Genomic DNA, 112,107 nt, shown 5'->3' on the forward strand with positions numbered 1-112,107 from the left:
TTTCCTTCGGCATCCAAACGTAAAGCAACTCGTCGGCTGCAAGGTTGCTGTTTTTATCCACAATTACAACACTCTGGGGCAACTTAGCCTGCCAATCTTCCCCCAAAATATTGTAAGACGTAGCATCAGCCAATGACCTGACGTACGTGTCACTTGTATACACTTGCAACCGCTGGCGAGGCCAGTTTCTCAGCTTACTAGTTTCAATGAAGTCGGCCGTTGTGCCTTTGACATGATAAAAGTGGGTTAAGCCACCCGCTTCCTCCATAGCGGTGATTTTATCAATGTAGACCTTTTGACCATAGTGATATTTTTTACCGCTGCTTGCCTGGAGCGGCTGCCGGGTATACTGCCCTAGCGTTACTTTAGCTTCTCTTGTGTACAGCGGCCTGCCGTCAATCTGGCCCACGTTGTCCGCACGCACAAAGTGGTTCCTGCCAATCTGATAGTATGTCTTGCCCCTCATCGTGCGGTAGGGCAAGTAGGACTGGTGGTAATTATCTTCATCTAAGAGATAATACTTCTTGCTGTCTTGGCTCGCCTGCTTGATTGTATCCGTGTAGTTGACCGTGTGCCCCCAATAGAGCTTCTTCTTGCCGCGGAAGCGGACGCGGCGGCCCCTTTGGTCATATACATAGGAATTGTGGTTCAGCCAGAGACCGGCCTGGCGCGGTGCGGTAACCAGCTTAGCGTTAGCCGCCTTGATGTAGCCGTCATCGTAGTCGTAGCTGCCAATCTCATAGAACTTGGGTCCGTTCTTACGTTTATCACCCAACGCCTTCTGGGCCTTGGTTGAGGCTGCTGCGATTGTGGCCCCGATCGTCAGGCGCGGTTTTTTATTGCCGCGGAAACTTTTCAGCCGCTTGCCCTCCTCGTCGTATACGTAGGCATTATGTGTGATCTGCAGGACTGCTTGTGGTTCATCCGTTTTGGCAGTCACCGGCCTAACCGCCGTGCACACCAGCGTAACGCCAAGCAGAACACTAATTGCTAAAGTCCATTTTCTCATCAACGTCATATTTTTACCTCCTTAACTAGTCTTCTAGCCTAAGTGTAATCGCTTGACACCAACATGACAAGCGAACTGGATGGATTGCACAAATTAAAGCGTCCTGCCTGCTTTTTGCAGGTGATTTGCCGTTGCAAGATCCTTTATCTGTGATAGACTTATCGTGGTGTATGTTTTATACACTACTTTCTTGGAAAATGGATTCAAATATAACTATTTAGTATCCATTATGGAGGCGATTTAGAGTCGCCTCTTTTTGCTTGCGCAAATAAAACAATAAAACTCACGCGTAACGATATTAAAGTAAACGATAAAGCAAAAAGCAGGACAACTTCCTAATGCGAAATTGTCCTGCTTCTTATTATCCCTATTCACTTGGCGCTTTTTTACACGTCATGGTACATCATGACGTGCTCAACGCCGGCCTCGGTGAAGACGTCGCCGGTCGCTTCATAGCCCAGAAAATCATAGAACGGCTGGGCCTGCAGCTGCGCGTGGCAGTACAGGCGCTTGACGCCGCGGCGGCGCAGATAATCATGTACCGCAATCATCATCCTGCTGCCCAGGTGCTGCTTGCGCTCGCTGCTGGCGACCGCCACCCGGCCCAGCATCCACTGACCATCTTCCTCAAACAGGCGGCAGACCGCCCGGGCCGTGGTCTTTTGATCATTCAGCGCGAACACCTGAATTGCATCCAGGTCCTGGTCGTCCAGTTCGGGGTCCGTAATCTTTTGTTCAGTTACGAAGGTGTCGACGCGCAGGCGCGCCACGCAGAAGACCTCGCGGCCCGTCATTTCAGTAATCTTTTTAAACGCAAAGGTCACTTGCTCCTTGGTCACCACTATCCACCTACTTTTCCACGTAAGTTCGCTTGTCAACGTCGAGCAGCGGACTCCTCGTGCCCGTGTAGAGCACGTCCAGTTTGTACATCGCGCGCGACGTGATTGTGTACACCAGCTGCGTCTCGTCGACGCGGTGGTAGTTTTCTTCAGTCGCACCCCACATGATGACCGCGTCGAACTCCAGCCCCTTGGCCAGGTACGATGGAATCACCAGCGTGCCCTCAACCAGGCGCTGGTTGGCCGTGGCAATCAGCGTCGCCTTGACCTGTTTCTTCCTCAGTTCCGCGGCCACAGCCTGGGCACTGGCCAGGTCCTTGGTGATCACGGCGGTGGTCAGCTGTGCGCGGTCGTTGTCCGCAAGCACTTGCTTCAAAACGGCCAAGGCCTCTTCCTTCATCTTCCGGCCCCACAAGGCAGGCTTTGGTCCCTGCCGGTCGAAGGCCTCAATCTTTTCGCCCTGGCGCAGAATCTGCTTGGTGAAGTCGGTCAGCTGCTTGGTCGAGCGGTAGGACTTGGTCAACTGCACCACAGCGGTCTTGTCCGGGTCGAACAGCCCGCTGATCTGCTTGAGCAGGTTGCGACTCTCATCCCGGGTAAAGATTGCCTGGTTGAGGTCCCCCAGCATCGTGAACTTGGCCCGCGGGAAGTTGTACTTGAGGTAGCACAGCTGAAACGGCGTGTAGTCCTGGATCTCATCGATGAAGGCGTAGCGCATTTCGTAATCGACGTGGCGCCCGGTGATGAGGTCATAGAGGTAGAGGTAGGCCGAGACGTCGTCCATGTGGATGTCGTGCTTTTTGAAGGCCTCCTTGACGCCGGCCACGTGCTGGGCCCAGTCGTCTTCCGCAATGCCCCATTTAGAGAGGTCCGTCATCTTCGGCACGGTCCGCAAAAAGTGCAGGTACTGGGCACGCATGTTGATAAAGTTGTTGCGTCTAATCTGCTGGAAAACCTTGTCCAGGGCCTTGAAGACAATCTTGCGGCTCAGGAACTTTTCTTCCTTCTCCTCAGACTCGAATTCCTGGTCCGGCCGGTCGTAGAGGGCATTGAGCTGCTCCTTGCTCAGGTTCTGAATCGTGTCCGCCACCCAGCCCTTCTTGGTCTCGGCGTTAATCTTGCGGTTGAGCGACTTGATCAGATCCGTGCGCGTGGCGTCGATGCGATTGTTCAAATTATAGTTGTCATTGAAGGAATAGTAGATTGCGGCAATCTTTTCCTTCGGGAAAAACGGCCGCTTACGATCGCGAAAGTAGATGTTCTTGAAGACCAGCCCGCGGTGGTTCAGGTGCTTGGCATAACGCGTCAAGAGCTTGAAGAAGTTAGTGGAATCCTTGAAGCGGCTGACTGCCGGATTGCTGCCCGCGTCTTCAAACTGGTCAAACAGGTTCTCCACCTGCATCCCGGGCAGGCGGCGCGCCACAAACTGCCAGTAGGTCATCTGCACCATGTTTTGCTCACCCATCTCGGGCAGCACGTTTCTAATGTAGTCGTTGAATAATTGGTTCGGGCTGAACATGATGACGTCGCTGCTCTTCAGGTTGCCCTGGTAGCGGTAGAGCAGGTAGGCAATCCGCTGCAGAATCGCCGAGGTCTTGCCTGACCCAGCGGCCCCCTGAACGAAGAGCAGGTCGGCACTGGTATTTCTAATAATCTTGTTTTGCTCGCGCTGGATGGTCGTCACAATTGACTTCATCTGCGTGCTCGACTTTTCGCCCAGGACCTCCAGCAGCATCTGGTCGCCAATGGACTCGTTGGTGTCGAACATGTTGACAATCTGGCCGTCTTCAATCACAAATTGCCGCTTCTTGGTCATGTCAACGGTAATCTCGCCCTCGGGCGACATGTAGGAGACACTGCCCAGTTTGCCGTCATAGTAGATGGAAGAAATCGGTGCCCGCCAGTCGTAGATCAAGAAGTGGTTGTCGTCATCGGCAAAGGACCCCAGGCCAATGTAGATGTTCTCCTCCTTGGCACTGCCCTCCTTGAAGTCCACGCGTGCAAAGTAGGGCTTTTGCTCCAGCTTTTGAACCGTGTCCAGCTGTCTGGCCGCGTGCTGCCAGGCGTTTTCACGCTCATCAAGGAGCTGCTGCTGCTGGTGAATGGATAAGGCCGTCTCCATCGACGTCGAATAACCGTCATAATCCAATTTAACGTCATCAAAAAAGTGCGAATTAAGGTTCTTGGCCTCTCCTTCCGCAGACTTAATCGATGAAGACAATTCATCCTTTTTGGCCCTGATCATCTTCAAAATGCGGTCGAGATGCTTCTGCTCGAATTGTTTATCGTCCATCGCTTTTGTCATAAAGTCACCTAATTTCAAAACTTGCCTATTATTTTAACATGAAATCGGATTTATATATAATTCTTGGCCCCATTTGTAAAGATCGGGTAAAGTCATGAACTGGCCTGATTTCTTTGTTATAATGTTCCGTATGAAACCTGGGGTACCTCTGCATCAAATTATTTAATATTGGAGCTAATATTATGAAAAAATTGCGACGTTTTTTATTTAAACTGACATTCGCGCTGATCGCGGCACTTGCACTCAATGATTATTGGGCACCAAGTGCCAACAGTATTACGCCCACCGGATCCGGCCAGATCGTTTTGGCGCGAAAGACCAAAAAACGGCACCGGACACCCGTCTATAAAAATCTGCGGTGGCGCAAGCCACAAGCGACGGTCTATATTGACCTGGCCGACAACCACGATCTCATTGCAGCTACTAGCGATGCCATCAAGACGTGGAATGATACGGGTGCTTTTACCTTTAAAAAAACCAAAAACAAAAAGAAGGCCGACATTACGATTGAACAGGCCTACCGGCCCAACTTTAACTATGCGGGCTACACCTGGTTCAACTTTTACCTGAAGAACAACGTGTTGTTCCGGGCCCGGACGCAGCTGAACATCTACTACCTGCAAAACTTTGCCGACTACGACTACGATTATACGCGGGTTGTCAATACAGTGGAGCATGAACTAGGCCACGCAGTCGGTCTCAAGCACAGAAATGATCTGTCCGTAATGTATCCGATCGGTTCTTACTATCCCATTCAATCCAGTGACGTTAAACGCCTAAAAAAGCTTTATAATGAAAAGTAGTTACATTATTTAAAAAAATTTACGAGGTGGAACATGAAAAGAATCTATATCGTTCGCCACGGCCAGACCTACATCAACCGTTACAACAAGATGCAGGGTTGGTGCGACACGCCGCTCACCGAAGATGGCCTGAAGGGCGCCGACCAGGCGGGCGCGGCACTGAAGAACGTGCCGTTTGACATTGCACTGTCCAGCGACATGAAGCGCGCAAGCGACACCTGTGACATTATCGTCAAGCACAACGTTAATTGTGCTGAACTCCAGCACATTGCCACGCCCTTTTTCCGCGAGCACTTCTACGGCTACTTCGAGGGCATGGATACCGACATGGCCTGGCAGATGATTGGTGGACCGCACGGCTATAAGAACCATTATGACTTATTCCAAAATGAGCCCATCAATACGGTCAAGGACTGGATCAAAGAGGCCGACCCCTTCCACGATGCCGAAAACGCCCAGGAATACTGGAAGCGGCTTGACCAGGGCTTTAGCCTCATTAGCCAGCTTGATGGGGCCGAGAACATCCTGCTGGTCACCCACGGCTTCACCATCCGCAGCATTGCCGCCCGCTTTGGCGACTTCGACATTGGCACGGGACCACGCAACGCCTCCATCACCATCATGAACATGACCGCCAAGGACAAGAAGGTCGTTTCATATAACAAAATGAAGCCCTGATTTATCAATTTACGGGAGAAAATAATGCCCCACCCAAATCAAAAGGATATTACTGACAACCTCAACAACTGGAACGACCGCGCCAAAGTCCACGCAAATGGCGGCTACGGCGACCTCTCTGCTTTTGTCCACGACAAACAGGCGGTTACGCCGGCAGTCAAGCGCGACTTTGCCGTTATCAAACCGTTTCTGCCCCAGCAAAAACTTACGGGCCAACAATTGCTGCACCTGCAGTGCCACATCGGCGACGACACGCTGAGCTGGGCGCGTCTGGGGGCAAACCAGGTATACGGCCTGGACTTCTCACCCACCGCCTTGGCAATTGCGCGCAAACTGGCCAAGCAGGCCGACGTGCCCATCACTTACGTAGAGGGCGACGCCCGCTTTGCGGCACAGGCCATGCCCAAGCATGCGGGGCAGTTTGACGTAATCGTGACTAGTGCCGGAACCGTTACCTGGCTGCCAGAATTAACGTCCTGGGCAGAATCAATTGCACAGCTGTTAGCCCCCGGCGGATTATTCATGATTCGCGACAACCACCCCCTGCTTTTCGCCTTGGAAAATTCCGGGCTGACAATCACGCAGGACTACTTTAGCGGCACGGAAGACACCTACGAATCCGATGCATCCTATACACCCGGTTCAGCCGGCAAAATCCAGCACCAGATTAACCACAACTGGGCGCATGACTTTGCCGAGATGATCAATTCACTAATTGCGGCCGGGTTGACAATCAAGGCCGTGGGTGAACATAAAATCACCGACTGGCAAGCACTGCCCATGCTGGTATACGACCAGGCACTGGCAGGTTGGAGGCTGCCCGATAACGCGCCGCAAATCCCCCTAACCTTTTCTATCGTGGCGCAAAAGCAGTAATTAGCAATCCACATAAAAAACCATTCACCTAAAAAATGAATGGTTTTTTGCTTGCGTAACAACTAACCGCCAAAGTAGACGCGCTGGACCTCGGGGTTGGCCAATAGCTCACTGCCCGTTCCGCTCAGCTGCACGCTGCCCGTGGCCAATACATAGCCGCGGTCCGCGATGGCAAGTGCCTGGCGGGCATTTTGCTCAATCAAAAGAATAGTCGTGCCCCGCTCGTTTAATTCCTTGATAATCGCGAAGATTTCCTGAATAAAAAGCGGCGACAGGCCCATTGAGGGTTCATCAAGCAGGAGCAGCTGGGGACGCGCCATGAGGGCGCGGCCAATGGCCAGCATCTGCTGCTCACCCCCTGACAAAGTGGCGGCATCCTGATTCTGCCGTTTTTTCAAGATGGGGAAACGGGCAAAGACCTCGGTGTAGCTTTCACTTACCTCTTGCCGGCTCTTATCGATGAAGGCCCCCAGCTGCAGGTTCTCGCGGACGCTCATGCCGGCAAAGATGTGCCGGCCCTCGGCCACTTGCGAGATACCGGCCCGGACGATTTGGGGGGCCGGCTTACGGACAAGATCCTCGCCGCGATAGACAATGTGGCCGCCTTGGGGACGCAGAAGACCCGAAATGGTCTTCACGATGGTCGACTTGCCGGCACCATTGGCGCCGATGAGCGTGACGATTTCGCCCTCATTAATTTCAAAATTGACGTGTTTGACCGCCTTAATGACGCCGTAGTTGACGGATAGGTCTTGCACCTTCAGCATTGTCATCTAGTCTGCACCCTCTTCTCCTAAATACGCCTCAATCACCTTGGGGTCAGCCTTGACCTCCTGCGGCGTTCCGGCTGCCAGAATCTGCCCCTGGTTGAGCACGTATATGCGCTCAGCCAGATTCATTACCAGGGACATGTCATGTTCAATCAGTAAAACGGTAACGTGCAGCTCGCACTGGATGCGTTTAATCAGGCGGGTTAAGTCCGCCGTTTCCTCGGGGTTCATCCCCGCCGCCGGTTCATCCAAAAAGAGAATCTGCGGACCAGTAGCCAATGCCCGGACAATCTCCAGCCTCCGCTGCGTGCCGTAGGGCAGATTTTGCGCCAGCGTAGCCGCATCATCTTTCAGGTCAAACATATCCAGCAGCCGTTCGGCCTCCTTCTCCACCGCCTGTTCGGTGCGGTAAAAGCCTGGCAAGCGCAGAATGCTGGTCCAAAAGCCTTCCCGGTACTTGCCGGTCATTGCCGTTAACACATTGTCTATAACGCTCAGGTTCTTAAACAGCCTAATGTTCTGAAAGGTACGCGACAGGCCCAAAGCGGCAATCTGGACCGCAGTTTTGTGGGTTAAGTCATAAGTCTGCTCGGGCGTCTGCAGGCTGATCTGCCCGCTTGAGGGCGGAATCATTCCGGTCAAAAGGTTGAATAGTGTCGTCTTGCCCGCACCATTGGGGCCAATTAAGGCAACCAACTCGCGCCGGTCCAGGTGCAGCGAAACATCATCAACTGCCGTCAACCCGCCAAACCGGCGGACGACGTGCTCGACTTGCAATAAGTGTCCCATAGCCTAGCTCCTTTCACCTTTGCCAAAATACCGGCGCAAGTTTTCTAACGAGAACTCCCAGCTGCCCAGAAGGCCCGCTGGCTTGAAAATCATCATCACAATCAACACGATTGCATAAATCACCATGCGCAGCGCACCGAAATTCTGTAAAACCGTGTCCAGGATGCCGAGGACAACAGCCGCAAGCACCGTTCCCGTCATGCTGCCAACCCCGCCGAGAACCACGATGACCAGAATCGAGATGGACTGCATGATGCCGAAGTTGGTCGGTGCGATGGTCTGCAAATAGGATGCAGACAGGCTGCCGGCAACTGCCGCCGTGGTGGCGCCAAGGACAAAGGCCGCCAGTTTCCACTTGGTCGTGTTGATGCCCATCGCCTCTGCCGCAATCTCATCCTCTCTTACCGCCTTGATTGCCCGGCCGCTCCGTGACCGAATAAAGTTCAGCAAAACGATGGTGGTTATGCAGACCAAAATGTACACGGTGGGCCAGGAGCACAGCTGCGGGATGTTGAACATGCCGGCCGAGCCCCCCGTAATCTTCAGGTTATTAATAACGTTGCGGATAATCTCGGCGGCCCCCAGCGTGGCAATCGCCAGGTAGTCGCCCTTGAGGCGGGTAAAGGTAGCCAGACCAATCACGGTCGCCAGCACTGCCGCCAGTGTCATGCCAACAATCAGTGAAACGATGAAGCCTAGTTCACTAGTCATGTATTGCGTAATAATAGCAGTAGCATAAGCCCCGATTGCCATGAAGCCGGCGTGTCCGAGCGAGAACTGGCCGCTGAAGCCAATGATCAGATTGAGGCCCGTTGCCAAAATGATGTTGATGCCGATTGTGACCAGCATGTTTTCGATAAAATTGTCAATCACGCCAACCATAACCAATAGGTCAATCAGGCAAAAGCCAGCCACCATCAACACCAGCCACGACAAGATGTACTTTGCATTCTTCTTCATTTTGCCACCTATACCTTCTCCTTAGCATTTTTGCCAAAAATACCTGCCGGTAAGAAAAGCAAAATCACGATTAGGATAAAGTAAACAACTGCATCCTTGTATGCCGATAGACCCACCGATTGGAAGAAAGTTTCCAAAATACCGATCAAAAAGCCTCCTAAAGACGCGCCCGGAACCGAGCCGATACCACCCAAGACGGCGGCCACAAAGGCCTTGATGCCAGGGGTCATCCCCATGAGCGGATCAATCTGGTTGTAGTACAGCCCAATCAAAACCCCAGCGGCGCCGGCCAGGGCAGACCCCAGCGCAAAGGTAAAGGAAATCGTATGGTTCACGTTGATCCCCACCAGCTGTGCCGCATCCGGGTCAACCGACACGGCCCGCATTGCCCGCCCCATCTTGGTTTTCTGAATGATCACCTGGAGCATAACCATCAAAATCAGGGCAGTGGCCAAAATAATGATTTGGATGTTTGAAACCTGCACGCCGCCAATCTCGTAGTTGACCTGTTCAATCACCTGGGGAAAGCTGCGGGCGTTTGAACCCACAAAGTATGACATTCCGTTTTCCAACAAGAACGACACGCCGATCGCCGTAATCAAAACGGTAATCCGGGGCGACTTGCGCAGGGGCCGGTAAGCCAGGTATTCAATGACAACGCCAGCCAGCGCACTCACCGCCATCGCCAGGAGAAGAGCCGGCCAGAAGCCGAGGTGCCAATAATTAATCACGTAGTAGGCGAAGAACGCACCCAGCATGTAAATGTCGCCGTGAGCAAAGTTGATCAGCTTGATAATGCCGTAGACCATGCTGTAGCCCAGCGCTAAGAGCGCATAGATCGACCCGAGCGAGAGGGCGTTGATGATTTGCTGTAAGACTGTTTGCAAGTTGATCACTCCTTAAAACTATCCCTATTCGACGCTAACCGAATTGCTTACCTTGCCGTTGGTCATTTCTTCAACGGCAATCGGCATTTCTGGGTCATGCGTCTTGTTGACCGTGATGCGGCCGGTCACGCCATCAAAGTCCTTGATCTTGGAGAGACCCGCTGCAATTTTAACCGAGTCATCCGACTTTTCATTCTCAATTGCAGTCTTAACCATGTAAACCGAGTCATAAGCTAACGCCGCAAAAGTCGGTGCTTCCACGTTGTAACGTGCCTTAAAGGCCTTCATGAATTTGACGGCAGTCGGATTTTGGGCTGCTACCCGCGTTGAAAATGGGGTTGTGTAGTAAATGTTGGTGGCGTTCTTAGCCCCCGCAATCTGTGCCAATTTGGGATCAGCCATGCCGTCGCTGCCAACAATCGGCACCCGAATTCCCATCTGCCGGGCTTGCTTAACGATTAGTCCGACCTCGGTGTAGTAGCCGGGCACGTAGATTGCATCAATCTTCTTGGCCTTGAAGGAGGTTAGCACCGCGTTGAAGTCCTTGTCTCCCTCCGAGAAGGTCTGGCTGTCTACGACCTTGCCCTTATAGGTATTCTTAAACGCCTTGGCCAGTCCGGTACCATAGTCGCTGGAGTTGTCCGCAAAGACTGCCACCCGCTTGGCCTTTAGCTTGTTAGCAACGAACTTAGCCGCGCTCTCACCCTGGAAGTTGTTTTGAAAAGAAGCCCGGTAAACGTACGGCTGCACCTTGCCATTTTTTTGCAGCGTGTAGCCGGGGTCCGTAGCTGACGGGCTGACGCTAGGAACGGCAGCCTTAGTAATGTTAGGAATTTCCGCCGTACCGGCATTTGTGGTCGCCGGCCCAACGATTGCCGCTACCTTGTCCTTGGTGGCTAATTGCGCGGCTACTGAAGCAGACGTGGCAATTGCCGTCTTGTTGTCCCGAATAATTAGCTTGATCTTTTTCTTGTGACCGTTAACGTTAATACCGCCGGCCTTGTTAATTTCGTAAGCTGCTAGCTGGATGCCTTGCTTCTCGGCGTTGCCATAGCCCGCCGCCGTTCCGGACAGTTCCATGTTAACGCCGATTTTAACGGTGCTTGCATCCTGGTGCGTACCGCTGCCGCTAGTCTTGTTAATGCTGCAGCCCGCCATCGCCATAGCCGCTGCGCCAATGGTCACTACGCCCATTATCCTTTTTGATAACTTATTCATGATTCTTCTCCCTTAACTGATGCTGCCATAAAAAATTAAAAACCTCATTCAACTTGCTGAATGAGGTTAAGCCAGTTATTAGTCAAGCCCCAATCAACAAGATGCAAACTAGGGCTTAACATGTGTGAAGCATTATGAATGCTTCTTCATATCAAGTCCTCTGCAACAACAAGGCCAGCAAATTCCAGGCAGCAGCAATTCTAATAGCGCGTGGTCTATTTGTACTTCTCATTTTCATTAAAATTGCCTCCCTAAAATTTAATTTAATACTCAAAATTATAAAGGATATCTGTGCCTTGTCAAGTCCAAATTTAAATTTAATCTAATCTGCCAGCAGCATTTTGATTGCACGCTTGCCCAGTTTGCGCATCGCGCCTCATTATTCTTGCCGCTTCACTTGTTCAACCACTTTATTTTCCCGCTGGCCGGAGATAATTATGTGATGTTCTTAACTTTGTGGTAAAATGAAGGGGAGATAATAAGGAGGTATAGTATGTTTGCAACAATTTTTTACTGGATTGTAATTGCTGTTACCGGACTTTGGGCCCTTTGGTCAGCCGCTTGGTCCGTCATTTACCTGGCTAAACGTGAAAATGGTAATTTGTGGATCTTTGCTATTATGAACATCTTGGTGTTGGGTATACTGGGGCTAATGTATTTGATTTACAGTTCCGAGGGCAACCAGTGGTACTGGTTCGCATCCAGCAGGTCCGACATCAGTCTGCTGGTCTACATGACCATGGGCTACGCTGTTTTGGTTGTCCTGCAAGCACTTCTTGGCATCACCCGGAACCCTAAGACCGCTTAGTTAATGCAAATAACATTGCCTGACTCGCCAAGGAGTTGGGCTTTTTGTTTGCCGAAAAAAGGCTGATCCCTGCAGGGGTCAGCTTTTACTTGTGCCTTGACTAGTCTTCACTAGTATTTCCTAATGAGCATTTTTTGGATTAATTGCGTCAGTTCAGAGTAGCCCTGATATTCGGCAAAATATTTATCCAGAATCTGCAGGGCCTGCTGCGTCAGCTTGTTGGCCAGTTTTTGCGCATATTCTATCCCGCCTAATGCACTAACCATATGATCAATCCGGTGGAGCTCGTCAGTTGTCAAGTCCTTGCCCCGTTTGACCAGGCGCAGCAATTCACCGCTCTCATCTTTTTTCAACGCAAAGATCAAGGGACCGGTGTAAACGCCGTTGACCACGTCCAATAGCACCGGCTTCTTCAGTTCTTGGGCCGATGCAGTGTAGTCCAGGATATCATCCCGAAGCTGAAAAGCCTGCCCAAAGAGCAGCCCGACTTGCTGGGCCCTGAGGGCCAAAGACCGACTCAATCCGCCCTCAACCGCGCCCACATAACAGGCATAGCCGAACAAGTTAGCCGTCTTGCCCTGAATCTGCTCCAGGTATTCTTGCTCGGTGATCGACGTGTTGTATTCGTTGCTGTACTGCATGGTTTCGCCGGCGAGAATTTTCTGCATCGTCCCGCCATTAATGCGAAGGTTGGTGATCCGTGCGGTGTTTTTGCTGAGCAATTGCAGTGACAGTGCAAAGAGATAGTCCCCCGCATATAGTGCAATTGTTTTTCCAAATTTGGCCTGAACCGACTCCTGCCCCCTCCTGGTGGCAGAATCATCAACGATATCATCATGAATCAGGGTGGCATTGTGCAGGATCTCGACGGAACTGGCAATGCTGCAAAGCTTGTGCTCATCTTGGGCACCGCCCATGCCGCCAAAAAGCAAGACAAAGCGGGGACGCAGCTGCTTGCCCTTGCTGCTAAAGGCATATTTCAGAGCCGCACCCAACTTGCCCGTTGGCGGGGCCACATTCTTTTGGATAATTCGCTGAACCTGCATTAACTGTTTTTCGAGTCTCACCATGTTAATTTCCCTTGTCAATTACTTTTCTGATAAAGTTGAACGCATCAGCATAGTGCACCAGCATGCTGCCCACAAGGCCAACCACAATTCCCGCCAAGATGCCAAAAATTGTCAGGAGGGGCAAATACAGGAAGAGGTATTTGCTTTGGGCCAGCACCACCGCAACCACCAGTTGACCAAAATTATGACTGACGCCCCCAATAATCGATACGCCTAAAAGACTGACAAACCGGGGCGTTAAAAACAGGAAAAGCTTCATCAAAAACAAGCTGATAAACGCGCCCGCCGCAGCATACAAGAAAGTACCCGTGCCCCCCATCATCAGTGCCGTCAGTATAAGCCGGAGAAACGTAAGCAGGAGGCAGTCGGAAAAGGGCAGGATGACTAGGGCAACCAAGGTAATGATATTGGTCAAGCCTAGCCGCGCCCCGGGGGCGAAGACAAAGGGCGCTGGCAGCATCTGTTCAACGACGCTAAGAATAATCCCCTGGGAACAAAGAATCCCCGTAAATACGTAATTATAGAGCTTTTTGCTTGTCCTAATCATAACACCGGCAAAACCTTACTCATCAGTTTCATTAGACACACTTTCATCCTTTAATTCAACTAAAAACTTGTGCGGCAAGCATACAATCGTGTCTTCAGCTTTGCTCTTCCACCCCTCTTTTACGCACACCTGATCCTTGCAGTTGGCGTCAATCATGCGTATCCGCTGCTTTTTCACCTGGACCACATTGACTTTGCCGCTTTGCCTATACGTCCACGTCGTATCCTGATTCAGGCTCAGTTTCTTGACCTGCCGGTTGTTAACCTTAATTATGGCGACAACGTTGGGGCCCGTACTTCTTGCTGTTAAAAGCACCTTAACGGGTACAAAGCTGATTAATACTAGTATTGCGCTAATTGCCAGGTCACCCAATTTTAACTGCTTCAATATTTTCACGATCAGTAAGCCTCGCAATGATTAAACTAAAAAAGTCTTATAGATAAGACTATAGGACTTTTTAAGTATTATCGCTACTAGTTTTTTATTCCGTTTTTATCGACGTGATATATGGACTTCAATATGCCATACCGCCACTTAGTGGCCTTCTTTTCTAGCCACGGCACAAACCACATGTCAAGGCCCAGTGCCCGGCCGGAACCGTTCATGACTGCGATGGCCGCAAAAATCATCCAAACGTTTACCCAGTAGTTCATCCCCGACAGGCAGAATGACGCGATCAGCGCGGCACTCAGACCGCCGGCAAGAAATGTGCACAATCCTAATACCAGCATAATGCCAACGGCGATTTCCATGCAAGTCATGACCTTTTGTGCCACGAGAGCGACATCCTTGTTTGGAATCAGGACCTTTGTGATTGCCTGCACCCAGCTTGGCATTTTATCAAATACCGGCATCGGTGAGTGTCCGAAGTCATAATTCAAGGAAAACAAGGTTGGCGCCGCAGAAGCAGCGGCCTTGCCGGATGCTGCAGTTGTCGCTGCGGCCTTTTGTGAAGCGCCACTCGTTGCCGCTTGGACTAGCCACGGAAACTGGAGCCGCAGCTTGTCGGTAAACCAGGACCCGCTGCCCTGAACCTTATACCAGCAATCGATCAACCACATCAATCCAAGGTAGATTCGCAAAGGAACCGTCCACAAGACGTTGCCGTAACGGTTGAGGTTGCCCCGCCACATCGTTTGCCGCTTCGTCCTGAACCACTTGTCCATAACAAACTGGAAGAGGTAGTAGCCCGAATAAATTTCCATGAAGTAGATCATGTCGACCAAATCTTTGATGAACACGGCGAAGAACCCGCTCAGGTGGAAAATATTAGCGAGGGAGGCAACGCCCCACTTAGGCCCAAGCGAAATCATGAAGCCAGCGTAGCTTGCACTAAACTTGACCGGTTCGCCGCCCTTAATCTGGGCCAGAATGTTCTTTACGGCACACTTGCCCGCAGCTTCTGCCCCCTGTACTATTTGGGGTTCACCGCGACCGCTGCCGTCGGAATCATATAGTGCAACGTCCCCGATAACGTATACGTGCGGATCCGTCGGAATCTGGGAGTATTCGTTGACAACGATGCGGCCGGCACGGGCTGTTTCAAAGCCAAAGCCCTTGGCATCCTCATTGGCCTTAACGCCGGCAGTCCAAACTAGCGTTCTAGTTGGAAAAGTGGCGCCGCCCTTAATGTCGATGTGGTCTTCATGCACGCCGACAACGCCGGTATTGGTCCTGATGTCAACGCCGTGCTTAACCAAATATTCCTTAGCCTTGTTGGCGTTTGGACGGTCGAGCATGTTCATGACGGTTGGTGCCATCTCCATCATCGTGACTTTCATCTCGTCTTTTTCGATGTGGTACTTTTTAGCAAGGGTATCACGCCAGAAGTTCAACTCCCCTGCTGTCTCCGTCCCGGAAAAGCCGGTGCCAACGATTGTGAAAGTAAGGTATTGGGCGCGCTTCTTTGGATCGCGCTCCTTAGCGCCCAGACGAACCATCTCGTCAACGTGATCACGCAATCTTGTTGCATCGTCCATGCTGGCAAGGGTAAAGCCATATTCCTTAACGCCCGGCGTTCCAAAGTCGTTGGGTTCCGAGCCAATTGCCAAAACAACGTAGTCATACGGATAGACACCGTGGTCGCCAATCACCTGCTTGGCTGTCTGGTCAATTTTAGTGACGCTGTCAGTGACAACGTCAACGTTTTTACGGCGCGAAAACAAACGCTGGAGGTCAAACTGGAGGGTCTTGGGCTCTGTGCGGTCAACCGCAACTTCATGCAGCAATGTCACCATCGTCATATAAGGATCTTTATCAATTAACGTGATTTTAACGTCCTTGCGTCTTTTTAATTTCTTCGCAAGATGCTTAGTGGTATACAGGCCACCGAAGCCCCCACCAATCACGACAATATTTGTTTCTGCCACTTTTAACACCCTTTCAAAAATATTCGCTTTCCATATTGTATATTATACTAGACTTCATCTTTTTGGTAAAGTGGCTACTTTCACAATATTAAAAAACACGTGGTTAATTAATGCGCTTTCTTGATTGATAAATAAAGCAATTTATTAATTATGTTTTGCAGTTGCATAAAGTCTAACGGTATTTTATAATCTATTTAAGTGAAGACGTACACAATTATATGCGTTATTTGTCAATCAAAGGGGATAGTGGATATTATGAAAAATAACAAATTTGTCTACAGTGCCGTTACGCTTGCTCTTTCTGCCTTATTGCTGAGTGCATGTTCCACGACTGCCAGCAAGGACTCATCCAGCAGCTCTTCCAAGCCTAAGGTTGCTGTAACCAAGAAGAAAGAAGGAAAGCAGGTCGCGGGCGCCAAGCTGCAGGATGGTACCTACAAGCTGGTTGAAGACAACTACTTCAACGGCTACCGCGTCAAAATGTCCATGACCGTCAAGGGCGGCAAGGTCACAAACACGAGCTACGACTACGTTGACAAGAACGGCAAGTCAAAGGCCCAGGATAAGAAGTACGAAGCCCAGATGAAGAAGTACTCCAAGGCCAAGATCGGGCCGAAGGAATATATTCCCGCACTGCAAAAATCATTTGCGGCAAATGGCGCCAACTCCAGTGCGATCCAGGTCGTTAGCGGTGCAACTAGCTCAAGCACAACGATGAAGAACTATGTCAACCAGCTAACCCAGGCTGCCCAGAAGGGGGACACGGCAACCATTCACATCAATAACGGCAAGAAGCTGAAGGATGGGACGTACAAGCTGCAGGAATTAAATTACAGTCACGGCTACCGGCAAGTCTACACGATGGTAGTTAAGGGCGGCAAGATCAGCAGCTTCAAGTACGATCAGGTCAACAAGAATGGCGTTTCCAAGACCAAGAACGCGGGCTACGAGAAACAAATGAAGAAAGTTACCAAGACGGGCCCTAAAGAATACATTCCAGAATTAGAAAAGGAATTCCTCAAGGCCAATGGCAACATGGAAAAGGTGCAAGTCGTATCCGGCGCCACCGAATCCTCGCATTCATTCATCGCTTACGTCGACCAGCTGCTTAATGCCGCCCAGAAGGGCGACGCATCAACCATTAAGGTTGACAACATTGTCTATCAAGAATAAAACTATAATTAGTTAAACAAAAGGGAGTGACATAATCGCCGCTCTTTTTTATTAGGAGATTTAGTATGACCAAACGAACTCACAAGCCCCTGCTAATTATTGGACTACTACTGGCCTGCCTTGCCCTTGCAGCCTGCTCAACGCAAAGCAAGCATTCCGCCAATTCACCAGCCAGCCTTACCACGACCCCGACCTCGGATACCCAGTTCATGATGGGGACGGTTTGCACAATCAAAATCTACAACAAGCACAAAAAGACTGCGCTTAAGGCGGCCTTCGCCCGGCTTGCTCTTTTAGCAAAACAAACGACCGTTAACCAAAAGGGCAGCGAGATCGACAAGGTCAACAAGTATGCGGGCATCCGCCCGGTTAAGGTCTCCCCTACCATATACCGCATGTGCACGGATGCATACTACTACAGCAAAATTTCGGCGGGGACCTTTGACCTAACGATTGGACCTATTACCAGTCTTTGGCGGATTGGTTTCCCTGATGCACATAAGCCCAAGGACCGTACTATCAAAAAGCGCCTGCCGCTGGTCGATTACCACAACGTTGTTTTCAACCAGCACAAGCAGACCGTCTTTCTCAAGAAGCGTGGCATGATGCTCGATTTGGGCGGCATGGCCAAGGGGTTCATCTCCGATGAAATCATGAAGGTGCTGCAAGCCCACGGCGTCACCAGCGCCATCATTGATCTGGGCGGCAACGTCTTCGTGCTCGGCGTTTCCCCCACCAACAAGGGGGACTGGTCGGTCGGCATCCAGGACCCTAAGGCCGGCCGGGGCACCGCAATCGGGGAACTGCCTGAACGCAACGCCACCGCAGTTACGTCCGGCGTTTACGAACGCTACCTCAAAGTGGGCAACAAGGTTTACAGTCACCTGATGGATCCTAAGACGGGCTACCCCTGCCAGAACAACCTGCTCAGCGTGACGGTTATTGCCCGGCTTTCGACTACCGGTGACGGCATCTCCACGGCGGTCTTCAATCGCGGCCTAAAGAAGGGCTACCGCTACATCGAACACAAGCCTGGCACGGAAGCAATCTTTATCACCAAGGACAAAAAGGTTTACGTCACACCGGGCCTGAAGAACAAATTTAAGCTGTTTTCGGATAGTGGTTATAAGTTGGCGAAAATTGCAGCCGTCAAATAAATCTGGTTTTTAGTATTATCAACATTAATGAAAAGAGGAAATATAATGGAAGCCCAAAAGAAATACAACCGGTTAACAATGACCGATTTTCTTGAGTTGGTGCGGCTTAATGCCAAGTTAGCCAGCCTAATGCCCTATTTATTTGGGGTGTTGTTTGCTTACTTTTACTTTCACACGTTTAACTGGCAAAACTCGCTGATCTACCTGGTTGCACAGGGGGCAATCGCCCTCTTTGTCACCGGCTTTAACAACGTGCAGGACTACCGTCTGGCCAAAAGCAAAGATTTTCAGGAAGAACACAACCTAATCGGCAACCGCAACTTGTCGCCCACGCTCGTTATGAATTTAATGCTGGGGCTGCTGCTGCTTGCCTCCGCTCTGGGCATCTGGCTAACCGCACGAACCGACCTCTTCATCCTGCTAATCGGCGGGCCGGGGATTCTGGTAACCATCTTTTACACCTATGGTCCGGTGCCCTTCTCCCGCATCCCCATCGGCGAACTGCTGGCTGGTCTGGTTGAGGGACTCGGCGTTACCTTCTTGGCCATTTACGTCAATGTGCCTGCCAGTCAATTGGCTAGTTTAACCTTAAGCTGGCCTAGCTTTGCCCTTTCCGGCAACCTGGCCAACCTGCTAATTGTTTTTTGGGTGGCGTTGCCGCAGATTTTTCTTAACGCGGCCATCATGCTCGCCGATAACACTAGCGACCTCCAGCAGGACTTGGTCAACGGCCGGCACACCCTGCCTTCCTACATCGGCGTACCAACGGCCCTGAAACTATTTACCTTCTTGTCTTTAGCGCCGTATGCTGCAGTGGTACTCGGAATCGTCTTCAGAATATTGCCGATCTGGCAATTGCTGGTCTTCATTACCCTGCCGAAGGTCTACCATAACGTGCAGAAGTTCCACAAAAAGCAGACCAAAGACATGACCTTCTGGGTGGACAAGGACAACATCCAGCACCGCGAACCCAACACCTTTGACCTAGTGCCGCAGAACCTATTAGTCTTCCAGGGCATGCAGATCATCGGATTAATCATCGGAATTTTACTGCCGCAAGTTAAGTTTTAGCTTTATGGTCTTACTCATTGGCCAAATACCCGCCACTGGGCTCGTTTATTATTAAGAGGGGTAACTGAATGGAAGCACGAAATAAATATGACCGGTTAACGCTGCACAAATTTTTAGAATTTGAGCGCCTCAATACCAAGCTTGCCAGCGTAATGCCGTTCTTAACGGGGATACTTTTTACTTACTACTATTTTCACACGTTCAACTGGCAAAACACGCTGATCTACCTGGTTGCACAGTCTGCCTTGACGCTCTTTGTTACAGGCTTTAACAACGTGCAGGACTACCGCCTGGCCAAAAGCAGCACCTATCGCAAAGAGCAGACGCTGATCGGCCAACGCAACCTCTCCCCCGTGACCCTCATGAATATCATGATCTTCCTGGTTGTTTTTTCCGCCGTTGTCGGGATCTGGTTAACCATAAAGGTCGATCCCTTCATCTGGCTCATTGGGGTGCCGGCCTTTATGGTGGGCATTGGCTATACGTATGGGCCTACGCCCATCTCCCGCATTCCGCTGGGCGAACTTCTGTCCGGCCTATTCGAGGGCTTTGGTGTTGGCTTCATGACCGTTTACGTTAACTCCCCGGTTAAACAATTAGCCAGCCTTTCGTTTAACTGGCCCCACTTTGCTCTTAGTGGCAACCTAGCCAACCTGCTAATAATATTTTGGGTAATGGTGCCCCAAATATTCTTGACTTCCGCGATTATGCTCGCCAACAACACCTCCGACCTCGAGGAGGACCTGACCAACAACCGGCACACCCTGCCCTCTTACATCGGTATTCCCGCCTCGTTAAAACTGTTCCGCTTCCTCACCCTCGCTCCATACGTAACCGTGATCATCAGCATCATTTTCCGGTTCTTACCCGTTTGGGATCTGCTCGTTTTTATCACTTTTCCAACAATATATCAAAATGTCCAAAAGTTCCTCAAAAAGCAGACCAAAGACATGACGTACTGGATTGATAAAGACAACACCGAGCACCATGAGCCCAACACCTTTGACCTGGTGCCACGCAACCTCTTATTGTTTCAGGGAATGGAAGAAATTGGCCTATTCATCAACATCTTTTTGCCAATCAAGTTTTAAACCTAATCCAAAACTGGTTAAAAACGGTCTTCGCATAAAATAATTATTGCTAATAAAAGAATGCAAGTTCAAACTTGCATTCTTTTTTGTTTTCAATCAATTTACTTGTAATCCAGCACGATTCTTTCGTACAGCTTGACCGTCAGAACGTAGTAAAACAGGTACAAGACGAGGAAGATCATGAACGGAATCCAGATGTTGTGGTACGGGTAAGGCAAAAACACCCGGAAGAGCTTGAGCCCGAACAGGACATCTACGACGCCCAACAGTGCGGGCAAAAGGAATAACGCACCAATCTCCTGCTTGATGGACAGGCGCAGTGCCCCTGCCCTCGTCCCCATCTGGTGGAGCATCTTGTAGCGGACCGCATCACTGGCGGCCCCGCTCAGCACCTTGAACATGAGCGTCGAAGCCAGCATGGTCAAAAAGGCCAGGCCTAAAAAGAAGCCCATAAACGCGAAGCCGCCGCTGAAGTTGCTGATAAACTTGTAGCTGCTGGGCTTGCTGGCGTTATAAAGGTCGGCATAATCAGCATTTTCCTTGAGCTGCAGCTGCTGGATCTTTAATAAGGTCGGATAATCCTGCTTAAAGTCCCGCACCCGCAAAAAGGTCACAAACCGCATGCGTCCGGAAAGAGCACGCCACTTGGTTGGCCCTACCAGGCGGATAGTCTTCGGCAATCCGTTGGGAATCAGTCCGCCGAAGGTGTTGTTGGCAGCACTTCGGGGTCGGTCGAGTGCACCCGTTGGCAATGTTTCAACCCGGTAAGTGGGACTGCCGTTTTTAAGAGTGAACCGCACGTTTTTGACCGGGTTATTGGTAAATTCGGCCTTATTAAAGTAAAGGTGCGTCTTATTTTCCTTATAATTGTATGTCTGCCGGCTCTTAACCGTCAGGCGGGCCACTTCCCTTTTGACGGCGGGCGAACCGCTGACGAGCGTCATGTCGTAATACGTGTTCTGCACCACCTGGTCCTTGAGGGCAGAAAAGTTCAGGCCGACCGTGATGGCACCGAGCGCAAGGGCAAAGAGCAGCGAAATTGCCGTCAGCATCCGGGTATAATCACGCAGGCGAAACTTGAGCTGCCCGAGCGTAAACATCCGGATGCCGTGGTAGGAAAAACTTTTTCTCTTGATTAGGAAACCGATTAATAAACTAAAGAGGGCGTTAAAGGTGAAGTACGACCCGGCAACGATTGTGACCAGTGCGGTCGGGATGATAACTAAAATCCGCGTGAGCGGCATGCTTAAAATGTGGTAGCCGGCAGCCAGCAAGGCGATGCCCAGCACCGCCTCAATCATCCGCAGCACCGGTTGATGCCTGTTTGCAATTGGCTTTTGGTCCTCACGCAGCAGGCTAATCACCGGCGTGTGCATCAGCTTGCGGGCGTTTCTGAGTGCACCAAGAAAGAACATGGCAACAAAGAAGATAATTGTCCAGAAAACTGCACCAGGCAGAATTGCTTGAAAGTGCGTAATTGTCAAACCCAGTTGGGCAATTAACAGACGTGAAACCACACCCGTCAGCACAAAACCGCAAATAACGCCCACGCCCGCCGCCAAAATGCCGGTAATCAGCGTTTCACAAAAGATCAGCAAGCCGATCCGCGTACTCTTGGCGCCCAGCATCATGAACATGCCGTAATCCTTTTTGCGCATGCTCAAAAGAAATGAATTGGCGTACAGCAGGTAAATAAAGGTAATGATTACCAAAAGAACAATCCCGAAGGCAAAGGTGAAATTGATGTAATCCGTGGGGGCGTAGACATCACGGGCAATGAAGCTGGGGTTAAGCGCAATGGTCAAAAACATGTAGAAGATCATGCTGGCGACCACCAGGCCCGAGAACAGCACCATGTAGTCCTTGAAGCGGCTCTTGATTCCGGTTAAAGAAAGCTTCCAAATCATGTCGCTCCTCCCTACTCCGCCGTTCCCAGGTGATCAATCAGAAGGTGGTAGAATTGCTGCCGCGGCAAGCCGCCTTTGAGTAGCTGCTCACCAATCTGGCCGTCCTTGATGAACAGAATACGGCTGGCAAAACTGGCCGCCAAGGGGTCATGCGTCACCATTAGCGTCGTGACGCCGTCGTTTTGGTTTAGGTCCGTCATCGTATCGAGCAGCTCGCGCGCACTGCTTGAGTCCAAGGCCCCGGTGGGCTCGTCAGCAAGCAGAATTGCCGGCTCGTGAACCAGCGCCCGGGCAGCGGCCACCCGCTGCTTCTGCCCGCCGGACACCTCAGCCGGATACTTGGACAAAATTTGCGCGATTCCAAGCCGGGTGGCAATTTTGTCAACCAGGGGATCCACCCGACTGGCGCCCACGCTTCGCAGGGTCAGCGGCAAGGCAATGTTTTCCCGGTTGGTTAGATTCTCCAGCAAGTTAAAGTCCTGGAAAATGAAGCCAATCTGCTTGCTCCGAAAATCCGCCAGCTGGTTGGCATTCAGCGTGCTGTTGTCCTCATGATTGATGAAAACATGGCCCGTGGTCGGCTTGTCCAGCGTTGACAGAATGTTGAGCAGCGTTGTTTTGCCTGAGCCCGAGGCCCCCATGATAGCCACAAATTCGCCAGAATTAACTGCAAAGTTGATTCCCTTCAGTGCCTGATACTGCTTTTCGCCGCGTTTGCCGTAAGTTTTGGTAGCTTGATCTACCCGCAAAATTTCAGTCATATTTATCCTTTCTCTTTTATATCTCTTTGTATTATATATCTAATACACTAGATCAATATAGCTAATTTGTCAATTGCTGCACAAAAAAAGGATAAGTCTGTCGAAAATGAAGGACTTATCCTTTTATGCCCGCACAGCGCGGGGATTTTATTTTAAGCCAATCCGCCAAGCTTCCCGCTTCAGCGAATCCTCTTTAACAATTTTTTTACCGGCGTCACAATCAATGGCGTCACAATCGCAGTGAAAACGGCCTCGATTAACCCGTTCATCCCCAGGGCAACAATCAGTATCACAATCAGTGGGGTGCCCTTGGCAAAATTGCCCATGTTGCTGCTTAGCAGCGCGGTCTTATTCATAAAAATAATACTGGTCAACAAAATAACCATAGCCGTGTTGGTCAAAGACGTGACAGCGCCCGCAACCACATACCCAATTTCCTGAACGCGATTGGATTTTTGTGCAAGTGCCTTGCCAATCAACCCCGGAAACAAGCCAGCAAGAACGCTTGGTATCACTGAAATAAAAATATTTTTGAACAGCAGCAGGCTGACCACGTCGCCCGGCTGGGTATATGCTTGAAACAAACGCAGCAAGCCCCAGAATAAGCCAAAAAGCGTTCCGGCCCGTGGTCCCATTATTAACGAATATACCGCAATTGTCAGCGGCACCGTTGTGATTGCAGGCAGTGTGGGCAGAATTCGAATATAGCCAATATTCGGCACGAATGTCTGCAATAAAAAAATTGCCACGAATAAGGCTGTAATTGCCATCGCTTGAGTTTGCTTTCTATACATTATTTCTCCTTGAATATACTTGCCCAATTGTAGCGCTAAATACAGCTGCCGGCAAATGCTAAACCAGGCGCAGTATTAACAGGAACAATAGTTGCGCTAGCAAAAACTATAAAACCGGCATACTAGTCCCGCCGCGCGTCGTTATCGAAAAATTTCCGCAAGCGTGCAGCCTCCTGGACTAATTTTTCTTTATTATCGACCTGCGACAATTTATAGCCAACAAAGTAGGGCGACGCCGTAAAACGGGCAATCAGCTTGGCACAGACCCCGTCGTCCGGCAGGGGGTAGAAAAACAAGTTGTACGAGTCGCAGCGGCCACCCACCAGAACGTTCAGCATGTACCGCGCGCCGCTCTGAATCCAGTCGGCCCACAAGTCAATACCAGCCGCAGCAAGCAGGTTCACGTTCACCTCGACGTAGCCCTGCACCGGATGTGTCGCCACGTTTACCTCCACGCCCCGCTCCTCGAAAAGGCTGATGCCCTCAAAGTTGGCCCGGTGAATGTACTTGTATCCATCCTGGGTCTTCAGGCCCACGATCTGCATGTGCGGATGCGTGAGCGAGCCACCGGAATGCGGGCCGAAGTTCTTATACCACACCACCGACCTGAATTGCTGGCTGTCGTTCATCTTGTTAAAGCAGCCCAGCGCAAAGCGCATCAGTGTCCGGTTGTATTCCGGCGAATAGTTGACAATATCGCCATCATGCTTGCTGGACTCAATCAGAACGGTCTGAACCGTTTCACGGAGTGTGGGAAACTTGTTGCGCAGCCAGATCATGCCGCCCTGGCGCCTGTAGATTGCATTTAAATCGTCTACCCTGCAGAAGGGACATTCAGAACCACCCGCCGTTTCACGGTAAGAGTTTGGTTTGTCCTTAGCAATATTTACATCAAAAATCAGCGGTTCATCTTCCATCGCAATACCCTCCTGCATCTTCTCTTGACCCTTGTATTTTACTAGCTCTTTAATAGATGATAAACTAAAATAGAAATAATTTTCCAATATACTATTTACATGGTGAGCAACATATGCAATCTCGAAAAAATTTGAAAAAATACAATAAACGCAACAACCTTTGCTTGATCATCATTGGACTAGTTTTGATTCTGGGGGTTGTTTTTGGCGTTGTCATGTACAATAACCACGTTGAAGCGCAAAGGCAGGCCCGTGAGTTTGCCACTAGCCACTTCAACCCGAACGTGCGCATCTATGGGGTTAACGTGGGCAAGCTTACGGTTAACAAGGCGACTGCAAAGATCAATAGCCACGCCAATAATATTGTGGTGCTTGAAAGCGGCAAGGTGACAATCGAGCGCGATCCAGACACCGCCACGATTGACCGGCAGACCACGGCCACATACTTCAAGAAGCAGCACACCGCCATGCCCGACAACCGGGACTACGAGTACCGCAATACTGCGCTTGATGCCGCCAACAAAAAGCTGCATGCGGTCAGCCACGCTGTTACCACCTACAACGTTGCCGGCAAGTCCTATAAGTTGAAGGCGCAACCCCTTATCAACAAGGCCGTGTTCGAAAAAGGTAAGTATTCCTTCATCAACGTGGAGAACCTTACCGCTAAACTAAACAAAATTGACAAGGACGTCACAACCATCCATAAGAGTTTCAAGTTTGCAGTGCCCGTCGGTAGCAAACTAGGTGCCCAGAAAATTACCGTCAGAAACGAAAGCTACGGCTGGGGCGTTCACGTCAAAAGGGCCCAGGAAGCCGTTGAACAGGCCTTTCTGAATGGCACCAAACAACTCGACGGCCAAAATTACATCTACGGACTAGGCTATAGCACCTATGGACTCGGTTACGGCAAGAGCAACCACGGAATTGGCAACAACTATATTGTTATTTCGCTCAAAAAACAGGAACTCTGGATCATCCGCAAGGGCAAACTCGCGGTCCACCTGACTGACGTCGTTACCGGTACTAAAGATGGCGGCAAGGGCAACCGAACGCCGCAAGGCGTCTGGTACATCCACTATAAGGAGTCGCCTGCGACTTTACGTGGATTCAATAACAACGGATCGCGGTATGCGTCCAAGGTTAAATACTGGATGCCCTTCACACTGAGCGGCTGCGGTCTGCACGATGCCGCTTGGCGGTATGATTGGTCCAAGACCGCATACCTGCGCGGCGGTTCCCACGGCTGCATCAATATCAAGCCCCGTGAAATTAAGCGCGTCTGGAATAACGTTATCAAGCACGAAGCAGTGATTGTTTACAATTAGCCCAGCAGCAAATAATTGAACAGCAAAAAAGCATTACCGCAAATTTGGTAATGCTTTTGTTTTGTCTTCAATAAGCTAAGAACTGCTCATTTTACAGTGCAGCTTCAATAGCTTTATTAACGACCGACCCCTCTTCTTTAACCAGGTTCACCTTCGTGGCAATCACCTTGGTATCCATGTTGATTTCCCGGCCCAGGCCCGGCTGATCAACCTTGGGGTTAAAGAATTCTTTGAATTCTTGCAGGCGCGCGGCCGTGTGGAACACTCTGGCAGTCACGGTGATGTAGGTGGTAAACTCCATGTCGCCACCGACCGTCTTCTCCAGCCACGACCACTCACGGCGCAGCCAGTCCCAGGCAGCCTGCTCGCCCTTGTCATTGGCCAGGACGCCCAAGTACCAGCTCCGGAGGTCCTGCGGCTTGATGACATCGGCGGCCTTGAAGTCGGCAACAATCTGCTTAATGTCGCCTTCATCCGTGGTTGCCCGCACCGCTGACATCAGGTCGCTCTTGTAGTAAGGATCGACCACGGTCTGGTACTGCTGCAGCAGACGATCAACCAGACCGGATTCGCGGTAGTTTTTGACCTCGTTAATCAAAACGTACGGACGAATTGCAGCGTCGATGGCCGCCAGGTCCTGCTCGTTAGCCGCAAAAATTTCATGCCCTTTTGCAATCGTCTCCTGGTCTTCGGCGTACAGCTCGGCTGATAGAACCAGTGGCCGCATGATGCGGTCATCATCATTATCACTGGCCTTGGCCTGCCAGCCCAGACGCTCCATCTGCTTGCTTGCAAGCTGGTGGGTGAAGGCCTTCAGGTTCTTTTCTTCCGGCGAGTCAGGTTCAACGAAAATGCGCAATTTTTCAGCTACGTTAAACATTGCGTTGATGACAATGTTTGAGCGTGAATCCGCAAATTGCGGCAAAAGCGGGACGAGGTCGGCAAAAGAAATCTGCTTGCCCTCGGCCAGCAGGCCCAGATCCTGAAGCAGCTGCAGCTTGTCCACCGGCTTGAGGCTGCCTAATTCACTCATGATGTCAGCCATCAGCGTCTCATCGTAGTTAACGATGAAGTGCGAACTGTTGCCCACGTTGAGGCGGAGGGCGTGACCAGCGTTAGCGCGCAGTTCCTGGTAGTCGCCCAGGTCCACTTCACGCTCTTGCATAATCTGCGGCGCGTCAAAGTTGGCGTTGAGCGGGATGGCCCAGGTGCGGCCAACATCATTGCCCTCACCGGTAAAGAATTGCTTCTGCGTCAGCAGCAGGTGCCCCTCTTCGTCAACCTTGGCGTTAACCACCGGGTAACCCGGCTGGTCGAGCCACGTGTGCATGATTTTGCCGATGTCGAGGTCCGTGACGGTTGACAGGGCGTGCCACAGGTCGTCGCCCGTCGCGTTGCCGTAGCTGTGCTGGTTAAAGTAGTATTTGAGGCCCTTGCGCAAGGCATCGTCGCCCAAAAGCGCACGCACCATGACCAGCATCCGTGAGCCCTTGGCGTAAACAATCGCGCCATCAAAAAGCGAGTCAATGTCGGCCGGGTGCTCAACTTCAACGTGGACGGACTGGACGCCATCGGTTGCATCCCGCCTGAGGGCCGCCGGCACCTCGGAAGTCTGGTACGTGTTGTCCCAGACGTGCCATTCCGGCTCAAGTGCATCAACCGAAACGTACTCCATCATGTTGGCAAAACTCTCGTTAAGCCACAGATCGTCCCACCACTTCATCGTTACCAGGTCGCCAAACCACTGGTGGGCCAGCTCGTGGGTAATTACCGTAGCCACGTAGGCTTTCTGCTGGTCCGTTGCGTTGTCGGGATCAAGCAGGATGGCGGCCTCACGGTAGGTCACCAGGCCCCAGTTCTCCATCGCTCCGGCGGAGAAGTCCGGCAGGGCCAGCTGCCAGGAGTGCGGCAGCGGGTACTTGGTTTCATAAAATTCCTCGTAGAATTCAATCGCACGCTTGGCAATGTCCAGGGCAAAGTCCAGCTCCTTGGCCTTGTGCGCCTTGGTGGCAAACACGCCCACCTTCACGCCGTCCTTGGTCGTGGTCATTTTAGACTGCAGGTCACCAAAGGCAAAGGCGATCAGGTAGCTAGACATTCTGACCGTCTGGTCAAAGTAGTGCACGCCTTTTTCAACCTTGACTTCGGGCATGTTGGCAATCGTCGTTTCGCCCTCGTGCTCGTCGTACTTCAGGGCAAGCGAGAAGGTGGCCTTGGCTTCCGGCTCGTCAATGCACGGGAAGGCCTGCCGGGCAGCAGTCGTTTCGAACTGCGTCCCGATAATCTGCTTCTTAACGCCGTCAACCGTATAGTAGGACGGGTAGATGCCCATCATCGTATCGGTCAGCGGGGCAGAATAAGCAATCTCCACTGTCACCGGGCCGGTTTTGCCCAGGTCAATCTTGATGCCCTCGCGCTCGTCATCAACAGTAAAGGGCACGTCCTGGCCTGCGCACTTGACCGCAGCAATTTCCATGTATTTCTGGTTGACCCAGATGGTGTCTTCCACCGCTTCACCGGTGATGGCTGACGTTCCCTTAATTGTTTTCTGTTCCCGGTCGATATCAATGAATAAATCATAGTGGTCGGGGTGAAAAGTTGCATAAAAATGTTTTTCAGACATAACTTGCCTCCTAAAATATAGCTATTATTATAAATTCTACCAAAGTTAAGTAAAAATAACATTAAAACTTGATTGTAAGCGATGCGTGTTGTTTCTGTAACAGCAATGAAACATTGACTGTGTATTATTATCCATAGTTGATTAGAATATTGCGGGAGATGGCATAAATTGAAGAAGAGTAAAAGTTTTATCTGTAAGCTGGTAGCGGCACTGGCCCTAGCATTTAGTTTTGCTGTAGTAGTTGAAACAACCAATAGCAATCCATGTACACAGACTGTTCAAGCCGCACGGAAACTGTCAAAGACTGAGTGTGCAGCCAAGAAATGGGTGGCCATGCACGAATCCGGCGGCAACTACTATGCGCGCAACGGCGTTTGTTACGGCAAGTACCAGCTCAACGTTGCCTACCTGCACGGCGACTATTCTAAGAAGAACCAAGACAGAACAGCTGACAATTACGTCTACGGCCGTTACGGCTCATGGGTTAACGCCAAGAACTTCTGGTTAGCCCACCACTGGTATTAAAACTTTAATTATTCATCTCCATCGACATTAAAAAACGCCTGGTAACAAACTGGGCGTTTTTTTGGTGCATTAATTTAGCACAGAGCGCGTTTGCAGCGCTAGGAATTGCGGCCTAGCAGCCGCCCAATCTTGGCCAAAGAGGTCGCATCGCTTCTGATCAGGGGCGCGCACTTGATGAACAGCTCGATGCCGCCGTTGGGGCCCGTCGTATAGACGAAGGCCTGAAAGCCGTCCTTGAAGAAGCGTTTGCGGTACTCGATGACCTTCTCGCCCTGCAAAATCTGTCGCACGTACTCTTGGTGCAGCGACATCAGGAGCGTGGGCAGGAAGGGATCATAGGCGGCGTCAATTATTCTATTCATCATAAAGACATCCTTTCACACTTAAGGGATTAATCTTGTGGCGTTTGAATCATTGCCAGGTACTTTTTAACCAGGTCAGCCTTGGCCCCCTGCTTTTGGTAAATGAGCTGAATGGAATAGCTAGTGTCCACTCCTCTTAAGGGGCGGTAACATATCTGGCTGCGCAGGGGCAAGTCAATTAACCCGCCCGCGTAGTGGGCAACGGCCTGATTGGCGGCAACCAGCAGCTGCATGTGTTCGATGCTGGGAGCCCGCCGGACATCCAGCTGCTTGGTTTCAAGCGGCAGGTGGCTGACAAAGCCATTTTTAATGTAGTTGGAATCTTCCGGTGCATAATACAGGAGCGGGTATCTGGTCAAAACAGCTAGGTCGAACGCTGACTGCTGACTTAACGGATTCTTGCGACTGATTCCAATCATGATTCGATCATTAAAAATAGACGTAATCTGAAGGTTCTGTTGCTGCTTTAGATATGAATTCCGACTATGATAATCCATTACGTAGGCGCAGTCCAAGATTCCCAACACCACATCGGAAATGAGGTTTTCCACGCTTTCTTCACTAACCTTGACCCTAACCTTGTCCCTGAGTCCGGCCATATCCAAGTGGTGCGCTAATAATATCCCGTCGAAGGGCGAAAAGTAGCCAATATTCAATTCCTGGTATTCTGCTTGCTGACTCGTCTTTAAAATTTCGATCGTTGAATCTAATTTTTGCATCATGTCACGCACGTGAATATAGAATTGCTGGCCCGCCTGGGTCACGGTGATCTTGTTCTTGCCCCGCGAAAACAGCCTAAAGCCTAATTCGGCCTCAAGTTGGGCCATGCTGATTGAAATCGCCCTCTGCGTCAGGAATTTTAATTTAGCCGCCTTTTGAAAACTGCCCGCATCAACGACGGCAATGAAATTTTGTAATTGGTTTGAATCCATTGTGCTACCCGAAATCTTTTTTCTACTATCAAAAATAATAGCCCCTGTTGGTCCAATTGTAAACGCTATATTATTATATTGTGATTAATTTAATTAATTTGCTAACGGAGGATATTACGATGGTTAAAACAAATTATGATGCCGTCATCGTTGGATTTGGCGGAGCCGGTTTAGCCGCCGGCGTTGAATTGGTGGAACAGGGCAAGTCGGTCCTCGCCCTTGAGAAGGGCAAAAACTGGGGGGGCGCCTCTAAGTGGGCAGCCGAAGGTATTTTTGCCGTTGAATCACGTCAACAAATCAACGCGGGCGACTATACCACACGTGATGACATGTTTCACCACTTAATGAGCTGGGCACATTGGCGCAACAATGGTCGGCTTGTCCGCAAATTTATCAACAAGTCTGCAGATACCATTGAATGGCTACAAAATCACGGCTTAAAGACGTTATTAGTTGGTGACGTGCAGGACTATCACTGGAGCAAGCCCGGAACATACCACATGTTCATTGACAAACTTGACTCCTTTGACAAGCTTGTCAACTATTTTCAAGAGCGCGGCGGTGAGATTCTGACCGAAGCCCGCGGGCAAGAATTAATCATGACCGACGGGAAGTTAACCGGCGTGAAGTACCAGCACGACGGGCAAACACAGACGGCTAACGCACCGGTTGTAATCGTGGCGGACGGCGGCTTCATTGGCAACGAAGAGATGGTCAAGAAGTATATTGACCAGGACATCAGCGACTGGTACGTTGCCGGTGAAACCAAGGCTACCGGCGATGGCATCCGCATGGTGCACAAGATTGGCGGCCAGATGCGGGGCTTTTATAACTTCCAAAATCACAATGCCTGTGTTTATCCAACCTTTGAGGCAACGGGCGGAGAAAAAGGCAACTATTCAATTAATCAACTCTACTCCCTGCCGCTGCTCTGGGTGAACCGCCGCGGCGAGCGCTTTACCGATGAAAAAGTGGTCTACGACAGCGTCTTATGGGGCAATGTGACCGCCAAGCAGAATGGTAAATATTTTGAAATTTTGGATCAAGCCACCCTAGAAAAATTTAAGAATGAAAAAGTTCCAATGCTGAATTCATATACGCGCTATGCAGCTGCTAAAAGCTTTATTGACAGCCTGAAGCCTGAAGCCGTTAACGAGCCCACCCAATTAATGCGGCAATGGAGTTGTGAGGCAGTTACCGGTCCTCTGCCAAATTTAGATGCCGACTGGCAGCAGGCCATGAAGGATGGCTACGTCATCAAAGCGGATACCCTGGAAGAGCTGGCTACACAGATGGGCGTGCCAGCCGCAAACTTGCAAACTACCGTCGCTGCTTATAACAAGGCGGTTGACCACCAGTACGATCCCGAATTTAACAAGGACAAAGTCCTGCTACAATTTGCCGTTAACCGCGGGCCGTTCTATGCTATCAAAGTGCGGTCGGCCGTCTTGGGCACCATTGGCGGTATTGAAATCGATGAGAACTGCCGGGCAATCGGGCAAAATGAACAAGTTATCCCGGGCGTTTACGTCGTTGGCGCGAATGCCACCGGGATGTATGACAACTCATATTCCGACGTTGAGGGCGTCACCTGTGCATTTGCATGGAATTCAGGACGCATGGCTGCCGAAAATGCAGTCCAGTACCTCAATAAATAAATTTGATTAAAGTACGCAATTATCCTTACAGAAAAAAGCTGTGTTTCATTTTTGAAACACAGCTTTTGGCTTTATCATTAATGGTGTGATAGATGGGCCCGTACGCGACCGCACCTGAGCCAACTGGCAAAGAATGCGAGGCCAAAGATGGTCAGTGCTACTACCGCCCCCATAATAATCATGCTATTACTATTCAGAGCAAGTGCCTGATCTCCGTCAAGTAGACGATTCGACTCATTAACTTGATTGCACAATCCAAAGAATAACATGATCAGACTGCTCAAAGTCAGTAGGCCATTAACCGCTGTCCAAACTCTTATCCTTGTTAATTTCAAAACCATGTCCCTTCTTTCGATTTAAATATGCGTATTATATACCCTCATGAAATAAATGCAAGACCTTTGCTTAAAAAAATATTTTTTATTGGTTAAAATTATTCATTAATGCCAAGCGTGCAGTTTAGCCCCAAACTAATGCCTAAAGTGCAGGCTGGCGCCAATGGCCACGGTGGCAGACCTGCCGATTTTAGGAAATATGTTATTTTGCCAGCAGATTTAATTAATTTTATGTATCGGTCAGACCGGTATATTTACCCCGGGTTTGCTGTCCGCACAACTAATGAATGCGGGAATTTTTCCGCAAAAATTTACGGCTAATTAGCAAACCACCACAAATAGGTCTTTCAAAATATGGCATAATTAGGTAAGATAGATAAAAATTACATACTTTGAACAGAAGAGTAACTTTATTTTTTCTAAATAGAGAATCTTTACTTGGTGGAAAAAGACAGAAAAATAAAGCGAACCACATCTGGGAGTATCCCCCTTGAAAATTAGTAGAGGGGGTTCGGGAGTGCCCGTTAGCGCACCAGAAGTTGATAGACTTCTTGAGGTTATTGTCGTGAGGCAATAATGAACAAAGGTGGAACCACGATTAGACGTCCTTTAGCTCTTTGAGCTAAGGGGCTTTTTTGTTTTTAAGGAGCAGCTAGATGAACTATGCTTTAGAAATTTTTCCGGCTTTATTAAATGGTGCTGGAATGACCCTAAAAGTTTTTTGCTTTACTTTGCTGGGCGCAATTCCGTTAGGCGTATTGCTTGCCTTCGCCCTGCAGATACCGTTTAAGCCGCTGCACTGGCTGATTAATTTTTATGTTTGGCTAATGCGCGGCACCCCGCTGCTTTTGCAGCTGATTTTTGTTTTTTACGGCCTGCCGCTGCTGGGCATTGTATTTGAACGTTACGACGCAGCCCTATTTGCCTTTGTCCTAAATTATGCGGCCTACTTTGCCGAAATTTTCCGCGGGGGCATTCAATCAATTCCGGCGGGTCAATACGAGGCGGCCAAGGTTCTCCGTCTAACTAAAAAACAAACAATTGGCAAGATTGTTCTGCCGCAAGTAATTAAGATTGTCCTGCCTTCAATTGGCAATGAAGTTATCAACCTGGTCAAGGATACCTCGTTAATTTATGTTTTAGGCCTGGGCGACTTGCTGCGGGCCGGCAAGATTGCGATGAGCCGCGACGTTAGTCTGATACCGCTATTTTTAGTTGGCATCATCTACCTGCTGCTGACTGCCGTTTTGACCCTCCTGGCACGAAAATTAGAAAAGCACTACCAGTATTACAAGTAAAGTGGGTGAAAAAATGCTTAAAATCAAAAATTTGGTCAAGAGTTTTGCCGGACGCAAAATCATTGACAACCTCAACCTCGAAATCCCAGACGGCGAAATCCTCACCATCGTCGGTCCCTCTGGCGCCGGTAAAACAACGCTGCTTCGGTGTCTAGCCGGGCTCGAGCCCATCGATTCCGGCGAATTAATTATGAACGGCGCCCCCTTTGACCCGGCCCAGATGGCCAATGCTGATCAGATCGTCGGCATTGTCTTTCAAGACTTTCAATTGTTTCCGCACCTTTCCGTTTTAGACAACATCACGTTGGCACCGGCCCTTGTTTTGCACGAAACTAAAAAAGAGGCCACCGACCACGCCCAAAAATTGCTGGCCGAGTTGGGTCTTGCCGGCAAGGAAAAGCTCCTCCCCTACCAGCTGTCGGGCGGGCAAAAGCAGCGCGTGGCATTGGCCCGGGCTCTGGCAATGAAGCCCCAGGTCATCGGCTACGATGAACCGACCAGTGCGCTTGACCCCAAGCTGCGGGACCAAGTTGAAAAAGTCATTTTAACCTTGAAAAAGCAGGGCATAACGCAAATTGTGGTCACGCATGACCTGGACTTTGCTGAGCATATTGCCGACGACATCTTGAAGGTAGAAGCAATATAAAGGAGGACTGGCATGGCCAAAAAAAGAAGAGGGCTGATTCTATTCTTAACCTTTCTGCTTGTTCCGCTTCTTGCCGGCTGCGGGCGGACCAAAACCGCTGCCGATCAGTGGTCCCGCATCAAACAAGAAAAGCGCATCATTGTCGGACTCGATGACACGTTCGTGCCCATGGGCTTCCAAAATAAGGCGGGCCAAATTGTCGGCTTTGACGTTGATCTGGCCCGCGCGGTTTTTTCCTTGTACGGGATTAAGGTCGACTTCCAGCCGATTGACTGGTCCATGAAGGAAAATGAGCTGCAGAACCAAACAATCGATTTAATCTGGAACGGCTACTCCAAGACCGCCGCACGGGCCAAGAAGGTGCGCTTCAGCGCGAGCTACATGAAAAATGACCAGGTAGTTGTTGCACTCAAAAAGAAGCATATCCAGCGTTTTAAAGACATGAGGGGCAAAATTATCGGCATCCAAAACGGCTCGTCCGGCTACGACCGCTTTGAACAGCAGCCGCAAATTTTAAAAAATCTGGTCAAAAAGCACACGCCCGTCCTCTATGATGGCTTCAGCGAGGCCTTCATGGACCTACATGCGGGCAGAATTGACGGGCTCCTGATTGACCGGGCATACGCGGGCTACTATCTGGCGCATGAAAGCAATCCGGCCGACTACACCGTGACAACAGGCAATTTCCAAAGCGAAAGCTTTGTTGTGGGAATGAGAAAGTCCGACCGCCAATTAGCACGCAAAATTAATGCCGGATTCACAGAGCTGCGAAAATCGGGCAAGATGGCCCAAATTACGCGCAAGTGGTTCGGCCGCACTGGTTTGAAGCAAAATTGACCAAGTGCTCTGCTTCTTTCCCAGCTTAACCGGAAACTAGGGCGAGCATCCCTATTAACAATTATCACCGTCCCGAATAAACACAAAAACCCTCGCACCTGAGATCGATATACCCATCTTAGTGCGAGGGTTTTGTTCTGGTTAACCGGCTTTAGCGCTGTGGCCTATGACCACTCGCTGGTCAACCACTCCTGGGCCAGGTTGAACCAGTGCGCCGCGTGGGGATTGTCCTGCCACTCGCGACCCTTGATCACCATATCCCGGCGCGCCAACGAAAAGCCGTGGCCGCCGCGGTTGAAAATATGAATTTCACACGGCACCTTGCTCTTCTGCAGGGCAGCGGCATATTCCAGCGTGTTGGTCACCAGGACCACCGGATCATCCCAGGCGTGAAAAATAAAGGTGGCTGGCGTCTGGGCCGTCACGCCCAAGGAACTGTTTTTGACAAATTCATCCGTGGGCACCATATCTTCCTCGCCTGCGGGAACGTCAAAGCCAATCTTGGCCAGGTTAATCAGCGGGTAGCCCAAAATAGTCTTGTTGGGCAGAACCGCCTCACTTTTAAAATCAAACTGCGTTTGATAATCAGCGGCGTTGGCCATGCTGTTGGCAAAGCTGACCACGTGGCCGCCCGCCGAAAAGCCAGCGGTAACCACTTTTTCCGGATCAATCTGGTACTCATCCGCGTGCGTGCGGAAGTACCTGACCGTCGTTAAAACATCCAGACCGGCATCAGGATAAATATCGCCTTCGTCCTGGACCAGGTTGTACTCCATCACAACGCTGTTAAAGCCGCAGTTGTTAAAGGCCAATGCGACCGGTTCGCCTTCGCGCTTGGACAGGTGGTCGAAGCTGCCTCCAGGAATCACGATTGCGAGCGGGTGCAGGGGGCTTGCCAGGTCCCCAATTGGTGCCAGCATATACGTGTGCACCCGGAATTTCCGCCCGTTAAAGTTAGTTAAAGTTAAATCTTCTGTCTTCATTTTTTTACCCCATGTTTACGTTTTGTCATGCCTTGTACCAAAAAAACCGTTGTCAAGGGGACTGCCACCAGTACGCCAATCAGCGAATACATTATGATCAGCGCCTCGTTGACAAACATTTTTTCGTTTAGAACCTCGCCCAAAGTATAATTCAGGCGGATGTACCATAAGAACAGCGCCAAAAAACTGCCAAACATCCCAAACAGGATGGTATTCATGGCCGTCCCCAGGACATCATTGCCAATCTTGGCGCCGCTGGCCTGCAGCTCGCCCCGTGTAATCGCAGGATTATGCTTTTTTATTTCAAACAGGCCCGAACTCATGGCGACTGCGGCCTCTGCGACCGCGCCGAGCGTTGAAAAAATGGCCACGGCGACCGCAATGAGCGGGTAGTTTAGCCCCGGCATCTGCGACAGGCCCACCAGCAGCTCGCCGGCCTCCGGTCCCATGCCCGCGGCCTGCGCCAGCCACTCAAAGGCTCCGATCAGGACGCTCATGATCAGGCATACCCAGAGTGCGGCGCAAAACGAATTCTTCGCCACCCGGTAATCGTGCGTACCCAAAAAGATGATGGTCACCAATTTTAGCGGAATAAAAATCAGGATGAGGATCGGGATGCTGATGCCCCACGAAATAAAAATTGCCAATAGAATCAAGAGCAGCGTATTGATCAGGACGCTGAAGAAGCTGCGGATGCCCGTTTCGCCACCGATTACCGTCATTAAGAGTGCCAGGACGATGATGAGGGCCATTAATGTGCTCACTTTTGTTTACCCATCTTCCCATTTTTGTCTTCCAGAAGCAGCAGACTGCAGCCCGTCGCAAAAACGACGGTCAAAACAATCCCGATTGCGGAAATTACGCTCTGCGTGACGCCCAGCGACAGCGTAAAGCCGAACGTCGACCGCAGGGTATTGTTGTCGCGCAGGTAAATGATTGTTTCCGGCAGGGCCTCGGACATGAAGATCAGGACGAGGACGTTGATGAGCGGCCCCATAATCTCCTGACCCATCGTCCGCCCACTTTCAATCAGCTGCCCGGCCGTCAGGCCGGTTTTGGTTTGAATCAGTTCGTACAGACTGGAAATGATGTCGGTCGCCTCGTCCATGACGGCCCCCAGAATCCCCAGCAGCGTCTGGGCAAGAAATATTCCGCGCGGATCCTGCGTAGCGTAGTCGCCGGTTTCGTACTTGATCTCCGACTCGCCGGTCAGATGCATGATCAGGTAGCAGATTGCAAACGAGACGAAGACACCCAGCAGGGTGGCCAGCCACGTTGCCAGCATCTTGCGGTTAAGGCCCTGGACAACGAGCAAACTGAAAAAGGAGAAGACCACGTCGGCAAGCCCGAAGAGCAGCACGATGTGGGACCCGTTCAATTTGATGTCAAGCGTGATGACGAGGTAGAAGAGCAGCCAGCTCAGCGTCATCGAGGCAATCAGCCCCAGCGCCTTTCTGCCGGCAGCCACAACCATCAGCACCACCATCACAGTAAGGGCAAGGACCAGCACCCAGTCCCTCTTGGGGCCCTGAATCGCCGGCTCGCCCTTCCTGACATTGACAAATAGCCGTTGACCCGCACGATACTTCTGGGTCACCATCTGGGACGGATAATACAGATTCGTCGTGGTGTATCGCTGGCCCCTGTGTTTTCCGGACAAGACCCGCAGGTGCAGGACCTGCTTCCTGGTCTCGTCCTTGTTGTCATACACATCCCGGCTCTTCTCCACCAGCGTGTCTTTAATCGTGGCGTCCGTAATCACGGCCACGTCGTTTTTGGAGTAAATGCCGCTAGCAAAATAGACACAGGCCGTCAAGGCCAGCCCCAATACAGCTGCCACCGCCGCAAACCAGTATCGTCGTTTGCTTTTCTTCAATATCATCCGTCCTATTCTATATTGGTTTACTTTACCCCAAATCTGCGTCTTAGACTTCCCGGATTAACCTAAATTGCCAAAATTTAATATTATGAAAACCGGCCATTGCCCGCCACGTCGTTTTTAACCGGCTACATGTTGATGAAGCGCTGCCACCAGTGCTTCTTCTCCGGCTCCACCTGCATGTCCTCAAGCGTGCGGTGGGCACCGGCCGCGGCCTGCTTCTGCGCATTTTCCTTGGCCTTGGCCAAAATCTCCTCGTGCAGCTGCGCGCTCGACTTCTGTTCATCATGCAGGACCTGCGCCCGCTTTTCGGCCGTGGTTACCGGACGGCCTGCACCAGGGGCATGCTCGTCCTGGATACCACCATTTGTATCGTCTTCATCCGTCACAATGCCTGAGATATCGGGCAAGGCGGCAAAGTCTTCTTCCTTGCCGACCGCCCCTTCGGATTGCGCCTGCTTTGCCAGCAGCGTCTCGTTCTGTTCCTCAATTCGATTCAATTGCTCCTGCAGGCTTTCAAGTGCCGCGTTCTGCTGGCCGATCGTCTGCTGCAGGCCATTAAATAGCTTCATCATCTGCGGCGTGGACATCATTTCCTGCTTTTCTTCATTATCAGCGAGAGTATCTTCTTTTTGCTCGCTCACGGCAAAAACCTGCTGGGCTGCGTCCTGCAGGGTCAACCCGTTGCTTTGGGCCAAGCGGTGAAAATCCTTCAGGTCCTGGATGTCCTGCTTGCTGTAGAGCCGCGCCTTCTGCTTGGACCTGGCGTAATAATCCGACTTGTTCGTGACGCGCTCGACGATCAGCGAATACTTGCGCAAGGTTGCAACGCTGATGTGCAGTTCCTTGGCCGTCGCCGCCGGCGCCATTAGTTCTTCAAAGTTATGCTTATCACTGGTCATGACGTATTACTCCTTCATAGATTAATCAGCCTAGCTTGTGCAGCAGCGTCTTCTTGTGGTCATAACGCTCTAACCCGAGGTCGATGAGGCGCGTAATGAGGTCGGTGTATGAGATGCCCGCATCTTCAAACAACTTGGGGTACATGCTGATGTTGGTAAAGCCCGGCAAGGCGTTAACCTCGGTCAAAATCACCTGCTGGTCGCTTTCCCGCAGCGTCGAATCAATCCGGGCCAGACCGCTGCATTCGGTTATCTGGTAGACTTTCAGCGCGTTGGCCCGGACCTTTTCTACAATTGCGGCTGGCAGCGCGGCCGGAATCTGCAGGGTTGTGGTCGAATTCTCATCATACTTGTTGGCGTAGCTGTAAAAGGTGCCCGCAGCGTTGATGATCTGACCGACGCCGGAGACAAGCGGCTGGTCGTTGCCCAATACCGCCGTCTCAACCTCGGTGCCGTGGATCGTCTCTTCCACTAATACCTTGTCGTCATACCTAAACGCATCGGCCAGTGCAGCCGCGTACTCCTGCGCATTGGTCACGTGGTGCACGCCGACAGAGGACCCCTGGTTGGACGGCTTCACGAACAAATCGCCGCCCAGCTTGGCGCTGACGGCCGCATAGTCATGCTTGTCATTCTTATCGTCCTCGTACTCAAAGCGCTTGATGGCGATCCAGTCGGCCACCGGGACGCCGGCATGCTGGGCTAAAATCTTGGTGAACTCCTTGTCCATCGTTACTGCGGCCGCCAGCACATCATCGCCGACAAACGGCTTGTCCAATACGCGGAACAGGCCCTGCAGGCCGCCATCCTCACCCAGATTGCCGTGCACAATAGGGAAGAAAACATCGATTTCGGGCAGGCTGGCCAGCTCGATTAAGTTAGACAGGTTGGCCGCCTTGTGCGGATTTTCAACCACATAATGGGGGTTGTCAAGAACCTTGAACGCATCCTCTTCACTGGCGATGTAGCCCGAGTTTGTAACCCAGATGGGGTGAACATCGAACCTCTGCTTGTCAATCGCATTGTAGATGTTGTGCCCCGACATGATTGAAACTTCATACTCTGATGAGTTGCCACCAAAAATAAGACCGACCTGTGTTTTCTTCGTCATTGTTTTTACCTCTTAATTATTATTTCTAACTTTTTCATTATACGGCAATAAATGGCGAAATAATTAAGAATTAGGCGATTTTTAGGAAATATTTCCCGCTGCCTTATAAAAACCAAAAACAGCCTAATAAAGCACCTGCCATGTTTAAGGCAGCCTTTTTTCACAAACAGCACAAGAATCCCAAGGCCCCTAGGCTGCGTGCCGGTTAATAGCGATTTGATTATACCGCCTGAGCCGGACACCACTAAGCCGGGAAACCATGTGCCTAAAAACGCGCATGTCCGCAACGTTCCCCAGCTGGTTGTTTTGCCACTTATAGCAAAATTGCTATGGATAAATTGCAAAAAAACTATTTGATGCAGCCCACATGCAAGCGTTATCCTAAATTCAGAATTAATTAAGGTATTAGTGACAAAAAGAGGTTATTAAATATGAACATGAAGAACGGAAAATACAACGTTAAGGCGCAGGGACACGGCTCCGAAGCCATGCCCATGACCGTTGAAATCAGCGACAACAAGATTTTAAGCATCCAGGTAGATTCGTCAACCGAAACCAAAGGCGTGGCTGATGAAGTCTTCAACCGTCTGCCCCAGGAAATTATCGCAGGCCAGACGCTGAACGTCGATGCCGTCAGCGGTGCGACGATCTCCAGTCACGGCGTCGTTGATGGGGTGGCCGAAGCCATTGCCCTGGCCGGCGGCGACGCGGCCGAATGGAAAAAGCGGGCCAAGCCCGCAGTTGCACAAAGGCGGGATGAGGAAATTACCGTTGACGTGGCCGTGGTCGGTGCGGGTGGTGCCGGTCTAGCTGCCACCGTTCGTTCCGTTCAACAGGGCAAAAAAGTGGCCCTGCTGGAAAAATTTCCCCAAATCGGCGGCAACACCAGCCGTGCCGGTGGTCCATTAAACGCGGCCGACCCCGAATGGCAGAACCGCTTCGATGCCCTCCCGGGTGAAAAAGAAACGCTAGAAGACCTGGCGGCCACCCCGCTTGACGAGATTGATTCGGAATACCAAGACGACTTCAAAAAATTGCAGGCGCAAATTAAGGAATACGTTGATTCCGGTGCCAGCCACCTGTTTGACTCCACCCTCCTGCATGAAATTCAAACTTATCTCGGGGGCAAGCGAACCGACCTCAGTGGCAACGAGATTCATGGCAAGTACGAACTGGTGCACGAACTGGTGACCAACTCCCTGAATTCGGTTAAGTGGCTGACCGACCTGGGCGTCAAGTTTGATACCAGTGAAGTAACCGAACCGGTCGGAGCCCTGTGGCGCCGCGGTCACAAGCCGGTTGAACCAATGGGCTACGCCTTCATCCACATTTTGGGCAACTGGGTAAAGGCACACGGCGTCAAGCCTTACCTTGAAGCAACCGTCAAGCACCTAATCATCAAGGATAATCAGGTTTGCGGCGTTGTGGCTGAACGCGTGGACGGCAGCAGGCTAACCGTTAACGCCAAGGCGGTTATCCTAACGGCCGGTGGCTTTGGCGCCAACACCAAGATGGTGCAGAAGTACAACGCCTACTGGGAACACATTGATGATGACATTGCCACCACCAACTCACCGGCAATCACGGGCGACGGCATCCGGCTAGGACTTGAGGCAGACGCCGACTTGTTCGGAATGGGCTTTATCCAGCTAATGCCGGTATCCGACCCTAAGACCGGCGAATTATTCACGGGCCTGCAGACACCGCCCGCCAACTTTATCATGGTCAACCAAAAGGGCAAGCGCTTCGTCAACGAATTTGCCGAGCGGGACACGCTGGCCAAGGCGGCGATTGACAACGGCGGTCTGTTCTACCTAATCGCCGACGACAAGATTAAGGCAACAGCCTACAACACAACGCAGGAATCAATCGATGCCCAGGTCAAGGCCGGCACCCTATTCAAAGCCGACACGCTGGAGGAGCTTGCCCAGAAGACCGGCATGGATCCGGCGGCCCTCGTGCAGACAATCAAAACCTACAACGAGGACGTCGATCGCGGCGAAGACCCTGAATTTCACAAAAACGTCTTCGGCCTCAAGTGTGAAGTCGCACCGTTCTATGCAACGCCGCGCAAGCCGGCCATCCACCACACGATGGGCGGTTTAGCAATCGACACCAAGGCGCACGTTTTGAACAAGAACGGCCAGGCCATTGCCGGCCTCTACTCCGCGGGTGAAAATGCCGGTGGTCTGCACGCGGGCAACCGTTTAGGCGGCAACAGTCTCGCCGACATCTTCACCTTTGGCCGCATCGCTGCTAACACGGCTTGTGCCGAAATTCCGACTGCAGACGCGACCAGTGGCGCATCCGCTCAGTAACACTAGGCAAGGAGAAAAGACATGTTTTTAAAAAGCCACTTTGGCACCATTATTACCGCCGTCTTAGCGCTCGTTATGGGCTTCATCATGGCAGTTGCCGTAGCCCTGGTTGACCGCTTAGGATTGACCTGGACCGTGATTTTCAAGCTGTGGGGTGAGATATTCTTCATTGTCTTCGTCGTTAGCTTGTTTATCCCCTACAATAACTGGGGCGACAAATTTGCCGGCATGTTCGGCCTAAAAAAGGGCACAACCGCCTTCAAGCTGGTTCAGGCAATCATCCCCTCCGCAATTTTAAACACGTTCAACACCCTCGTTTGCAGCGGGCAGAGCATCTTCTACAACCCGGCCATTCCCCAAGCTGCTAGAATGCAGACTTGGGTCAACGGCTGCCTGCACGATTGGCTGATCTTCTTCATCATTTCATACGCAGCATCCTTCATTGCCGTTTGGATTGGTACCAAGACTGCCACCGCCGTTTTGGGCGCGCCCACGCACGCTTAATTCAGCTAATCTAACCCAACAAACTGGTAATCGCCACGCAAAACAACGTGGAATTACCGGTTTTTTGTATTCCCAAAGCGGTAAAATATAACTGTCCCTTAAGAATCACAGTCAATTTAAAGGTGGGTAACTATCATGAACAACCCGGAAGAATTGCAGCACCTGCTGGACGTGCTCCTCAAAAACAGCTCCTTTACCAAGGCGGCAAAGGAACTGTACATCTCGCAGCCCTACTTGACCCAGCTAGTCGGTCGGATTGAAAAGAACCTGGGCGTCAAAATAATCGAGCGCGCTAAGCTGCCCTACACCCTAACACCGGCAGGTCTGATTTACTACCACTACCTCGAGAGTATTTCTTACGACAAGCAGCAGCTCGCCCGGCGCCTGGCCTCCTACACCAACCCCGAAAAGCAGATTGTCCGTATCGGCATCTTGGAAAGTCTCGGCACCTACCTGCTGCCGGAAATCCTGCCCCCTTTTTTAAGGACGAATCCAACCGTTAGGATCCAGCTCGTAGAGGACTTTCCGCGCGAGAGTGAGAAGCGCCTGCTGAACGGTGACATTGACTGCTACATCGGCCAGACGCCCGAGGCAATCAATTCCAGCCTCGACGTAGTCATCAATGGCGGTGAACGCTACTACGTGGTAATCTCACCGACATCGCCCTACTATCAGGAGGGCAGGTTCATTCTTAAACCAGGCGAAATCAACCTCAAGGAACTTTTGCAGGAGCCCCTTGTTTTAAGCACGCCCGGATCCGCGATTAGGCACCAGGTGAACGGCATGTTTCAGCGGCTGCGCCTTGAGGAAAACATCGTGCTGGAATCACAGAGCGTCATTACGGCCACCAACCTGGCCATTCACGGCATCGGGCTGACCATCTCTTCAGCCAGCATCATCAAGCGGATCACCCAGACCCCGATCAACCTGCTGCCCCTCGACAGCAGCCTCATCAACCTGGTCTTCTTTATTGCTACCAGGCACGAGAAAAAGATGCCACCGGTCCTGAAAAACCTGGTCACAATCTTTAAAAACAAGAATTTGCAGCCCCAGATTCACTAAGAGCAATTAAAAAAGGGGGTGAGAATCAACTTCTCACCCCCTTTTTGCGCTTAAGCCAGGCTTGTCCAGACTAATGCCACGTGACCTCGTACACCTTGTTCATGTAGGTCTTTTTATTATTTTTGTCGTGGTATGCAACCGTCAGGTACACGTCATTGGCTGCGATTAACTGGATGCCCTCCAGCTCGCTGTAGTAGCCCGGAAAATCAAGCGGCGCGGCTGTGAGGTCGACCAGTTCCCAGCTGTCCGGGCGGGCTGCGCCCCAGGGAATCTTGATGACCTTGCGGTCAGCGCCCGCGGTATCACTCGCAAACTGGCTGGAAACGTACACGCTGAGTCCCCCTGCACCGCTTGCCCCGCGATTGCCGCCAATGGCAAACCCCTGAAGGGACCCCACCTCGCCCGTTTTTCCGGACAAGTGCGGAATCTTAAAAGCCTGCAAGCATTCAACGGTGGCAATATCCACGTAGCCGGTCGCTGCCAACGCGTGGTCCAGTGCCTCGTTAATGGCAGCCAAATGATAGAGGGCAAAGTAGCCGGTATAGTCGCTGTCGCCGTAGGCAACCAGAAAGTAGCGGCCATCCGGCGAAACGGCAGCCTCGACGCGAGCGAGCTGCTGGCCCGCACAGCCGATGCCCAGGCTGCTGCCCGCATGATTCAGGTTAGCCAGGCGCGGCCTCACCCTCGTGTTTTGTGCAATCGGCCTGTGGCGGGGTATACGGGTGCGGGCAATCTGCTTGGACCAGCTTGACCAGTTATTATTCAGGTCATTCGGCTTGGTCCCCACAAACCATTGACCAGGTCGGCCCGCATACTCAAACGTCTGGGTGTGTCCGCCCGCGCTCCCCGTCAGGTGCAGAACCGGCAATAATTTATTGAACGACGCATTGTAGCCGCTTTGACCACGGTAAACAAGCGTGGCATCCGCCACATGCTGCAGAGCGTAGATACGTTTGCCGACAATGCAGCTTTTCTGCACAACGACCTGCCGCAGATCACGGTCTACCGGACCGGTTGACCCCTGCCAATCATCCAAGTTGCTGATTAGTTTAACGGACACATTATTCGCTTTTGGTATTTTTTGGTTTACAGCCACAATTTTGCCAGTCCTTCCACCCTAAAATAAACGACCGCACGGCAATCTCTTCCAAACACCCTGGCCCAGATCCAGAATAGCAAAACACCGCAAAAGAAGTTGACTTTTGCGGTGTAATTACAGAAGAGGCCCCTCAGCCGCGCGCCAGCCTGCTACTTCAAGTAAGCGGCCACCGCCTTCAACAGATCGGCCTCATTATTAACGATAATACCGTTCAACTTGATCAGCCCAGTGGTGTACAGGTTTAGATAGTGGAACTGGTTCTCGGCAATCTGACCTAGGGCCTGCAGCTTCTTCTTGTTGTCGCTGCCCTGCTGGCGCGTATCCGTATACAGCCCTACAACCGGAATATGCTTTGCGTAGGCTACGCCAATCTCACTGGCAACGCCGTTGTCAATGCTATTGCCATCAAGAATCGCCACCATTAGGTCACTTGCAAGCAGCTTGGCCGTATCGGCCCGTGCAATCATCTTGGAATCGGCGTAGGCCTGCTTGTCATTGATTGCATCATTTTCCTGGGGCAGGTACAAGTCAATGGAAGCGTCCAGCTGCCGGATTTGGCCTGCCAGGTGGGCATTGTAATTAATCTCCGCCTGCGAAAACAACGCATTGGCAAAATAAATTTTCATGTTATCTCCTTTAACGTTTAACGAACATGCAGCACGCGCCCGCCATAGCCCGCCTTAATTGTTAGGCGAGGTGATTTCCCACGGGATTGCACTCAGGACGTAAAGAATTACGCCTGCTACCACAAAGTCCAGAAAGATGCTGCTGGCAATCTCAAGCGTGTAGCCAAAAAGCGCCAGGTTCTCGACGTTGAAGACAACCGGAACCAAGGCCATCATCCCCGCAAGCAGTATTATCCAAAAACCAGCCCACATCCCGGCCGCCGTGACCTCGTGCGCCAGTTTTTTAGAAGCCATTGCCACCCTCATCTCATCGATAATTGACCGCAAGCTGATGACCGCCATCACAACCACCGCAATATTAATGAGCAACAGCACAAAGGCAATATTGCTTCCAACGGTAATCGTGTTCAGGTTGAAGGCGTCAATTACGTCGTACGGTGCGCTGACTCCCCGCTTTTTCAGCTTCTCCTGCACCAGCTGCGCGTCACTCGAGGAACCCGCATCAATGTTCAAATCAATATCGTGCAGGATCTGCTTAGCTAGGTTCATGTTGCTGAACTTAACCCAGGGCACAAGCGTGTAATCAATAATATGATCAGCAATTGGCTGCGTCTGCTTATTCGTGAGCAGGTTGGGGTTCCCGTTTTTGTTGGCACCGAGCGTGGCCGCCAGAACATCGAAGTGCTTATTGACCTGCCTGACGACAACGGCTTCGTTGTTGCTGGTCCTGATCTGCCCCTTCATGAAGAAGGGGTTGAGGAAGGTAACGGTACTTATGGTTAAGGTAACAAGCAGAAAAATAACAAAGGCCAGTACCTTTTTGTATTGGCCGCTTTGTTCTTGATTCACCTTACGCGAGTTTTCCCTTAGGCCACTTGCCATATTAATCCTTCCTAACAGACGATGTCTTTGCCTTCATCAAACATCGTATCGATTGCATGATGAATCTCCTCAATATCGGCGGACGCAATAATCTCATGTCCGATCTTGAGCGCCTCGTCTATCTGATCAGGCGTGCAGTGCAAAAAGCTAAACATCAAAGAGCTGGTAGCATAATCCGCCATCTGTTCCGCAGACAGGTTGAAGCCCTTGCTGTCATAGTATAGCCGGCCGACGCCAGTTACTATAAAAGCAATCCCGTACTGAACCTCTTGGGGGTTAAAAGTATTTGCGTCGAAAATCTTGTTTTCCCTCACCCAATCATTGAGCATCGTGCTCCAATTGTCAAGGGTGTCGTTGCTGCTGAAAACTTCGTTGATGATGCGCTTAAGGCCCCGATCATAAATCCCCAGCATTGCAATGGTGTAGATAAAGGCCTTGGCACATGCACAAACGTTTTCGTCACCGGCATAGTGTGCCTTCCTAACCTGTTCGTCCAGTGTGTTGAGGATGTTGCGGACCACATCATCAATCAGCTTGGCTTTATGTGGGTAATATGACTGGAGGAGAGATTTGGAAATTCCTGATTTCTCAGCAATCATTTGAAATGAAACATTATCCATCCCATTTTCGCGAATTAGGTGAAGCGTGTTGTTTAAAATGATTCTTCTTCTCTTATAATTTTTTCGTCGTGCCATATAAGTTTCTCCATTTTCTATATTTGCTTATTTATTATACCAATAATACCCAACAAATAAACAATAATATACTGAAGTGACCCCACATACAGGCAATAGTCATCCACTTCAAGGAAGTAAAGCTTAGGTTCCTTCAATTAACTTATATTAGGTCGCTTTCACTCAGCAGATGCATAGAACGATCATTGTAGACGTAATTGATTCCCCGGGCCAGGAGCAAATCAACCGAAATCCGCACCATTCTGTCCGGATAGTGGCTGTGCTTGATCGTGTCCGTAACCACAATTTGTTCGACTGGCAGTTCGTTCAGAACCTCGGTTGCGTTCTGGGATAATAGCGCATGCGTTGAGGCAACATAAACTTTCTTAGCACCGGCAGCCAGGACCGACTTGGTTGAAGAAGAGATGCGTGACCCAGTATCGATCAGGTCATCGACAATGATGCAAATCTTGTCCTTGACGTTGCCAATCATGTCGTGGACGTTGGCATCATAGCGTGCCCGGCGCTGGTCAACGATTGCAATCGGGGCGTTGAAGTACTGCCCGAAGTCGCGGGCAAGCTTGGCGCCGGAGTGGTCCGGCGAAACGACAACAACGTTGTCGTCTTCCTTGGTCGCAATCCCGTTGTCGAGGAAGTACCGGGCCAAGATCGGCAGCGCGTGCAGGTGGTCGACCGGCACGTTGTAGAAGCCCTGAATCTGCGCCGCGTGCAGGTCCAACACAATCAGGTGGTCCATCCCGGTAATCTGCAGCAAATTGGCAACCAATTTGCCCGTGATCGGTTCACGCGACCGCGTCTTGGTATCGGAACGCGAGTAGGCCAGGTAGGGCACAACGACGTTAATCCGGTGGGCCGATGCCCGGTGCAGCGCGTCCAGCACAATCTCCAGCTCCATAAAGTTTTCATTCACGGGGTCCTGAATTGATTGGATGACGAAGACATCGCAGCCCCTGACGCTCTCGCCGATGTTAACCTGAATCTCACCGTCGCTGAAGTGCTGTACCGCAGTCTCAATCAGCGGCTTTTTCAAAATGCTGGCAATTTTCTCATTCAATGCGGGATTGCCGCTCAACCCAATTAGCTTCATTGGATGCAATAACTGCAGAATCTCTTCCTTGTTCATAGCTACCTCTTTATCAAAAATACAATCTTTTTATTCTATTATAAACAAAAAATGACACTAATGTTTAGAAAAGGACAGAATCACATAAAAAAACACGGAGAAATTCCGTGCAGGGTCATAACTATTACTCTATATTCTCTGAAACGCCGGCTTAGTCCAAAATCATTTGAAGAATTCTTCCATTAAATTCAGCAGCTTGTAGCTGCTGACCGCGTAGCTGTCGTGCTTTTGGCGCGGCATCACCAAAAGCTGGCCGTGGGGAATAATCTGGCTGTACCAGCGAACGTGTTCCACCTTGACCCAGTCTTTTTCACCGACAACGCAGTAGGTGGGAACCGTAATTGACCGCAGACTATCAACCGACATGAAGCTCTCGGTCAATTCCACCTGACTGTCCCGGTTCATCTGCAAAAAGCGCAAGACCCCCTCGGTCAAGTAGTGGTAGGGCCTAATGCCGTTGCCGTTAACAAAGACGCCGGCCACCATCAGCTTTTTAAACACGTGCTGGTCCTGGCTGGCCAGCATCATCGCAAGCAATCCGCCTGCATCAAAGCCGAAGCAGTAGCAGCCCCTGATGTCAACCTGCCTGATGAAGGCCGCCAGATCCTTCACTTCCGTTTGGTAGTGCGTGGCGCTTTCGCCTGCGCTGAGGCCGTGGCCGCGCATGTCGAGCACGTAGACCGTGTAGTAGAGGGCCAGCGGCGCGATAATCTTGTCAAACATCCCACCATCCAGGTGGTGTCCGTGCAAAAGCAGGAGCGGTGCGCCCTTGCCTAGCTTGCTATAGTAAAGTTCATTGCCGTTAACTTTTTCCCTCATCGCTGATTCCTCTCCGTGATCTCGGCCAGCTTCTCCTTAGAAACGCCTTGCTTCTTGTGCTCTTGCCATAGATCCCGCGCAATGATCTTGAGCACGATGTAGTTGGCCTTGAAATTGTCAGGGATCATCTTGAAATTAAAGTTATGGACCATGCTGTCCTTGCGCTGCCAGTAATGATATAGCGGCCGGCTGTCACAGTAAAAGCCTGTGGTGGCAGCCAGGTACTGCACGTTAAAAATCTGGTCCTCCATGAAGGCCAGGTTTTCCATAAAGTACATGTGCTGGCGCCGGACAACAGAAATCTTGTAGCCCTTGTTCCACGTATAGCCCTTGACCGCGGTGGCAAAAGCGTGGTTGTCAAACAGCGACCCCAACGGGTTGCAGATGAGCTGGTAGCACCTAAACTTGCCCTTCATCCCACGCACCGTCTTTTTAGCAGCGGGAACAGACCCACGCTTATTCTCATAGTCGAGCCAAAAGCCGCACGCAACCATCGCAGCGTCCGGGTGCTCGTGAAAGGCCCGCACGAAGAAGTCCGTGTAGCCGGGATCGACCCAATCGTCGCCGTCATGAAAGGTAAAATACGGTGTGTCAACGTAGTCGATACCGACGTTGCGCGCATCGGACAGGCCACCGTTGGGCTTATTGATAATCCTCATATAACGGAAACGGCTGCGGTAGCTCTGCGCGATCTTTTCCGTATTATCCGTTGAACCATCATTGACAATCAATAGCTTGAAGTTCGGGTTGTCCTGCCGGGCCAGGTGGTCCAACGCACGGGCCAGGTACTTCCCAACGTTGTAGACTGGCATGATGACGGTTAGTTCAGGTTGCTGAATCATAGCACCCCTCCTTTGTTGCCTTTAATTATAACATCTAATTATTAAAAATAACGTAAACTAACCAGCCGTAACCTTTAATTTACCCTTTTATAATTTGCTTTTAGTATAATTAGGACATTAAAAAGGAGCTGATTAATTATGAAACAGCTAAAATTAATTTTAGCTATTACTATTACGTTGTTTTGCAGTGTTATGGGCATGAGCGCCTCAGCGCAATCGGCCCACGCCGATGACCTCCCCGTTATCTGCCTCGGGACGTCACTGACCCCGGCGCAGAAGGAGGGCACGCTCAAGACGCTGAGCGCCCCCCTCAATGGCGGCAGCTACCAGTCGATTACCATCGACGGCAGCGACCTGGTCAAGTACCTCAACCCCTCCGGCGCCAACTTCACTACCACTTCTGGCGTCTGGTCCAGCGCAATGATCCAAAAAACGGCAACAGGCAACGGTATCAACGTTCAGATCCTGGATTACCAGGGCCGCAACAACATCACCACGATCACCGCCAACCAGTACAAGAATGCCGCACTGACCGCCGGGATTGCCGACGCCAACATTTACGTCACTAGTGCCGTCCCGATTGACGGTTCCGGTGCCCTGGCTGGGGTTTACGCCGCTTACGGCAAGACGGGCACTAACCTGAACCAGGATCAGGTCAACGCCGCCCAGGACGAAATGGGCACCCTCAGTAAGATTACCAAGGAAAACAAGGACAAAGACGGCTACACCGACGCACAGTTAAATAACGCCGTTGCCGGCAGCAAACAAGAAATGGGCAAAATCGGCAACAATATTTCCGACAGCCAGATTCACGATATCGTCAACAACCAGATTAACATCAACCACCTGGGCGACGTCATCAACAACAACCAGAAGCAGCAGATCGTCAACGTCATGATTAAAATCCGTGACTCCGGTGCCCTGAAAAACAATAGTTTCAAGGACCAGGCCGCTGCCCTTTCCAAAAACATCGAAAAGAACGCCAAGGGCATCTTCGACAAGATCAACACGCAGGAAAACCGCAACTGGCTTGAACAAGTTTGGCAAAGCATTAGCGACTTCTTCAGCCACCTCTTCGGCGGCGTAGCCGTTATCGCTCGCTGCTAGGCTACATTTGGTCCATGAACTTGTTCAGGGTATGGTCAACGAACTCGTTTCCACGGTTGTCGGCGTGCCCCTTGGTCCATTCAAATTTAGGCTTGGTGAACTGACTCAATAGCTGATCCAGTTCCTGCCAGCACCCCAGGTTAGCAATTGCACCTGGGGTGCTTTTCTTCCAGCCGCGCTTCTTCCAGCCCCTGAGCCAGCCCTTGGTGATCGGGTTCAAGACGTACTGCGAGTCGAGCACGAATAGTAGCGGCCGCTGGTTAAAGCCTAGTTCCAGCAACTTTTTCAGCGCTTCAATCAGGGCGGTCAGCTCCATCCTGTTGTTGGTCGCCCCCATTTCACCGTTTGAATCGTAAGCCGTCTGCTTATGGCCGTGGTCCTGCCACTCAATCAGGTACGCCCAGGCCGCCTTGTCGGTCGCGCGCACGTGGCCGCCCTTGTAGTTGCCCGTATTGCGGGTGCCGCCATCAGTATAGATGGTTGCAAAATAATCCCCGTCCAAATCAGCGTCAGAAGCCGCCGCCCCGTTAGCCGCCGGAGCGGTGGTCTTTTTAACCGTGCGGCTTGCGTGCTTGATTTTAGCAATTGCCTGCTCCAGGTCATTCTCGCCCTCCTGGAAGACCTGCTTAATCTGCTTTTGGTCCCAGTTGAGGTAGTCGGTTGCGTCCGTTATTTGTGCAAACGACTTGTACTCGGCACCTGCAAACCCGTCAACCTGCTCCTTAGCCGCCGCCCAGGTGCGATAAACGCCCGGCTGCCGGCCCTTTTTTACTGCATAAAATTTCATGTGTTCCTCCATCACTAAAAGTCCTCGTCAATGTTAAAATAATAGTAGTTTTGATTACAGGGTGGGATGATGTTTTTCAATACCAAAAAATATAAAGAAGAAGCGGAAAAGAACCGCAAACATAATTTAGCAGAAGAGCCTAGCCGGTTCAACATGCTTTTTCTCGCTGCGCTTGCGACAATCGCCCCCGGTCGCCTGTTTTTGCACCTGCACAAGAGGCAAATTGAGGACACAGCCGCCGTTGAGAACAAAAAGGGCGACTTCGAGCAGGTGCCTATCATCTACTTCCACGGCTTCCGCGGCGGCGACTACACGACCAACGCCATGATTAGGAAGGCCCTGAAGGACAAGGGCGAAACGCGCTACCTCAAGGTGACGGCCGACCTCTTGGGCAACTTCAAGCTCGAGGGTACTTGGACGGGCGATGCCAGTCCGATTGTGCAAGTGGTCTTCCGGCAGCGCCTGGTGGGCGTCTATGCCATCGACTACTACCTGCGCTTTATCCTGCCCTTCTTGGCCCAGCGTTACCACTTTAAGCGCTACGCGGCGGTCGCCCACTCGCTGGCCTGTCCCTGCGTGGTCCGTACCGAGATGCGCACCGCGCACAAGAAAAATTTCCCGCGCCTGACCCGGTGCGCGTTCATTGCCGGGCCCTTCGACGGTGTTACCTACATGGGCGACATCCCCAACGTCAACGGCTTCAACCACAAGGGTCGCCCGAACGTGATCGACTTGCACTACCTTTACCTGCTGCTTCACCGCAAGCGGTTCAACCCCCATATTGCCGTTTTGAACATCTACGGCAACGTTTTGGACAACACCAACAGCGACAAGTTCATCTCCGTCATTTCCGCCAAAAGCATCCGCTACATTCTAGCACCTCTTGCCACGTCCTACCACGAAGTCGAGGTCCGCGGCAAGAAGTACGCCGAGCACAGCTGGATGCATGACAATCCCTTCGTGATTGACATCATCAACAAATTTATCGGGCTCAAAAAATAAACTAGTCAATTTCTTTAAATTCTGGAGGAACTACGTGATTCTGCTTCACGACATCATTCGTATTATCATCATTACCAACACCATCCTGGCCTTTTACATCGTCTTTCACCGGCGGCGGTCTGTTTCAACCACGTGGGCGTGGCTGATCATACTGCTGGTATTGCCCGTTCTCGGTCTTGTTCTATACGGCTTCTTCGGGCGGGGAATCTCCCAGGAAAACATTTTCGCAATCAACAAGCAGCACCACATCGGCCTGCGCAACGTGCAAAAGTCGATTACGAAGGCACCCAAGAAGATCAGTTCCGCTGACACCTCGAACAAGGCCAAGATGGTCGTCCACTTTTTTGACCACAACGGCGAAAGTCCCCTGAGCAAGAACAACCACGTCAAGCTGTACACCGACGGCGAACCCATGTTTAAGGACATGATGCGCGACGTAAAAAACGCGCGCCAAACCGTCAACGTTGAATTCTATACTTTTTACAACGACCAGATTGGCAACGAGTTCCTCGACCTGCTGATCAAAAAGGCCAAGGAGGGCGTGCACGTGCGCCTGCTCTACGACGCATGGGGATCAATGGGCGCAACCAAGACCTGGTTCGACCAGTTGAGTCAAGTGGGCGGTCAGGTGCTGCCCTTCGTCACTTCGCGCAACATGATTACCCGGTACCGGATCAACTACCACCTGCACCGCAAGATCGTGGTGGTTGACGGCAAGACGTCGTGGACCGGTGGCTTCAACGTCGGCGACCAGTACCTCAGCCGCAAGAAGAAGTTCGGCTACTGGCGCGACAGCCAGGTGCGGATCGTGGGGTCGGCCTCGCTGCTCCTGCAGGAGCGCTTCGTCATGGATTGGAATGCCTCAATCCAAAAAGAAGAGCAGGTCATCACCTTCAACACCCTGCTCTTCCCCAACTTGGACGAAAACGAGATTCGTCCCGGCGACGTTGCCACCCAGATTGTGTCGGACGGACCCGACCACTATAACGCCAACATGCGTAACGGCGTCATGCGCCTAATATCGCTGGCCAAAAAGCGCGTCTGGATCCAGACGCCCTACCTGATTCCCGATGACGCAATGTTTGCCACGCTATTGACCATCGCCATGTCCGGCGTCGACCTGCGGATCATGATCCCCTGCAAGCCTGACCACCCCTTCATTTACCGGGCAACGCAGTGGTATGCCAACGAATTGTCCCGCTACGGCGTCAAGATCTACATGTACCAAAACGGCTTCCTCCACGCCAAGACCATCGTGGTTGATGATACCTTCTCCACCGTCGGTTCCATGAACCAGGACTACCGGTCCTATGACCTGAATTTCGAGGACATCGCGGTCTTCTACGACAAGAACTTTACCGCTGAAGTGGCGCATTCCTTTGAAGCAGATATAACCAAGTCCACCCTGCTGACGCCGCAGATGATTGCCAAGCAGGGCCGCTGGCTGCGCACCCTGCAGAGTTTTTCGCGCATGCTGTCGCCGATTTTATAATTAATAAAAAAACAAAGGGCCCGCACTCAAGCGGGCTCTTTGTTTTGGCTAGACAAGCGGCATGATTAATCCGCGAAGTGATAAACCTGTTCGACCGGGTAACGGACCGTTTCGATCGTATCGGCATCGTTCTTTACGCCCTTGCCAATCGCAATCGCCATGACGGGCACGTAGAGCTTGGGGTCAAGGCCAAAGGCAGCCGGAACCTTATGGGCATCGTAGCCGGCAATCGGGTTGGTATCGTAGCCGTGGTTGCGCGCAACCAGCATGAACTGCATGGCGGCCAGAGAGCTGTCGATAATCGCATCCGTTGCCCGCATCTGTGCCGACCCGTTTTCGTACAGCGGCAAAAAGGTGCTCAAAACCTCGTCCAGCTTCTCCTTAGTGATGTTGCCCTCCTCGTAGGTCTTGGTCCACATCTTGCGGTAGGACTTGTAGGCATCGCTGTAACCGAAGACCTGCACGATGGCGGCACAAGAATCGACTTGCGGGTAGTTGAACTTCATCATGTATTCTCTTACCCTGGCCAGGCTTTTTTTCGTATCGGCAATTTCAAAGTGCCACGCCTGCAGGTTACAGGCCGACGGGGCGGTGATGGTCTCTGCGAGCATCTGCTTGAATTCCGCGCGGGAAATCTTGACCGCCGGGTCAAAGTGCCGCACGGAGTGCCGGTTCTCTACAACATCGGTAAAATCGTTGTTACGCATAACGTTCACACTTTCTTTAATTAAGATTATTTATGCCTTATTTTACTATAATTTGATAATATTTTCACATGTTTCCGCAAAAATAAGGCCCGCTTTCAAGCGGGCTTTTTATAGCAGCTTCTGAATTTCAATCTTGATGTCGTGGTGCACGTGTTCTTTGATTGCCTCAACAATCTGCGCCACACCGCGCGAAAACCGCAGGTAGTACTGCCGGTTCTTCTGCGTCGTAATGATGCAGATCACCATTTCTTTCTTGGGGTTCGGCACCTGGATTAAAGTTACCAGCGCAATTTCGGCGTAGGGCACGGTCCGGCGAAAGTAGCCGGAGACCACTGCCCGTTTGGGCGCAAAACCGGTAAAGCCGTCGATGATGCCAATCATTAAGAAGACTGCAAGAAAAATCCCCAGGCCCGGATCGCCCTTTTCAATCAGCTGCCAGGCAAAGGCAACCCAGATGAAAATCACGGTCCAGATCACTGAAGAAGCACGATACTGCCCCTTGACGTCAATGTTAGCCTGCCAGTACCAGCTATAGCACGTATAGCCCAGCAGCAGCGCATCCAAGATAAGATAAAAACCTGCCATAATATTCTCCTCACGTTTGCTTTCACTCATTATAACAGACTGGACCCTTTTAGTTGGATAAAGTAGTTACAATCCCTTACAAGAACATTATGCTGCAATTAATGGTAATCTAATTTAAACTAGGTAGTAATTATATATTAGTTAGCAGACTACTGGCCTAAGCGAATCAAACCCAAGGAGAAGCAAAAGTTGAATAAAAGTATTTCGGAAATAGATGAAAACAGGGTCAAGGTTTTTAAGGCGCTGGCTGACCCTCTGCGTTTAAAAATCATTAAGTACCTAGATAGCCATAAAGATGGTGTGACCTGCAACGAGATTAATGACTATTTAAACATCAGCAAGTCTTCTGGATCTTACCACTTCAAGATTTTGCGGGACGCAAATTTGACCTTAACAAGAAAAAATTCCAGGGAAAAATACGTATCGTTAAATTATTCAACGTTTAGCAAGTACGTAAAGAATATTCCTGAATGTTTATAATTTGTTTTAACCTCCCCATTTCCTACTTACGCCGATTAATATAGCATTCACGTTTTGGGCTTAGCAATAGCCGTAACGGTTTAGCGTGTTCATAATTTTCTTGACCCAAGGTTAATAAGAGGTTATCATTCTCCATAGTTCAAAAAAAATTGAACTATTTTTTAGGAGGATGTTTTAACAGTGAAAAAAACAGTTAGCTCGGCTTGGATATTATTTTTAACCTCACTCGGCTTCTTTATGTCCATGATGGACTCAATGATTGTAACTACTGCATCAACAGCAATTAGAAGCGATTTTCATATATCGGTAGCGTCATTGCAGTGGGCGCTAAACGCATACAATGTCACAATCGCAGCAGTGCTCCTAGTCGGAGTCGCCCTAGGAAATCGCTATGGTCACCGTAAAATATACAATCTTGGCATGTTGATTTTCGTAATTGGCTCAATATTGTCTGCACTCTCGCTGAATATTAATTTTTTGATTTTTGCACGGATAATTCAGGGAATGGGGGCCTCCGTCTTAACACCCATGTCCATGACAATTTTAACTTCAGCGCTTGACCCCAAAAAGCGCGGTACCGCATTGGGAATATACAGCGGCATTGGGGGATTAGGCTTGCTTGTGGGGCCTGCTTTAGGAGGCTTTATTGTAGCAAAATTTACCTGGCAGTGGATTTTTTGGATCAACGTTCCCGTCGGTTTAATCGGAATTTTTTACAACGTAAGAAAGTTGCCGGAGACGGTCATATCTCACGCACACATCAATTACACAGATGCTTTTCTGGTAATTATTGCTTCAACTGGCTTAATCTGGGGCTTATCAGACAAATCTTTTAGAAGTTCTTCAATAGTAATCGGCTTAATTGGCTTGTTATTTTGGGTGCTTTTTTTGGCAAGACAGCCCCGCGAAGCCAACCCGATGATTCCACTGGATTTTTTTAGGGCAAATAGTTTTACCGGAGGGAATATTTCAACGTTTTTACTATATGCTTCCATGTACGGCGTTGTCTTTTTCCTTCCTCAATACTTACAATTAGTGGGTCACGCCAATGCGCTAGTTTCCGGACTAGAACTATTGCCGTGGACGGGCACACTAATTATTATTGCGCCATTTGCTGGCAAGTGGGTTGACAAATATGGTGAACGCATAGTCGCTAGCCTAGGGTTACTCTTGCAAGGTCTCGGTTATATCTGGATTGCTGCGATTAGCAGTCCCCTTACACCATACAGCCATATTATATTGCCGTTAATTATTTCAGGAGCAGGTTTATCGATGGGCGGTCCCGCATTGCAAAAAGCGGTGTTAGGTGCAGTAAGCGCCGAGGATAACGGCAAGGCTTCTGGCATTTACAACATGTTTAGGCTATATGGTGGTGCAGTGGGAGTGGCCATTTCAGTAATAGTCTTTTATAAATTCGGCAATTTAAAAACAACGGCTGCCTTTACCTCAGGGTACAGAAGCGTTATGCTGGCAGCCGGCATACTGTCGCTCAGTGGTGTATTGACAGCCATGCTAATTCACAAAAACAATGCAAGAATTGCTGGTTAAAGAACACGTACAAATAATTTTTGCTTGAATTTTAGCTAAAAATATTGTTAAATTACTATTAAACAAATGCCGTGAAGAAGACGAGTAGGTAGCCTACCTCTGACAGTGAGCCGGCGGCAGTGGAAAGCCGGCAGACCCTGGACTAGTGAAAAACCCTTTTAGCAGCCCGCTGAAATTGCCCTTAAAGTAGGCGGTGTCGTCCCCAGTACGTTACCAGGCTGGTGAAGCATGATTGTGCTTCAGTAAGTTGGCCCCTTTATCCGGGGCAATCTAGGTGGTACCGCGGAAAAAGCCTTTCGTCCTTGTTTATTCAAGCGCAGCGAAGGGCTTTTTCTTTGGCGCAAAAATTTGGAGGTTAATCATAATGACGTTAATTTTACCGGAAAATTACCACCCCACCCTGACCATTCGCGACACCGAGGCGGCGATCGTCTTCATCCGCGAACGCTTCCAGGAAATTCTGGCCACCAAGCTCAACCTGCAGCGGATGTCCGCACCGCTTTTTGTGGAACAAGCGACCGGCCTAAACGACAACCTGAGCGGGGTCGAACGCCCCGTTGCCTTTGACGCCAAGGACATGCCGCGGGGCGACCAGATTGAGATTGTCCACTCGCTGGCCAAATGGAAGCGCATGGCATTGAAAAAATACGGCTTCGGCCTGCACGAGGGCCTCTACACCAACATGAACGCCATCCGCCGCGACGAAGAGCTCGACAACTTCCACTCGCTCTACGTCGACCAGTGGGACTGGGAAAAGGTCATCGCAAAAGAGGAGCGGACCACAAAAACGCTCATGGCCACGGTTCGACAGATCTACGCCGCCATCAAGCAGATCGAAACAGAGTGTGCCAAGCGCTACCCCGCTTCCACCTACCGCCTGCCCGACGAGGTCCACTTCGTCACCACGCAGGAACTGGAAGACCGCTGGCCTAGCCTTACGCCCGACGAGCGTGAACGCACAATTGCCCAAAAGCAAAAGGCCGTCTTCATCATGAAGATCGGCGACAGATTGCACAGAAGCGCTCAGCCGCACGACGGCCGGGCACCGGACTACGATGACTGGCAATTAAACGGCGACCTGATCTTCTGGTACGAACCGCTCAAGCAGCCCATGGAGCTCTCCTCGATGGGCATCCGCGTCAGTCCCGAGAGCCTGCACGAGCAGCTAGAAAAGGCGGACTGCCTCGAGCGCGAGCAGCTGCCATTTCACCAGCTGCTTTTAGCGGGCAAATTGCCCTATTCAATCGGCGGGGGCATCGGCCAGTCCCGCCTCTGCATGCTCCTGCTGGGCAAGGCCCACATCGGCGAGGTCCAGGCCAGCGTCTGGCCGCAGGCGATGGTTGATGAGTGCCAGGACCACCACATGCAAATCTTATAAACAAATTCACACGGACGCATATCTCCGTGTGAATTTGTTTTGTGAATTTATTTATTGGTGACAAACTTGGGTCAACGCAAAATCTTGTAGTAAACTAGCAGTAAGATAATTAGCTTTTAGAAAGGGGCCAAAATTATGATTGATTCCAAACAAATAGACGAATTAAAGGCGGATATTGACAGCGCGCGCCACGTCACCTTCCTGACCGGGGCCGGCGTTTCGACGCATTCGGGCATCCCCGACTACCGGTCCAAAAACGGCATTTACGACGGCGTCGCCGAAAGTCCCGAGACCATTTTAAGCGCGGAGACGCTTTACAACCGGCCGGACTTCTTCCACCAGTTCGTGATGGACAACATGTACTTCCCCGACGCCCAGCCTAACGCGATTCATGCCCAAATCGCAAAGATCTGCAATGACAAGGGCGAGCTCATCACGCAGAACGTCGACCACCTGGACACCAAGGCAGGCAATGAGCACGTGACCGAATTTCACGGCAGCCTCTACGACATATACTGCACCAAGTGCCACAAGCACGTTGCCTACAGCGCATACGCCCGGTCTTTTTACCACGAAGGTTGCGGCGGCATCATCCGGCCGGGCATCGTTTTATATGGCGAGGCCATTGACGGGGACAACCTGTCCCGGGCCGTGAACGCCATGCAGAACTCCGATTTGGTAATCATTTCCGGCACCAGCTTCGTCGTCTACCCGTTCGCCCAGCTGCTCTCTTACCGACAGAGCGGGGCCAAGGTCTGGGCCATCAACAAGACGGCGATTCCGGCGGCCGGCGTGACTGCCATTATCGGCGACGCCCTGGATGTTTTTCAACAATTGTAAAAACTAGCAGACTTAGCTAGCACTATTTTAATTAACCTAGAAAAGAGTTTTTAATGTCAATTATCAAAATGTATGCCCCCTTCTTCAGCGCCCACAACTGGATCAGCGTCTTGACCAGCGGCAAGGACTGGCTGATTATTCTGACCCTGATTCTGATGGAATGCCTGCTCTCCGTGGACAACGCGGTTGTGCTGGCGGCCCAGACCAAGGTGCTGCCCGACAAAAAAGAGCAGGAAAAATCGCTCTTTTACGGCCTGGTGGGTGCGTATGTTTTTCGCTTCATCGTGATTGGAATCGGCACCTACCTGATCAACTTCTGGGAGATCAAGCTGGCCGGCGGTCTGTACCTGCTCTACCTGGCCGGCAGGTTTTTCTACGATCAGCGCCACCCGCAGGCTGCCTCGGCCAAGAGGCCCCGGAGCCACAAGGACGCGCCCAAGTCCGGACACGTACTGTCGCTTTTCTGGCGCACGGTCATCTCGATTGAGGCGATGGACATCGTCTTTTCAATCGATTCCGTTCTGGCCGCACTTGCCGTTTCCAGCAACCCGGTGGTCGTCTTAATCGGGGGCATGATCGGCATCCTGTGCATGCGGGGCGTGGCCGAAGTAATCATCCGGCTGATGGACATTATCCCGGAATTGCAGCCGATGGCCTACTTCTTGATCGGCGTTATCGCGCTGAAACTGTTAGCCGCGCTGCCGCCCCTCTCCTTCGAATTGCCCAACACCGTCTTTGCACTCATCGTCTTCGGCGTCCTCTTCATCACGATTGCCTTCCACTTTTGGCGAGTTAAAAAGCACGGCCGCAAGCTATAGGTGCCGCTCGACGTACTCCTTGAGCACAACGGCCTGGTTGTGGTCCCGGTTCTTCGCACCGTATAAAAACAAAACGTCCCGGTCCCGCAGCTTTGTGCGCACGAGGGCAATTAAGTCCGGCACCGCCGGATTCTGCGCAAGCTCCTCTTGGTATTGCCGCGCAAAAGCAGCAAATTTCTGGTCATCGTGGTTGAACCACTTACGCAGAGCACTGCTTGGTCCCACGTCCTTGGCCCAGAGGTCAAGCGCGGCGCTGGCCTTGCTCTTGCCGCGCGGCCACAGGCGGTCAACCAATATGCGGTAGCCGGCGGGCTGCTCGTGGTCGTATATCCGAATCAGTTTTATTTTGGTCATCACAATCACCTCCTCTTATTTTTAGTATACTACGGGCAAGGAACATGGATTACACAACTTACTTCACCAACAGGCCGACCGCTGCAATTGCGGCCGACTTAATCGGGCGGCCCCTGATTTTTGATAATGGCGACCAAACAATGGGCGGCTACATCGTCGAGACCGAGGCCTACCTCGGCAAAAAAGACCGGGCGGCACACTCGTACGGCGGGCACCGCAGCCCCGCCAATGAGGGCCTGTACCGCACCGGCGGCACGCTCTATATCTACGCGCAGCGGCAGTACTTCTTCTTCGACGTGGCAACGCAGGCGGAAGACGAGCCGCAGGGGATCCTCATTCGGGCCATCGAACCCGTCTGGGGCCTAGAGCAGATGCAGGTCAACCGGAACGGCAAAAGCGGCGTGCTCCTGACCAGCGGCCCGGCCCGGATGATGCAGGCATTCGGCATCCACAGCCGCAAGTGGGACCTGCACCCCTTGCAGGAGTCGCCCTTTGCCATTGACCTGGACGACCGCCACCAAAAACGGGCGCGCCGGATTGCAGCCGGTCCCCGCATCGGTGTCAACCAGTCGGAGCGGGAATGGGCGACAAAGCCCCTGCGCTTTTACGTTGCCGGCAACCCCTACGTGTCCCGGATGAAGAAGCGCGCCGTCCTGCCCGATAACGGTTGGGCGTGAGGACCATGACCGGCACTGACCCACCGTCAGGGGTGCAGAAAAATTAAATATTTATAAAAATATTTTTAACAATGCGGTTGACAAGTAGATCCGAATAGCCTATTATTTTTTTAAGTTGAATAATTTCCAATGCAATAGAGGTCGCGGAAGCCACGAACCTAGCCTGAGTGAACGAACACGCAAAGGGCCAGCGTAAGGGCTGCCGCCGAAATCACAACATTATTCGTTTGGTGTTTTGGTTGGGCTGCAGGAGAACATCCTGCAGACTGTCCTAGTTAGTGACTAGGGAGCGCTATCTGTTTATCTAAAAATGAATTAGATTGTTACCTCGTTGTTTTGTCAAGCAACGGGGTTTTTATTTACGCTTTTATTGTATTGGCTTTATTTGAAAAAGATTTTTCGGAGGTTTTCAAAATGAAGTCAAGATACAGGTGGCTGGCGGCACTCACAGCGGTGCTGGCCAGTCTGGCAATATGCGTCAACGCGGGACTGGGACAAGTCAGCGCCCAGAAGGACGACGGCACGCTCAAGGTGGCCATGGAGGCCAACTACCAGCCCTACAACTGGACCCAGACCGATGACGCCAACGGCGCCGTGCCGATTGAGGGCTCGCACACCTACGCCAACGGTTACGACGTCGAAATCGCCAAGATTATTGCTAAAAGGCTGCACAAAAAGGTGGTTGTGGTCAAGACCGAGTGGGACGGCCTCCTGCCAGCCTTAACCAGTGGCAAGGCCGACCTGATCATCGCCGGCATGAGTCCAACGCCGGAGCGGGAAAAGGCCATCAACTTTTCTCAGCCTTACCGGCATGGCACCTTCGTTGTCATCACCAAGATCAACAGCAAGTACGCTAGCGCCAAGAATCTGCGCGACTTCACGGGTGCCAAGCTCACCGCGCAGCAGGGTACTTCCCACTACGAAATGATCAAGCAGCTGCCCGGTGCAAAGCGCCAAACCGCCATGCGCGACTTCGCCGCCATGCGCCAGAGCCTGATCTCCGGGACCATCAACGGCTACCTGGCCGAAGATACCGAGTCGACCTCCTTCAAGATGGTCGACCCCGACATCAAGGCCGTGCCGATCAGCAAGATGGCCGGCTTTCACGTAACCAAGGAAGAATCGGTCACCTCAATCGGGATTGCTAAGCCCAATAAGAAATTGTTAAAAGAGGTCAACAGCGCCCTGGCAACAATTCCTGAAGCCGAGCGGGGCAAGCTCATGACCAACGCCATCAAGGTGCAGCCCAAGACCGACAATAACAAGAAGGGCAAAAAGGAAAGCTGGCTCGTTTCCATGTGGAAGCAGTACGGCGGCATGCTGATGAGCGGAATCGGCATGACACTGCTTCTTGCTTCCGTCGGTACGATCGTGGGCTTCCTGATCGGCCTGGTGGTCGGTATCATCAGAACCATCCCGACGCCTGCCACCACGGGCAAAAGGTGGCTGATGAAGGTGGTCAACTGGCTACTCGCCGTCTACATTGAAGTCTTCCGGGGCACCCCAATGATGGTGCAGGCTGCGGTGATCTACTACGGCATCGCGCAGTTCTGGCACATCAACATTGACCGGACCGCCGCCGCCCTGTTCATCGTTTCGATCAACACGGGGGCATACCTGGCCGAGATTATCCGTGGTGGGATCCTGTCGACGCCGGAGGGCCAGTTCGAGGCTGCCAGTGCCCTGGGCATGACCCACAACCAGCGGATGTGGCACATTATCCTGCCGCAGGCAATCAAGAACTGCCTGCCTTCAATCACCAACGAGTTCATCGTGAACATCAAGGACACCTCGGTTTTGAGCATCATTTCCGTATCCGAGCTGTTCTTCGTCGGTACGACCGTTGCCAGTCAGACCTTCAAGTTCTTCCCAACCTACCTGACTATTTCCGCCATCTACCTGATTCTGACCTTCACAATCACGCGGATTTTCAACTTCATTGAAAAACGCCTCGAAGGCAATAAGAACTACAACCTGATGGCCAACCAGGTGCAAGTGGGAACAACGAATAAGCAAGGAGGAAACCACTAATGACTGAAGCAAACGAACCGATTTTAAGCTTGAAGAATATTCAAAAGTCCTACGGCGACCACCAGGTCCTGCGCGACATCTCGCTTGACATCAACAAGGGCGAGATTGCCACGGTCATCGGGCCGTCTGGCGGCGGCAAGTCAACCATGCTGCGCTGCATTAACCTCTTAGAAGAGCCAACCGCCGGCGAGGTGGCATTCCACGGGCAAAATGTCCTGGATCCCGGCTACAACCGCAACATCTACCGGGCCAAGGTCGGCATGGTCTTCCAGCAGTTCGACCTGTTCGAAAACAAAAACGTCCTCGCCAACTGCATGGTGGGTCAGGAGCTAGTCTTAAAGCGTTCCAAAGAAGAGGCGCGGCAGGTGGCTCTGGCTAACCTGGAAAAGGTCGGCATGGCCGAATACGTCAACGCCCGACCTAAGCAATTGTCCGGCGGCCAGCAGCAGCGGGTAGCGATTGCCCGGGCAATCTGCATGGACCCCGAGATCCTGCTCTTCGACGAACCGACCAGTGCGCTTGACCCCGAGATGGTCGGCGAGGTGCTGGGCGTCATGCAGAACCTGGCGACAACCGGCCTAACCATGGTCATCGTGACCCACGAGATGGCCTTTGCCCGCGATATTTCCGACCAGATCTTCTTCATCAGCGGCGGCGTCATCGCCGAAGAGGGCGCGCCCGACCAGATCTTCAACCACCCGCAAAATGAACTAACGGAGAAGTTCCTCAGCAACTTCCAAAACAATTAAGTACACTAACAGGTGCCCTGAGAGCAAGGGGCGCCTGTTTTTATGCACAAAAACACCCTGACGCTAAGCGTGCCAGGGTATTTGAATAGAAAGCCGTGCTAGTCGCCGCCGTACTTCTTGCGCATCTTGAGGTCGTGGCGGTATACCAGCAGCAGGATCGCCGTCCAGACCACGCACAGGACAATCAAGAACCAGACGTCCACCACGCGCTTGACGTAGACCGCGGGGCTGGCCGCAAGCGGAAAGATAAAGTACCAGAACAGGCCGGCCCACGGAAGAAGGATGATGAAGGCCATCAGCGCACGTTCATAAAACTTGGAATACAGCCGCGGCTGGCCGTAGACCTCAGCCTTGTGCCTCTGCGTGTAGACCAACAGCACCACGCACAAAAGCAGAATCAAAATTGTCGCAATATCCTTAATGCGGTTTATCAATTGCGGATTCACGTCCGCAGCCAGCGCCACGTATGAACTAAATTTCATTGCCAGCATTCCCTCAGCCTCCTTCAGCTAATAAAGCTCTTTTCACTGCAAATTATACGCCCAATTATTCGCAAGCGCTTGCTTTATGAGCGAAAATTAAGATGACCAGCTCCTTCCGGTCAGCGGGAGTTAGTACTCAGCTAAAATCTATTTTCTGTTCTTGGTATAAAAGCCAGGGGTTGTATTGAAGTCCGGATTGGTTCCATCTAGTATGTTATCAATTTTATCTTGCTCATCCGTGGTGTTAATGACATCATTTTGTGCCTGTTCTAATAGAGAGGCAGCTTCTTTTACTGCGGAAATGCTTGCTGTAGTAGACTTAACCGTATCTTTGGCAAATTGTAAAGTATATTTATAATCGTAATTACGATCAGTAGCTGCTCTCAGTTTTTCAGCAGGAATAGTTTTGGCTTGATCAATTAATTTTTGTAATTCTTCCTTGTCCGCTGCAGTGGCGGTTTTTGCTTCAATTTGTGCTTGCTTGGGCGTATTGTCTGGCTTTAGGAATGGTCCAGACAGATACTTAGTGTTGTCTGCTTTAACATAGACAAGACCATCGCCATAACGTGGATTACCAACGTAGTTTGCCGGTGAAGAGAGTGTAAATGGTTCCCAAGAATATTTCAATAAATAAAACAATTCTGCTTTATTCTCACTAGGGACCCATAGATAAGTCAATTCTTCAACGGGATACATATCCCCTGGTAAAAAGGTAGAGTGTATAAGCGCGGTAGACCTTTTAGCGCCATAATTGTCATAGGTAGCTGCTTCTTGTAAAAATGAAATATAAGTGTACTTAGTATAGACTTTTAAATTTTGCCGTGGTTTGGCTTTTACACTCTTTTTGATGATAAAAGCACTTGTTGTCCCACTAACCCGGTATACTATGAGATCTTCAGGATCGCTTGATAATGTAGTAATACGATCAGCTTTAAGGGTTTTACCATTTTTGATTGTAGTTTTATCTTTACCAATGCCAGTAGTAAAAGGACTTTTAGTAAAATTATCCTTGATTTTAACGGTTGCTTCAGCAGCTTACAGCGGCTTGCCAGCAATTTGGCTGACGTTGCCAGCTTTAATGTAGCCGCCAGCACCGATGCCATTATTTATATTAGCGCCAGTAACCGCTGCTTTTTACTTGATTAAAGATTTATTTATGCACATTATTCATAAATTTTGTAATATCGCAGTTGAATTTAGATGCTTCTTCCCACTGTGGAAAGTGACCAGAATTTTCAAACCAAATAATTCTACATGGACTTGAGATTTTTTTGGCATATTCTGAAACAAGTTTAGATGATACATGAAAATCATTGCGACCTTCACAAAATAGTATGGGCACATCATAATTTAGCTGGTTTTCAAAGTTAATGTTCATTACGTCTTTCAAAAAGAACTGAATTGACTGTTTAGAGCCCTGTAAACGATGAATCAAATCTTTAAGTGAATAATCTTTTGAAAAGATAAATGGTAGTATTAACTTTCGATAATTCTTAGCACCATATATTGATCCCCCATGAGATACAATTTCTTTTGTCAAAGTCAAACTAACAGCCACTGAATCTTTATCAAAATCTAAACGACTGATTTTGGGATTTGCTTTATTTTGTTTTGTCAAAAAAGCTTTCTGTGCTTCGATAGTTTTCTTCATGTTGACAACTTGACCAATTCCAACGTATTGCGACACGAGTTCTGGATGAACCTGAATGAACAAAAGACCAAGAATCGAGCCCCAAGAATGTCCCATGATAACCAATTGCTTTTGGTCTAAGCGTTCCAACAAGTAAAGCACAAATTTATAAATATCATCTAAAATAACTTGCACAGTCAGGTTTTCTGTTTCTGAAAATCGATAGTATGAAAGGCCACTGCCTCTTTGTTCAAGATTAACAAAAGTAAACGCTTCTTCTAATTCAGCATTATATTTTTTAGTTAAAGGAATACAAGAATCTCCGGGGCCACCATGTAAATATAATATAATTGGTTTATTTTTTTGATTTTTACTAATCGAAAAATAAAGCTTAGTATTGTTAATTTGAACGTTTTCAATAATTGATGTACTCACTTAATCTACCTATCATTCCCCAAAAATTAATTCTTATTACTTCTTAAACAACCTATTCCGGATGTTCTTCGTGCCACTTCTTGATCTGTTCCAGCCGCATCTTGAAGCGGTCCTCGTGCCCCTGGGTCGTCGGCAGGTAGTATTCGTGGCCCTCAAGGCTAGGCGGCATGGTCTTCATCGTCGTCAATTTGTCCTTCGCATAATGCGCGAGCTGGTAGTCCTTGCCGTAGCCCAAATCCTTCATCAGCTTGGTCGGGGCGTTGCGAATCTGTAGCGGAACCGGTTCGTCAATCGTCTCCTTCACGTCCTTGGCGGCCGCCAGGCGCGCCTTGTAGATGGCATTGGACTTAGGCGCAAGGGCCAGGTAGGTCACGGCCTCAACTAGGTGGACGTCGCACTCGGGCATCCCCAGAAACTGGCAGGCCTGAAAAACGTTGATTGTCAGATTCAAGGCGTTGGTATCGGCCAGGCCCACGTCCTCGCTGGCAAACCGAACCAGGCGGCGGGCGATGTAGAGCGGATCTTCCCCGCCTTCGAGCATCCGCGACAGCCAGTAGATTGCGGCGTTGACGTCGCTGTTGCGCATCGACTTGTGGAGCGCCGAGATGATGTTGTAGTGCTCCTCGCCGTTTTTGTCATACAAAACGGACTTCTGCGTAATCAACTGGCTCAAACTAGCCATCGTCACGGTAATCTGGTCGCCTTTCTTGTCCCCGTTCAACACCGCCATCTCCAACGTGTTGAGGGCGGTGCGGGCGTCACCGTTGGCAAACTTGGCAATCGCCTTAACTTCCTGGTCGCTGATTGCAACGTGCAGCTTGCCAAACCCCTGGGGATTTTCGAGCGCGTTTTGGAGCAGCTGGACGATATCTTGAACCTCGAGCGGCTTCAGCACGAAGACCTTGCAGCGCGAAAGCAGGGCCGAGTTGACCTCAAACGACGGGTTTTCCGTGGTTGCGCCGATCAGGGTGATCGTGCCGCGTTCAACGTAAGGCAAAAAAGCGTCCTGCTGGGCCTTATTGAAGCGGTGAATCTCATCGATAAAGACCAGCGTCTTCTGCCCCAGGTCGTGCGCCGCTTCCGCCTCCTTCATCACCTTGCGAATCTTGGTGATGCTGCTGTCAACGGCGCTGAAGCGGTAAAAGGTGGACTGCGACTGATGCGCAATAATCTCCGCCAGTGTGGTCTTGCCCACGCCCGGCGGACCCCAGAAGATCATCGAGGTCACCTGGTCGTGGTCGATTAGGTCCCGCAAAATCTTCCCCTTGCCCAGCAGCTGCTTTTGGCCAACAAATTCAGCTAAACTGCGCGGCCGCACGCGGCTGGCCAGCGGCGTGTTCTCGCCGTTGCCCGCAAACAATGATTCCTGTTTCATCATGACATCTTCTTTGCTAGTCCATAAACTTGTCTTTTTCTTTATTATACAGGCACGGAAGAATAAAGCATATCAAAAATGTCATATAATGGAAAATACTTAAGTACTCCCAATCCATTCTTTTCCATTGCCACATGCAGGACATTGTCCCCATATCTTGGCCATGGTGAATGCTTTTTATATGATGATATATTTTCATAATCACGTCAGATTGTGTAGTTTGTTTGTATAAATACTATAATTGCTTTTTTGTTCTTATTGATAAAACTGTCATATTTGCCATAAATAAGCTGGATATGACAAATATAAAAGATAACAGAATTTATTTTCTATCCACTTTCACCCATACCACCGCTAATGGCCAAGAAAAAAGTCGCCGAGCTTAAAAAAATTCCAGCCCGTCCAAGAAAAACAGAAAAAAGCCACCATAAATTATGGTGGTCAAAACCGTTTTGATTACTCGATTATTTAAACTTTCAAATGCTACATAGTAATAAAACTTATGTATTATATTAGATAAACAAAGTAATCGTATTTGTTACCAAGTGAGCCCATGTGGGAAACATACCAACACTACAACATGCTGAATAAATAATATGCTCTGTAGTTCCTGTATAATGATCAATTACTTCTATAAAACCACTTTTGCATTCGCTAGATCTTGTGGTGTAAACACTACATTTTCTGATGGATCATATTCGGTATCTTGCTGAGAAACTTGTTCAATGTCATCACTATCATTAGTTGCGGCAAACACTGAATTAGCAGGAATAGCTAAAGTTTAGCCGAGAACTAATAGACTTCCACCTAATGCTGTATATTTTAAAAATTTATTTTTCTTCATAATGTATGCTTCTAAAATCAATTATTTTCTTTTACTTTTTAATAACTCTAAAACAATTATTATTACTTGTTGAATAAGCCAAAGTAATACCGAATAAATAGATATAACACCCAGTAAAATATTTTTCCCATCTAAGTAATATAAAACTATAAAGACGAAGAACATCGTTAAATAAATACGTTCCGAATAAATTACAACTTTGTGATCAACTAAGTAATCTGTTTCAGAAGAAGTTGTTTTTTGATTTTTACTTGTGGGCCATAATGCTACTGCTAATGTTAATAGTCCTATTATTATTTCTTTTGGACTACGCCAAGGAGAGAAATCTTTTATCGCAATTATTAATAATATAATACCTATTGAAATAGGAAAAATTTTACTAAGTTTTATTTTCATAATCTACATCTACACCTATAGAATTAACGGTAAGAATTGGTAGTCGACCCACTAGATCCTGCCATTTTTATTCCCCACTCCATATTATCAATTAATACTAATCGTTTATAGACTTAGTATACCATAGCTTGATCAGATGCAGAAATTGCTCGATCAATCGCAGCAATTACAACTAATGGGCGAAAAAAGTCGCAGAGCCTAAAAAGGTTTCAGCTCGTCCTGCAAAAAAAGAAAAAGAACACCAAAAATCATGGTGGTCAAAACTATTTTGATATAATTTTATTTATTATATTTATAATAAAAATAATCAGTTACTTTATAAGAATAGAAGATTGTAATAGCAAGTATGATAGTACCAACTACAAATATTAGCAGATTAGAAGTACTATTCCAAAATGGCCAGGATAATCCTCCAATAGCATTAATTATTATACAATATAGTACGCATAGCGCCATGACAGAAATGCACTCATACCCCTTTAGCTTTTTTGGCTTTTCTTGATATCGTTTTCTGTTATTAGCGAAATACTTTTTAATTGTTTCCATACCAGTCATCTTCTCTTCCTAACAATTATGGCGTACGCTTTATTGATATCCCCAACTAACTAAATTACCTTTATTACTGAATTTAACGTAAATACCCCTTGAAGTATTTACACTGGAAGCAAGATTAGTAATAACCGTAGATACGGCACCAATTACTGCAGGACCAGCGCCGACAGCGGCTAACCCTGCGCCTACGGCGACCGCAGCAGCACCTGAACCACCCCAGACAATTCCCTTAACTATTGCACTATTCATATAAACTGTAAAACCATGCTTCTGTTTTGTAATGTACGTACCACCAGCACGCGTCAGGTCCTGCATTAAAGCAGCATTATATTCTTTTTCGCCTAAAATTGCTTTAACATCATAGCCCTGAGCTTCAAGATTGTCGAAAATTTCTTTATTAGTAAAAGTTTTGACTACTTTACTATCATCACTTTTCGGTGTAGCCGTGACAGTATCTGCATGTACTACCTGAGTCGTAAGAACACCACTGCCTAGAGCTGCTGCAACCGGACTTAATGCTAAAGTGGTTAATCCAGTAATATTGTTTTCTTTAATTTCATGATTATTACTCCTTTTAAAATTTAATTATTTTTGCCTAAACTTTATAAGCAATCCATCTAAACTTATTTCATATCTATCAACATCATTATTTTTCACAATACGATCTCCTTCACTGAAAAATAATAATAATTGGTGTACCACGTAGCCAATCGTTCATAATATTGCCTCCTAATTTAGATGTATATGCCTATTCGTTTATGCCTTTAGTATATAATTAAAGAGAAAAATAAAATTAAAGATTGGCGTATTCGACAATTTTTAGTCAAATAGGCCCCCTTTTTGCATAAAATCTTGTAATTGCTCGCTATACTCCCTCATTCCAATCAAGTTAAAAAAATCAATTATGGTTTGGCAGTCTTCTAAATTATTCTTTTGTTGCTGATAGTGACTAGCGATTAAGCTTTCAAAAAAGACCAACGTACCTCGATAAAATGCTAAATCGGGATTTATATTAATTTGCTGAGCAGCTTCAATAAAAAATGTTGTTTCATCATATCTATTTGCTGTAATACAAAATATTAACAAATTACTAATAATACTTAAAATCGCCTTTTGAACAATTACATCACTATCATCTTTAAAATGACGAATTAATCTTTTCGAAAGCATTAAATTACTGTCGAGATCATAAAAACTCATAAAATTGCAGTACAGATATAAATCATTTCGATCAAAGTCCGAAATATTAAATAAGCGATTTTTAATTTGGACTTTAGTTTGCTCATCTAAACCTCTAAAATCATTATCTAACAGCGCTATATAACCTGTAATAAAAGCAAGCTGCTCATCTTTATCAGGCAGATTGCTAGCTATTACCATTCGACGAATCTGTTCTAATTTTGACTTTGACTGTTGATAATATGCGTCTACTATTTGATTAATTATCTCCTTTTCAAATTCATAATTATTTTTATCGTTTTGATCCAGCCTCTTAAAAAAATCTATTGCTAATATTTTATTGTAATGAAGTAACGCAAGTAAATCTTCTACAGTTATCCGATGGATATTTTTCTCAACTTTGGCATAAAAGGAAGGACTTATTATATTTCCTACCCACTGCTTCTGTGTTTTCATTTGTTCTACCCGATACTTTTTCAGCAATTCACCAATAGTCATTTTTATTACCTCTTTATGATTGCTATCTCAAATATATTTTACTCCGCTTTAATCCACCATACCAATCGAGCTTAACATAATCCTTAAAACAAACCAATCTTAAAGTGACTGTAGAAGACGTCAAGACTTTTTCAGTTGCTAATGGTATCACGGGGCAATATAATATATAAACTCAATTGATATTATTCTTATAAGCTATAAAAACTTAAAACAGAACTATCAGCTTGCTTGTCAAGGGAGAATCAAATCATGGAATCAAAGAAGAAACTAATGAGCCTAATCAAAAAATTTGCTTATAGGTATCCTATCACCCTTATTATCACTTTCCTTGACATTTTTGTGGAAATCATCCCCAATCTTATCGGTATGATTTTAAGGCGCAACCACCTGGGCACCATCATATATACGGTCTGGGGCGTATCGAGTTTCTTGGTATGCATACTGGCAGATAATTATGCCAGCGGGGCCGATACAGCTGCGATGCGAACAAAGAGGCAGGTCAAGGGCCTCTTTATCATCTTTATTTTCATAATTATCATCCATACAGCAATTGACTGGTTCTTCTAAGGGAGCATGAAGTTAGCGCCACATGCCATGCCACGGGGCCAAGTCAGGGCGACCGCACCGCAACATCCATCGATGAAATTCTGCTTGGCCCGGCGGCCTCGCAAGATCTTAGCCTACCACACACCTGATGAATTATATGAGAGAAGATTGGATCGCATCTATCGAATCAAGTAGGGTGTTCAACTTAAAATTGCAATTTTCGATTATTTTTAAGTTGTTCAAAAGCAAAAATAGCACTGGAATCAATTTTCTCAGTGCTATTTTCATGTAATTATTACTGCTGTTTTTTATCACGTCAAGATACCAAGTAACATAATCTTGCCTTATAGTTGCATAACTATGCAATCTATCTACTTTTTGTAGATGTCATTCCTTTTAGCCACTTTTACAACCAAAACAACAAATTCTTGATCATGAATCTCTGCTAAAATACGATACTTGCCTACTCTGTATCTCCAATATGTTTGCAGATTTCCTTCTAGAGCCTTGCCCCAGATTCTAACGTCACTTGCGCCCTGAATATGAGTTTCTAGCCATTTTAAGATAATTTTTTGAACTGATTTATCTAATTTTCTAAATTTTTTGAATCCAACATCAGAAAACTTCCATGAAAATTTACTCATCCTCAGTACCAAAAACTTCTCTCATAACCTCTGAACGTGCGACCGTTCCCCTCATTTTTTTGGTCTCTGCCACACAGTCAGCATAATCTTCTTGGTCTTCAATCTTTTCTAAAATGGCCGCGCGCATAAATGCAGTGACGTTAGTTCCTGCAAAGTCAGCCATTTTCTTAACCTTTTTGTATTCATTCTCCGGAAAGCGAATAGATGTAACTACCATTGTACGTAACCTCCTAACTACGCTTATTATACTCTTAATAACCTGTAAGGCTTCAATCGTAGTCTAAAAATTAAATGTTTTACTTAAATTAAACCATCCATTTTCTTTTGAGCAATACTATTTTTAGGAACCCTAATTGTGTCAATCTTCTTCGTAAAATATTTACCATAGTTTGCAATTCCGGCATCCCCATCTGCATAGCCCTTGCGACCATCCATCTTTAAGGTGCACCACTGGTGGGTATACTTGTTCTTGTGCACGTGCTTGGCCTTGAAGCCCATTTTATTTAAAACCATTTTCATGGCATCCGCCGTGCCAGCACAAGAATAGCGTCGGGCTATAAAGACACCGTAAGCTTGATTATAGTACGGGCCATGCATGGTGTAATGGTCGCGTTTAGCGAAAAGTGAAATATAATAAGCAGCCATATCAACGCGGGCAAGGAAGCGCTGTACTAAGGGCAATAGCATTGATGTTAATCTGTGAGATTAAAAATGAAACTATCCAAGGAGATTCTGCTTGGCCTGGCGGCCTCGCAAGATCTTAGCCTACCACACACCTGATGAATTATATGAGAGAAGATTGAATCGCATCCATCAGATCAAGTAGGGTGTTCAACTTTATTCTACAATTTACTAATTTATTATTTTACTTAAATTTATTTTTAGAAAATTGGCTAAGTCATTAATTTGTTCATTAGCACCCTTTTCATACATAATTGCATTGTCAAAATTAAGGGTATTTTTTGGCAAGTTTAATAAGTTATAATCGTTAGCTGGAAAGAGCTTTTTGGCAATATACTGGTTAGTTAAGGCCATTCCTTTATGTCCAAGAGATATTGCAGTGTTTATAGCGTCAATTACAGATTCAACCTGAATAGCTTTAGTTATATGAATTCCTACCTCATTGAATCGCTTATTAATATAATCTTGAACTCCAGCTGAATTTTCAAAAAGAACAAAAGTACTTTCTTTCATACCGTCAAGATATTTGGAAATAAAGGGCAAAAATTGTTGATGCCTATCATAAATTTGACAATGACTAGAAATGAAAACATAAACTGGATTACGTGGTAAAGCAAGAGTAATTAAACTACTATCAATATACTTGCGTCCAATAATTAAATCAAAGTGATGGTTGGCAATAATTTTAATGGTTGACTCTGCAATGGGACTGCTTGATAAATTAAAATAAAAGTCAGAATCTTCTTGACTGTGTCTAGTTAAAATATCAAGCACTATTGGATACAAGAATGGATTAGTGACCAGAATATTCAACGCACGTTCTTGATTAGCTTTGTCTTGTAATAAAGCTTTTTTTAAATCTAATTTAGCTTCATGGATTATTTGTAAATGTTCTAACACTAGAAGCCCACTTTTTGTGAGAGTAATCGGAGTTTCTTTACGATTAACTAAAACTGTATCGTATTCTTTTTCGGCTTTTTTCAGTACCTTGGAAATATAAGGCTGACTAAAATATAATTTATTGGCGATTTCTGAGAGTGTAGACGAATAATTACAGGCTTGCAGGATTATGTAGAGAAGATTATTGTTCATTTTAGTATTTCTATTTAGTTATACTTAATAACTTAAAAAGTATTAGTCTTAGCATTTGACTGCCTCTATAATAACATATAAGTTAACTAGAAATGAGCTTTATAAGAAGAGGTAAATAAAATGACAAATCGAATCACAAAATTGTTAGGAGTTAAAAAGCCAATTATTCAAGCCTCAATGGCATATTTAACTAACGCAAAATTAGTGGCTGCCGTTTCTAACGCGGGTGGTTTTGGTGTTTTAGCGATGGTAGCTCCAGGTCAAGATCATTTTGCCCCAGATATTCCTACAAGAATAAAGGAATTAAGAGCAGAAGTTAAAAAGGCTAAAACTTTAACTGATAAACCTTTTGGTTTGAATGTTTCACCATTTGGTAGAAAAAAATCGGATGTCGATGCGGCTAGTGGTGCTAGTCAAAGAAAATCTATATCATTAACGGATCAAGCAGAGATGAGTGCAAATGATAAAGGTTATGAAGCGGAATATGATATTAGCGTTGATCAAATGACTGAGGGGATTTTACAAGTTGCGATCGATGAAAGTATTAAAACCGTTATTGGTAGCGGTGTGTTAGTTCCTGAATGGGTTGACAGATTTCATGAAAATGGGATTAAATATATTTTTCGTCCAGGCACGCCACGACCTAAGATTATTCAGGCAGCGGTTCAGGCAGGTGTGGATGCTATTATTGCGACTGGTTTTGATGAAGGAGGGACAGTACCAGCTAAGGTAGTCGGTACTTTACCAACCATTCCAATGGTGAAAGATTATTCAGACGATGTACCAGTAATTGCAGCCGGTGGGATTACAGATAAAAGAACTGCCAAGGCTGTCAGAGATTTAGGTGCTGAAGGAATTTATGCTGGTACAGCTTTCTTAGCTTCCGAAGAAGCACCAATGGCGGATAATATTAAGCAAAAAATGCTTGAAACTACTGCTGAAGATATGGTGATGTTTAGAGCACCTAATAGTTTTTATCGTTCACTGCCTGGTGAATTACCAAATAAATTAATGAAAATGGATAAAGATGGTGCAACTGCCGATGAGATTTGGATTGCTTCTGGTAATTATGATAATTTACGGCAAGGGATGCTCGTGGGTGATTTGAGTAAAGGTATTGCTTCTTTCGGCTTAGGAATTACATTCATTCATGCCATTGAACCGGCAGCTCAGATCGTTGATCGTTTAGATAATGGCTTCAATTCTTAATAATGAAAATACTATGCAAACAAAAAAATCCCAGTTCACAGAACAATGTCATTAAGTTAGGACATTAGGAAAAGTTAGGACGGGTCTTTTAAGGCATTTATCGAATCAAACTTATTTGATAAGTGCTTTTTTTGTAGCACAAATAAGCTATATAGTGATAGCTCTTTTGAATCAACTTAAGTAGTCAAGCAATATGGAAAAATACGGTCATAAAGATATGATTACTAGTTGACCAACGCCTCCTTCGTGCTCAGGTCGGACACCGGTTGGCTGGGTGGGCTAATTAGAGAAATAAGCAAAAAGCGTCCTGTGGCTAGATTTGATACAGCCGCTAGGAACGCTTTTTGAGTTTTTGATTATTTTAATATAATCGGATCATCCGAATTCTTTTTAACGATTATTACTTTCTCTTTTAACTTGGGATAATATAAATATTTTTCTTTATTCGTAATTATCATAGTTCCGCTAATGCCTTTTTTGGGCTTTAACATGTATACATTATCACTTGTTTCTATATAGGTTCCGCGATCAAATTCCTTGCCCTGAAAATAAAGTCGATAATAATTTTTTTGGAATAATCCCAAAGCAATCATTACATTATCATTTCCTGCAGCCGCATGATAAGAAAAAGATCCTACTACGGTGGGGGGCCTTTTAGTGGCATCGTGATAGAAAAACAACGTGATGACAAGTAGAACGCTCAATATAAAGGTACTGATTTTATAGGGATTCTTGCGCATGATTATTTCCTCCGCCCACGATGGACTAGCCTATAAAAGGCTGTTGTTAAAAAGAGCACCAAGCCGCGGCCCGATGCTCAATAAAAATATTATAGAATTCATAAAAGAGTCAGTTCACAAGGAGGTCAACCGAACTTCACTAAACTTGCGGATAATTTTTCAATCCTCTCCTATCAATGCCTCTTTGAGAAGCTGAGAAACCATAATTGGCCAAAAATGAAGGCCAAAATGGTTGCAAACAATGTACTTAAAAAATCTTTATTTGTTTCCATAAATTCACCTCGATCTTAAAATTTAGATAGTATTAAAAATTAATTAGATTATACTAAATAAATGTTGGACTGTCCACATAAAAGGCGTCATTAAATGTCTCAATATCGCTGACCCTGGTAAATATCCAATTACAATAATAATCAATTAATATATATCATTTGACGAAAAGCATGTTGCCTGATGCCCAAAAAATATAAAAAAACAGAATAACACAAACTATTAGAGCCAATAGCCCGCCCAAAATCAGGCTTATAATAGAATTAATATGTTTGCGTTGAAAAAACGTCGTAAATAAGTCCCCTAAAGTTAGCCAATGACAACATAAAACACCAACGCTTAATTCCATAAGCTTGAAAAGCGGTAAGATTAAAACCACCAAGAATTCGCATAGTGTAATGAGCCATAAAATCTTATACTCACGAGTTAGTATTTGTTGTTCTTTCATCGTAGGCTTGTTTTTAATCATTATTATCGTCAGCTCCAACCTTTATATTGCCGAGATTGAACCTTAAACATTCTTCCTGCTTTAAAAACACCAACTTTTTGCATCCCGGTTAATGCTTGAAGCGTTCGGTTTGATCATAAGTCCCCTTTTCTTTACCACTATTATAAACTTGTTCGGCTGCTAAAACGCTTAATTTACCGCTTCTTTACTAAAACCAAGTGCAAGAGTGCTGGCGGAATCCAGCGCTTTATGACACAAGAATGCGCTATAATAGTAGGAAACAATCAAACGATTTTTACGTGAGGTTATATTATATGAAGCTTTCTACCAAAATTTGTGCGGGACTGGCAGCATTCGTGCTCGCCGCCAGCCCACTTCTAACCACCTTCAGCACGATTCAACCGGTACAGGCCGCCACCGCCAAGAAGGAGAAGTCCCTGATCAATCTGACTAATGTGGCCTACGTCTATGACGACAAAGGACAAAAAATCAAGGCCCAAAAGGGCCACGAATTGTCCTATTACGTTGCCGATGTTAACGGATACTACCACACCGACCCCGTCGAGACCGAGGGCTACCCCAACCTTGGCACGAAGCTGATTGGCGGCCAGGAATACTACCGCGTGGACAAGGGCCTCTACTTCAATGCCGCCGACATCAAGGAAATCGGGGGCAAGAACATCAAGAAGGGCAAGCTGGTCCTGAACCACAAGTCCCGGCTCTACACCAAGAGCGGCAAGGCCACGTGGCAAACGCTGGCCAAGAACGACATCGTTAGCTACCAGGGCCAGGTCAAGACAACCGAGACCATGCCCAAGTACTTCTACTACCAATATGACATCCCGGCCAGCAAGAAGCTCATCCGCTACCTGCCGACCCGCCAGATTAAGGGCAAGTACTACTACGCCGTGGGCAAAAACCGCTACGTTAACGCCCACAACGTTGCCAGTATCGACGGTGAGGTCGCCCGCTATAATGGCGTAACTACCGCAACCGTTTTAAAGAGTGCCTACACGGAGACCCTAACGAGAGCTAAAACCAAGCACATGTTGAAGAAGGGCCAGAAGATCAAGATTGACCTGGCGGTTGACCCACCATCCGAGGACTTCGACGGCTACGTCTACCGCCTGCATGACTACCCGGACGAATACATCAAGGATGACTTCATTAAGATCAGAATTGACCTGCCTATCACGGTCTACTATGACCTGGCCTACACCACCGTTTCATCTACAGCAGGTGCCGTTAAGCTCTATGATGCCAGCGGCCAGCTAAACGGCCGCAGCATCGCAAGCCGCGACCAAGAGACAATTCCGGTTGATGGCCTCTTCTACATTTGGAATGCGGCCAGCGGCAAGGCCGAACTGTACTACCACTACCTGAACGGTTCCGAGTCCTCCAATACTATTATTAACAGCGACGGTAGCGAAGTTGAACGACCACGCTTTGACAGTCAGAACGGTCAGGTAATCGAGTCCGATGCCGACAAGCTGATGCGGACTAACAGCTTCATCAAGGCCAGCGACGTCAAGTACACGCGGGGCCTTAAACTGACACCAGTCAACACGCCGCAAGAAGCCCAAGCCGACCAGAAGATCGCAACTACTGCAGACAAAGCGGACCTGCAAAAAGAATTCAAACAATCACAGGAATCCAGCAGCAAGCCAAGCCTCGTCAGGTTCACGGACGATTACAAAAACGCACTGGTCAACGCGTCCCTCGTTCTGCGCTCCAACAAGTCGACGGTGGCCCAAGTCAAGGAAGCCACATGGCTGCTCAAGACCACCAGAACGCAGATGACCACGCTCAACTTCCCGCAGTCAAGCTAGGTTCAAATAAGCACAAAGAGACTAACTCCTAATACCAGGAGCTAGTCTCTTTGTTTTGGCCACAATTACTTTACCAATTGCGTTGCGTCAAGCCTTCATGCGTGAAGCAAGAACCACTCACTCACACCCAGGAGCGCGTACATGCTGAGCATAATGATAATGATGGCCCAGATTCTGCGCTTCGTTACCTGCGCCGTCGCCTCGGCCCGCTCTGCATAATTATCTGCCACCAAGGCGGCTACAAGCGTGACGATGCCCCAGGCTGCGAGCACGACCAGGCCACGCGGCGAATGGTCGAAAAGCTTGCTCAAGAAGACTAGGATAAGCTGCGGAACGATCAGGCCGCAGGTCAGCCAGTATTTTTTTACGAAATTATCTGCTTTTTGCATTGTTAACGCCCCTTCCACCAATTATTTTGTAGCACCTATTATATTCTGCTAAATTGCCCAAAACAAGAAATAACGTATTTGCCATTTTTTAGGGAAAAGATTTTGCACAAAAAAGAGGCCAATACCTTTTGCATACTAAGTGTTAGGCCCCTGTAAAAAATTATTGAGCTGTTTATTTTGAAATTCACATCAGCGATGATTACGCATCACCGCCGTACTTCTTGCGCAGCTTCAGGTCATACCGTATTGCCAACACGATAATCAGAGTCCAAACCGTGCACAATAAAATCAACGGCCAAACATCCACTACACGCTTAACGTAGATTGCGAAGTTTGATTTCAGTGGGAAGATGAAGTAGCCTACAAGCGCACCCCATGGTAGTAAAAAGGGAATGCAGGATAAAAATATTTCGACTTTTTTAGAGTAGAGCCGTGGCCTATTGAAAATTTCACGTTCATGCCTCTTCACATAGAATGCGGCTATTATTACACAAACTACTAAAATTAACTGCCCAATTTGAAAAATAAGTTTGACAAATTGTTGATTATCGCTCATTGCTGTCGCCTCTTTGAACTATAGAAGAACCAAAATAGCTAGATACATTTGGTCTTTATATTTCTAATCACGATAAATGATTTTTTTAAGTTCCCAATATACTAGCACAAGCACGAATACCTGAATTATTCCGATAGTAATGCTAACGGTATTCAAAGCGGTGAAGTCGCCGCGAATCAGGTAATATGCAACTGCTGGGGCAAAGATTACTCCAAGCGCAATCGGAACAAAGAATTTATTAACAAAGTGAAATTGATTTCTTGCGTAGTACTCTAGCCCAGCAAATAAGAGAACTAGTAAAAGAATAAACCATAACATAATTTTTACCTCTGGCATCTATTCATAATAATTACGGGAAATTAACTAAGAGCGCTCTTCCGTTTATTCCTAAATTAATAATACCACGCAAATGTTCTTGAAAGTGTGCAGTTCATTCACATTTGCGAACTTTTTAATAATATATTTATATATTTAATATAAATATTACTATTTATTTAATTAACTGGTTAATATGGAGTATAGTTAGTTATAGTAGGGATCATAAATTTAAGGGAAACAAAGACATGAATGAATTTGGCAAAACCATCCGTGTCCTCCGAATGTCGCGCAAGATGACCCAGCAAGATTTGACTAACAATCTTTTCGACCGCAGTGAGCTTTCCAGAATTGAGCACACCGAATTAACGACAACTTACAAAAATGAAATTGCGCTGATTACGCGTCTAGGACTTACGCCCAATGAGTTTGAGTATATCAGCAACGGTTACCGGGAGAGCACCAAGAATCAGCTTTTACACCGCTTCTTTACTCTAGCCTCAAACAATCAAAAAGCTAAAATCGAGCAATTATTGCAGGATTGCCGCACGGTTAGCAATGATGGTGACATTAAGCGCATTGCCGTCATTCTTAATGCCTTAGCGCTAATTGATGAACCCAACGGAATGATTAAGGCACAAAAATCAATTCGGCCCATCTGGTTTGATTACCTGGCAAAAGTCAAGATTCTCACCATAACCGATATCTATATCCTGAATTCAATGCTGTTTGCCTTTGATTACCAGACCGCTAACGAAATCATTGCGAAAATTATTGCTGCGATTGACACACGGTATCCATTCGAAAAAGCACTAAGGACAAATATTCTAATTAACCAGGCAACAGTTCAAATGCGGGAGCATGAATTTACTCTGGCTGCAAGCAATCTAACTAAGTTGGAGCCGGCGCTCAAGGACCTTGACCAATACCATAAGCTTCTGGTAGTTAAAGCTAGAATTGCAATTTGCAAGCATGATAAGGCTGAGGCTCTGAAGCAGATTGATTTGCTTCGTAAAATCGGTGCCGAGCAGTGGGCCACTAGCCTCGAGCAGGAATTGACGGAATTTTTTTAAATCTAGCGGGCGAGATTGGCCGCTGGAATTGCTAGCGCAAGGGAGCATAAAAATGGAAATTGGTAAATTGCTGCAAAAATACCGTTTGATGCAAGCCAAGACCAAAAGGGCCTGGGCGGGCAACGTGCTTAGTCCGTCTTTTTACGCGCGCGTTGAGCGGGGACAGAATCGGATATCGGTGGAAGATTTGATTGACCTGCTGCATGCCAACGAGGTTTCGGTGATTGAGTTTTTTGAGCAGCTGAATCCACATGACCACCTAATAATGGCACAAGAACGAGCATTTCGCCTTGCTGCTAACAAGGCGTATTATAACGGGGAAAAAGCCGACCTGCTCAAGCTTTATGATAAGGTTATCAAGAGCGAGTTGCCAAACAAGGAAGATCACCGAATGCTGTTGGACATCTACCTAGCCATTAACGACGATGATTATGCTAGCATTGATTCCGCTACTCTGAAAAAACTAAAGGAACGAATCTTTGTTGCCGACAGTTTTGATGTTGACATTCTTAAACTTTACTGCAACTGTATAGCTTTCTACAACCTAGACAATAATTTAATCATTGCTAAACGCGCTGTCACGCAGTTTAAAGACAATGATTCGGTTACTATTCAAAAATATATTCTGGGAATAATAAATAACATTTTGATCTTTTGTATTAAGGGACACCGCAACCAAGAGGCACAGTTCTTTATCGACAGTGGCGAAGAAATTGCTACTACGCCAGAAACATACTTCTATAAAAACCTGCTGTTGTTCTTTACAAGCCTGCTTAATTATCGCAAAAAGCCAGAAGAAGGTTACTTGGATCAGTGCCGTGACGTTATCCGCAATGTTGCCCAGTCAGGCATGACCGAATACAGTAAAGGGCTTGAAGATTTTCTCGCCAAAAATAAATAATTTATCGATATATTTTTAAAACTAGCATATTTGCTCCAAAAGTAGCAAATATGCTAGTTTGGCATTTGCTTAATAAAAAGTGGTTATTATAGCTGTATAAAAGTTAACTTTTATAGTTTTTTAATTGTGAGGTGACAACAATGTATGAGTTACTACGTTCAATTATTATAATTATTATGAATAGATACAACAAGAAATAATAAATTTTACTTAGGAGGAATAAATTATGAAAGAATAAGATTCATTGATTTTATAATGTAGTTTTTAGATAAAAATTATAATAAAGTTAGATTTGATATAACGAGGTAACTAAAATGAAAAAATCAATTAAAGTCTTAAGTGAAGCTGCTGCTGTTTTAAGCTTGATCGCGCCAGTTGCAATCTCAACTATTAGTCAAGTATCCGCAGCTACAGTAGAACAAGGATCTTCTCAAAAATCTGTACCGTCGCAAATTACTGGAGAAATAGGAAATTCACAATTTACGCAGCAGACGGCAAATCAAATTGATAAATACGTTAAAGTGCAAGATAATCAATACGTTTTGGATCCAAGTGTCAAGGATATTTTAAGTCCACTGCAATATGATACAATTAAAAATCAAATTGAAACAACTAATGAAAATGTCAAGCGAACTCATGCTACCATTGCTAGCGATAAATCATACAGTACTGGTTCTCTAGTAAGGAGTGGTGTCCACTATACATACAAAGATTTTGTTTGGGGAACACGTTACTATTTCAGAAGTAATAGGGCTGTTTATGATATGGACCACGATTTAGAAACTGCACAAGTTGTAGGGGGTGCCCTTTCGTTGGGCATTCTTTCAGCATATTATGCAAAAATTGAAAGTGATTTAAATTACATGAATAATACTCACCCCCACAATTACTTATACATGGATATCAATAAGTGGATAGGAACCTATACTATTGGAGTTTTATAATAATTAATGAGGTAAAATTATGTTATGGTTTATTCTTTTACTAGTTTTCTTATTTGCAGGGCTAGAATATCATGAACAAGATCAATTTCACTTTGTTAATAAGTTCTTTATTCCAATTGCACTTGGGATAATCTTTGCCCCAGCAATTGCATATTACCTGATTCGCGGCGACTTCACCGCTTTGAATATCGTTAGCATTACTATAGGAGTAATTCAGGTATTCGTGCTTATGCTGTTATATTGGGGAATTAAAAAATTCATTTTTAATGATTCAAAACATAGATAGTTCTAAACGTCCAATTTATAGGGTATTCCATAACAGCTAGACACTGTATGCTAAGTTATTTATTTAGATATGAAGTGCTACTAAAAAGTTAGATATTTTAACATTAAGCAACAATTGATACACGATTCCGATATTTAATCGAAGTCGTATATTTTGTTACATAATTCAGTAATTAAAACAAATTTCATTGACTCTCAATCATTACTGCTTATATGCTTTTATAATATTTTGATTTATTATCATGCTAGCATATAGCTTGTGCTATTTTCTTGACTACAATCTTAGCTCTTTTAGCTTAATATGGGATATGGGCAACCAGGCAGTTCGAATTTAGCTGCTCAAAAAACTCAATCACCGAAACCTCGTTGGCATGCAGCAGGTCAATCAAATCTTCCACCGATATCCGATTCTGTCCCCGCTCAACGCGCGCGTAAAAAGACGGACTAAGCACGTTGCCCGCCCAGGCCCTTTTGGTCTTGGCTTGCATCAAACGGTATTTTTGCAGCAATTTACCAATTTCCATTTTTATGCTCCCTTGCGCTAGCAATTCCAGCGGCCAATCTCGCCCGCTAGATTTAAAAAAATTCCGTCAATTCCTGCTCGAGGCTAGTGGCCCACTGCTCGGCACCGATTTTACGAAGCAAATCAATCTGCTTCAGAGCCTCAGCCTTATCATGCTTGCAAATTGCAATTCTAGCTTTAACTACCAGAAGCTTATGGTATTGGTCAAGGTCCTTGAGCGCCGGCTCCAACTTAGTTTGATTGTTTGTAACACAGAGTAAATTCATGCTCCCGCATTTGAACTGTTGCCTGGTTAATTAAAATATTAGTTCTTAGTGCTTTTTCGAATGGATACCGTGTGTCAATCGCAGCAATAATTTCGTTAGCGGTCTGGTAATCAAAGGCAAACAGCATTGAATTCAGGATATAGATATCGGTTATGGTGAGAATCTTGACTTTTGCCAGGTAATCAAACCAGATGGGTCGAATTGATTTTTGTGCCTTAATCATTCCGTTGGGTTCATCAATTAGCGCTAAGGCATTAAGAATGACGGCAATGCGCTTAATGTCACCATCATTGCTAACCGTGCGGCAATCCTGCAATAATTGCTCAATTTTAGCTTTTCGATTGTTTGTACACAGACTAAAGAAGCGGTGCAAAAGCTGATTCTTGGTGCTCTCCTGGTAACCGTTGCTGATATATTCAAACTCATTGGGCGTAAGTCCCAGCCGCGTAATCAGTGCAATTTCATTTTTGTAAGTTGTCGTTAATTCGGTGTGCTCAATTCTGGAAAGCTCACTGCGGTCGAAAAGATTGTTAGTCAAATCTTGCTGGGTCATCTTGCGCGACATTCGGAGGGCACGGATGGTTTTGCCAAAGCTACTCATATAGACAAATCCTTTCATAATATTATTTTTTTGTGAAAAACTCAATAATAATGTCATAAAGTTCCTGATTGTGAATAATATGCACACACTTACTGCTAAATACATGATACTATGAATTAATAAATTTTATTTAAATGATAATGTTAGAATCTATTTTTAATAAGTTAATGTTAGTATAACTTTTTTTGTAGAAAGGCTGTTAGACTGAAGTTTAACTTTCGTGATTCACTTCAATCTGACGGCTTTTTATTTTCTTATTGGATTATGAGGCGGTTACCATGTCATTAATTAGTTTGCAGTTTAAACGAGTGCTTAAGAGCAAGTTCATTTGGATCAGTATGCTGGCAATTTTACTAACGTGTTTCTACTTTTGGAAGAATAATTACCATATTAGAAATATGAATCATTATTTGATACAAGCCCAGGAAAATTTAGTCATACAAAGAAAAAATGTTAAGTATTATCGACGTCAGCTAAAAAAAGCAAATGTGGATAGTGCAGCTAGAAAAGAATTGGGTGCAGACTTTAAAGAAGTTCAAGCTGATGTTAAAGAAAGTCAAAAACTCATCGCTGCAATCCAGCAAAACAAATGGCAAAATGCATATCATATTCTAATCAAGCAAGAAAAGGCTGATTTGGCAGATGCTAAACGTAACAATTTAAATGACACAACATTAGCAGTAATAAAACGGGATCTTTTGCAACTAAAAATATTAGCTCAAAATAACTTACCTGAGGAAAATGAACACTATTCCGTTAAAGGTGGATATTTCGTATTAGAGATGATGCAGGAAGTTCTTCCGCCATTAGCTGTTTTGGCCGTGATCTTTATTTTGACGAAGTTGTTTTCCGCCGGCTACTTTGAACGCATGCGTCTGGGCAACCTCCTTCCGCAAAAAAGGCTTGTCTTCACTGAATTTGCTAGCGGTTCACTCATTGGCTTTGGTTATTTCCTGCTTGCCTTCCTGCTGATTTTTCTTCTGCCCAGCATCTTCTTTGGCACCGGCAACTTTAACTACCCGATGATGGGCATGAATGCCGGGGCCAAGGAATATACCTTCACACCAATGTATCAGCTGTTTTTGCCGACCTTAATTCTGGAACTGTTTAGTTTTGCCTTTATTGCGGCTGCGGTCCTGCTCATCGTGCAGCTGTTTAAGAATAGGTTACTGGCTTTATTTACAGCCGTACTAATACTTATCGGCGGCATGGTGCTGCCGCAATACGTGGTTACCGCACGCGCTTTTGCCCAGTTCCTGCCGATGAGCTACTTCTTCGCCCTGCAGCCCGTCGACGGCATGTTTGGCATTAGTAACGCCTACGTGTTTGCGGATGAAACGCAGTTGGTCACCTATCCGCAGGTTAATTTCACAAATGGCATCATAGTCTTGGTGCTGGGAACTGCAGTGCTTTTGTTTTTAAATCGGCTTATGGCTCAAAGAGCCCAGAAAGGGAGGAAAACCAAATGATTGAAGTTAGAAATTTAAGTCTCACTCTGCGTGAACCTATTCTCAAAGATACCACTTTTACCTTTGAAGACGGCAAGATCTACTTGCTGCACGCGCTCAACGGCACGGGCAAGACCAGTGTCCTGCGGGCCATGGTCAGCCTGCTTGCTCCTAGCTCCGGTCAGGTTTTGTTTGGCGGGCAAGAATTTGCTAGCGTCAAGAGTCAGGTCTTTTACCTGGAAACCAGCGACTGGTTCGACAAGAATCTCTCGGGGCATGACTACATGCAGTTCGTCAAGAGCGAGTGGCACTCGGAGCAGGACCTGGCTGCAATAATCGCACGCTGGGAGATGGCCGATTACATCAAGACGCCAATCAGGAAGTATTCGCTGGGCATGAAGCAAAAGCTCGTGGTTGCCCTCTACGAACTGAGCGACGCCAAGTACCTGTTAATGGATGAAATCAATAATGGCTTGGACGCTGATAGCCGGCAGGTGCTCTACCAGGAACTATCTGCTTTAGCACGTCGCGGCAAGCTGATTATCATGGCTTCGCATTACCAGGATGAGGTTAAGGCGATTGTCGATGAAACGCTGACCCTGGAGCACCACCGACTGGTGCGGGGGTAAGACCATGGCTTATTTCAAACTGCAGCTTAAGAAGGTGCTGAAGAGCACCCTGACCTGGCTGGCTCTGGGCATCGTGCTGCTGGTGGCCGGGCTGATCCTGGGCTATAACGCTGCCAGTGGCGGACAATCTTCAATACGAACGCAGGCAATGCAGACTCTGAACCGCAGGGAGCAGGGGCAAGCAGGTCTGCCGGAAGGCAGTGGTCAGGCTAAAGACGAGCAGGCCATTCTGACGGCCCTGGATGAGGGCAATTGGCGCACGGCCTACCGGCTCACCATCCGGCAGAATAAGACGCAGGCGGCCCGGGTCAAGATTGGCGGCGACGGGCTCAAGCAGGAGGCCAAAAAGAAAAACGCCCGGCTGCAGGCACTCATGCGGGCGAATGTGCCCGAAGAAGACGAACAGCGACCCAAAGAGGGCTGGCTGTTCCTGTTCAAACTCATGGAAGGCTTCCTGCCGGCCCTACTGATTGTCACGCTCTGCTTTATTTTGAGCAATTTGTTTGCGGCCAAGTACGTCGACCAGCTGAACAGGGCAACCCTGCTGCCGAGCAATCATACCGTGGCTCTAGACCTAGTCTTGGGTCTGCTGGTGGCGGGCGGACTGACCTTATTGGTGGGACTAATTATCTGGGGCACTAGTAGCCTGCTCTTTGGGCCCGGTTCGCTTGCCTACCCGCTTCAGGGCATTATTTTGCCAAGCGGCCTGGAAGCCCAGTACCAGCCGCTTTCCGCCTGGCTGGCGCCAACGCTGATTTTAACAGCCCTTGCCGGTACCTTCACTGTGCTCCTAATTCTGCTCTTGGCACAAATCAGCCGCAGCCAGATGAGCTGCCTCTTCCTGGCACTAGTCCTACTTCTAGGTGGAGCAATCCTGCCACTGATTTTGCAAGCAACGCAGCAGCAGGCGGGGGCAACGCAGACGTCGATTGCCCAATACCTGCCGATGACCTACCTGCTTGCGGCGCAGGTGGCAACGGGAAGCCTGGGTACAAGATTGCGGGCACCGCAGCTCAACTTTACCACGGGCTGCCAGGTCCTGGTAATTGCGATTGTCGTGCTGGTCGTCCTCAACTTCTTGTGGCCCCGACTGGTCCGAAAAAGCAGGCCACTGCTGTAAATTTTAAGATAGCCAGCCCAATCAATTTTTTACAGAGGCCTAACGCCCGGTATGCAACCGGCGTTGGGCCTTTTTTTGCCCTGGGGGATTGCAAGGGCGAGGCGCCGGCAGCAACTTATGCGCCATAATTAAAAAAACATTAGTTAATTAATTTTAAATACATTTTTAATTAATTATGTGCTATTATTAGTGCTATGAATTCGTGCAAAGCAGCACACACCGGTCTATTTTAATTTCTCATCTTGGAGGGTATTATGACCATCAAATCATTCTTCAAAACGCTGCCCAAGCTCCTGTTGGCGGGCATACTGGTGACCACTATCATCGCCTCTTTCGACGGCGTGATTCTGTCCTACGTCATTTCAAACGTGACGCGCTTCAACCACAACTCAACCGTTGCACAGGTGGTCACGTACGTTGCGGCCAGCATGCTAATCTGGGGCCTCATTTATTTTGCCATGGCGCTCAAGCAGGTCCTAATCAACCAGGCCGTCAAGCTGCTCAACATCAAGATCAAGAACAGCTTTGTGTACGACCAGGTCGCCAAGCCGGACTTTAACGCCGAATCCTCCGACAGCGTCTCCAAGATTTTCAATGATTTTAAGCTCGTGGAGACCAACTACTTTGAGACTTTCTTCGAGTTGTGCGGCTCGCTCCTGATGGGCATCGTGTCCGGCTGCTATATCCTCTACCTCAACCTGCCGATTGGCATCTTGTTCATCCTCTTTTCACTGGTGCCGATGCTCTCGTCCAAGCTCTTCGGCCGGGTGCTGACCGCGTCCTCGACAACCTGGCAGAAGGACAGTGGCACCTACCTGGGCAAGGTCACGGACCTGTTCAAGGGCATCCAGACCATCAAGACCTACTTGGCCGAGCGGGCGATGTTCAGGGACACCGAGAACTACCTGAAGCAAACCGAGAGTTCCTACAAAAAGATGAACGACTACCAGGCCTGGGCCATCTTCGTCAGCGCCGTTCTGTCCGCGTTCAGCTTTCTGCTGCCGCTGGGCGCGGGGTTAATCTTCGTCATCAACGGCCAGGCCCAGGCGGCGACAATCATCGCGATTTTCCTGGCCAGCGACCGCGTCGTGGGCCCGTTCAGAAACGCCGCCCAGTACCTGAACGAGATGAAGACCACCGACAACATCAGGAAGGGCCTGAAGCTTGAACCAATCGAATTCACGCAGCCCCAAGAAAATCGGCTTGCGGCACCCAGCATCAACTTCGATAACGTTTCCTTCGCCTACGCGGGCAAGGAGCCGCTGCTGCGGAATTTAAGTCTAACGATTCCCTTCAGGAGCAAGCTCCTGATCACGGGCAAGTCCGGTGCCGGCAAGTCAACCATCTTCAACCTGATTGAGGGCTTCCTCAGACCCACGAGCGGGCGCATCGTCCTAAAAGACGGTACCGAAGTGATTGATAACGTTGCGGATGCGGGCGAATTGGCTTACATCAAGCAGAGTCCGTTCCTGTTCAACGACACCCTGCGCTTCAACCTGACCCTGGGCCGGCAGTTCAAGGATGAGGACTGCCTGGCGGCCCTGAAGGAAGTCGGTCTGCTAACAGAACTGGGCACTGACTGCCTGGACAAGAACTACGGCGAAAACGGCAACAGCCTGTCGGGCGGGCAGAAGCAACGCGTCGAGATTGCACGGGCCCTCCTTTATGACAAGAAGATCATCTTAATCGACGAGGCCACGTCGGCCCTGGACAGCGAAATGAGCCGCAAGGTGCAGCAGGTAATCAACAACCTGGACTGCACGGTGCTGGAAATCGCCCACCACTATGACGAACAAGTGTTCAAGGACAACAACTTTAAGCACTACGTACTACAAAATGAAACACTCGACCGGCAGGACGATTAGCGGCTTAGCCCAAGCCAGCAGCATGCAAAAAGCAGGACCAGCACTACCAGGTGCTAATCCTGCTTTTTAAATTGCAAATTATGTTGGTTAATCCAAAACCGTTCCGATCCAACTCTTCTGACTATTAATTGAGTTGGCGATCCTATCTAAGGTTAAAACCCTTCGGGAAGCGCGGCTTCTTGCCGTTGTACATCACGTACGTTTCCAGCGGACTCTTCTTAGCCGAATGATTGTAGAGCTTGAACAGTTGCTTGGCCGTGTACCGGGCGCCCCGCGGGTTCCTGATTGTTCCGCTGCCGACGGCTTGAATGTGCTTGAAGCCCTGACCGATGCCGGAACTCTTGCGCAGGCGGTAGTGGCCCAGCTTGACGGCAAAGCCCTTGCGGTTGCCAGCCTGCTGCACAATCCTGCTGTTGTGGATGTTGAAGTGGCCCAGGTCGACCCCGGCCAGCTGCGGAGTGTTTCTGAACATCTGCGTTGAGTCGATCAGCTTCGGCGTGTGCCAACCCTTCAGGTTGACCTTGACCAGGCTGGTGCAGTTCTTGAACATCTCGCTGGTCCCGGTCAGCTTGCGCGTGTTCCAGCCGCGCAGGTTAACCGTCTTCAGGTTCGGGTCATTTCTAAACATGCGGTCGGCCTCAGTCAGATTATCAGTCTTAAAGTGATGCAGATCAACCTTGACCAGGCTCGGGTCATTTTCAAACAGGCTATACATCATCTTCACCTTGCTTGTGTCCCAGCCCTTCAAGTTGACGTTAGTCAACGCGCTATCATCGGCAAACGTGCTGGCCATGAACCGCAGGTTGGCCGTCTTAAAGGTGTGCAAATCAAGTGTCTTGACCTTCTTCAGGCCAGAAAACATGTACGCGATGCCATCAACATTGCGCGTTTCAAAGTTCTTTACGTCCAAACTAGTAAGGCTGTCGCACTTACTAAACATGAAGCTCATGTCCGTGACCTTGGCCGTCTTAAAGCGACTCACGTCCAGGTTGGCTAACTTGGCATCCTCCGCAAACATAGACTCCATGGTCGTCACATTGCGCGTGTCCAGCGACCGCAGGTCCAGGTGCTCTATCTTGCCCATACCAGCAAACATGTGATCCATATTGGTCACCTTTTTGGTGGAGAAACTGGCGATGTTCAGGCTCGTGAGGCTTAAATCATACAAAAACATGCTGGCCATGGTCGTCACGTTGTGCGTATCAAAATTGTGCAGATCCAGGCTGGTCAGATTGCCCATCCGGCTGAACATATTAGACATGTTCGTTACCTGGCTTGTGTCAAAGGAGCCGACGTCCAGCCTTGACGCTGCGGCCCCCTGGAACATGCCGGACATGTTCGTCACCTTGCCCGTCTTGAAGCCCGCCACATCGAGTGCCTGGGCCGCGGCATTCATGAACATGTTGGACATGTCGGTGACGTTGATGGTGTCAAAATGCGTCAGGTCCAGCTGCGGCGTCTTGGTGCCGGCAAACATGCCGGACATATTGGTGACCGTGCGCGTATCAAAGTTGGCCAGTGCCAAGTTATTGATTGCGGTCTGGGAAAACATTTTAGACATGTCGGTAACGTGACTGGTGTCGAAGTCGCTGGTGTCAACGCTGGTCAGAAACTCATCCTTCTCAAACAGACCGGCCATGTTGGTCGTGGCGCTGGTGTCGACCTGGCCCATGCCCTTGATGTCCTGCAGGTATTCAAAGTTGGCGAACTTGCCCTTGGCGTTCACGGGCAGCTTGACCGGACCGTTGATCACGATGTGGTTAACATTGTAGTGCCAGGGTAATTCCTGGGCAAGCGGCGTGCTGGACAGCTGGCTGCCCTTGGGACCACTAATGGTCAGCGTCTTGGTGACCAGGTCGTAATTCCAGTTGCAGTCGCCGTCCTTGCCCGTCCACAGGCCCAGGCCACTGCCCGTACTGCTAGTTGCCGGCTGGGTTGCGGCGGCTTGGGTAGCAACCGCCGCCCCGCTCACGCCGGCTAGGATCAGCGCAGATGCGGTCAATCCGACGCCCCATTTGGTAAATTTTTTGCTTGAGGTGCTCGGTTTCATTATGAATCTCCTTTTTATCTTGCCTCCATTATAAACTCATTGACGCGCAAAACAGGTTACAATACCAGCTCTTGTTAGCACAACTATTAGCGTGGGCGCACAGATCTAAACAATATCATCCTGCCCGTCGACCTGGTCCAGCTTCCAGCCGGTCATGAAGTGCTGCTCGCGTACGCTCCGCAGCGCGCCGTAGTCGCTCTCCAAGCTATCGATGGCATCCTGCAGCTTCTTGTTCTGTTTGCGCAGCCGGTCAAGCTCGGGATCATTGACCACGCCCTTCAGGTGCATCTTAGCCGCCAGGGCCCGCCGGTGGTGGTCGAACTCGCCCCTGAGCGTCGCCAGCGCATTCTCATACTTCACCAGCTTCCGGTTGACCTGGGGAATTTCGTCGTTGAGCCTGACGAACAATTCGTAGGGCATGTTGGACTTGATCCGGTTGCACTCTTGGCACGACAGAATCAGGTTGTCCAGCTTGTTGTTGTGCGACAGCGAGACCGGGTCCTTGTGGTCCACGCTGCGTCCGCGCCGGCCGCAGTACTGGCAGCGGTAGTTATACTTGGCCCGGATGCGCTCGCGGTCAATATAGTCGACCTCGTTTAACTGAAAGCTGACGGCCAGACCCAGCTTTTCCAGGTTCTGGGCAAAGGTCAAATCCAGCCGCGGGACAAAGTCGTTTTGCCCCTTCTCGCTGTCAATCACGGCCTGGTTGAAATCGCGGCGCGACAATTGCTGACGGGCTAGCGTGTTGCCGTCATAGTCCTGGATGAAGGCCTCGTAGCGCTTGCGCAGGTCTTTTTGCGCCACCAGAAAATCTGCTCCGTCCGCGGCCGTGCTAGAGCCCACAAAGGTATAGAGCAGGCACTGGGCAAAAGTCTCAACCGCGCTATTAGCAAAGTCTTCCGGGTCTTCGCCGCGCTGGATGCACAAATCACAGATGCTGGTGAGACGCGGATTGACCAGCCCTAGTTGCTTAAAATGACCTGAATTCATGCGTAAGCCGCACCTGCTGCACTGAAATTTCACTTTGCAATTATCTCCTTAGACGAACGCCATAATCTACTGTCCTTGCCCCATTTTATCAAAATCCGGCCAGAAAAAAAGGCGGGACTACTTACGCAATCCGCCTTTTAGTTTTAATTTAGTAACAAACTACTTGTTTTCGTCTGCCTTGGCCTTGTTCAAGAAAGCAACAACGGCTGCTACGTGAGCAACACGCTTCTTGCCGTTTCTCTTGTTCTTAGGTCTTTGGCCCGGTTCACAACCGGTGTTGTAATTTTCACCTTTACGCATAGTACTATACTTCCTTTCAGATTTTCGAAAATCTTATATAGTTTACCACGTCAAGCCTGTTCAAGCAAGGCTTGCCTGCAGCGGACCGGGCTAAAACGCAGCCGCCGTTAAGGCCCCCCACGCGTTCAAGCATTATAAGTTTGCGTGCTCGTTAATCGTAACGGCACCGTCAATCACGCCGCTATCATCGGCTAAATTCAGCGCCGTGTTCTTCTCATCGACGACCAGGCTATTCTCAAGAAACTGCATTTCGGCGGGGCTGGTGTAAAGGTCAAGCCCCGCATTGTTTTCCACCTTAACGCTAAAATCTGGATCCTTCTGCGCCAGGATGACGAACTGGAAGTTGGCACCAATTGTGCACGTGCCGCCCACGCTTGAATACTTGTTAGACCCATCATTGAGTGCCAGCAGGACAACCTGCCCGTCTGTCACCTTACTCTGCAACTTTGCCGCAGCCGCCGGCTTGATGTTCATTTTCACCGTTTCAGAATTACTCATGTTGAGAACCCCCTTAATCTTTGCATGTTTTTTTAACTATAAGATATATTAGTTATAGGTGTCAAAATATCTGTTTATGGGCCCACATCTGGGGGAATGAAAATTAATTATTGCGAACCATGAAAAAAAAGCTCAAAATGTAACATAGTGATAACGATGATTGTAACTTGTGAAGGGGGACATTTTATGACCGTCTTGAAAAAAACCTTTAGCGATAAAATTTTACAGATTACTGCTGTAGTAACGATTATCAGCCTTTTTTTTGCAAGGCCGCGGCTTGGAGATATTAACCTGCATACAATATTTTCCGTCGCTGCGATGCTGATTATTATCCAAATTTACGCTTATTTGCATATTCTAGACGTTTTAGCATACAAGTTGACCAGCATTGCCGATAATATGCGCAAGCTGAACATACTGTTCACGCTGCTGGCAATTATTTCGGGAATGTTTCTCGGCAACGACATAACAGCGCTTACACTGATACCCCTGTACCTGAATATCGCCAAGCGCTGCGACTTGCCCCAGATCCTGCCGGTCACCCTGATTGGAATGGGCGCCAACATCGGGGCCGCATTCACGCCCTGGGGCAACCCCCACAACATTTTTCTTGTCAGCAAGTACTCCGTCGGCGCCATCGAGTTCTTCTCCTGGTCTTCGCCCTACCTGCTGGCCGCACTGGTCATCACCTTCGTCATCTTCCACTTCATCCCCCGCACTAAGATTCCCGTGCAGGATACCAAGCAGATCAACATCAGCATCCGGCCCACGGTTATCACGACTGCCGTGTTTGCCCTGTTCTTCTTGGGCGTCTTCAAGGTTATCAACATTGCGATTCCCATGGTCGTAGCGTTTATTCTGGCCCTCCTGATCAACCCCCAGATCCTGCTCAAGATTGACTACGCCCTGCTCCTAACCTTTACCTGTTTCTTCATCTTCATCAGCGATATCCAGCAGATCCCGCTGATTGTGACCATCATTGACCAGATGATCAACTCGGAGAATTCGACCTACTTCACGTCGATTATTTCGAGCCAGATCATCAGCAACGTGCCCGCCACCATCCTGGTCGGCAAGTTCACCCCGTACGCCCAGGCCCTGTTCTTGGGCACCAACATCGGGGGCTTCGGTTCACCGATCGGGTCAATGGCCAACATGCTGGTCCTCAAGACCTTCACGCAGAACGCCACCGTCTCAAGGAGCGAATTCTTTAAAAAGTGGTCGCTCATGCAGTTCATCGGACTGATTATTTTAACAATTGTCGGCTGGCTGCTGCTTCTGTTATAAGCGCCCGCTCCCATTTATCAAGCTTTGCTTGCGATTGCCGTGCAGGGCTTTTTTTATATTCAAAAGGGGTATAATCAGTTATAATTGAGTGATATATACCAGGAGGAAAAACAATGAATTTAATTTGGATAATCGTCATTATCGCTGTCTTATTAATTGCCATCTACATTACCATCTACAACGGCCTGCAGAAGGCCAAGGTCTACACCGACGAATCATGGAGCCAGATTGACGTGCAGCTAAAGCGGCGCAACGACCTCATCCCCAACCTCGTCGAGACCACCAAGGGCTACGCCAAGCACGAAAAGGAAACGCTGGAAAACGTCGTGCAGCTGCGCAACCAGTTGACCAACATCCCGAGCGGCGAGCGGGCCGAGACCCTGAAGGTGTCCAACCAGATTTCCGACGCCCTGAAGTCGATCTTCGCCTTATCCGAAAACTACCCCGACCTAAAGGCCAACCAGAACTTCCTGAAGCTGCAGGAGGAACTGGCCAACACGGAAAACAAGATTGCCTACTCAAGACAGCTGTACAACTCATCCGCTGCCCTTTACGACCAGAAGCTCCTGACCTTCCCGTCAAACATTGTTGCCGGCATCCACGGCTTCAAGAAGGTTGACTACCTGCAGACCAGCGAAGCAGAAAAAGAAGTGCCACAGGTTAAGTTTTAAGCGCTAGGTTAAACTTATGTTATTTCAGCAAATTGCCCGCAATAAACGCAAGACGGTTGGCATAATGATCATGTTTACCATCATTTTGGCGCTGGTCGGCGCGGGCCTGGGCTACATCTTCAGTGACCGGCCTGTGTTGGGGCTTGTCATCGCGCTGGCAGCCAGCGTAATCTACATGCTCATCATCCTGCCCAACCCCGCAAACATGGTCATGAGCCTCAACCACGCCCGCGAAGTTACCGAGGCCGACAACCCCGAATTATGGCACGTTGTCCAGGACATGGCCCTCGTTGGCCGGGTGCCCATGCCCCGCGTCTTCATTATTGCCGATAAGAGTCCCAATGCCTTTGCAACGGGTCGCGACCCCGACCACTCCGCCGTTGCGGTCACGCAGGGCCTGCTCGACATGATGAACCGCGAGGAGCTCGAGGGCGTTCTGGGCCACGAGATTTCACACATCCGAAACTATGACATTCTGGTGTCAACCGTGGCCGCCGTTCTGGTCGGCGTCATCTCATTCTTGTCGGGCATGGCCAGCCGCTTCATCTGGTGGGGCGATGGCGATCGCGATAGTGATAACGACAGCGACAACAGCTTCGTCATGATTTTTAAAGTGGTAGCGATTGTCTTCGTGCTCATTCTTGGCCCCATTTGTGCCAGCCTGGCGCAGATGGCCTTGTCCCGCAACCGGGAATACCTGGCCGACGCATCGTCGGTCGAGCTCACCCGCAACCCCCAGGGGCTGATTTCCGCACTTGAAAAGATTGACGGTGCCAGCCCGATGAAGAAGGCGGATCCAAGCAGCGCCGGAATGTACATCGAGGATCCCCTGCGCAAAAAGCACGGCTTTACCCACCTGTTTGACAGTCATCCCCCAACGGAAGACCGCATCAAGCGCCTCGAAAAAATGTAAAAACAAAAAACGATGTCCCTTGAAGGGGATATCGTTTTTTTCTGTCATCAAATTGGGGTTATGGTATTTTGCCAGGGGGCCGTCTTGCTACTTCAAGTTGATGTTGGCCTGACGAAACAGTTCGGCGCGCATCTGCACCGGCGTTTCATGGTAGTATTCGTTAAACTTTTTATAAAAGAAGGACTTGCCGCTGTAGCCCACCCGGCGAATGATCTCCTTAACGGAAATATCGGGCCGCGCCAGCAAGTTGCGGGCCTCTTCCATCCGCCGCTCATCAACGTGTTCAACGAAGCTCTTGCCCGTCTTCTGCTTGACCAGGCTGGAAAAGTAATTGGGGTTAAAGCCGAAGTGCTTGGCCGTCTTGTCCAGGGAAATACTGGCGTAATTGTCATCGATGTACTGCTCAAGCGCCGAGACAACAAACTGGTGGCTGACCTTGCCCGCCGTTGCCAGGTTCTGGCTCCTCATGGCGGCAATAAAGAGAATGCTCAATTCCGCGCTAATAATGCTGCGGGCAAAGAGGTTTTGGTTGAGGTACTCGTTGATGACCTTCTTAAGCAATTGGACCGATACGGACATGGGCGTGCACTTGAGGTAGAGCAGGCGGTTGGTTCTCAAGGCGTCTTCCACCTCCTGCACCGCCTGCTTTTCCGGCCCTTCAAGACGCATACTGCCGCCAAAAAGCTGCCGCAAGTCCACCTGCGCACTGAGTTCAAGCTTCACGAGCAGGTCGCCAGGCGACTGCCGCTGCACCTCATAGCTGCTCTTGCCCTGCAGTAAGACGATGTTGCCGGCCACAAGCAAATAGTCCTGGCCGTTAATCGCAACGTGGGTCCTGCCCTGGGCCGCGTATAGGAGCAGCGCGTTCGACGTCTGGTAACGGTGCACGCCCACGTTATGGTTCTCAAGGGCAACCGCCAGCAGGTCCAAATCACGGTTGCCCGGACGCAGCCGCACCTCATTCGTATCCGCCTTAGTTGAATTCAGGATACTGGTCAAATATTGTTCTAATTTTACCGCCGCCATGCCTTCACCCTCTAACTAGCAATTTATTTTCATAATTTTAATTATAGCCTAAAACCCGGCGATAAGCCCGCAATTTTGCAGGGGGATGCGTTTGGCTGTTCCCGTCCCTATTTTCGGCGTGCGGCGGCGCTTGCTAGACAACCCAAGGACGTTTAGGTATAATTAACCTGAAAATACCGGGGTGCCGCTAGGCTGAGAACATACCCGTTGAACCTGCCATGGATAATGCCAGCGAAGGGAAAATTAATCTTTTTACGTCGTCAGGCCTTAGCCATGATGACTTTTTTTATTTGGTAACAAAATTGATTACAAGCACAAACCTCACTTTTTCATATGATGAAGACGATAAGGTCCTCACCAACGTCAACCTGCACATCCCCACCGGCAAGTTCACCCTGCTCGTGGGACCGACCGGCTGCGGCAAGTCTACTTTGCTCAAGATACTGGCGGGGCTGTACCCCAAGTATGCGGGCAGAATCAGCGGAAAAACAGACCTGAACGGCTTGAAGGCGGCCATGATGTTCCAGAGTGCCGGCGAACAGTTCACCATGGCCACGCCGCGCGAGGAGATCATCTTCGCGCTCGAGAACCTGCAGGTGGACCGCGCGCATTACAAGGAGCGGCTGAACGAAGCCGTGCAGTTTGCCCAGATTGACCACCTGCTCGACCAGAAAATCAACACGATGTCCGGCGGCGAGCAGCAGCGCGTCGCACTGGCTGTTTTGGTGGCGATGAACACCGACCTGTTTCTGCTCGACGAGCCCTTCGCAAGCTGTGACCCCCAGGCACGGACGTTTCTGATTGCCAAGCTCGCCCGTCTGCGCGACCAGGGCAAGACCATCATCCTCAGCGACCACGTTTTGAGCGGCTATGCGGGCGTCTGCGACTGCCTGTTCAAGTTCGCCGGCAAGTCCGTGATCCGTCTGGATGATAGCGCCATGAACCAGTTGCTGGCGGAAAACGACCACCATGGCGACGTGTACACGTTCGCGCTGCCGCAGGCGGGCGAAAACCCCTGCTTTGCCCTGAAGAGGACACAGGTCACGCAGAACCGGCTGCTGCTTGACCAGGACCACCTGGACATTCCGCGGGGCAAGGCCACGCTGATCACGGGCGCCAATGGCGTCGGCAAGACCTCGCTCTTCAGCGCGCTCACCAAGATGATTCCGTATTCCGGCAGCCTGACCTACCGCGAAAAGGAGATACGGCGGCAGACCGCCCGCACCTACCTGCGCCGCGTCGGGCAGATCTTCCAGACGGCGAGCGACCAGTTCATCAACATTACCGTCAAGGATGAAATCGCCCTGAGCAAGAAGCAGCGGACCGGCAGCTTCTTCACCGACAAAAAAATCAAAGAGGCCCTGGCCGACCTGGAGCTCGACGCGCTGCTCGACCACGTTGTCTACTCCCTGTCCGGGGGCCAGCAGAAGAAACTACAGATCCTGTTAATGCTGATTGCGGACCTGGACGTCTTGCTGATCGACGAGCCGCTGAGCGGACTCGACCACGAATCCGCCCGCCAGGTCATGACCTGGCTTAAGGAGAGCCAGAAGCAGCGGGGACAGACCCTGCTGATCATCAGCCACGAGCTCGCCGGCCTAGCAGACTGGTGCGACTACCACCTGGTCTTCAAAAACCGCCGTTTAACCTACGTAGACAAGTGAGGTACAACCATTGAATCCTAGTTTTAAATTTGTCCTGGCACTGATTATTTCCATCGAAATCTCGCTCAAGTCGAGCCTGTCTACCAACCTGCTGGTCATTGTTTTTGCCCTATTCTACCTTATCTACAAGCGCATTACGCTGTGCCAGCTCCTATTAACGCTGCTCGTCCCGCTGATTGCGGCCTTCACCGTCTTTGCCACGCTCTACTGGTTTGCGCCGCGGCCCGACCTCTACAACGCGTTCAGCCTGTCCAGCCGGATCTACGTCTACACGCTGACAATTTACTGCGTGGCGATTGACACCAGCCCGGAGGACCTGGCCCGCTCCTTTGAGCAGAACTTCCGCCTCCCCAGCAAGTTTGCCTACGGCGTGCTGGCAGCGCTCAACATCATCCCCCGCATGCGGCAGGCGGTCAAGCAGATTCGGACGGCCGGCATGATGCGCGGCGTCTACCTCAGCTTCTGGTCGCCGGTGCTCTACTTCAAGGCCATCCTGGTTGCGCTGAATTCCGCCGAAAACCTGGCCCAGGGCATGGAGTCCCACGGCTTTCGCGAGGGTGCCCAGCGGTCGGTCATCGTACGCGTCCCGGTCACAACACGCGACTGGCTGCTGGCCGGCATTATTCTCCTCGCTACCAACGCCGCGCTGTTCACGCTGCGCTGAGCGCTTTTATTTAACCGCTCGACTAGCGTTATAACGCCGCAGCCGGAAAAAGTGAAAAAATAATAATACGAAATAAGGCCCGCAATTTCCCTAACTTGCGGGCCTTTTTTTGATAATTCGATTGCTTTTCTAGGTACTTAATTATAAAATGATAATTAATATATTAAAAGCAACTAAAAAGCAGCTGGATTATTTAGCGTTAGCCGGCACTATTCTTATCGCAGAACGCACAAAGCAAGTAGTGGCGACTACTCTATTACATTATTGTCACTGGCTGTGATAATTAATTCAGCGGAGGCGAATTATGGAAAACACTATCGCAAACTTTTCACTCTGGACTTATGTCAAACGCAATCCCGGCAAGTATATAATTTTGGCTATTCTCTATCTTGGTTGGAACGTATCACAAACCGCCACCAGCATTTTTAACGGTAACGCCCTGACCGCGCTGACCCAGCGTAATCTGGCGGGTTTTATTACTGATACAGTACTAAACTTATTCAGTTGGGCCATTTTTTTGGTCTTCTTTTTTACCACTTCAAGGTATTCTGCTATTATCACAAAAACCGTTGATAACTCCATTAGGGGCGGACCTGGCCGGGGTAATTGGCCGCCAGGAATATGAGGGCTTCAACAACCACACAGAGGCCGATTACGTGTCCTGGTTTACTAATGATATTAATCAAATTAACGAAGCTGGTTTTATCAGTTTGCAGGAAACCTTCAGTAGCACGCTCCTGGCCATTGTTGCCAGTGTTGTTCTGCTTTCTTATAACGCGCTCTTATTAATAACAACCTTGGTGTTTGCCGTTGTGATGATTTTGTTTCCCCGCATTTTTAAAAGACAGCTAGAAAACTTGTCGCAGAAGCAGAGCCAGCAAAATGAGGTGTTAACGGCTAAGATGACCGATATTTTGGAGGGCTTTATCAACCTGCTCACGCTCGGTCAGCAAAAATTGCTGAATAAGGTGGCACTGGCCGTATCGGACGAGGCGGGCCAGGCCCGGGTTAACTATACAACTAAAATGTCCTTCTCCAATGTACTGGTCAACCTGATTAGCATCAGCGCCCAAACCATTTTAACAATTGAATCCGGCTACCTCGCCTTCCACCACCAGCTTCCGATTGGTGCCATTCTGATTGTCGGCTCGATGGCCGGCAACGTCTTCGGCAGCTTGACCAACATCAGCATTCAGCTGACTTCGATTCGGGCCGTTCAGCCTATTTTTGACAAGTACAACAAGCTGGCCGACACGCAGAAGCAAGATTCCCAGGGAAAAGAGGCTGCCCCGCTGGCCCGGCAAATTGCCTTCAGCGACCTGTCATTTGGCTATCCCGGCAGCGACCGGGCCATCTTGAACAATGTTTCGGGTACCATTAAGAAGGGCGACCGGGTGGCCATTGTTGGTCCGTCCGGCTGCGGCAAGTCAACCTTAGTGAAGCTGATTGGCGGGTTATTAACGGGCTACCGGGGCGCGCTCACCTGGGACGACAGCGAATACCGCGAGCTCAGTCTGAAGTCGCTGCACAGGCAGATTGCCTACATCGACCAGTCAGCCTATATTTTTGACGGTACCCTGCGCTACAACATTACTTTAGGCCGCGACGCAAGCGCTGACGCGGTGAACGCCGCAGTTGCGCGCGCCGGCCTGGAGCAGTTTGTAGCGGAGAGCCCGGGCGGCCTTGACACCGTGTTAAAGCACGCCGGCAACAACATTTCCGGTGGCCAAAAGCAGCGAATCGCGCTGGCCCGGCAGCTGCTCGGCAACCCGCAAGTCATCCTGGCCGATGAGATCACCTCGGCCATCGATGAAAAAGATGGCCAGAAGATCGAGCAGAGCCTGCTTGATTTGGACGGCGTAACCCTAGTCTACATTTCCCACCACCTGCGCCCGGAAATCGCGCAGCAGTTTGAGCAAGTGATTGAATTAGGATAAAAACTCCCAGTTGCCAGTATGATAAAAAATTGGTTTGCAAGTTTGCCGTGAACCCCGAAAGTAAAACAACTTCGGGGTTTTATTATGTCCAATCAAACCAAACAAGACCGGCATTACTTATGGTACGGACTGCCGCTGTTAATCATGAAGCCGCGGTAGATCTGCTCGATCAAAACCACGCGCATCAATTGGTGCGGCATCGTCAGCTTGCCGAAGCTCAAGAGGCTATTTGCCCGCTTGTTAACCGCCGGGCTGGTGCCAAGGCTGCCGCCAATCACGAAGGTCACGTCGGAGTGGCCGTACGTGGCCAGGTCCTTCAGCTCGCGGGCAAACTCCTCGCTGCTGCGCTCCTTGCCCCTGATCGCGGTGACAAAGACGTACTCCTTGTCCCTGATCTTAGCCAGAATGCGCTGGCCCTCGACCTCCTTAACCTGTTCCTGCTCAGCCACACTAAACTTTTCGGGCGCCTTTTCATCCGGCACCTGCACAAGTTCAACCTTGGCAAAACGACCAAGCCGTTTCTGGTATTCGGCGATGGCGTCCTTGAAGTACTTTTCCTTCAGCTTGCCCACGCACACAATCTTGATATTCATACTCACTATTTATCCCCCAATTCCCAATTTTTCCACCTGTTTTTTCCACAGCTGTGAATAAGCAGTTTCAACATTTTGTGGTCAATACCACTGCTAATCATACAAATTGTGTCAAGTACTTTATTTTATTTTTATCCGCAGGTTTTTTCCCCACATTTGTTTTTCACAGTCGCTTTTCACAAACTTTTTGCCCTCAAATACCGGTATAACGCAATGAACAACTGTTTGAATTAAATAATTTTCACTATTTATTACACACAACTCACAGGTTGTCCACAACCATCGAAGGGCTTTCTCACCCTTTTTATGCACAATCCACAAAGTTGTCCACAGTTATCAACAAAAAGATGCCGCATTTTTTAGCCTTGACAAGCACTAAATCCGAATGATTTAATGTTCCTCATAATTTTAGTTAGCAAAAAGGCTATACTAGTGAGCTCAAGCGCCCAGTATAGCCTTTTTAATGCTTAATTAAAGAATATTGCCAGGATTAGTTCGCCTGCAGCTTGACGTGCATGGTGAGCTCTTTTCCACTGCGGTTAACGGTCAGAGTCACGCTGTCGCCAACTTTGTGATTATACAAAATACTGTGTAACGAAGCCACGTCCGTGACGGACTTGCTGTCAACCTTGATAATCACGTCGCCGACCTTGAGGCCCGACCTTGAGGCCGCACTATTTTTGGTGACTTCCGCAATGTAAATGCCGCTCTCAAGGTTTGACTTGATGTTGAGGTGTTTCTTGTAGCTTGCCGGAATCCCCTGCAGCGCAATCACCTTGACGCCCAGCTGCGGACGGGTAATCTTGCCCTTCTTGACCAGCTGGTTGACAATGGTGACGACTTCATTGGACGGAATTGCAAAGCCCATCCCCTCGACCGAGGTGCCATCGCTTGACTGGGACAATTTCATCGAGTTAATGCCGATCACCTGGCCGGCAGAGTTGACCAGGGCACCGCCGGAGTTGCCCGGATTGATGGCCGCATCCGTTTGGATAACGGCTTGCTGGTTGCCTGTGGACGTGGTGATGCTACGCGCTGGTGCGGAAATTATCCCCTGCGTGACCGTAGAGGCGTATTCGCTGCCCAAAGGCGAACCGACGGCAATGACGGTCTGTCCCGCCTGCAGGCTCTTAGAATCGCCAAATTCGGCCGTTTGCGTGACGTACCCGGCATCGATTGACAAAACGGCTAGGTCCGTGGTGGCATCGGTGCCGACGATGCGGGCGTTAACGGTTTTGCCGTTGGAGAGCATGACCTGGACCTTGTCACTGCCGGAAACAACGTGGTTGTTGGTCACAATGTAGCCCTTATTACCCGACTTCATGTAGATAACGCCGGACCCCTCGCTGTAAGTCTGCAGCTTACCCTTGTTTTTGCCCTTGTTTTCATCGCCAAAAATATCGAATATCGAGTCGCTGGAACTACTCTGCCGCTTCATGTTGATTACTGAAACAACGGCACCCTTGACGTCGTTATAAGCAGGCGTCATTGCCCCGCTGGCTTTTGCGCTGCTTTTTGAAGTTTTCGCGCTGCCAGTGCTAATACTGGTCTGCGCATTATTATTTGAATTAGCGTTGTTAATCTGGTCAATGGCGACGTAAGAAGCGCCGCCTCCGATTAGCCCCGCAACAACGCCAACAATAACGGTCTTGCCAATACCACTTTGTTTTTCCATCGTATAATCTCCCTTACATGCTTTGTGCTTACTATACTATAAAGTGTTACTAAATATCATTAAATTTGTACTAAATTAGTCGGCTGGGTCGCATCCGCCAGGACTATTTTAACGTCACTGGGCAAATTCGCATCACCGCTTACAAGCAGCTGCTTGGCCGCATCATACGCCAGTTTAGCCGTGTTGTTGTGCTGGCTGCGGTGCGCCAAAAAAATGTGCTTGGTCTTGCCTGTTGCCACGTCGAGCAGCGCCTGGGCCGCATCCCTATTAGACAGGTGGCCCACGTCCGACAGGATCCGCTGCTTAAGCCCCCATGAGTAGGGACCGTTGCGCAGCATCATGTCGTCGTAGTTAAATTCCATCATGTAGGCATCGGCGTCCGCGATCACGTCCTTGACCTTGTGGGAGACATAGCCGGTATCGGTCAAAAAGGCCATCCGCTTGCCGCCACTGGCAAAAACATAATACTGGGGCGCGGCCGCATCGTGACTGGTCGCAAACGCCGTCACGTCAAGGTCGCCGAAGGTTCTAAACTGCCCCGGTTCGAGCACGTTGATCTGCTCAACCGGAATCTTGCCAATCTTTTGGCTTTCGCTTAAGTATTCCCAAGTGCCGCTGTTGGCAAACGCCGCAATCTGCGGGTAGCGCCGCATCAGAACCCCCAGCCCCTTGCTGTGGTCGGTATGGTCGTGACTCAAAAAGACCATGTCAATGTCCCTAATATCCACGCCGACCTCATTCAGCAGCTGCTTTGTTTTCTTGCCGGAAAGCCCGGCATCCATCAGAATCTTATGTTGACCGGTCTCTATCAGGCTGGTATTGCCGGTCGAACCGCTAGCTAAAACAGAAACACGCACGCGTTTTTTCCTTCCTAATTATTCTGTACATTATACGAGTTGCCCTGCAGAATCTGTGCAGTGAAGGCATTGACCCGCTTAATCATGACGTTCTTTGTCGCCTTGTTTTCAACCCAAATCAGCCATGTGGGTAGCAAAATCGTGTTGCCCCGAACGGCGGTCAGCTTGGAATAGCCCAGGGTAACCTTTATCACGCGCGAATTGTTGGCGATCTCGCGGTCCGTGTACATCGCCTTGACGGCGTGCCACGCACTGATGATCAGCTGCGGTTCGCGCACCGCCCTAATCGGCCCCATGTAAGAAATCTTGTAGTTGGCAATCTGGCTATTGCGCACGTTGATTGTCAACTGGGCCTCGCTGTCATAAACCTGGCCGTAAGCAGATTTTTGCACGTAGCAGAAGGTTTTGTCGTCCGATATGGTGGGCTCATAGGTAAACTGTTTGCCATAGGGGACGCTTGTCGGATCATTTTTAAAGTCCTCCAGCTGTTCCAAGATTTGTTTGCGGTTGCCGTTGAGCAGCTGCACGGACTTAGGCGTCCCCGTTAGTGCATTATCGCTTTTGGAATAGTGCGTGCTCACTGCGGTCAGGCCGCTGCTTTTACGGGAAAGATAATCGCCGTTCTTAGCCGCCAAATAGTAGCCGGACTGCTGCTTGTTGGAGACGTGGGGCGGAATGTCAATGCCATCAGCACGCATTTCGGCGCGGATGCTGATGGCCGTCGTACCGGCCGTGTTGCTCAGGCTGATTGGCGACCGCCAGATTTCAACCCCCAAATAGAGGTCGATTAACAAGAAAACAACGAAGAAAAGCCACTCAATTCTCTTGCGGTCCATCTTAGTCTCCTCCCTTCGCAGCCGGTTGGCTCGCCTTGTCCAGAGCGGCAAAATCCTGCTTTTCCCATTCTGCCATGCTCTTCCACTGGTTATAGGCCTTCACGTAATACGTCGGAACCAGATTGATCAGGTTATCGTGGCTGTTATCCTGCTCCACGTGGAAGGCAACAATCACACGCTGAATCTCCGTATGCCTAAGGCCGGCGTTAGACAGCCTTTGCATAGCGGCTGCGCTGGTCGGAAGCGTCCGCGTCTGCCCGTCAAACGGTATGGGAATCTGCAGGTCCATGCTGTTAAAGGCAACGTCCACGGCTTCCGGAGACAGGGACGTAGTCACCTGCGGGTTATGATCGCCCAAAAAGACCGGAATGCCTTCAATGTAGTTGATGTAGCTCACGGACTCGCCAACCGTATCAAAATAGCGCAGGTCTTGTTCGCTCAACCCCAGCTTATGAACATATTCGACGCTGTCAAGCAAGCGGTTGTTAACCGTCAGGTTCTTTTGCTTTTCATAACGCGTATAGCGGAAGTCGTGCCTGTTGGTCTTGGCCTCGGGCACGCGCAGTTTGGTATAGTAGTTGAGCGAATAGGTGGTCCAGCCCCTTTTACTGGACCGGGCCGTCACATTGTTAGTACCAAAAAGCCGCGAAACAAAGTAGGAATCGGTCTGACTGTTCGTCAGGTAGCTGTATACCCGCCAGCGTTCTTGCCTGGTATAAGAGACCTCATAACTGTCCTTTAAGCGGACAAACTTGACCGGCAGCTTGCCGTGTGCATTACGCGCATAGGTGCGCAGCCGGCTAAAGTCAGCCTTAACCAGTTTCGCCCGGTAAACGGTAGCAGTTTTGTCGTTGCCCAGGTAGAGGTAATGGTTGCTTGCAGACACGAAGATCCGGCGAAACTTTCTATCATCCTTTTTTAGGTTCTTCTTGGCGAACAGGTTCACACTAATCTCATTGGGAAAAGTCAGCTGAACATAGTCCGGACTGTTGAGCATCTGCTCGTACTTCTTAGGCGAGGTGCTGACCTCATCGATTCCCCGGTACTTAACGCCCTTTAACTCCCGAATAAACTCCAGGGGCAGGTTCTTCTTGGCGTCATAAAGCCGGTATAGCTGCCCGTCCTCATAGCCATAAGAACTGGTCGGGATGTACAAATTATAGATAATCCGATTGCGCGAATGCTGCGTTACACTGCTAGTCTGGCTGATGTGACTAAAGTACTGGTCGTTGGTCATAATAAAAATCCACAGGACAATCGACAGAAGAAAAACAAACAGGGTACCCACCAATAGCAGCACGTCACCAATTTTTAACTTAGACTTCATCCCAATCATCCTCCTCACTCATCGGCTCATAAGGTAAGGCAATACTAAAGATTGATCCCTTGCCTTCGCTGCTGCTTGCCCAAATCTGGCCATGGTGCGCCTCGATAATTTCCTTGGCAATTGCCAGCCCGAGGCCGGTTCCGCCCTGAGCCCGCGAACGGGCCTTATCAACACGGTAAAAACGGTCGAAGATCTTGCTTAAGTCTTCACGTGGAATACCCAGGCCCTGGTCGGAAATGTTCAGAATAATTCGATGCTGATCGTGATGCAATCTAACTGTAATTACGCCACCGTTAGGTGAATACTTGATTGCGTTATTCATGATGTTATCGATGACCTGCGCAATCTTATCGGTGTCAATCTCAACCCACAGTGCCTGAGTACCTAGGTCGCGCCGAATCGTGTACTTCTTCTTGCCCGCCTTTTCATCGGTCTTCACAATCATGTCAAAGCGGTCGAGGATGTGTGCAATGAAGTCGTTGAAGTTGACCCACTCAAAGTCAACCTTGGACACGCCCCGATCCATCCGCGACAGGCTAAGCAATTCACTAATCATCCGGATCATGCGCTCCGTTTCTTCCTGCGTAACTTGCAGGAACTTAGGCGCAACTTCCGGATCCTTCCATGCACCCTCGTTCAGGGTCTCAATGTACGCATGCATGCTGGTCAGGGGCGTACGCAGTTCGTGCGAAACGTTAGAAACAAACTGTTTCTGCGAATTTTCATTCTTCTGCTGCTCAGTTATATCGTGCAATACGCAGACACTGCCGGAAACAAAGCCCGTTACCCTCTTGATGAGGGAAAAGCTGGCATGCAATATCACCTCGTCGCGCGTGTCCTTATTAATAGTAACAACAATACCCTTCTGGCTCGAAATCAGGTCCTGGGAAGATTCCTCCAGACCTAAAACCGCTGCGATCGGCTTATTGATGATTTTTTCTTCCACCGTGTTCAAAAAGCTGAGGGCCATCTGATTAGCAACATTAATATTGCCGTGCCGGTCCGTTGCCAAAACGCCATCGCTCATGTGGGACAAGACGCTATCCAGGCGGCGCTGTTCGCTTTCCGATTCTTCCTGCGAACGTTCAATCCTGATGGACAGGGTGTTAAAAGCCTGGCCTAACTGACCTAATTCGTCGTTTGAATAGATTTTTACCTGGCTGGAATAATCCCCGTCGGCAATGTTCAGAGCCTGGCTCTGCATCTCCTCAATTGGCTTTGTGATCGCATGCGAGACTACCAGCGATAGGATTGCGCCCATCACCGCCGCAATCAGTGAGGTAACCAAGAACATGAGCGAAATGTTGCGTAGGTCGTTAAAGACCCCCTGCATCGACGCGCGAACATAGATTGCGCCAACAGTGTTGGCAGACCCGTTGCCTGCAGACAGAGGTGTTACCTGAATCATGTAGTCGCCGTGATTGTTCACCACCTTGGTTGCCTGCCGCCCCGTTGAGGTTACCTGCTTGACCAGACTGTTATTGACACGCTGACCAATCCGGTTTTTATCATTGAGGTTAGAGACCGCCCGAATGATATCCTTATTATCAACAACGATAATCTCACTGATGGTCCCAATACCGTTGCTGTAGTCGTTAACGATCCGGTTCAAGTTGCTATCGGTACGCTTGTTGTCCTTCAGCAGCTGGGTCGACAACTGGTTGGTAACGATCGGCAGCACCTGAATCGAAGACTGAAAGCTTTCAATGCTGTTTTGTTCGAGCTGCCGCGTAAAATAAGCCCCGATCACTTCAATCGTAGCAATAATCATCGCCATGAAAACGATGGCGAGAGTGGTGTTAATAGAAATTGTTAAATGCTTAAACTTGTTCTTGATTTTTTTCATGATTTACTAGGTGCAATATAAAAAGAAAGCCATGCACAAAATAATTGCGGGCTTTCTTCATTAGTCTTCAGTAGGCTGCTTGACATAATAACCAACGCCACGACGGGTCACTAAAACCTGCGGCAAGATGGGATTATCCTCGATTTTCTCGCGCAGACGATGGACGGTTACGTCCACGGTTCGAACATCGCCGAAGTAGTCGTAACCCCAAACGGTCTGAAGCAGGTGCTCACGCGTCATCACCTGGTCCATATGCTGCGCCAGATAATAGAGCAATTCGAACTCACGGTGGGTAAGCTCAATCTTTTTGCCCTCTTTTTCAACGATATAGGCGTTGGGCATGATCACCAGGTTGCCAATCTTAATGTTTTTGCTTGATGCATCTTCGCTGGCGCTCTCAACCTTCTTGGTGATGCTGCGCCGGCGCAAGTTGGCCTTGACCCGGGCAACCAATTCACGGTTGGAAAACGGCTTGGTGACATAGTCATCCGCACCCATTTCCAGGCCCAAAACCTTATCAATCTCGGTATCCTTGGCGGTTACCATGATAATGGGCATATCGTGTGTCTGTCTTACCTCGCGTGCAACTTCTAAGCCATCTTTTTTGGGCAGCATCAAGTCGAGGATCATCAGGTCGGGATTATACTCATCCACCCTCTTGATGGCCTCTTCACCATCGTAAGCGGTGTCGACGTCGAACCCTTCCTTGGTTAAATTAAACTTAATGATATCAGAAATCGGTTTTTCGTCATCAACAACGAGAATTTTTTTTGACATCGAAAGCCCCCTTTTCGTATATTATACTGGTTTTTAGTTTATTAGCCAAAAAAATCACCAAAACTTAATAAAAAGGCTTGCAATTTAGCCCAAATAATAGCATAATAGTTTTCGTTGGTTATGTAACAACACATTTGGGTGGCTAGCTCAGCTGGCAGAGCAACGGACTCTTAATCCGTGGGTCCAGGGTTCGAACCCCTGGCCACCCATCATAACATAAAACAGCAATCGGTGGTGATTGCTGTTTTTTTGTTTTGCTGCCTATTATGCGTAAATTAGTACACAGCACTGCCACCTTGCGATGTAGACCCAATAATTGCGGGCAAGGCAATTTTGTAACAGGTGCGCAAAGGTTCGGCCACTATAACTCTTTTCCTTTATGATACACAAATTAGGCACGTAAACTGCTTGCTATTTTAATGTGCCTGCTTAAGCCCACGCTTGTTTTGCATCAGCGCAAATTTTTACCCTAAAGGTCTTGTCAAACGGCAAAATAATTGCTATCATAATTAACTGTCAACGGAGTTTGACAACGGGTGGCTAGCTCAGCTGGCAGAGCAACGGACTCTTAATCCGTGGGTCCAGGGTTCGAACCCCTGGCCACCCACCATAACAAATGGCACTGCGAGAAGGCGGTGCTTTTTTGTTGCCCTTTTTATTGGCACCAGGCGTTAAGAGCTCGGACCACCTAGGCCCTCCTGGCCAATATCCGCAAGTATCCGTGCCACCGATTCCACCAAGTCATTGTTCATGAGCCTGCGCTCATGAATATCCAAGTAGTCGTTTGCGCGCCACCACTGCTTTAGCAGCTGCTGCGAAAAGGGCACATTTTTGCGCGCATTATTCAAAACGGTTCGTTCAAACGGCACGGCCAAATAGTAAGCAAGCGTGCGGCCAGCAAATTGCCGAATCATTTCTTCCAGCGCTTCCCCGTATCTTTCTTTGGACAAGATTCCTTCTAGAATAGTTACTTGGTAGTTCCGTTCGCCCAAGTTGACCATTAGCCTGATCAACTCCGTAATTGGCGCCGCAGGATTTTTGTTTTCATGCAGAATTTGCCGGCGCAGAATGTCTTCATGCAGGAGCAGGCTCCGCTCATAACCAAGCTGCCCTTGCAATTTATCCGCTAGGGCAGTTTTGCCGCTGCCTGAGTTTCCCCTGATTAAAATTAAAGTAGGTTTCATCATGTTCACGTCCAAACTTTGATTGCACAGTCATCATGCAGTCAGTAATACTCATGACAGGTAGTTTATACTATTCGCGCTGCCACCGCCACAATGCTGGACCGTAAAATCAGTTGCCCCGAAGTGCAGAACCTCAGCAATTGGAAGCTAATTCCAACGCTAAATTAGTTTATGCAATAGGCGACATAGAAATGGCTGCGTAAAGCAAAATTTCGCATCCACTAATTTATGGGGCAAGCGCATTCATAATCTTTAATAATCGCTTAATAATTTTGCAAAAACAGGTATAATAATAGTATATATAGCTTTACCACTTTTTTACGGGAGAAGAATTATGCTTCGGATAATCGATGATTACATTGCCGCCCTGGCCAGAAATTTAGGCAGCCTGTCAGAAACTCAGCAGCACGATACAATCGCTTTTTACCGGGACTTTTTGCTAGATGGAGACTTTCAGACAAAGAAAGAAATAATCACAGAATTGGGCCAGCCCGCAGACCTGGGCCC

The 112,107-nt window shown here is 49.0% G+C and carries 116 protein-coding genes, 2 tRNA genes, 2 riboswitches and 2 other annotated features (2 of these 122 cut by a window edge); of the genes, 51 read left to right on the plus strand and 67 right to left on the minus strand.

What is annotated here, in order from left to right; translation table 11 throughout:
- From AC2JF8_RS05935 to helD, 3 genes are all read right to left on the minus strand, one after another.
- Window positions 1-1,018, minus strand: the 5' portion of a protein-coding gene (locus tag AC2JF8_RS05935; RefSeq protein WP_500761998.1) for an SLAP domain-containing protein. The gene continues 452 nt to the left of window position 1, outside the view; only the first 1,018 of its 1,470 coding nucleotides appear in the window; it begins with the start codon at window positions 1,016-1,018; its stop codon lies beyond the left edge, outside the window.
- A 377-nt stretch (window positions 1,019-1,395) separates the two neighbouring features.
- Window positions 1,396-1,803 (minus strand): GNAT family N-acetyltransferase, encoded by a 408-nt coding sequence (locus AC2JF8_RS05940; protein WP_500762230.1) that lies wholly within the window; start codon window positions 1,801-1,803, stop codon window positions 1,396-1,398.
- A gap of 55 nt (window positions 1,804-1,858) precedes the next feature.
- Window positions 1,859-4,153, minus strand: a complete 2,295-nt coding sequence (gene helD, locus AC2JF8_RS05945) for an RNA polymerase recycling motor HelD (RefSeq protein ID WP_500761999.1) — start codon at window positions 4,151-4,153, stop codon at window positions 1,859-1,861.
- Between the two features lie 182 nt (window positions 4,154-4,335).
- Here helD and AC2JF8_RS05950 point away from each other — a divergent pair, with 182 nt between their 5' ends.
- The 3 genes from AC2JF8_RS05950 to AC2JF8_RS05960 are packed head-to-tail and all read left to right on the plus strand — an operon-like array spanning window position 4,336 to window position 6,510.
- Entirely contained in the window at window positions 4,336-4,956 is a 621-nt protein-coding gene (locus AC2JF8_RS05950; RefSeq protein ID WP_500762001.1) for a matrixin family metalloprotease, read from the plus strand.
- 33 nt (window positions 4,957-4,989) lie between these two features.
- Entirely contained in the window at window positions 4,990-5,634 is a 645-nt protein-coding gene (locus tag AC2JF8_RS05955; protein WP_500762003.1) for a histidine phosphatase family protein, read from the plus strand.
- 24 nt (window positions 5,635-5,658) lie between these two features.
- Window positions 5,659-6,510: a class I SAM-dependent methyltransferase gene (locus tag AC2JF8_RS05960; RefSeq protein WP_500762004.1), complete on the plus strand. Its 852-nt coding sequence runs from the start codon at window positions 5,659-5,661 to the stop codon at window positions 6,508-6,510.
- 62 nt (window positions 6,511-6,572) lie between these two features.
- On the opposite strand, the gene AC2JF8_RS05965 is transcribed toward AC2JF8_RS05960, so the two are convergent.
- Genes AC2JF8_RS05965 through AC2JF8_RS05985 form a run of 5 tightly spaced genes read right to left on the minus strand, consistent with a single transcriptional unit; the run spans window position 6,573 to window position 11,137 of the window.
- On the minus strand, window positions 6,573-7,277 hold the full coding sequence (locus tag AC2JF8_RS05965; protein ID WP_500762232.1) for an ABC transporter ATP-binding protein: 705 nt from the start codon (window positions 7,275-7,277) through the stop codon (window positions 6,573-6,575).
- Between the two features lie 6 nt (window positions 7,278-7,283).
- On the minus strand, window positions 7,284-8,069 hold the full coding sequence (locus AC2JF8_RS05970) for an ABC transporter ATP-binding protein (protein ID WP_500762006.1): 786 nt from the start codon (window positions 8,067-8,069) through the stop codon (window positions 7,284-7,286).
- Window positions 8,070-8,072: 3 nt separating this feature from the next.
- Complete coding sequence (locus tag AC2JF8_RS05975; RefSeq protein WP_500762008.1) at window positions 8,073-9,029, minus strand: branched-chain amino acid ABC transporter permease; 957 nt, start codon at window positions 9,027-9,029, stop codon at window positions 8,073-8,075.
- 8 nt (window positions 9,030-9,037) lie between these two features.
- Window positions 9,038-9,916, minus strand: coding sequence for a branched-chain amino acid ABC transporter permease (locus AC2JF8_RS05980; protein WP_500762010.1), 879 nt, complete (start codon window positions 9,914-9,916; stop codon window positions 9,038-9,040).
- A 24-nt stretch (window positions 9,917-9,940) separates the two neighbouring features.
- Window positions 9,941-11,137, minus strand: a complete 1,197-nt coding sequence (locus AC2JF8_RS05985) for an ABC transporter substrate-binding protein (RefSeq protein WP_500762235.1) — start codon at window positions 11,135-11,137, stop codon at window positions 9,941-9,943.
- Window positions 11,138-11,627: 490 nt separating this feature from the next.
- On the opposite strand from AC2JF8_RS05985, the gene AC2JF8_RS05990 reads away from it, so the two are divergent.
- Complete coding sequence (locus AC2JF8_RS05990; RefSeq protein WP_500762012.1) at window positions 11,628-11,942, plus strand: hypothetical protein; 315 nt, start codon at window positions 11,628-11,630, stop codon at window positions 11,940-11,942.
- A 110-nt stretch (window positions 11,943-12,052) separates the two neighbouring features.
- Here the strand turns inward: AC2JF8_RS05990 and AC2JF8_RS05995 are convergent, their stop codons facing one another.
- The 4 genes from AC2JF8_RS05995 to AC2JF8_RS06010 form a co-directional block, all read right to left on the minus strand.
- Window positions 12,053-13,012, minus strand: a complete 960-nt coding sequence (locus AC2JF8_RS05995; RefSeq protein WP_500762014.1) for a polyprenyl synthetase family protein — start codon at window positions 13,010-13,012, stop codon at window positions 12,053-12,055.
- A gap of 1 nt (window position 13,013) precedes the next feature.
- Window positions 13,014-13,559: a Gx transporter family protein gene (locus tag AC2JF8_RS06000; protein WP_500762016.1), complete on the minus strand. Its 546-nt coding sequence runs from the start codon at window positions 13,557-13,559 to the stop codon at window positions 13,014-13,016.
- A gap of 15 nt (window positions 13,560-13,574) precedes the next feature.
- Window positions 13,575-13,955 carry a NusG domain II-containing protein gene (locus AC2JF8_RS06005; RefSeq protein ID WP_500762018.1) on the minus strand — a complete coding sequence of 127 codons (381 nt, stop codon included), beginning with the start codon at window positions 13,953-13,955 and terminating at the stop codon, window positions 13,575-13,577.
- Window positions 13,956-14,032: 77 nt separating this feature from the next.
- Window positions 14,033-15,928: an NAD(P)/FAD-dependent oxidoreductase gene (locus AC2JF8_RS06010; RefSeq protein WP_500762020.1), complete on the minus strand. Its 1,896-nt coding sequence runs from the start codon at window positions 15,926-15,928 to the stop codon at window positions 14,033-14,035.
- Window positions 15,929-16,183: 255 nt separating this feature from the next.
- On the opposite strand from AC2JF8_RS06010, the gene pplA reads away from it, so the two are divergent.
- The 4 genes from pplA to AC2JF8_RS06030 all read left to right on the plus strand — a co-directional run bounded on the left by pplA (window position 16,184) and on the right by AC2JF8_RS06030 (window position 20,420).
- Window positions 16,184-17,101, plus strand: coding sequence for an extracellular electron transfer flavoprotein PplA (gene pplA / locus AC2JF8_RS06015; RefSeq protein ID WP_500762022.1), 918 nt, complete (start codon window positions 16,184-16,186; stop codon window positions 17,099-17,101).
- A 65-nt stretch (window positions 17,102-17,166) separates the two neighbouring features.
- A complete protein-coding gene (locus AC2JF8_RS06020; RefSeq protein WP_500762024.1) occupies window positions 17,167-18,258 on the plus strand; it encodes an FAD:protein FMN transferase in 1,092 nt (363 codons plus the stop codon).
- Window positions 18,259-18,303: 45 nt separating this feature from the next.
- Window positions 18,304-19,329, plus strand: coding sequence for a UbiA family prenyltransferase (locus tag AC2JF8_RS06025; RefSeq protein WP_500762026.1), 1,026 nt, complete (start codon window positions 18,304-18,306; stop codon window positions 19,327-19,329).
- A 68-nt stretch (window positions 19,330-19,397) separates the two neighbouring features.
- The gene (locus AC2JF8_RS06030) at window positions 19,398-20,420 is read left to right on the plus strand and encodes a UbiA family prenyltransferase (RefSeq protein ID WP_500762028.1); all 1,023 of its coding nucleotides are present in this window, start codon (window positions 19,398-19,400) and stop codon (window positions 20,418-20,420) included.
- A gap of 101 nt (window positions 20,421-20,521) precedes the next feature.
- Here the strand turns inward: AC2JF8_RS06030 and AC2JF8_RS06035 are convergent, their stop codons facing one another.
- The 4 genes from AC2JF8_RS06035 to AC2JF8_RS06050 form a co-directional block, all read right to left on the minus strand.
- Entirely contained in the window at window positions 20,522-22,327 is a 1,806-nt protein-coding gene (locus AC2JF8_RS06035) for an FtsX-like permease family protein (RefSeq protein ID WP_500762030.1), read from the minus strand.
- Between the two features lie 11 nt (window positions 22,328-22,338).
- Window positions 22,339-23,088 carry an ABC transporter ATP-binding protein gene (locus AC2JF8_RS06040; protein WP_500762032.1) on the minus strand — a complete coding sequence of 250 codons (750 nt, stop codon included), beginning with the start codon at window positions 23,086-23,088 and terminating at the stop codon, window positions 22,339-22,341.
- Between the two features lie 179 nt (window positions 23,089-23,267).
- The gene (locus tag AC2JF8_RS06045; protein ID WP_500762034.1) at window positions 23,268-23,882 is read right to left on the minus strand and encodes an ECF transporter S component; all 615 of its coding nucleotides are present in this window, start codon (window positions 23,880-23,882) and stop codon (window positions 23,268-23,270) included.
- A 122-nt stretch (window positions 23,883-24,004) separates the two neighbouring features.
- A complete protein-coding gene (locus AC2JF8_RS06050) occupies window positions 24,005-24,799 on the minus strand; it encodes a DUF4931 domain-containing protein (protein ID WP_500762036.1) in 795 nt (264 codons plus the stop codon).
- Window positions 24,800-24,912: 113 nt separating this feature from the next.
- Here AC2JF8_RS06050 and AC2JF8_RS06055 point away from each other — a divergent pair, with 113 nt between their 5' ends.
- Window positions 24,913-26,124, plus strand: a complete 1,212-nt coding sequence (locus AC2JF8_RS06055) for a L,D-transpeptidase (RefSeq protein WP_500762038.1) — start codon at window positions 24,913-24,915, stop codon at window positions 26,122-26,124.
- Window positions 26,125-26,215: 91 nt separating this feature from the next.
- On the opposite strand, the gene AC2JF8_RS06060 is transcribed toward AC2JF8_RS06055, so the two are convergent.
- A complete protein-coding gene (locus AC2JF8_RS06060) occupies window positions 26,216-28,747 on the minus strand; it encodes a M1 family metallopeptidase (RefSeq protein ID WP_500762040.1) in 2,532 nt (843 codons plus the stop codon).
- Window positions 28,748-28,915: 168 nt separating this feature from the next.
- Here AC2JF8_RS06060 and AC2JF8_RS06065 point away from each other — a divergent pair, with 168 nt between their 5' ends.
- The gene (locus AC2JF8_RS06065) at window positions 28,916-29,272 is read left to right on the plus strand and encodes an aggregation-promoting factor C-terminal-like domain-containing protein (RefSeq protein WP_500762042.1); all 357 of its coding nucleotides are present in this window, start codon (window positions 28,916-28,918) and stop codon (window positions 29,270-29,272) included.
- Between the two features lie 98 nt (window positions 29,273-29,370).
- On the opposite strand, the gene AC2JF8_RS06070 is transcribed toward AC2JF8_RS06065, so the two are convergent.
- Window positions 29,371-29,637 carry a hypothetical protein gene (locus tag AC2JF8_RS06070; protein WP_500762044.1) on the minus strand — a complete coding sequence of 89 codons (267 nt, stop codon included), beginning with the start codon at window positions 29,635-29,637 and terminating at the stop codon, window positions 29,371-29,373.
- 26 nt (window positions 29,638-29,663) lie between these two features.
- The gene (locus tag AC2JF8_RS06075; RefSeq protein WP_500762046.1) at window positions 29,664-30,566 is read right to left on the minus strand and encodes a LysR family transcriptional regulator; all 903 of its coding nucleotides are present in this window, start codon (window positions 30,564-30,566) and stop codon (window positions 29,664-29,666) included.
- A gap of 119 nt (window positions 30,567-30,685) precedes the next feature.
- Here AC2JF8_RS06075 and AC2JF8_RS06080 point away from each other — a divergent pair, with 119 nt between their 5' ends.
- The 5 genes from AC2JF8_RS06080 to AC2JF8_RS06100 all read left to right on the plus strand — a co-directional run bounded on the left by AC2JF8_RS06080 (window position 30,686) and on the right by AC2JF8_RS06100 (window position 35,340).
- On the plus strand, window positions 30,686-32,224 hold the full coding sequence (locus AC2JF8_RS06080) for an FAD-dependent oxidoreductase (RefSeq protein WP_500762048.1): 1,539 nt from the start codon (window positions 30,686-30,688) through the stop codon (window positions 32,222-32,224).
- A 92-nt stretch (window positions 32,225-32,316) separates the two neighbouring features.
- Window positions 32,317-32,448 (plus strand): hypothetical protein, encoded by a 132-nt coding sequence (locus AC2JF8_RS06085; RefSeq protein ID WP_500762050.1) that lies wholly within the window; start codon window positions 32,317-32,319, stop codon window positions 32,446-32,448.
- 494 nt (window positions 32,449-32,942) lie between these two features.
- Window positions 32,943-33,172, plus strand: a binding site (T-box leader).
- A 43-nt stretch (window positions 33,173-33,215) separates the two neighbouring features.
- Window positions 33,216-33,857, plus strand: coding sequence for an amino acid ABC transporter permease (locus AC2JF8_RS06090; RefSeq protein WP_500762052.1), 642 nt, complete (start codon window positions 33,216-33,218; stop codon window positions 33,855-33,857).
- Window positions 33,858-33,870: 13 nt separating this feature from the next.
- Complete coding sequence (locus tag AC2JF8_RS06095; RefSeq protein WP_500762053.1) at window positions 33,871-34,503, plus strand: amino acid ABC transporter ATP-binding protein; 633 nt, start codon at window positions 33,871-33,873, stop codon at window positions 34,501-34,503.
- 12 nt (window positions 34,504-34,515) lie between these two features.
- Window positions 34,516-35,340, plus strand: coding sequence for an amino acid ABC transporter substrate-binding protein (locus AC2JF8_RS06100; RefSeq protein WP_500762055.1), 825 nt, complete (start codon window positions 34,516-34,518; stop codon window positions 35,338-35,340).
- Between the two features lie 164 nt (window positions 35,341-35,504).
- Here AC2JF8_RS06100 and AC2JF8_RS06105 read toward each other — a convergent pair whose 3' ends face one another.
- From AC2JF8_RS06105 to AC2JF8_RS06125, 5 genes are all read right to left on the minus strand, one after another.
- On the minus strand, window positions 35,505-36,323 hold the full coding sequence (locus tag AC2JF8_RS06105; protein WP_500762057.1) for an alpha/beta hydrolase: 819 nt from the start codon (window positions 36,321-36,323) through the stop codon (window positions 35,505-35,507).
- Complete coding sequence (locus tag AC2JF8_RS06110; RefSeq protein WP_500762059.1) at window positions 36,320-37,087, minus strand: YibE/F family protein; 768 nt, start codon at window positions 37,085-37,087, stop codon at window positions 36,320-36,322. Before AC2JF8_RS06110 ends, AC2JF8_RS06105 begins: the two co-directional genes overlap by 4 nt.
- Window positions 37,084-38,205, minus strand: a complete 1,122-nt coding sequence (locus AC2JF8_RS06115; RefSeq protein WP_500762061.1) for a YibE/F family protein — start codon at window positions 38,203-38,205, stop codon at window positions 37,084-37,086. Before AC2JF8_RS06115 ends, AC2JF8_RS06110 begins: the two co-directional genes overlap by 4 nt.
- Window positions 38,206-38,330: 125 nt before the next feature.
- Window positions 38,331-39,104, minus strand: a complete 774-nt coding sequence (locus AC2JF8_RS06120) for a transcriptional regulator (protein ID WP_500762063.1) — start codon at window positions 39,102-39,104, stop codon at window positions 38,331-38,333.
- 25 nt (window positions 39,105-39,129) lie between these two features.
- Complete coding sequence (locus AC2JF8_RS06125; RefSeq protein WP_500762065.1) at window positions 39,130-40,215, minus strand: D-alanine--D-alanine ligase family protein; 1,086 nt, start codon at window positions 40,213-40,215, stop codon at window positions 39,130-39,132.
- A gap of 437 nt (window positions 40,216-40,652) precedes the next feature.
- On the opposite strand from AC2JF8_RS06125, the gene AC2JF8_RS06130 reads away from it, so the two are divergent.
- The 3 genes from AC2JF8_RS06130 (at window position 40,653) to AC2JF8_RS06140 (ending at window position 44,099) form a co-directional block, all read left to right on the plus strand.
- Window positions 40,653-42,533, plus strand: coding sequence for a flavocytochrome c (locus AC2JF8_RS06130; RefSeq protein ID WP_500762237.1), 1,881 nt, complete (start codon window positions 40,653-40,655; stop codon window positions 42,531-42,533).
- A gap of 21 nt (window positions 42,534-42,554) precedes the next feature.
- A complete protein-coding gene (locus AC2JF8_RS06135) occupies window positions 42,555-43,037 on the plus strand; it encodes a hypothetical protein (RefSeq protein WP_500762067.1) in 483 nt (160 codons plus the stop codon).
- Between the two features lie 135 nt (window positions 43,038-43,172).
- On the plus strand, window positions 43,173-44,099 hold the full coding sequence (locus AC2JF8_RS06140; protein ID WP_500762069.1) for a LysR family transcriptional regulator: 927 nt from the start codon (window positions 43,173-43,175) through the stop codon (window positions 44,097-44,099).
- Between the two features lie 70 nt (window positions 44,100-44,169).
- Here AC2JF8_RS06140 and AC2JF8_RS06145 read toward each other — a convergent pair whose 3' ends face one another.
- The 7 genes from AC2JF8_RS06145 to AC2JF8_RS06175 form a co-directional block, all read right to left on the minus strand.
- Window positions 44,170-45,159: a helveticin J family class III bacteriocin gene (locus AC2JF8_RS06145; protein WP_500762071.1), complete on the minus strand. Its 990-nt coding sequence runs from the start codon at window positions 45,157-45,159 to the stop codon at window positions 44,170-44,172.
- 188 nt (window positions 45,160-45,347) lie between these two features.
- Window positions 45,348-45,824, minus strand: coding sequence for a nucleoside 2-deoxyribosyltransferase (locus tag AC2JF8_RS06150; protein WP_500762073.1), 477 nt, complete (start codon window positions 45,822-45,824; stop codon window positions 45,348-45,350).
- 54 nt (window positions 45,825-45,878) lie between these two features.
- The gene (locus AC2JF8_RS06155) at window positions 45,879-46,706 is read right to left on the minus strand and encodes a hypothetical protein (protein ID WP_500762075.1); all 828 of its coding nucleotides are present in this window, start codon (window positions 46,704-46,706) and stop codon (window positions 45,879-45,881) included.
- A gap of 11 nt (window positions 46,707-46,717) precedes the next feature.
- Window positions 46,718-47,401 (minus strand): TetR/AcrR family transcriptional regulator, encoded by a 684-nt coding sequence (locus tag AC2JF8_RS06160; protein ID WP_500762077.1) that lies wholly within the window; start codon window positions 47,399-47,401, stop codon window positions 46,718-46,720.
- A 142-nt stretch (window positions 47,402-47,543) separates the two neighbouring features.
- Window positions 47,544-48,524, minus strand: a complete 981-nt coding sequence (locus AC2JF8_RS06165) for a ribose-phosphate diphosphokinase (protein WP_500762079.1) — start codon at window positions 48,522-48,524, stop codon at window positions 47,544-47,546.
- Between the two features lie 162 nt (window positions 48,525-48,686).
- Entirely contained in the window at window positions 48,687-49,343 is a 657-nt protein-coding gene (locus AC2JF8_RS06170; RefSeq protein WP_500762081.1) for an alpha/beta fold hydrolase, read from the minus strand.
- Window positions 49,340-50,185: a glycosyltransferase family A protein gene (locus AC2JF8_RS06175; RefSeq protein WP_500762083.1), complete on the minus strand. Its 846-nt coding sequence runs from the start codon at window positions 50,183-50,185 to the stop codon at window positions 49,340-49,342. The genes AC2JF8_RS06170 and AC2JF8_RS06175 overlap by 4 nt, the downstream gene beginning before the upstream one ends.
- 192 nt (window positions 50,186-50,377) lie before the next feature.
- Between AC2JF8_RS06175 and AC2JF8_RS06180 the strand changes: the two genes are divergently transcribed.
- Window positions 50,378-51,292, plus strand: a complete 915-nt coding sequence (locus AC2JF8_RS06180) for a DUF1002 domain-containing protein (protein ID WP_500762238.1) — start codon at window positions 50,378-50,380, stop codon at window positions 51,290-51,292.
- Between the two features lies 1 nt (window position 51,293).
- Here AC2JF8_RS06180 and AC2JF8_RS06185 read toward each other — a convergent pair whose 3' ends face one another.
- Window positions 51,294-52,079, minus strand: coding sequence for a ribonuclease H family protein (locus AC2JF8_RS06185; RefSeq protein ID WP_500762085.1), 786 nt, complete (start codon window positions 52,077-52,079; stop codon window positions 51,294-51,296).
- A 69-nt stretch (window positions 52,080-52,148) separates the two neighbouring features.
- Between AC2JF8_RS06185 and AC2JF8_RS06190 the strand changes: the two genes are divergently transcribed.
- Together AC2JF8_RS06190 and cls are read left to right on the plus strand one after the other, a co-directional pair.
- Entirely contained in the window at window positions 52,149-53,081 is a 933-nt protein-coding gene (locus AC2JF8_RS06190; protein WP_500762240.1) for an alpha/beta hydrolase, read from the plus strand.
- A 34-nt stretch (window positions 53,082-53,115) separates the two neighbouring features.
- A complete protein-coding gene (gene cls / locus AC2JF8_RS06195; RefSeq protein ID WP_500762087.1) occupies window positions 53,116-54,573 on the plus strand; it encodes a cardiolipin synthase in 1,458 nt (485 codons plus the stop codon).
- Between the two features lie 65 nt (window positions 54,574-54,638).
- On the opposite strand, the gene AC2JF8_RS06200 is transcribed toward cls, so the two are convergent.
- Window positions 54,639-55,280 carry a nitroreductase family protein gene (locus AC2JF8_RS06200; RefSeq protein WP_500762088.1) on the minus strand — a complete coding sequence of 214 codons (642 nt, stop codon included), beginning with the start codon at window positions 55,278-55,280 and terminating at the stop codon, window positions 54,639-54,641.
- 108 nt (window positions 55,281-55,388) lie between these two features.
- Entirely contained in the window at window positions 55,389-55,865 is a 477-nt protein-coding gene (locus AC2JF8_RS06205) for a hypothetical protein (protein ID WP_500762090.1), read from the minus strand.
- 189 nt (window positions 55,866-56,054) lie between these two features.
- Here AC2JF8_RS06205 and AC2JF8_RS06210 point away from each other — a divergent pair, with 189 nt between their 5' ends.
- From AC2JF8_RS06210 to AC2JF8_RS06230, 5 genes are all read left to right on the plus strand, one after another.
- On the plus strand, window positions 56,055-56,345 hold the full coding sequence (locus AC2JF8_RS06210; protein WP_500762092.1) for an ArsR/SmtB family transcription factor: 291 nt from the start codon (window positions 56,055-56,057) through the stop codon (window positions 56,343-56,345).
- A gap of 180 nt (window positions 56,346-56,525) precedes the next feature.
- Entirely contained in the window at window positions 56,526-57,893 is a 1,368-nt protein-coding gene (locus AC2JF8_RS06215) for an MFS transporter (protein WP_500762094.1), read from the plus strand.
- Window positions 57,894-57,955: 62 nt separating this feature from the next.
- Window positions 57,956-58,200 (plus strand) — a binding site (T-box leader).
- Window positions 58,201-58,257: 57 nt separating this feature from the next.
- Window positions 58,258-59,271, plus strand: coding sequence for an aspartate--ammonia ligase (asnA, locus tag AC2JF8_RS06220; RefSeq protein WP_500762096.1), 1,014 nt, complete (start codon window positions 58,258-58,260; stop codon window positions 59,269-59,271).
- A gap of 135 nt (window positions 59,272-59,406) precedes the next feature.
- The gene (locus AC2JF8_RS06225; RefSeq protein ID WP_500762098.1) at window positions 59,407-60,111 is read left to right on the plus strand and encodes an NAD-dependent protein deacylase; all 705 of its coding nucleotides are present in this window, start codon (window positions 59,407-59,409) and stop codon (window positions 60,109-60,111) included.
- Between the two features lie 53 nt (window positions 60,112-60,164).
- On the plus strand, window positions 60,165-60,929 hold the full coding sequence (locus AC2JF8_RS06230) for a DUF475 domain-containing protein (RefSeq protein WP_500762099.1): 765 nt from the start codon (window positions 60,165-60,167) through the stop codon (window positions 60,927-60,929).
- On the opposite strand, the gene AC2JF8_RS06235 is transcribed toward AC2JF8_RS06230, so the two are convergent.
- On the minus strand, window positions 60,924-61,283 hold the full coding sequence (locus AC2JF8_RS06235; protein WP_500762101.1) for a DUF488 domain-containing protein: 360 nt from the start codon (window positions 61,281-61,283) through the stop codon (window positions 60,924-60,926). The two genes, AC2JF8_RS06230 and AC2JF8_RS06235, sit on opposite strands and share 6 nt — an antisense overlap.
- Before the next feature lie 44 nt (window positions 61,284-61,327).
- Here AC2JF8_RS06235 and AC2JF8_RS06240 point away from each other — a divergent pair, with 44 nt between their 5' ends.
- The 3 genes from AC2JF8_RS06240 to AC2JF8_RS06250 all read left to right on the plus strand — a co-directional run bounded on the left by AC2JF8_RS06240 (window position 61,328) and on the right by AC2JF8_RS06250 (window position 64,740).
- A complete protein-coding gene (locus tag AC2JF8_RS06240; RefSeq protein ID WP_500762103.1) occupies window positions 61,328-61,960 on the plus strand; it encodes a DNA-3-methyladenine glycosylase in 633 nt (210 codons plus the stop codon).
- 127 nt (window positions 61,961-62,087) lie between these two features.
- A riboswitch (Lysine riboswitch) is annotated at window positions 62,088-62,263 on the plus strand.
- A gap of 111 nt (window positions 62,264-62,374) precedes the next feature.
- Window positions 62,375-63,991, plus strand: coding sequence for an ABC transporter substrate-binding protein/permease (locus AC2JF8_RS06245; protein WP_500762105.1), 1,617 nt, complete (start codon window positions 62,375-62,377; stop codon window positions 63,989-63,991).
- The gene (locus AC2JF8_RS06250) at window positions 63,991-64,740 is read left to right on the plus strand and encodes an amino acid ABC transporter ATP-binding protein (protein WP_500762107.1); all 750 of its coding nucleotides are present in this window, start codon (window positions 63,991-63,993) and stop codon (window positions 64,738-64,740) included. The genes AC2JF8_RS06245 and AC2JF8_RS06250 overlap by 1 nt, the downstream gene beginning before the upstream one ends.
- A gap of 98 nt (window positions 64,741-64,838) precedes the next feature.
- Here the strand turns inward: AC2JF8_RS06250 and AC2JF8_RS06255 are convergent, their stop codons facing one another.
- Together AC2JF8_RS06255 and AC2JF8_RS06260 are read right to left on the minus strand one after the other, a co-directional pair.
- Window positions 64,839-65,231, minus strand: coding sequence for a hypothetical protein (locus AC2JF8_RS06255; protein ID WP_500762109.1), 393 nt, complete (start codon window positions 65,229-65,231; stop codon window positions 64,839-64,841).
- Between the two features lie 138 nt (window positions 65,232-65,369).
- Entirely contained in the window at window positions 65,370-65,918 is a 549-nt protein-coding gene (locus tag AC2JF8_RS06260; RefSeq protein ID WP_500762111.1) for a hypothetical protein, read from the minus strand.
- Window positions 65,919-66,069: 151 nt separating this feature from the next.
- Here AC2JF8_RS06260 and AC2JF8_RS06265 point away from each other — a divergent pair, with 151 nt between their 5' ends.
- Complete coding sequence (locus AC2JF8_RS06265; protein ID WP_500762112.1) at window positions 66,070-66,306, plus strand: hypothetical protein; 237 nt, start codon at window positions 66,070-66,072, stop codon at window positions 66,304-66,306.
- Window positions 66,307-66,372: 66 nt separating this feature from the next.
- On the opposite strand, the gene AC2JF8_RS06270 is transcribed toward AC2JF8_RS06265, so the two are convergent.
- The 5 genes from AC2JF8_RS06270 to AC2JF8_RS06290 all read right to left on the minus strand — a co-directional run bounded on the left by AC2JF8_RS06270 (window position 66,373) and on the right by AC2JF8_RS06290 (window position 72,131).
- Entirely contained in the window at window positions 66,373-67,287 is a 915-nt protein-coding gene (locus AC2JF8_RS06270) for an alpha/beta fold hydrolase (RefSeq protein WP_500762114.1), read from the minus strand.
- A gap of 52 nt (window positions 67,288-67,339) precedes the next feature.
- Complete coding sequence (locus tag AC2JF8_RS06275) at window positions 67,340-68,662, minus strand: replication-associated recombination protein A (protein WP_500762242.1); 1,323 nt, start codon at window positions 68,660-68,662, stop codon at window positions 67,340-67,342.
- An 865-nt stretch (window positions 68,663-69,527) separates the two neighbouring features.
- Window positions 69,528-69,902 (minus strand): hypothetical protein, encoded by a 375-nt coding sequence (locus AC2JF8_RS06280; RefSeq protein WP_500762116.1) that lies wholly within the window; start codon window positions 69,900-69,902, stop codon window positions 69,528-69,530.
- 585 nt (window positions 69,903-70,487) lie between these two features.
- Complete coding sequence (locus AC2JF8_RS06285; protein WP_500762118.1) at window positions 70,488-70,769, minus strand: hypothetical protein; 282 nt, start codon at window positions 70,767-70,769, stop codon at window positions 70,488-70,490.
- 504 nt (window positions 70,770-71,273) lie between these two features.
- Window positions 71,274-72,131, minus strand: coding sequence for an Rgg family transcriptional regulator (locus tag AC2JF8_RS06290; protein ID WP_500762120.1), 858 nt, complete (start codon window positions 72,129-72,131; stop codon window positions 71,274-71,276).
- Window positions 72,132-72,380: 249 nt separating this feature from the next.
- On the opposite strand from AC2JF8_RS06290, the gene AC2JF8_RS06295 reads away from it, so the two are divergent.
- Window positions 72,381-72,698 carry a hypothetical protein gene (locus AC2JF8_RS06295; RefSeq protein ID WP_500762122.1) on the plus strand — a complete coding sequence of 106 codons (318 nt, stop codon included), beginning with the start codon at window positions 72,381-72,383 and terminating at the stop codon, window positions 72,696-72,698.
- Window positions 72,699-73,048: 350 nt separating this feature from the next.
- On the opposite strand, the gene AC2JF8_RS06300 is transcribed toward AC2JF8_RS06295, so the two are convergent.
- From AC2JF8_RS06300 to AC2JF8_RS06315, 4 genes are all read right to left on the minus strand, one after another.
- Entirely contained in the window at window positions 73,049-73,321 is a 273-nt protein-coding gene (locus AC2JF8_RS06300) for a type II toxin-antitoxin system RelE family toxin (RefSeq protein WP_500762124.1), read from the minus strand.
- Window positions 73,314-73,538, minus strand: coding sequence for a type II toxin-antitoxin system RelB family antitoxin (relB, locus tag AC2JF8_RS06305; RefSeq protein WP_500762126.1), 225 nt, complete (start codon window positions 73,536-73,538; stop codon window positions 73,314-73,316). Before relB ends, AC2JF8_RS06300 begins: the two co-directional genes overlap by 8 nt.
- 83 nt (window positions 73,539-73,621) lie before the next feature.
- Window positions 73,622-73,966, minus strand: coding sequence for a hypothetical protein (locus AC2JF8_RS06310; RefSeq protein WP_500762128.1), 345 nt, complete (start codon window positions 73,964-73,966; stop codon window positions 73,622-73,624).
- Window positions 73,967-74,173: 207 nt separating this feature from the next.
- Window positions 74,174-75,094, minus strand: a complete 921-nt coding sequence (locus tag AC2JF8_RS06315; RefSeq protein WP_500762130.1) for a LysR family transcriptional regulator — start codon at window positions 75,092-75,094, stop codon at window positions 74,174-74,176.
- Between the two features lie 120 nt (window positions 75,095-75,214).
- On the opposite strand from AC2JF8_RS06315, the gene AC2JF8_RS06320 reads away from it, so the two are divergent.
- Window positions 75,215-76,303 carry an NAD(P)H-dependent flavin oxidoreductase gene (locus tag AC2JF8_RS06320; protein WP_500762132.1) on the plus strand — a complete coding sequence of 363 codons (1,089 nt, stop codon included), beginning with the start codon at window positions 75,215-75,217 and terminating at the stop codon, window positions 76,301-76,303.
- A gap of 356 nt (window positions 76,304-76,659) precedes the next feature.
- Here the strand turns inward: AC2JF8_RS06320 and AC2JF8_RS06325 are convergent, their stop codons facing one another.
- Together AC2JF8_RS06325 and AC2JF8_RS06330 are read right to left on the minus strand one after the other, a co-directional pair.
- Window positions 76,660-77,043 (minus strand): hypothetical protein, encoded by a 384-nt coding sequence (locus AC2JF8_RS06325; RefSeq protein ID WP_500762134.1) that lies wholly within the window; start codon window positions 77,041-77,043, stop codon window positions 76,660-76,662.
- Window positions 77,044-77,470: 427 nt separating this feature from the next.
- Window positions 77,471-77,761, minus strand: a complete 291-nt coding sequence (locus AC2JF8_RS06330; protein WP_500762136.1) for a hypothetical protein — start codon at window positions 77,759-77,761, stop codon at window positions 77,471-77,473.
- A gap of 314 nt (window positions 77,762-78,075) precedes the next feature.
- On the opposite strand from AC2JF8_RS06330, the gene AC2JF8_RS06335 reads away from it, so the two are divergent.
- Window positions 78,076-79,590, plus strand: a complete 1,515-nt coding sequence (locus tag AC2JF8_RS06335) for an SLAP domain-containing protein (protein ID WP_500762138.1) — start codon at window positions 78,076-78,078, stop codon at window positions 79,588-79,590.
- Window positions 79,591-79,685: 95 nt separating this feature from the next.
- On the opposite strand, the gene AC2JF8_RS06340 is transcribed toward AC2JF8_RS06335, so the two are convergent.
- From AC2JF8_RS06340 to AC2JF8_RS06350, 3 genes are all read right to left on the minus strand, one after another.
- Window positions 79,686-79,979, minus strand: coding sequence for a hypothetical protein (locus AC2JF8_RS06340; protein ID WP_500762140.1), 294 nt, complete (start codon window positions 79,977-79,979; stop codon window positions 79,686-79,688).
- Window positions 79,980-80,178: 199 nt separating this feature from the next.
- Window positions 80,179-80,535, minus strand: coding sequence for a hypothetical protein (locus tag AC2JF8_RS06345; RefSeq protein ID WP_500762141.1), 357 nt, complete (start codon window positions 80,533-80,535; stop codon window positions 80,179-80,181).
- 63 nt (window positions 80,536-80,598) lie between these two features.
- Window positions 80,599-80,871 carry a hypothetical protein gene (locus tag AC2JF8_RS06350; protein WP_500762143.1) on the minus strand — a complete coding sequence of 91 codons (273 nt, stop codon included), beginning with the start codon at window positions 80,869-80,871 and terminating at the stop codon, window positions 80,599-80,601.
- A gap of 227 nt (window positions 80,872-81,098) precedes the next feature.
- On the opposite strand from AC2JF8_RS06350, the gene AC2JF8_RS06355 reads away from it, so the two are divergent.
- From AC2JF8_RS06355 to AC2JF8_RS06370, 4 genes are all read left to right on the plus strand, one after another.
- Window positions 81,099-81,923: a helix-turn-helix domain-containing protein gene (locus AC2JF8_RS06355; RefSeq protein WP_500762145.1), complete on the plus strand. Its 825-nt coding sequence runs from the start codon at window positions 81,099-81,101 to the stop codon at window positions 81,921-81,923.
- A 52-nt stretch (window positions 81,924-81,975) separates the two neighbouring features.
- Window positions 81,976-82,824, plus strand: a complete 849-nt coding sequence (locus AC2JF8_RS06360) for a helix-turn-helix domain-containing protein (protein WP_500762147.1) — start codon at window positions 81,976-81,978, stop codon at window positions 82,822-82,824.
- Window positions 82,825-83,138: 314 nt separating this feature from the next.
- Window positions 83,139-83,768 (plus strand): hypothetical protein, encoded by a 630-nt coding sequence (locus AC2JF8_RS06365; RefSeq protein WP_500762149.1) that lies wholly within the window; start codon window positions 83,139-83,141, stop codon window positions 83,766-83,768.
- 19 nt (window positions 83,769-83,787) lie between these two features.
- A complete protein-coding gene (locus tag AC2JF8_RS06370; RefSeq protein ID WP_500762151.1) occupies window positions 83,788-84,054 on the plus strand; it encodes a hypothetical protein in 267 nt (88 codons plus the stop codon).
- 295 nt (window positions 84,055-84,349) lie between these two features.
- On the opposite strand, the gene AC2JF8_RS06375 is transcribed toward AC2JF8_RS06370, so the two are convergent.
- Genes AC2JF8_RS06375 through AC2JF8_RS06385 form a run of 3 tightly spaced genes read right to left on the minus strand, consistent with a single transcriptional unit; the run spans window position 84,350 to window position 85,443 of the window.
- Window positions 84,350-84,577 (minus strand): helix-turn-helix domain-containing protein, encoded by a 228-nt coding sequence (locus AC2JF8_RS06375; RefSeq protein ID WP_500762153.1) that lies wholly within the window; start codon window positions 84,575-84,577, stop codon window positions 84,350-84,352.
- Between the two features lie 52 nt (window positions 84,578-84,629).
- A complete protein-coding gene (locus AC2JF8_RS06380) occupies window positions 84,630-84,842 on the minus strand; it encodes a hypothetical protein (RefSeq protein WP_500762155.1) in 213 nt (70 codons plus the stop codon).
- Entirely contained in the window at window positions 84,808-85,443 is a 636-nt protein-coding gene (locus AC2JF8_RS06385; RefSeq protein WP_500762156.1) for a helix-turn-helix domain-containing protein, read from the minus strand. Before AC2JF8_RS06385 ends, AC2JF8_RS06380 begins: the two co-directional genes overlap by 35 nt.
- A gap of 488 nt (window positions 85,444-85,931) precedes the next feature.
- Between AC2JF8_RS06385 and AC2JF8_RS06390 the strand changes: the two genes are divergently transcribed.
- The 4 genes from AC2JF8_RS06390 to AC2JF8_RS06405 all read left to right on the plus strand — a co-directional run bounded on the left by AC2JF8_RS06390 (window position 85,932) and on the right by AC2JF8_RS06405 (window position 90,505).
- Window positions 85,932-86,912 carry a hypothetical protein gene (locus AC2JF8_RS06390; protein WP_500762158.1) on the plus strand — a complete coding sequence of 327 codons (981 nt, stop codon included), beginning with the start codon at window positions 85,932-85,934 and terminating at the stop codon, window positions 86,910-86,912.
- Window positions 86,909-87,520 (plus strand): ATP-binding cassette domain-containing protein, encoded by a 612-nt coding sequence (locus tag AC2JF8_RS06395; protein ID WP_500762160.1) that lies wholly within the window; start codon window positions 86,909-86,911, stop codon window positions 87,518-87,520. The genes AC2JF8_RS06390 and AC2JF8_RS06395 overlap by 4 nt, the downstream gene beginning before the upstream one ends.
- A gap of 4 nt (window positions 87,521-87,524) precedes the next feature.
- Window positions 87,525-88,640, plus strand: a complete 1,116-nt coding sequence (locus AC2JF8_RS06400; protein WP_500762162.1) for a hypothetical protein — start codon at window positions 87,525-87,527, stop codon at window positions 88,638-88,640.
- A 254-nt stretch (window positions 88,641-88,894) separates the two neighbouring features.
- Window positions 88,895-90,505, plus strand: a complete 1,611-nt coding sequence (locus AC2JF8_RS06405) for an ABC transporter ATP-binding protein (RefSeq protein WP_500762164.1) — start codon at window positions 88,895-88,897, stop codon at window positions 90,503-90,505.
- Between the two features lie 142 nt (window positions 90,506-90,647).
- On the opposite strand, the gene AC2JF8_RS06410 is transcribed toward AC2JF8_RS06405, so the two are convergent.
- From AC2JF8_RS06410 to AC2JF8_RS06425, 4 genes are all read right to left on the minus strand, one after another.
- Window positions 90,648-92,555 (minus strand): BspA family leucine-rich repeat surface protein, encoded by a 1,908-nt coding sequence (locus AC2JF8_RS06410; protein ID WP_500762166.1) that lies wholly within the window; start codon window positions 92,553-92,555, stop codon window positions 90,648-90,650.
- Window positions 92,556-92,660: 105 nt separating this feature from the next.
- A complete protein-coding gene (locus AC2JF8_RS06415) occupies window positions 92,661-93,578 on the minus strand; it encodes an HNH endonuclease (RefSeq protein ID WP_500762168.1) in 918 nt (305 codons plus the stop codon).
- Window positions 93,579-93,704: 126 nt separating this feature from the next.
- A complete protein-coding gene (locus AC2JF8_RS06420; RefSeq protein ID WP_500762170.1) occupies window positions 93,705-93,845 on the minus strand; it encodes a hypothetical protein in 141 nt (46 codons plus the stop codon).
- Between the two features lie 132 nt (window positions 93,846-93,977).
- The gene (locus tag AC2JF8_RS06425) at window positions 93,978-94,343 is read right to left on the minus strand and encodes an iron-sulfur cluster biosynthesis family protein (RefSeq protein ID WP_500762172.1); all 366 of its coding nucleotides are present in this window, start codon (window positions 94,341-94,343) and stop codon (window positions 93,978-93,980) included.
- Between the two features lie 186 nt (window positions 94,344-94,529).
- On the opposite strand from AC2JF8_RS06425, the gene AC2JF8_RS06430 reads away from it, so the two are divergent.
- The 3 genes from AC2JF8_RS06430 (at window position 94,530) to htpX (ending at window position 97,214) form a co-directional block, all read left to right on the plus strand.
- On the plus strand, window positions 94,530-95,630 hold the full coding sequence (locus AC2JF8_RS06430) for an SLC13 family permease (RefSeq protein WP_500762174.1): 1,101 nt from the start codon (window positions 94,530-94,532) through the stop codon (window positions 95,628-95,630).
- 113 nt (window positions 95,631-95,743) lie between these two features.
- Complete coding sequence (locus tag AC2JF8_RS06435; protein ID WP_500762176.1) at window positions 95,744-96,301, plus strand: LemA family protein; 558 nt, start codon at window positions 95,744-95,746, stop codon at window positions 96,299-96,301.
- Window positions 96,302-96,317: 16 nt separating this feature from the next.
- The gene (htpX, locus tag AC2JF8_RS06440; protein WP_500762178.1) at window positions 96,318-97,214 is read left to right on the plus strand and encodes a zinc metalloprotease HtpX; all 897 of its coding nucleotides are present in this window, start codon (window positions 96,318-96,320) and stop codon (window positions 97,212-97,214) included.
- Between the two features lie 87 nt (window positions 97,215-97,301).
- On the opposite strand, the gene AC2JF8_RS06445 is transcribed toward htpX, so the two are convergent.
- Window positions 97,302-98,240 (minus strand): helix-turn-helix transcriptional regulator, encoded by a 939-nt coding sequence (locus AC2JF8_RS06445; protein ID WP_500762180.1) that lies wholly within the window; start codon window positions 98,238-98,240, stop codon window positions 97,302-97,304.
- Between the two features lie 167 nt (window positions 98,241-98,407).
- Window positions 98,408-98,497, plus strand: a riboswitch (TPP riboswitch).
- A gap of 45 nt (window positions 98,498-98,542) precedes the next feature.
- Here AC2JF8_RS06445 and AC2JF8_RS06450 point away from each other — a divergent pair.
- The 4 genes from AC2JF8_RS06450 to AC2JF8_RS06465 all read left to right on the plus strand — a co-directional run bounded on the left by AC2JF8_RS06450 (window position 98,543) and on the right by AC2JF8_RS06465 (window position 102,505).
- Window positions 98,543-99,904 carry an ATP-binding cassette domain-containing protein gene (locus tag AC2JF8_RS06450; protein ID WP_500762182.1) on the plus strand — a complete coding sequence of 454 codons (1,362 nt, stop codon included), beginning with the start codon at window positions 98,543-98,545 and terminating at the stop codon, window positions 99,902-99,904.
- 10 nt (window positions 99,905-99,914) lie between these two features.
- The gene (locus AC2JF8_RS06455; protein ID WP_500762185.1) at window positions 99,915-100,568 is read left to right on the plus strand and encodes an energy-coupling factor transporter transmembrane component T family protein; all 654 of its coding nucleotides are present in this window, start codon (window positions 99,915-99,917) and stop codon (window positions 100,566-100,568) included.
- 304 nt (window positions 100,569-100,872) lie between these two features.
- Window positions 100,873-101,193 carry a hypothetical protein gene (locus AC2JF8_RS06460; RefSeq protein WP_500762187.1) on the plus strand — a complete coding sequence of 107 codons (321 nt, stop codon included), beginning with the start codon at window positions 100,873-100,875 and terminating at the stop codon, window positions 101,191-101,193.
- Complete coding sequence (locus AC2JF8_RS06465) at window positions 101,138-102,505, plus strand: ABC transporter ATP-binding protein (RefSeq protein ID WP_500762189.1); 1,368 nt, start codon at window positions 101,138-101,140, stop codon at window positions 102,503-102,505. The genes AC2JF8_RS06460 and AC2JF8_RS06465 overlap by 56 nt, the downstream gene beginning before the upstream one ends.
- Window positions 102,506-102,618: 113 nt before the next feature.
- Here AC2JF8_RS06465 and rlmH read toward each other — a convergent pair whose 3' ends face one another.
- From rlmH to yycF, 7 genes are all read right to left on the minus strand, one after another.
- Window positions 102,619-103,098 carry a 23S rRNA (pseudouridine(1915)-N(3))-methyltransferase RlmH gene (gene rlmH, locus AC2JF8_RS06470; protein ID WP_500762191.1) on the minus strand — a complete coding sequence of 160 codons (480 nt, stop codon included), beginning with the start codon at window positions 103,096-103,098 and terminating at the stop codon, window positions 102,619-102,621.
- Between the two features lie 490 nt (window positions 103,099-103,588).
- Window positions 103,589-104,773, minus strand: coding sequence for a S1C family serine protease (locus AC2JF8_RS06475; RefSeq protein ID WP_500762193.1), 1,185 nt, complete (start codon window positions 104,771-104,773; stop codon window positions 103,589-103,591).
- Between the two features lie 59 nt (window positions 104,774-104,832).
- Entirely contained in the window at window positions 104,833-105,630 is a 798-nt protein-coding gene (locus tag AC2JF8_RS06480) for an MBL fold metallo-hydrolase (protein ID WP_500762195.1), read from the minus strand.
- A gap of 14 nt (window positions 105,631-105,644) precedes the next feature.
- Entirely contained in the window at window positions 105,645-106,466 is an 822-nt protein-coding gene (locus AC2JF8_RS06485) for a two-component system regulatory protein YycI (RefSeq protein ID WP_500762197.1), read from the minus strand.
- Between the two features lies 1 nt (window position 106,467).
- Window positions 106,468-107,793, minus strand: a complete 1,326-nt coding sequence (locus tag AC2JF8_RS06490) for a YycH family regulatory protein (RefSeq protein ID WP_500762199.1) — start codon at window positions 107,791-107,793, stop codon at window positions 106,468-106,470.
- Window positions 107,783-109,639 (minus strand): cell wall metabolism sensor histidine kinase WalK, encoded by a 1,857-nt coding sequence (gene walK, locus AC2JF8_RS06495; RefSeq protein WP_500762201.1) that lies wholly within the window; start codon window positions 109,637-109,639, stop codon window positions 107,783-107,785. The genes AC2JF8_RS06490 and walK overlap by 11 nt, the downstream gene beginning before the upstream one ends.
- A 60-nt stretch (window positions 109,640-109,699) precedes the next feature.
- Entirely contained in the window at window positions 109,700-110,416 is a 717-nt protein-coding gene (gene yycF, locus AC2JF8_RS06500; RefSeq protein ID WP_500762203.1) for a response regulator YycF, read from the minus strand.
- Between the two features lie 136 nt (window positions 110,417-110,552).
- Between yycF and AC2JF8_RS06505 the strand changes: the two genes are divergently transcribed.
- Both AC2JF8_RS06505 and AC2JF8_RS06510 read left to right on the plus strand, forming a co-directional pair.
- Window positions 110,553-110,625: transfer RNA gene (locus AC2JF8_RS06505), tRNA-Lys, on the plus strand.
- 325 nt (window positions 110,626-110,950) lie between these two features.
- Window positions 110,951-111,026, plus strand: a tRNA-Lys gene (locus AC2JF8_RS06510).
- Window positions 111,027-111,087: 61 nt separating this feature from the next.
- Here AC2JF8_RS06510 and AC2JF8_RS06515 read toward each other — a convergent pair.
- Window positions 111,088-111,603, minus strand: a complete 516-nt coding sequence (locus AC2JF8_RS06515; RefSeq protein ID WP_500762205.1) for an AAA family ATPase — start codon at window positions 111,601-111,603, stop codon at window positions 111,088-111,090.
- Between the two features lie 331 nt (window positions 111,604-111,934).
- On the opposite strand from AC2JF8_RS06515, the gene AC2JF8_RS06520 reads away from it, so the two are divergent.
- Window positions 111,935-112,107, plus strand: the start of a protein-coding gene (locus AC2JF8_RS06520) for a DUF4097 family beta strand repeat-containing protein (RefSeq protein ID WP_500762207.1). It continues 910 nt past the right edge of the window; only the first 173 of its 1,083 coding nucleotides appear in the window; the start codon lies at window positions 111,935-111,937; its stop codon lies off the right edge, out of view.

The sequence above is a fragment of the Lactobacillus sp. CA30L genome, assembly GCF_059900845.1.

What these genes read in the sequence shown, in the direction of transcription:
- AC2JF8_RS05940 (WP_500762230.1), bottom strand. Translation starts at nt 1,803, where the DNA reads ATGACGGGCCGCGAGGTCTTCTGCGTGGCGCGCCTGCGCGTCGACACC.
- helD (WP_500761999.1), bottom strand. Translation starts at nt 4,153, where the DNA reads ATGACAAAAGCGATGGACGATAAACAATTCGAGCAGAAGCATCTCGAC.
- AC2JF8_RS05950 (WP_500762001.1), top strand. Translation starts at nt 4,336, where the DNA reads ATGAAAAAATTGCGACGTTTTTTATTTAAACTGACATTCGCGCTGATC.
- AC2JF8_RS05955 (WP_500762003.1), top strand. Translation starts at nt 4,990, where the DNA reads ATGAAAAGAATCTATATCGTTCGCCACGGCCAGACCTACATCAACCGT.
- AC2JF8_RS05960 (WP_500762004.1), top strand. Translation starts at nt 5,659, where the DNA reads ATGCCCCACCCAAATCAAAAGGATATTACTGACAACCTCAACAACTGG.
- AC2JF8_RS05965 (WP_500762232.1), bottom strand. Translation starts at nt 7,277, where the DNA reads ATGCTGAAGGTGCAAGACCTATCCGTCAACTACGGCGTCATTAAGGCG.
- AC2JF8_RS05970 (WP_500762006.1), bottom strand. Translation starts at nt 8,069, where the DNA reads ATGGGACACTTATTGCAAGTCGAGCACGTCGTCCGCCGGTTTGGCGGG.
- AC2JF8_RS05975 (WP_500762008.1), bottom strand. Translation starts at nt 9,029, where the DNA reads ATGAAGAAGAATGCAAAGTACATCTTGTCGTGGCTGGTGTTGATGGTG.
- AC2JF8_RS05990 (WP_500762012.1), top strand. Translation starts at nt 11,628, where the DNA reads ATGTTTGCAACAATTTTTTACTGGATTGTAATTGCTGTTACCGGACTT.
- AC2JF8_RS05995 (WP_500762014.1), bottom strand. Translation starts at nt 13,012, where the DNA reads ATGGTGAGACTCGAAAAACAGTTAATGCAGGTTCAGCGAATTATCCAA.
- AC2JF8_RS06000 (WP_500762016.1), bottom strand. Translation starts at nt 13,559, where the DNA reads ATGATTAGGACAAGCAAAAAGCTCTATAATTACGTATTTACGGGGATT.
- pplA (WP_500762022.1), top strand. Translation starts at nt 16,184, where the DNA reads ATGAAAAATAACAAATTTGTCTACAGTGCCGTTACGCTTGCTCTTTCT.
- AC2JF8_RS06020 (WP_500762024.1), top strand. Translation starts at nt 17,167, where the DNA reads ATGACCAAACGAACTCACAAGCCCCTGCTAATTATTGGACTACTACTG.
- AC2JF8_RS06025 (WP_500762026.1), top strand. Translation starts at nt 18,304, where the DNA reads ATGGAAGCCCAAAAGAAATACAACCGGTTAACAATGACCGATTTTCTT.
- AC2JF8_RS06030 (WP_500762028.1), top strand. Translation starts at nt 19,398, where the DNA reads ATGGAAGCACGAAATAAATATGACCGGTTAACGCTGCACAAATTTTTA.
- AC2JF8_RS06035 (WP_500762030.1), bottom strand. Translation starts at nt 22,327, where the DNA reads ATGATTTGGAAGCTTTCTTTAACCGGAATCAAGAGCCGCTTCAAGGAC.
- AC2JF8_RS06040 (WP_500762032.1), bottom strand. Translation starts at nt 23,088, where the DNA reads ATGACTGAAATTTTGCGGGTAGATCAAGCTACCAAAACTTACGGCAAA.
- AC2JF8_RS06045 (WP_500762034.1), bottom strand. Translation starts at nt 23,882, where the DNA reads ATGTATAGAAAGCAAACTCAAGCGATGGCAATTACAGCCTTATTCGTG.
- AC2JF8_RS06050 (WP_500762036.1), bottom strand. Translation starts at nt 24,799, where the DNA reads ATGGAAGATGAACCGCTGATTTTTGATGTAAATATTGCTAAGGACAAA.
- AC2JF8_RS06055 (WP_500762038.1), top strand. Translation starts at nt 24,913, where the DNA reads ATGCAATCTCGAAAAAATTTGAAAAAATACAATAAACGCAACAACCTT.
- AC2JF8_RS06060 (WP_500762040.1), bottom strand. Translation starts at nt 28,747, where the DNA reads ATGTCTGAAAAACATTTTTATGCAACTTTTCACCCCGACCACTATGAT.
- AC2JF8_RS06070 (WP_500762044.1), bottom strand. Translation starts at nt 29,637, where the DNA reads ATGATGAATAGAATAATTGACGCCGCCTATGATCCCTTCCTGCCCACG.
- AC2JF8_RS06075 (WP_500762046.1), bottom strand. Translation starts at nt 30,566, where the DNA reads ATGGATTCAAACCAATTACAAAATTTCATTGCCGTCGTTGATGCGGGC.
- AC2JF8_RS06080 (WP_500762048.1), top strand. Translation starts at nt 30,686, where the DNA reads ATGGTTAAAACAAATTATGATGCCGTCATCGTTGGATTTGGCGGAGCC.
- AC2JF8_RS06085 (WP_500762050.1), top strand. Translation starts at nt 32,317, where the DNA reads ATGGGCCCGTACGCGACCGCACCTGAGCCAACTGGCAAAGAATGCGAG.
- AC2JF8_RS06090 (WP_500762052.1), top strand. Translation starts at nt 33,216, where the DNA reads ATGAACTATGCTTTAGAAATTTTTCCGGCTTTATTAAATGGTGCTGGA.
- AC2JF8_RS06095 (WP_500762053.1), top strand. Translation starts at nt 33,871, where the DNA reads ATGCTTAAAATCAAAAATTTGGTCAAGAGTTTTGCCGGACGCAAAATC.
- AC2JF8_RS06100 (WP_500762055.1), top strand. Translation starts at nt 34,516, where the DNA reads ATGGCCAAAAAAAGAAGAGGGCTGATTCTATTCTTAACCTTTCTGCTT.
- AC2JF8_RS06105 (WP_500762057.1), bottom strand. Translation starts at nt 36,323, where the DNA reads ATGAAGACAGAAGATTTAACTTTAACTAACTTTAACGGGCGGAAATTC.
- AC2JF8_RS06115 (WP_500762061.1), bottom strand. Translation starts at nt 38,205, where the DNA reads ATGATATTGAAGAAAAGCAAACGACGATACTGGTTTGCGGCGGTGGCA.
- AC2JF8_RS06120 (WP_500762063.1), bottom strand. Translation starts at nt 39,104, where the DNA reads ATGACCAGTGATAAGCATAACTTTGAAGAACTAATGGCGCCGGCGGCG.
- AC2JF8_RS06125 (WP_500762065.1), bottom strand. Translation starts at nt 40,215, where the DNA reads ATGACGAAGAAAACACAGGTCGGTCTTATTTTTGGTGGCAACTCATCA.
- AC2JF8_RS06130 (WP_500762237.1), top strand. Translation starts at nt 40,653, where the DNA reads ATGAAGAACGGAAAATACAACGTTAAGGCGCAGGGACACGGCTCCGAA.
- AC2JF8_RS06135 (WP_500762067.1), top strand. Translation starts at nt 42,555, where the DNA reads ATGTTTTTAAAAAGCCACTTTGGCACCATTATTACCGCCGTCTTAGCG.
- AC2JF8_RS06140 (WP_500762069.1), top strand. Translation starts at nt 43,173, where the DNA reads ATGAACAACCCGGAAGAATTGCAGCACCTGCTGGACGTGCTCCTCAAA.
- AC2JF8_RS06150 (WP_500762073.1), bottom strand. Translation starts at nt 45,824, where the DNA reads ATGAAAATTTATTTTGCCAATGCGTTGTTTTCGCAGGCGGAGATTAAT.
- AC2JF8_RS06155 (WP_500762075.1), bottom strand. Translation starts at nt 46,706, where the DNA reads ATGGCAAGTGGCCTAAGGGAAAACTCGCGTAAGGTGAATCAAGAACAA.
- AC2JF8_RS06160 (WP_500762077.1), bottom strand. Translation starts at nt 47,401, where the DNA reads ATGGCACGACGAAAAAATTATAAGAGAAGAAGAATCATTTTAAACAAC.
- AC2JF8_RS06165 (WP_500762079.1), bottom strand. Translation starts at nt 48,524, where the DNA reads ATGAACAAGGAAGAGATTCTGCAGTTATTGCATCCAATGAAGCTAATT.
- AC2JF8_RS06170 (WP_500762081.1), bottom strand. Translation starts at nt 49,343, where the DNA reads ATGAGGGAAAAAGTTAACGGCAATGAACTTTACTATAGCAAGCTAGGC.
- AC2JF8_RS06175 (WP_500762083.1), bottom strand. Translation starts at nt 50,185, where the DNA reads ATGATTCAGCAACCTGAACTAACCGTCATCATGCCAGTCTACAACGTT.
- AC2JF8_RS06180 (WP_500762238.1), top strand. Translation starts at nt 50,378, where the DNA reads ATGGGCATGAGCGCCTCAGCGCAATCGGCCCACGCCGATGACCTCCCC.
- AC2JF8_RS06185 (WP_500762085.1), bottom strand. Translation starts at nt 52,079, where the DNA reads ATGAAATTTTATGCAGTAAAAAAGGGCCGGCAGCCGGGCGTTTATCGC.
- AC2JF8_RS06190 (WP_500762240.1), top strand. Translation starts at nt 52,149, where the DNA reads ATGTTTTTCAATACCAAAAAATATAAAGAAGAAGCGGAAAAGAACCGC.
- AC2JF8_RS06200 (WP_500762088.1), bottom strand. Translation starts at nt 55,280, where the DNA reads ATGCGTAACAACGATTTTACCGATGTTGTAGAGAACCGGCACTCCGTG.
- AC2JF8_RS06205 (WP_500762090.1), bottom strand. Translation starts at nt 55,865, where the DNA reads ATGGCAGGTTTTTATCTTATCTTGGATGCGCTGCTGCTGGGCTATACG.
- asnA (WP_500762096.1), top strand. Translation starts at nt 58,258, where the DNA reads ATGACGTTAATTTTACCGGAAAATTACCACCCCACCCTGACCATTCGC.
- AC2JF8_RS06225 (WP_500762098.1), top strand. Translation starts at nt 59,407, where the DNA reads ATGATTGATTCCAAACAAATAGACGAATTAAAGGCGGATATTGACAGC.
- AC2JF8_RS06230 (WP_500762099.1), top strand. Translation starts at nt 60,165, where the DNA reads ATGTCAATTATCAAAATGTATGCCCCCTTCTTCAGCGCCCACAACTGG.
- AC2JF8_RS06235 (WP_500762101.1), bottom strand. Translation starts at nt 61,283, where the DNA reads ATGACCAAAATAAAACTGATTCGGATATACGACCACGAGCAGCCCGCC.
- AC2JF8_RS06240 (WP_500762103.1), top strand. Translation starts at nt 61,328, where the DNA reads ATGGATTACACAACTTACTTCACCAACAGGCCGACCGCTGCAATTGCG.
- AC2JF8_RS06245 (WP_500762105.1), top strand. Translation starts at nt 62,375, where the DNA reads ATGAAGTCAAGATACAGGTGGCTGGCGGCACTCACAGCGGTGCTGGCC.
- AC2JF8_RS06250 (WP_500762107.1), top strand. Translation starts at nt 63,991, where the DNA reads ATGACTGAAGCAAACGAACCGATTTTAAGCTTGAAGAATATTCAAAAG.
- AC2JF8_RS06255 (WP_500762109.1), bottom strand. Translation starts at nt 65,231, where the DNA reads ATGCTGGCAATGAAATTTAGTTCATACGTGGCGCTGGCTGCGGACGTG.
- AC2JF8_RS06260 (WP_500762111.1), bottom strand. Translation starts at nt 65,918, where the DNA reads ATGTATCCCGTTGAAGAATTGACTTATCTATGGGTCCCTAGTGAGAAT.
- AC2JF8_RS06265 (WP_500762112.1), top strand. Translation starts at nt 66,070, where the DNA reads ATGATAAAAGCACTTGTTGTCCCACTAACCCGGTATACTATGAGATCT.
- AC2JF8_RS06275 (WP_500762242.1), bottom strand. Translation starts at nt 68,662, where the DNA reads ATGAAACAGGAATCATTGTTTGCGGGCAACGGCGAGAACACGCCGCTG.
- AC2JF8_RS06280 (WP_500762116.1), bottom strand. Translation starts at nt 69,902, where the DNA reads ATGAAAATAAAACTTAGTAAAATTTTTCCTATTTCAATAGGTATTATA.
- AC2JF8_RS06285 (WP_500762118.1), bottom strand. Translation starts at nt 70,769, where the DNA reads ATGCAGGACCTGACGCGTGCTGGTGGTACGTACATTACAAAACAGAAG.
- AC2JF8_RS06290 (WP_500762120.1), bottom strand. Translation starts at nt 72,131, where the DNA reads ATGACTATTGGTGAATTGCTGAAAAAGTATCGGGTAGAACAAATGAAA.
- AC2JF8_RS06295 (WP_500762122.1), top strand. Translation starts at nt 72,381, where the DNA reads ATGGAATCAAAGAAGAAACTAATGAGCCTAATCAAAAAATTTGCTTAT.
- AC2JF8_RS06300 (WP_500762124.1), bottom strand. Translation starts at nt 73,321, where the DNA reads ATGAGTAAATTTTCATGGAAGTTTTCTGATGTTGGATTCAAAAAATTT.
- relB (WP_500762126.1), bottom strand. Translation starts at nt 73,538, where the DNA reads ATGGTAGTTACATCTATTCGCTTTCCGGAGAATGAATACAAAAAGGTT.
- AC2JF8_RS06310 (WP_500762128.1), bottom strand. Translation starts at nt 73,966, where the DNA reads ATGGCTGCTTATTATATTTCACTTTTCGCTAAACGCGACCATTACACC.
- AC2JF8_RS06315 (WP_500762130.1), bottom strand. Translation starts at nt 75,094, where the DNA reads ATGAACAATAATCTTCTCTACATAATCCTGCAAGCCTGTAATTATTCG.
- AC2JF8_RS06320 (WP_500762132.1), top strand. Translation starts at nt 75,215, where the DNA reads ATGACAAATCGAATCACAAAATTGTTAGGAGTTAAAAAGCCAATTATT.
- AC2JF8_RS06325 (WP_500762134.1), bottom strand. Translation starts at nt 77,043, where the DNA reads ATGCGCAAGAATCCCTATAAAATCAGTACCTTTATATTGAGCGTTCTA.
- AC2JF8_RS06330 (WP_500762136.1), bottom strand. Translation starts at nt 77,761, where the DNA reads ATGAAAGAACAACAAATACTAACTCGTGAGTATAAGATTTTATGGCTC.
- AC2JF8_RS06335 (WP_500762138.1), top strand. Translation starts at nt 78,076, where the DNA reads ATGAAGCTTTCTACCAAAATTTGTGCGGGACTGGCAGCATTCGTGCTC.
- AC2JF8_RS06340 (WP_500762140.1), bottom strand. Translation starts at nt 79,979, where the DNA reads ATGCAAAAAGCAGATAATTTCGTAAAAAAATACTGGCTGACCTGCGGC.
- AC2JF8_RS06345 (WP_500762141.1), bottom strand. Translation starts at nt 80,535, where the DNA reads ATGAGCGATAATCAACAATTTGTCAAACTTATTTTTCAAATTGGGCAG.
- AC2JF8_RS06350 (WP_500762143.1), bottom strand. Translation starts at nt 80,871, where the DNA reads ATGCCAGAGGTAAAAATTATGTTATGGTTTATTCTTTTACTAGTTCTC.
- AC2JF8_RS06355 (WP_500762145.1), top strand. Translation starts at nt 81,099, where the DNA reads ATGAATGAATTTGGCAAAACCATCCGTGTCCTCCGAATGTCGCGCAAG.
- AC2JF8_RS06360 (WP_500762147.1), top strand. Translation starts at nt 81,976, where the DNA reads ATGGAAATTGGTAAATTGCTGCAAAAATACCGTTTGATGCAAGCCAAG.
- AC2JF8_RS06365 (WP_500762149.1), top strand. Translation starts at nt 83,139, where the DNA reads ATGAAAAAATCAATTAAAGTCTTAAGTGAAGCTGCTGCTGTTTTAAGC.
- AC2JF8_RS06370 (WP_500762151.1), top strand. Translation starts at nt 83,788, where the DNA reads ATGTTATGGTTTATTCTTTTACTAGTTTTCTTATTTGCAGGGCTAGAA.
- AC2JF8_RS06375 (WP_500762153.1), bottom strand. Translation starts at nt 84,577, where the DNA reads ATGGAAATTGGTAAATTGCTGCAAAAATACCGTTTGATGCAAGCCAAG.
- AC2JF8_RS06380 (WP_500762155.1), bottom strand. Translation starts at nt 84,842, where the DNA reads ATGAATTTACTCTGTGTTACAAACAATCAAACTAAGTTGGAGCCGGCG.
- AC2JF8_RS06385 (WP_500762156.1), bottom strand. Translation starts at nt 85,443, where the DNA reads ATGAGTAGCTTTGGCAAAACCATCCGTGCCCTCCGAATGTCGCGCAAG.
- AC2JF8_RS06395 (WP_500762160.1), top strand. Translation starts at nt 86,909, where the DNA reads ATGATTGAAGTTAGAAATTTAAGTCTCACTCTGCGTGAACCTATTCTC.
- AC2JF8_RS06400 (WP_500762162.1), top strand. Translation starts at nt 87,525, where the DNA reads ATGGCTTATTTCAAACTGCAGCTTAAGAAGGTGCTGAAGAGCACCCTG.
- AC2JF8_RS06405 (WP_500762164.1), top strand. Translation starts at nt 88,895, where the DNA reads ATGACCATCAAATCATTCTTCAAAACGCTGCCCAAGCTCCTGTTGGCG.
- AC2JF8_RS06410 (WP_500762166.1), bottom strand. Translation starts at nt 92,555, where the DNA reads ATGAAACCGAGCACCTCAAGCAAAAAATTTACCAAATGGGGCGTCGGA.
- AC2JF8_RS06420 (WP_500762170.1), bottom strand. Translation starts at nt 93,845, where the DNA reads ATGCGTAAAGGTGAAAATTACAACACCGGTTGTGAACCGGGCCAAAGA.
- AC2JF8_RS06425 (WP_500762172.1), bottom strand. Translation starts at nt 94,343, where the DNA reads ATGAGTAATTCTGAAACGGTGAAAATGAACATCAAGCCGGCGGCTGCG.
- AC2JF8_RS06430 (WP_500762174.1), top strand. Translation starts at nt 94,530, where the DNA reads ATGACCGTCTTGAAAAAAACCTTTAGCGATAAAATTTTACAGATTACT.
- AC2JF8_RS06435 (WP_500762176.1), top strand. Translation starts at nt 95,744, where the DNA reads ATGAATTTAATTTGGATAATCGTCATTATCGCTGTCTTATTAATTGCC.
- htpX (WP_500762178.1), top strand. Translation starts at nt 96,318, where the DNA reads ATGTTATTTCAGCAAATTGCCCGCAATAAACGCAAGACGGTTGGCATA.
- AC2JF8_RS06445 (WP_500762180.1), bottom strand. Translation starts at nt 98,240, where the DNA reads ATGGCGGCGGTAAAATTAGAACAATATTTGACCAGTATCCTGAATTCA.
- AC2JF8_RS06460 (WP_500762187.1), top strand. Translation starts at nt 100,873, where the DNA reads ATGGAAAACACTATCGCAAACTTTTCACTCTGGACTTATGTCAAACGC.
- rlmH (WP_500762191.1), bottom strand. Translation starts at nt 103,098, where the DNA reads ATGAATATCAAGATTGTGTGCGTGGGCAAGCTGAAGGAAAAGTACTTC.
- AC2JF8_RS06475 (WP_500762193.1), bottom strand. Translation starts at nt 104,773, where the DNA reads ATGGAAAAACAAAGTGGTATTGGCAAGACCGTTATTGTTGGCGTTGTT.
- AC2JF8_RS06485 (WP_500762197.1), bottom strand. Translation starts at nt 106,466, where the DNA reads ATGGACCGCAAGAGAATTGAGTGGCTTTTCTTCGTTGTTTTCTTGTTA.
- AC2JF8_RS06490 (WP_500762199.1), bottom strand. Translation starts at nt 107,793, where the DNA reads ATGAAGTCTAAGTTAAAAATTGGTGACGTGCTGCTATTGGTGGGTACC.
- walK (WP_500762201.1), bottom strand. Translation starts at nt 109,639, where the DNA reads ATGAAAAAAATCAAGAACAAGTTTAAGCATTTAACAATTTCTATTAAC.
- yycF (WP_500762203.1), bottom strand. Translation starts at nt 110,416, where the DNA reads ATGTCAAAAAAAATTCTCGTTGTTGATGACGAAAAACCGATTTCTGAT.
- AC2JF8_RS06515 (WP_500762205.1), bottom strand. Translation starts at nt 111,603, where the DNA reads ATGATGAAACCTACTTTAATTTTAATCAGGGGAAACTCAGGCAGCGGC.